Raw genomic sequence first — 114,105 nt, 5'->3', positions numbered from 1 at the left:
GCCGGCTTTTTGGTTTCTGGCGTTTACTCCTTAATTGCCGTCGCGGCGATCACCTTCTACACTGTCCGCCTCATTTTCTGCATTGACGCTAGCCCAATGTCCGACCGAAACTTTGACGGAATTGCCCAACGCTTTCAGCGCAATATCTATGGCAATCCGAAAGGCCAACTTCGCCTGGCAATTTGCCGCCGAGAGCTCGAGGAAAAGCTACCAGCGCTTTTTGGTGGTGAGCCGGTAAGCATTTGGGACGCCGGCGGTGGATTAGGGCAAATGGCCGAGGTCTTTCTCGAGCAGGGGCACCGGCTTGAGCTCAATGATATTTCACAGGAGATGCTCGATCTGGCAGGGGAGCGTCTATCTTCATACTGCCGCTCAGGGCAGTTGTCGTTGTCCCATGCGCCTATTCAAGGTATGGCCGCTCAGGGGCAGTTTCAGTTGGTGATCTGTCATGCCGTGCTGGAGTGGGTGGCAGATATGGAGCAAGTGCTACGCCACCTCGCTGCAGGTATAAAAGAGGGCGGCCACCTGTCGCTGATGTTCTATAACCTCAATGCATTGGTATTGGGCAATATGATTAAGGGCAATTTATACAAACTGCGTGACGAGGATTTTGCCGGACACCCCGGAGGTTTAACGCCGCCATCGCCCCGCCGGCCGCAGGATGTTGAGGCGGCGCTTTCCGCGGTGGGCCTTGAGGTGGTATCGCGCCGAGGGGTTCGCATTAGCCATGACCTAATGTCCAGACAATTACGCCGCGAGCGCAGCGTTGACGATATGCTTGAAATCGACTGGCAGTACGGTGCTCAGGAGCCGTTTTGGGCCTTGGGGCGTTATGTTCACTTGTTGTGCCGCCACAAGAGCGGGGCGGTCTAGTTGGCAATTCGAACTGCGGCACCTGACAATGCGTGGGTGCTACGTTCTGGTAGGGGCGTTAAGGTGTGGCGGGGAATTGACTGCCCGCCGATGTGGCGGGCGGCATTTCGTCGCGATGATGATGGACTGGCGACGGTTTGTACTCAGCTGCCGGCGTTGGAGGTGGTATGCCTGCAGTGGCTTGCGTTTACAGCGCGATTAAACAGGCAATAAGCCCCGCTGCGACAATGCTGATAAAGCTCACGCGAGCAGTGATGTCAGCATAAATTTCTGCATTGTTCATTTCAGTTGCAGTGATCGCTTTCATAGTGTGATCCTCTCGGTTTTGCTGCTGTGGTTTTTACAGTGCAACGATGCTGGCAATAAAGCCGGCGGCAATGATGCTGGCCAGTGCAAGACGGGCTGCGATATCCGTTACCACTTCTGCTTTGTTGATCTCGTTGATAGTCAATGTATGAGCCATGTTGCTTCTCCTGTGAATGTCTTGATGACAGGGTCAGTATAGGGAGAAAGCGGCTTAACAGGGGTTACAGGGAGGAGGGGAGTCGGCGTCGTGTGTGTGGCCTAAGGTGGCGAAAATTAAGCTTATGAATGCTAGATAATTTTAATAAAATCAGTGTGTTAAATGAATTCTAAGCAAAAGTTCATCATTTGTTTAAGCCCCTGCCATCATGTCGCGGGGGTTAAATTGCTGTAATACATGGGAAACGGCGGGGTCGCCGCTTCCCATGTAAGCAATTTACTGCCGGGGAGCGAGGGGCGTGCGCCGGGTGTCTGCTCGCGGTGTCCGGGGGCCTAAGCGTTTGCTCAGCAGCCCGAGCACTCGCTCTGCCGTGTGACGATAGGCGGTGAGCTTGCCGCCGTATACCGACAGAATTTTCGGGCTATTTTCGTCGTCACACATCAGGAATGTGTCGCGCAGGCGTTTGTTGGCACTGTCGTCCGAGCGCGGTAGAACGCGCAGCCCTGCCCATGCGTCGATAAGCGCGGGTTTCTCACCCGGGAAAAAGTGGCTGAGCGTATCTTGAAGGTAGGTGATTTCATCGTTGCTTGGCGCGATATTATCTGGGCCATCGCGGTGAATGATCTCGGTGGTGCCAACCAGTGTATGCTCGCCCCAGGGCATGGCAAAAACGGCGCGCCGGTCGCTGGGAGCCTCCATGTAGTAGACGCCGCGCCCGAGGCGTTTATCGACCACAATATGGCTGCCGCGCACAAGTTCGATCTCCTCGGTCATCGCTGCGTTTTCGATGCGCTGCGACGTTTGATTTACCCAAGGGCCGGTGGCATTAACCAGGCTTTTGCAATGGCAGCGGCGCTCACCGTCAGCCGTGTTGAAGGTCAGCGAATAGCCATCTTCGTTCTTTTTGGCTTCTAACAGCTCCCAGCCCGTGAAAGTTTGCGCGCCCAGTTGCGCGGCGGAGTCGACAACAGCCTCGGTTAGCAGCCGGTCGTCGGTTTGACCGTCCCAGTACTGGAATACCGCCTGCAGACCGTTGGTATCCAGACCATCAAGGTTGTGCCACTCTTCTTTCTTCAATTTGCGGAAATGCCCCAGTGGGCTACCGCCACTCAACAAGTAGTAGAGCGTTAAGCCGGCGCGAATTTGCCAGGGGCGGCGCGAGGTATTTTTATAAATAGGAATATAAAAGGGTACCGGGCGAACAAGCTCTGGCGCGTTGCGCAGCAGCTGGGCGCGTTCGCGCAGGCTGTGGAACACCAGGGAGAATTGCGCCGTTTCCAGATAGCGCAGACCGCCATGAATTAATTTGCTTGAGCGCTGAGAGGTGCCTGCCGCCCAGGTTGCGCGCTCGAAAATACAGCTGTCGTAGCCCGCTGCCGCTGCGGCTTGGGCAATGCCTGCGCCCTGAACGCCGCCGCCAATGATGGCAACTTCGGTGTGGATATCGTTAGACAAGGTGGAGCTCCTGTAATACTTCGCCAATATTAAAACTTTCTATTCCGGCGGCTCCGCGTTCGAACCAGTCGCGGGCCTCCAGGGCGCTGCCTACCTCATAGATCAGCAGCGGTAGCGGCAGGGTGCGCAGATCGGTCTCTACGGGGACGCAGTTGCGGTCCATAAACACGATTTCAGGCGTCAATTCAGCCAGCGACGCCAGCTGCCAGTCCGGCCAGTAGTCGAAAACCGCGCCGCACCGCTGCCAGCCGTTGTTCTTGGCAACCAGCAGGGCGTCGAGCTCAAAGCTGATGAGCACGCAGCGGTGTTGGTAGCCCTGTAGGGCTTGCGTGACCGCGCTGACCATGGCGTTTGCGCCAAACTGGGCGAGACTTTCCCCTTTCAGCTCGACATAAATATCTACCGACGGGTAGTCGTCGAGTAAACCGGTCACCGCCTGGAGGGGGCTGAGCGGCGTGCCTCTGAACTGGTCTCCAAAGCGCTCGGGCTCGTAGGCTGACATCGTTGCAAGTTCGGCCGCCGTATAGTCCCAGATCATGCCGGGTTGTTGGCACAAACGTGTTAACGCTGGGTCGTGGAAGATAAACGGTGTACCGTCAGCACTGAGCTGCACATCTAGCTCGAGCTTAACCGCGCCCACGCGAGCCGCTTCGCGCAGTGCCAGCAAGGTGTTTTCTGGGAAATGCTGTCGCCAGCCACGGTGGGCGACAAAATTTTCGATCTGCATAGGGTCTTTCCTGCCAAGGGGGCAACTTTAGCTGTTACGTCTTACAGGAAAAAGATGGTTGATGCACAATAGCCAACTATTTGCTTTATTGCTTGAGAAATTGCGCGGTTATGACGCGTTCAGGGGAGGGATATGCTGGGAACGTCGGTTAAAAAGCTACTTAGTGGTAGCGTAGAGCTGGGTGCAACGGTCGAGATAAAGGGGTGGTTGCGCAGTCGTCGTGACTCCAAGGGTGGCTTCTCTTTCTTGGCGGTGAACGACGGCTCGACCCAGCACGCCTTGCAGGTGGTGGCGCCGGGCGAGTTGGCTAATTACCAGTCGGATGTGCAGCGCTTAACGGCCGGCTGTTCGCTACGCGTTGTCGGTACGCTAGTCGCCTCTCAGGGTAAGGGGCAGAGCGTGGAAATTCAGGCGGAGGAGATCGAGGTCTACGGCTGGGTCGACGACCCCGATACTTACCCTATCGCCAAAAAGCGTCACAGTTTTGAATACCTGCGTGGGGTGGCGCACCTGCGCCCACGTACCAATACCTTTGGCGCGATCACGCGTGTGCGCACGGTGCTGGCCAATGCGGTGCACCGCTACTTCTTTGAGCGCGACTTTCAGTGGATTAATACGCCGCTGATAACGGCCAGTGACTGTGAGGGCGCCGGAGAAATGTTTCGTGTCAGCACGCTTGATTTGCAAAACCTGCCTCGCGATGACCACGGCGCCGTCGACTTCAGTCAGGACTTCTTTGGCCGGGAGGCATTTCTTACCGTATCGGGGCAGCTGAATGCCGAGGCGTACTGCCTGGCGATGAGCAAGGTATATACCTTTGGGCCGACCTTTCGCGCGGAAAACTCAAATACCAGCCGGCACCTGGCTGAGTTTTGGATGGTTGAGCCGGAGGTGGCCTTTGCTAACCTTGACGACGATGCCGCCTTGGCAGAAGATTTTTTGCGCTACCTGATTAAGCAGGTGCTGGAGCACTGCGAAGACGACTTGGCCTTCTTTAATCAGTATATCGACGACACGGTGCTGTCGCGCTTGCAGGCGGTGTCTGAGCGTGAGTTTGCGCGCATGGATTACACCGAGGCGGTGAAAATACTCACATCAGCGAAGGCCTCTTTTGACTACCCGGTGGAATGGGGGCGAGACCTGCAATCCGAGCACGAGCGCTATCTTTGTGAGCAACATGTGGGTGGGCCGCTAATCGTCAGTAACTACCCAAAAGATATTAAAGCGTTTTACATGCGCCTGAATGACGATGGCAGAACGGTAGCTGCCATGGATGTGCTGGCACCGGGCATTGGTGAAATTATCGGCGGCAGCCAGCGTGAGGAGCGCCTGGATGTTCTTGACCAACGCATGAAGGATCAACAGTTGGAAGGGTTGGAGTGGTATCGTGACCTTCGCCGCTACGGTACCGTGCCTCACGCTGGCTTCGGCCTGGGTTTTGAGCGGCTGTTGAATTACATCACCGGCATGGACAATATCCGCGATGCGATTCCCTTCCCCCGCGTACCGAGGCACGCGGAGTTTTAAGGGGCGTCACGCGCGCTGGTGCTCAGACGAGTGTGAACAGTAACTTGCGCTGGAAGGGGTCGATCTCGGCCACTTTCACCGTAACTGCCTGCTCCAGTTGATAGTTTTGCTGATCGTTATAAAGGCGCAGGGTGTCGGCGTCGAAACTGAGCTTTTCCGGAATCGATCGAGCCTCAACGAATCCGCTGATACCGCTATCGTGGAGCTCGACGGTAAAGCCGCCGCCATTGAGGTGGGCAATGTGGCCCGCGTAGGTCTGCTCCGAGGGCTGTTTGGCCAGATACTGGTACTGTAGCCATTGTTCCATTTGCCGGCTGGCTTGGCGCACATTGCGCAGCTTTTCTTGCAGTTGAGCAATGGCGTCGTCGCTCAAGTCGCCGCCGCTGGTGTTGTCCAGGCAGGCGCGAATGCAGCGCTGCACAACCAAGTCGTTGTATTTACGCAGCGGCGAGGTGAAGGTGCTGTAGCAATCGAAGCCCAGGCCAAAATGTGGGCGTGGTTCGGCGCTGAGCTCCCCCGGCTGAAGCATGCGAGCCATAATGCTGCGCAGCGGCAGTGGGCTATCTGCCTTAGACGCGGCGCTCAATACGCGCCGGTAGCCGTCGAGTTCTTGAACCGGCGCGTCGCTATATTCTGGCAGGGCGTGGTCGACCAGCTTGCCGATACTCTCGAGGCGTTCCTCTCTGAATCCGGCGTGACCATTGTATAAAGCACGGTCGGTGCCGCGCTTTTCGCGCAGCCATAATGCGGCGCTGCGGTTGGCGGCGAGCATGCATTCTTCTACCAAGCGGTGGGCGTCATTGCGATCCTGGCGGACGATGGCAGTGATGCGGCCCTGCTCGTCCAAGTCATAGTGAAAATCTGCTTGCTCGGGCATGATCAGGGCATTTTCTTCACGCCACTTGCGCAACGCCCCGCAGGCTTGATGTAGCGCCTCAATGCTGGCGTGAGGCAGTTGAGGGCCTCCTGCCAAGTGGGCGGCGACGTCGTCATAGCTAAGTTTTGCACGGGAGCGAATCAGGGCTTCTGAGAAAGCAATATCTTTGATTTCGCCGCTTTGGCTAATTTGCATGCTACAAACCAGGGCGGCGCGCTCAACATCTTCTGCCAGTGAGCAGAGGTCTTGGCTGATGCGCTCGGGCAGCATGGGCTGAGTGCACCCTGGTAGATAGACCGTACTCGCGCGCTGCTGGGCGGCGCGATCCAATTCGCTGCCTGCTTCAATGTAAGCGCCGGGGTCGGCTACCGCGACTTGCAGCGTCCAGCCGGCGTCGTTAGCCTCTGCGTAGATCGCATCGTCGATATCTCGCGTGCTGGCAGAATCAATTGTTACAAAGGGTGTGTCGCGCAGGTCCTCACGTTGGTTTGCGCGGCTGTCGATGAGCTCTTCCTCGGCGGGCCACCCAAAAGGCAGCTCAAATTTACACAGGGTATACTTGCCCTCTACGCCAGCGTCTTCGGGGCTGCCGATTTTACTCAGTACTTTTACTTGAGACTTGCCATCTTTCCAGGGGTGGCGATGGACTTTGCAGTGCAGGTAATCCCCGGGTTGCGCTTTTTTGCGCTCAGAAGGCGGGATGAAGAGCAGTTTATTAAAGCGGGGCAGGTCGGGCTCCACAAAGTGCCCTTGCCCACGAACGATGTATCGGCCTGTAAAACTTGTCAGAGGGCTATTGACCAGTTTCTCCAGCTCGCCCTTAAACTTGCCCTTGTCATCGGTCAACACATTGACCTTTACCCGGTCACCGGGAAATACGCGCAGCATCTCGTCGGGGGGGAGAAACACATCCCGGCCATCATCAAGGCGCACAAAGCCGAAGCGGCGCTGGCTGCCGCGTACCTCACCTTCGCCCTGATCCTTACTTTCAATGATGTCGGTTTTCAGCTGCTTTAGCTGTTGCAGGGCGTTTTGGTCGAGCATGGTGTTGAGATACCTTGGCTTTCGGTCTGAGAAAGGGGCGATAGGGTAGCGGAAAACCTCCGCCGCGTCTTGCTCGCCGAGGTTATGGGCGCATTGGGCACCAGATTTAGTTGACATCACCGCGGTAGCTTTTAATATTCAAGACAGCATGTCCTTATTGGAGCAGCCGTTTGCCCCATTCCGACAAGGCCCGATGGGCCATCAGTTGTAGGCTTGGTAGCCGCTATGCGGGGGCAGCCATGCCGCCGTCTTCTCTTCCTCAAAACATCCTCACCACGTTGCTCGTCGCGCAACTGAGCAACGGTCCGATTTGTTTCTTGCAGCCAGTAGAGAGCCCCTGATGGAAAAAATCTTTGTTCTGGATACCAATGTTCTATTGCATGACCCGATGGCCCTGAGTGCTTTCCATGAGCACCGTGTGGTCGTGCCGATGACGGTGCTCGAAGAGCTTGATCACATTAAGGACCGGCGTGACAAGGACGTAAGCCGTGAGGCGCGCATTGCGATCAATGCGATTGATAAAATTCTATTCAAGGCCAGCCCCAAGCAGATTCAGGAGGGGGTGCCGATCCCGGCGGCGCGTGAAGGCGAGGCTGCGGGCTCCCTGGCGATCTTTCCCGATCAACTAATCAGTCACGATACCGAGGCTCCCTACCTGGATGGCAGCCAGCAGCAGGCGAACGATAACCGTATTATTAACGTTGCCTTGCACTTGCAGGTGAAAAACCCAAAGGCCTACGTTTGTTTGGTAACCAAAGACATCAACATGCGTTTGAAGGCCAAGGGGTCAGGGCTGGAAAATGTTGAGGACTACCGGCGGGATCGGGTGCTGGAAGATATCCAGTATATGGCGAAGGGCTATGAACACCTGGCCGGGCGATTCTGGGACCAGGTCGACAGTGTGGAAACCCTGCGGGAGGGGCCGCAAACCCTGCATGTTTTAAGCAGGTCGGTGCTTCCCCATGTGCATATCAATCAGTTCATCTATGATGACAGCGGCTTTGCCGGTTTGGTGAGAGCGGTAGATGATGACCGGGTTGAGTTATTGGATCTGTGCCCTGAGCAGTTAATGCACCAAAGTCTGTGGGGCCTCACGCCGCGCAACATGGAGCAGGCGATGGCATTTTTTCTCATCGCCCAGGCGGATATTGATATGACCGTGCTTACCGGCCCGGCGGGCTCGGGTAAAACCCTAATCGCACTGGCCTATGGCTTGCACGCGATACTTGAAGAAAAGCGTTATGACAAGTTGATTGTGGCGCGGTCGACGCCGCCAATTGCCGAGGATATCGGCTTCTTGCCTGGCACCGAGGAAGAAAAAATGGCGCCGTGGCTGGCCGCCTTTGATGACAACCTCGAGGTGTTGCACGGGGGGGATGAGTCGCCCTACAGCAGCATCGAGTATGTTAAAGACAAGGCCAATATACAGTTTAAGTCACTAAACTTTATGCGCGGTCGCTCGTTCAACAATGCCTATATTGTTATCGATGAGGCGCAGGGTTTAACCCAGTTTCAGCTTAAGTCGATTATCACTCGGGTGGGGGTTAACTCGAAGATCGTGGTGCTGGGAAACCTGGCCCAAATCGACAACAAATATATTTCGCCGCTTACTTCCGGGCTAACTTACTTAGTCGAGAAAAGTAAGCACTTCGCCCACGCCGGGGTGATGCATGTAAATGGCATAGAACGATCTAGGTTAGCGGCGTTTGCTGAAGAAAATTTGTAGGGCCTGCCTCGCCGTCTGTCAATAGGGTGAATCCGCGGTAGTCGCTGCACTGTGCCTTTATTAATGTTGGGGTATGAAACTCGGCGTTAAATTGGAGGGAGTGCGGCCATGATTGACGAAAAGCGTGTTGGTGCGGAACCTGTGCCTCACAACCTTTCTGAGCTGCTTACTGAGCTGCAGCGAACGTCACTGCGTCGTATTGAAAACTTTGGCTGGCAGATCAAGTTTATCCGTCGTCCCCGTTTTCAGCCGCCCGTTGTCGTTGTTGAAAATACAACAGGAATGAACATTGGCATCTTGGAGGAAGATGGCGGCGTTAATCTCCGTCCGGCCATCTCCCTGAGAGACTGATTTCGACTAGGGGCTGTTTACACTACGTAATTAGTGCGAACCGGCCCTAGCCCTTGCTTGGGTCGACGAGTGTGACGATCTGCTCATCTGGGTCGCGGCTGGCATTTGCCGCCCGCAACTCTGCGAGATAGCCTTCCCATAAGGTCTGATGATTTTCGCCGAGTTCTCGCAAGTAGCGCCAAGAGTATATCCCGCTGTCGTGCCCGTCATCGAACACTAGCTGAATCGCATAGTTCCCGACGGCAATAATATCGCGGATCTCCACATTCAATTTGCCAGTTTGCAATACCTCCTGGCCGCGCCCGTGGCCGCGTACCTCCGCCGAGGGTGAGAAGACACGTAAAAATTCGCAGCTGAGCTGGTAGTGACTGCCGTCGGCGTAGCGGAGCTCCAGAAGGCGTGATTTCTTGTGTAGCTTAATTTGCTGGGGCGGCATATCTGTTTGATTCATATGGGGATTTCCAGTTTCTCTGGCGACATCATAGCTGAGCGTTGGTGCGCTGTAGAGTGCAAATTTGAAGAATCTAAGTCGCTACCGCTCTGCGTAACAAAGTTGGCGGCCTAAAACGGTGCCGGCGGCGCGCGTTTATTGTACAATGCGCGGCTTTTCTTAGCCTGTATCTGCCTTGCGGGGGTTCTATGTTTAACAAAGAGATGACGATAGCTGGTTTCGACGACGATATTTGGTCTGCAATCCAGGAAGAAGAGGTTCGTCAGGAAGAGCACATCGAGCTGATTGCTTCCGAGAACTACACCAGCCCCCGCGTAATGCAAGCTCAGGGTACGGCGCTGACCAATAAATACGCCGAGGGCTATCCTGGCAAGCGCTACTACGGCGGTTGTGAGTATGTAGATAAAGCCGAGTCTCTGGCCATTGAGCGCGCCAAGGCACTGTTTGGTGCTGACTACGCAAATGTTCAGCCTCACTCGGGCTCACAGGCAAATGCAGCGGTATATCAAGCGTTGGTGCTGCCAGGTGAGACAGTGCTGGGTATGAGCCTGGATGCGGGTGGTCACTTGACCCACGGCGCCAAGCCAAACTTTTCTGGCAAAACCTATCATGCTGTGCAGTATGGCCTGAACAACGACACGGGCGAAATCGATTACGCACAAGTAGAGGCCTTGGCTCTAGAGCATAAGCCCAAAATGATTGTGGCGGGCTTCTCCGCGTACTCGGGCATTGTCGATTGGGCGAAATTCCGTGAAATCGCCGACAAAGTGGGCGCCTACCTGATGGTTGATATGGCTCACGTGGCGGGTCTGGTCGCGGCGGGCATCTACCCCAACCCAATGCCCTTTGCCGACGTGGTAACCACCACGACTCACAAAACCCTCCGTGGTCCGCGTGGCGGTTTGATCCTGGCAAAAGCCAACGAAGAAATTGAGAAGAAGCTGAACTCTGCCGTTTTCCCAGGTGGTCAGGGTGGTCCGCTGATGCACGTGATTGCCGCTAAAGCGGTGAGCTTTAAAGAGGCAATGAGCCCTGAGTACGTCGACTACCAAAAGCAGGTGGTTGCCAATGCAAAAGCGATGGCCAAGACCTTTATTGATCGCGGTATCAATATTGTTTCAGGCGGTACCGAGAACCACCTGATGTTGGTGGATCTGATCGGCAAGCCTTACACCGGCAAAGACGCTGATGCAGCGCTAGGGGCAGCTAACATCACCGTGAACAAAAACGCGGTTCCTAACGATCCGCGTTCACCGTTCATCACCAGTGGTCTGCGCGTAGGTACGCCGGCAGTGACAACTCGCGGCTTCAAAGAAGCAGAGTGTATCGATCTGGCCAACTGGATGTGCGATGTATTGGAAGCACTCGAGTCTGGTGATGCCAGCGCTAAAATTGAAGAAGTGAAAGCGAAGGTGCTTGAGGTTTGTAAGCGCCACCCCGTTTACGCTTAATGTAAAATGGGTTGAAGAGCCGGGCATTGCCCGGCTTTTTTTTGCCTGTGAAATTAGCTAGCGAAATTGCGTGGTGTTAGCGTCGTGGTATTGGAAAGTTCCGTTGATTTGTTTCTAAAAATTAGTCGAACGGGAGTTTGATGCCGGTATCAGCTTTAGGTGTGGGAGGCTTACGATAGCTCGATTTTTTTACGGGCGTTTTGTCCTTGGCAAGTACCATGCCGGTGTTGAAGTCGGTACCGCTAATAATCGTCGCCGTCGACATTTTGCTCTCTACAGAGATAATTTTGATTTTCCCAACGAAGCTGCGCTTGCTACCCAATGACTCGCCTGTATAAGGGTCAACAATCTGTTTACCTTTATTGTAAACATTGTATTGTTGTCCTACCTTTACGGCGTCACCGCCGCCATTGATTATCACTTGGCGTCCTGACACGTCTACGATCAGTAAGGGGTAAATTCTGTCTACTAAATCGTGGGCGGCTTTCGCGACGGCATATTTGAACAGGCCGATACCGAGTGGCTTGGATGTTGTTGCGGAATATTCGTCGGAGAATTTGATCTCGCCCGTTGCAGGCACCACTACTTTAAGTGCAACACGAACTTCGCCGGTATGGCTAGTCTCCGTTTGCCCAGTGACTTGGATGGTTCTTGTTGAGGTTCGGCCTTCGGCCTTTGTGATTCGTGGGATAAGTACGTAGTCGGCGCCCAGCATTCTGCCGAGTTTGGCCTTCTCCTCTGGAGAGGTCGAATCGCTGGCTATTAAATTTAACTCAGCGTGCATGTCGGCCAAATCTACGCGGCTTAACACCGCGAATTTGCGCGTTTGTACAATCGCTTTCTCAAGTTCGGTGTAAACGTAGTCGGATATTTGGTGCCCCTGAACGCGGCCAAACAAGAAATAGTAGTTCTTCGCCTTGGGAGGAAGAATCACTATTCGTTTTCGATTTGAAGAGGCCGGAACATCATAGCGATACACTTCAACAGAAAGCTCCGCTTTATAGGTGCCATCTTCATTGTGTTTCAAGGCTAGAATGTCGTAGCGTTTTACCTGCCCTTTTGTTTGGGTCGAGGCGGCAACACGGCTTTTGAGTTCAATTTCAGCACTCTCTGTCATCCCCGCCTTGTCTGTTGCGGAGGCGCTAATCGATGAGCTTGCGGTAACCTCCCGTGATGATAGGCTGACGCCATTGACCTGTGAGACGGCGGAAGTTAGTGCCGCCCGTATGGCCTCCTCCTGGTTTGCGCCGTAACCTGTTGCATTGACTTGAACCGATTTGGTATTGGCATGCAGTGATGATGTGGCGATCAATAAGAGTAGTGTGATCACCGCGTTTCCGATGTTTTTCATATCACCAGTCCTGTTCGATAATAGGAACCAAGGTCGGCTGCGTGGGAGAGCTCGGCTCCGTTCGCTTGCTTGAAGCGGTGCCTCCACCTGATCGTCCTTGAGAATATCCCTGCTGGGTGTGTTGGCGGAAGTCTCTAGCTAGCGTCATGAGGCTGGGTGACCATGCGTGCGCAACCAGGAAAAACTCCGCGCTGGATTCAGGGTCTTTTAGTTTCTGAGAATACACTTGCGTACCGCCCGTTAGGCGAAGCTTCGACGCCGTGGTGGTGTAGGCCTTAAACCTGCTATAAGTGCTTCGTTGAACAATGCTCTCGATGGTTTCGTTGTCATTGAGTTCAATTGAGCGAGCTGTTCCCGTTTGATTATCCACCGCGATCTTTTCACTGTGTGCAGAGATCGTGGTGTTGGCAAATCTTGCCAATTCTCTCTGTGCATCAATCGCTGCTGTTTTTCTCTGGGCGCTGAGCTTCTGCTTGCCCATTGCGCCACTAAAGCCGCCAGAGTCGGCGGGTGCAATACCAAAACCGATCACTGCCCATTCGCCGTTGGATAACTTAAACATCCTGCTACCCACTAACCCCATTAAATTGCCGGGCTGCTGGCCGGTCTGGCGCTCAACCCATTCTGCAACTTCATGTATTGCCCTGGGGTTAGGGACTGTGGAGGGCTGCTGGGCGGCTAATACACCTGCAGTACGTGCCGTTTCGGGTGACAAAGCAATTACAACACCTATTTCGCCGTCATGAATGACGGTTTGAACGACTCTGGAGCCTTCGAAGACGTCAGCGATCGTCTTTTCGATGGTATCTTCGATGGCGCGTTTGTCGGTGATAGTTTCACAGGTTATGCGACGTTCAGGCTGCTCGTTGTCCTTGCTGGATTTGTCTGCCAAAAAACGATCGAGCAAAGCCATTGCTTTTTCGGAAAGGCTCGATGACGGTTCACCATTTGCGGCCTTCTTCATTTTGCAATCGGCGATAGCATCCTGAGCGGTTCCGGTAAGGTTGTCGGTTGAGACTGAGGTCAGCGAGCTGATATTCGCTGCACCCAATGTTTCTGCCATGCCAGAGTAGGCATCGGCGAGAGCTTGTTGATAAGCAAGGTTGAGTGAGGTGATGTAAGCCGCCGTTCCTGGGCTGCCAGATATCGGCGCGGTGGCGGATATAAAGCGATAGTTCTTGCCCTGTGCCGAGAGCTCTGCCTGCGAAGAGAGTGCGTAAGTGCTTAAAACACCGCTTAGATCGTCACCTTCATTAACAGCGGGTGGTGTTAGGGCAAAAGCCCATTGCGAAAAGAAAAAAGCCGCCAAGGTTGCCCTTGGCGCAATTGAACGTAACGTCCATGTCATAGCTAAAGCCCTCTGCTACCAAGAAACGGTTTTACCGCTGCCGCGCTTGATAATGGGGGTTTCGCCTTCCCAGATGGCTAGGCCACTATTGATGTCGGTAAGTGTGAGCTGAAAAAAGTACTCCACCTGTTGCTGGCGACCCATTGAATGATTGCGCTGTAGGATCTTTCCAGAAAGAGAGAGATCCGGGGCCTGAAGAGTACCTTTACGGGCGACGCGTGCCTGACTAAATTCATCATTATTGCGCAGTTCACGTGCGGCGTATGACATTTCGTCTTCGGCGCCATTAATGCCTACGGCAGTTGTCACAACAACTTTGCCAGACTGCAATAACTCGATGCGAATTTTCTTGATGATTAGATCTGTATCAATGCGCTGCATTGTATCGTTGGTCACCTTGCCTATCGCCAAGATATAGCGGCCGCCGCTTGGGTGGCTGACGGCACCGGTAGAGATCATTGATGCCACCGCATCCGCTGCGGCTTTCTCAAAATCTCGATACTCCAGACCCATAACGGTTCCTGATGTGTCATTGTTGGTATCCACGTAGCTAGCGCCAGGAGCTGCGCAGCCAGTGAAAACTAGGGATAGCAAAGTCATTACGATAACTTTTTTCATGATTTATAGCGTCCTGTCAGTAATTAATCTTCGATTTCAATTCGGTAGTCCGCGGCTTTAGGGCCGGGGCTGGATTCAGTGATATCAATGCTCTGTCCGGGTTTTAGAAGACGTTCATTCCATTTACCAAGTAGTGTTTTAATCGGGCGGCCGTCTTCGGTGTACCAAAGAACGCGGTAACGGATGGTTCTATCCATGAATGCGTTCGATTTGATTCTCAGCATCAATTCCATTCCCGTATTCGCGCTATGCCAGCTTCGAACATCGAGTACCTCGACCCATTGACCGTCATAGGAAACATGGGCCGCCCAAGGAGGCGCTGAGGGAGACACAGCGCAAGCGGAGAGAACAGCGGATATAGCGATAACGATCAGTAACTTTCGCATGGGAAAATTCCTTATAGTTGAATGACTTCAATATAGGGCTTTGCATTGGGGGCGGGCTGCTTGATATACACCAAGGCATTGGTGTTATTCGGTAGCTCTACGTCTGAGAACAGTCCAAGGCCATAAGGGATGCGCAAGGTGCTCAGTTGTGTCGCCGGCAATTTGGCCACATGCCAGGCTTCAGGCATGGATCGCCAAGTTCGAGTGTCAGCAGTTGTGGTGGCTGCAGAGTAGGCAAGGCCAGCGAGGTTGCCGAGAATCCCAAGCTCTTTCCCCATCTGCTGTTGTAAAACGGCTTTAGTTGTGGCGGTAATCACTGCACGTGTCACAGTTGCGGGCCAGCGAGTTTTGAACTCTGTTTGGAGGACGCGCTCCATAGTGGCGAGCGTAGAAAAATTGACGGCCGAGCCATTGAGCGTCACGCCGTTTGTAGTGAGCCCTGTCCAGCGCGGTGTCAGCTCAGGAAGTGCGATGTTGGCAGTAATTAGATTGCCACTCCAAATAAACGGTATTGCGAAAGACTTTTCTGTCAGTGTTGGACTTAGGCCCGACTCATAAATAATCCACCATGCGGGTGCGCCATTAGTCAGGCGTGAGTAGTTGCTAAGGTTGGTTAGGTCGTTGTCGACAACTGGATTCTCACCTATCATCCCGCGAACGCGAACCATCAAATCCTGTGCTTTGGAGATGTCGCTGTTGCTGCTAGAGGCTAAGAAAAGCGCGTTGGTATAGGCCACGGCGGGGTTCAGGAAGTCCTCAAAAACCGCCCAATTTGCCATGGAGGGAAATTTTTCTTCGATCTTTGAGGTAAGCTTCGAGCGCTCTTTGTCGTCGAGCTTGGTTTCTTCTTCCTGTTGTTCGGCAATTTTATCTGCATTGTCTTCAACGGCGATGCGCGCACGTTCATTGGCGCGATTGAACTCCACTCGCGCAAAGTCGGCATTGCCCTGAGCCCAGAAAGACATCGCTTTATAGTAGTTGGTAAGAATGCGCTCAGACGAGGCGGGGTCATAAGATCGCAAAGTGTCGTTTACTAACGCTGAGCCAGCCCCTTCGGCGACTTTCTTACCCACGCCTTCGGTGTCTTCGGTTTTTAACAACTCTTCTACTGCGTCGTAGTGCGCAATACTGCGCTCGAGATTTCCTGAGAGCCGCCAATTTTCGCCGGCCTCAAGATGCATTAAAACATCGCCGGCATTGGGAGCCACGGGCTTTAACGTTTGCTCCGCTTCCTCATAGAGGCCCAGTTTTTTTTCTATATACAGCGCTGATTGTTCGAATTGACCCGCGCTGTAGTGGGTGTCGATCTGATTAACAAATGATGAGTTGCTGTAACTGGCACAGCCGGTGGCAAAAATGCTTGTTGCAAGCAAAAAGGTACGAAGTGTAATCATCCGTGATTACCCTATAGTTTTGTTAGTGTGGAGGGGGCTGATGAGGCAGCCCCCGATCAAGGGAAGAGTCCGCTAAAAATTAACTACAACGCCAAGATTGAGAGCATCGAGCTCGATATCATCTTCATCTAAGAGACGCATTGCTTCTAGGGTGAGACCGGTTTTTTTATTAATAAAAAATTCCGCTCCAATGCCTAAGCTAGTGCCGGATTCATCGTCAGAGAACGAGCCAAAACCTTCGAGTTTGGCGGTGTAGTCAAATTGCGTATAGCCAACGATGATATACGGGTACACGCGCGGTGTAATAAATACACCTCCTCTGAAGTACGCTCCCAGAGTAGTGTCGGCTTCGACAGAAAATTTCATTCCAGATATACGTTCACCATGGTCACTGACGCCCGTGCCAATCCTGACCTCGGCACTTACGTTCTCGGTGAGAAAACTGCCCAAACGAGCACTTAAGACGCCGAGTTCCGTGTTTTCGTCATCTTCAATGGATTGGTATTGTAAGCCGCCGTATAAGCCGAGTTGTGAGGCAAAGGCGTTGCCTGAAATGGCGAGCATTGCTGCGAACAGCAGAATAGTTTTACGCATATGATTCACTTCCTTGTGTTCATATAGTGTTTATTGATCCGGCTAACGTCTAACAGTGCCAGCCTCAACAGTCTAACGTCTAATTGTTTCAACGCAATACTATTTTCTACCACTCGTAGTGGTCCTTGTGTTCAGACCAAGGGCCTGTGCATGAAATCAGGTTGGTCGTCAAATATTGACCTGTGCATTTGCTGCATTCCCCTCTAAAATGGAGGTGGAGTGTTGCTATGAATTGGTCTGCTTGCCGAGCGCCGGAGATGCAACAGTCGAGCAGGAACTCGAAATACATCGGCACGTCGTTTGGGCGGCGTCGATGTGTATTACTCGTGGATATTGGAGTGCTTAATGAAGAAGAAAATAATAGGTGTGACTTGCGCAGCGCTAATGACGGCGTGTGCAAGCACCGAGCAGGCAGCAGATACGCAGCAGTCACAACAAGGTGCGGGTGGACTCCCCCAGTGGGTGATGAACCCTTACATTGACGATGGTTTTGCCAGCGCTCAGTGTGTGCCGTATTCCAGTAACATGTCTATCGACCGCCAGCTTGCCGTTGCCAATGCGCGGACGGATTTAGCCCAACAGCTAGAAACGAAAGTTGCAGTTTTGGACAAGGTATTTCGCGAGCGCACGGATGTGTCCAGCGGCGTATCCAGCGGCTCAACCTTCTCATCGGTGGCGAAGCAACTTACCCAGCAGACGCTGATTGGCACACGAGCTGAGCGTGTGGAGTTTGTTGAAATCGACGGTAAGAAAAACCTGTGTGTATTGGTGACAATGGGGCGCGATAAAACCCTGGCACTGTTTGATAACATGTTGGCCGCGAGTGAGCGCCAGGTGCAGCCAGATACCCGAGAGGTGCTTTTGCAGCAATTTAAGGGCGCACAAGCTCAGCAAGAGCTGAACGAAGAAATGGCGCGCTAATACGTTGCGTAAATGCTATGGGTCGCTGACGCCGCGACCGTAAGCGCACAAAAAAGCCCGCCATTGGCGGGCTTTTTTGTGGTTGCAATAATACTGCTAACTAGTCTTGGTCTAGATCGACCTCAACAACCTCTTCTTCGGCATTGCCTACAAATCGCTCTTCGGTAAATAAGACTTCACCATTATCGATAATATCGACCACGTAGTTCACACCGCCTGGTACTTCGAAGACTTCATCCTCGCCTTTGTCGAGAATGACGAATTTGTAGTAGTCGTAGTAGCCGTCTGGCTCGTCGAGATTGTCGATACCGATGGTGAAGGCGCCACTGCCGAAATCATTGGCGATGTTGCGAATAATCACTTTGCCGGTATCGCTGATAATGACTTTACGAGAGGCGGTAGCGGTATTGCCCTGGTCGTCGGTAACGGTCAGCTTGAGCTGATATTCGCCGTCCTGCCTGTAGGTGTAGACACCCAGCGGGATACCGTCGTCAACCGTTTCGCCATCGCCAAAATCATAGCTGTATTTGACGATATTGCTGTTTGGCGCCACGGACGACAAGGCATTAAGAATACCTGTGTTGAACTCGCCGTTGGCATCGCGCGCGCCGCGGATGACATCGCTGAACTGGTCGAACAGGCGGGCAGTCAGTTTGCCTTTGCCACCGGCATCTTTGCTGACCGGCAGATAGAACAACTGACTGGCAGACTTGAGCTCGTCGTTGCTGTCGATGCCGCCGATGCGGAAGCCCAGTTCGCCTTCAACATCTGGCACCTGAATTTCAAAGCTGACATTGATGCTGTTGCAGGGGCCGTCTTCGCTGATGCGGTTGCCGTAACAGATGCTTTCATAGCCGAGTTGAGACTCGTCCAGCCCGAACTCATCAATACTCGCCTGGTCCATTTCCAGCAGCTCGCGCAGCGGCTCGTTGAGATTGGCGTAGGAAATATAAATGCGATAGGTGCTGCCCGGTTTGGCGGCGGGCAGGCGACGATCAGGCCCCAGGCCGAATATCGCAAAGTCTGAGGTCAGCCCGTCGGGACCGGCATTCACGTAATTCCCCTCCAGCAATCCAACAAACTTCATGCTGTCGGTGGGATCGGCCTCATTTACCAGCGTACCGCGACCCAAAAACGCCAGACGAGCGGGGCCAAAGGGCTGGTTGTAGAGCTTGTCCACGTCAAAGCTGCCGTTGCTCTCGTCGGCAACATAGGTGTTGCCCTCAAAGCTGATGCGGATAAGCGGCCGGTAGTATTTTCCGGTCAGCGCATCCCATTTGCTGTCGGCAAAGTTGATGGATTCTTCGCCGCGTTCATCGGGAAGACGCAGGTCCAGCAGCGCCGGGTAGGTGTTTGAGGCGGGCGCGGTGCTTTCAATGACTCGGGTGAAGTCAAAGCCTGAATCATTGATGGGCGAGCTCTCGCTGGCGTCAGCATTGGCTTCTTCGTCTTCAACAACCTTCAGGCCAATTGAATAAAGTACGGCACCGACCGGGTTGCTGTCGTCGAAGGACCAGCCGTAATCGGTATAGTCAATGTCTGTGCTGCCATTGCCTTTATCGCTGCGCGCCCAGCCATCGGTGGGCAGCACCTTGCCATTGGGGTCTTCCTCCCAGCTATTGACCCACTCAACGACACCCAGGCCATTTTTCAGGTATAAGTAGTAGGAGAAGCGTTCACCGTAATACTTGATAACAATACAGTTTTCCTCGCCGCTGATAGGCGCGGTGGCATTGTCATCGACCAGCGTCGCGGTCCAGCCGGTGCCGGAGCTGAAGTTGTAGAACAGCGGCACGATGGTCGGCCCAGCTACCCAGCTTTCGCCGACCTCAACTTGGGCAGGGAACAGCAGTGCAGGCTGGGGTTGGCGGAACGGCGCCACACCGAGGTCAGATTTGAGCTGCTCGGCGGTTTCTGTCAGGTAGATATTGCCGCGGCTGTCCTTGGCAAAGTTGTGGAAGACCGGTGCGCTGATGTCGCTGCTACCTGGCGATGCCACGTAATAGCCCATGCGCAGGGTTTTAATGCCTCGCGAATCTTCCACCACCGAGGTTTTCCACACGCGGTCGGTTTCAAAACCACCAAAACCGCGCAGTCGCATTTCAGAGCGGTCGGGGAAGCGGAATTCCTGGCTGCCAAAGGTCACCGCGATATCGGCACTGTCGTCCTCGAAGGTGAGGTAGGTGTTCAGTGGCAGTTGTGAGTCGTAGTTCAGGTTGATTACGGGCTCGGTATTGGCGTTCGGCTCTTTGTATTCAGTGCCCGATTCGTCAAACACGCAGCCTTGCAGGCTCAGGCCTAGGGCCAGCGATGCGGCGGTCAGTAATTTCAGATTTTTCATAACTGGGTCCTCTTAAAGCGTGAAGCTGCCGATCAACGAAACCCCGAAGATTCGGTCGTCGTTCACGGTCGAGCCTTCAACAAGGGCGTCAAACTGGCGCTGGATATAGCTGAAGCGGACTTCCATTGGTAGTTTCATGGTAGTTTTGCGCAGATCGTAAACCGCATTGAGGGTATAGGCGTCGTACTCAATGCTGTCCTCAATGCCAAACTCGTCGCGAGTTAGTGACGTGCCACCGTCGACAGTGGCTTCAGCGTCATAGGAATAATCGTAGCGCAGGCTCAGGTCCAGGTTGCCAAACAGGCGTATTGAGCCGCCCATGTAGATGCCGCGCGATTCGAAGTTGCCTTTGTAGATAGATTCGATGGGTGTGGAAACATCGCTAGATACCGGCTTTTCGTAGTCCACGGAGAAAAAGCCCACCATGAGTCGCAGGTCTTCCTCTTCAACCGCATAGCCGATGACCGCTTCGGTGAAGGTGGTGTTGACGTCAATTTTGTCACCGGCGGTGAGCAGCTTGGCGTCGTTGTCTTCAATGTAAAAATAATCGCGGGTTGCCTGAACGGTAATCAGGAAGGTCTGCACATCATAATTAATGTCGATGCGGTGGTTGGATTTCTCGCCGCCGAAAAGTTGAATCGGGTCAATGCTCAGGTCGGCGACAAAGCGTGTCCAGCCTTCTTTTTCTGAATCAGAGGCCTGGGCGATTTCATCCTGATCGGCGCTGTCACCGGGCGTCAGCTCGTAGCTCAGGCGGGGGCGAATCGCCGCCATCCAGCTAATGTTCTGCATCCAGGTGGCCTGCTCGGGAAACCATTCGAACTGCAGAATGTTCAAGCCGACCGTTTTCACGTAGGCGTCGCGGATCGTGTCCGCCTCTAGCTCCTGATATTTGTAACCGACAGATACGCCGCCAAAGTAGTTATAGCTAGCGTCGTCGCCAAAGCTCGCTCGTTGATCTTGCTCTTGCGCCAGTGCGCCGCTTGATAGTAGTGCGGCTGCCAGTGCAATTGCCGAGGCCTTTCTCGTCATCTCACTTACCCTCTGTGTGGTGTTATCCGTCTTAGTTTTGCTTTGGTGACGGTGATTTTAATGTGTTCCAAAATTTGTTCATGATGTCGGCGGCGACAACTTTGCTGAGCTTCTCCGCGGCCTTCTGGCAGGCAATTTCAGGGTCACCGGAAACCGCTTTTGCCGAGCGACTGGCGGCGCTCAAATGCTGTGTATTCGCGCTGAGTGTCGCATCAGTTTTTATCCGGCAAAAATGCGCGCCATTGCGCTCCATCGTCCTTCTCTGACTGTTCATGGACAGCTGAAGCTTCGCTTGCGTAGCGCTTTCGCTGCCCTGTAGGCCTTTCGCGGCCAGTTCTGAGGCGATGTTCCGTGCCACTTTTTTGCTGTCTTCATCCTTTGGTGTTATGTGAATCAGTAAGCTGTCGAAAAATTTCAGCGCCCGCTCGGCGTCATTGTTGAGTGCGCTATCGTTAAACGGCTGTTTGCCGTCGAGTAGTCGATACTGGGACAGCAATGACTGAAAATTGAGCTGGCGCTCTAACGCGCGGTAGTGGCCGCGCAGAGCAGTGGCTAGCGAAGTGCTGTCGATGGCTGGGGAGGTTTGCGCGAGCAGTGAACGAATTTCACTGGCGACGCGCTCCGCAGCCTTTGCCAAGTCCAGCTCGGCCAAACTGTATAAGCTTTGGTGCTCTGCCACCTCCCCAGTTTTGATGATGCGAATGTCGGAGAGGGCGACGTCGGGAACGCGGATGCGAATGTTGTTGTTAAACTCGCTGCGACTGCCGGATTCGTCGGAGATATTGTTTAGTGTTAGCTCTGATCCAATTTGCAGCTTCAGACTGCTGGCGATTTCATTGCGAGCGGCGAGCTTGGCCGCCTCGCTGGCAGCTGCGTGACCAAGTGAGAGGTCGGCTGCGCCAACACCGAATACAAAACCCTTGCGCTGGGGTGGTTGGCTAACCCAGTATGGCACGGCGGCGAGTGCGGTGTTGCAGGCGAAAAGTACACTGGCGACGGCGAGCTTGCTGGCGGAGAAAAATGGATGCTTCACAGGCCGAATCTCGCGCGTTTGCTGTATTTGTGGATCTGTTTCTGACCATTCCAAACTTCGCGGTTGCTCTTAAGATCAATCAGTTTAAGGTCGACTTGGTAGGTGGTCGTGCGCTGCCCCTCAAGCTGGTCTACTAATGAGGTGATAACACCGCTCAGTGCATAGCCGGCGGCCGTCTCTTCGCCGAGTTCGACGGCGCTTTCCATGCTGGCAAACATTTCCTGGTCGAGCTTCTCGTCGCGCACACGCTCGCGCTCTGCGCCGGTCACCACAAACTCGGCTTTACCGCTGCGCAATAACTCCCGCTTGATCGAATTGATGAAGGTTTCCACTGCAATTTGCTCGTGGGATCGATTGCTGATGTGTTGAATCGCAATCACAGGTAGTGAACCGTCCGCCCTGGATTTTGCCCAGGGAAAACTCAGCATGTCGCTAATCAGCGCTTCGGCAACAAGTTGCGAGTCGGTGGCATTCCAGCGATCGGTTAATGCGGGTTGGCTGCCGTTTTCCATGCGTTTAACGTTGCTACTTCCGCAGGCGCACAGCAGCACTGAAAGAATAAGGATAGTAAGAGAGCGAAAGGTCATCATGATTTGACTCAGTAGTGATCAATGCTGATTAGGCGTTTGTCAGCGGGAACCGTCAGCGAGTTAGCGCGGTCGCCGCGCGTGATAGTAAGTTGGCGGCCCGCTAAATCTGCAGGAAGTGGCGTGATGCGTATCTTGGCTGGCAGAAGCTGCCACTGGCGTAAATCGGCCCCCGCGGTGAACGTGGCCAGCGCGCCGCCGAGCGAAAACGGTAACTTAATGCCGCCGGTCATCGATTTATAGCCTGCGGATTTACTGACTTCGCGCAGCAGTGCTTCCTCGAAGCGGCGCTTCAGTGTGAGGGTCTGGTAGCGTTGGAGATCGCCAGCGATATCGGCCAGTTCAACGCTTTGCAGTAACGCGCCGTTTTCACCAATGACTTTAGCGGCGTGGTGAGGCTGTGGCTCCGAGAAATAGTCGAGAAACAGGCGGATCCCGCCGCCGATTGTGTCGGTAAGGCCGAGACTTTCCAGTGCGCTCCAGTTGTCGCCGAGCTCGACGACAATGGCATCTTTGTAGGGGCTGCTGTACAGCAGTGACAGTCCAGCAAATTGCTGCTTTTGCTGGCGCTTTTCTGCATCTGTGCCGCGAATCATTGGCCGCAGGATCAGCCGCTGTTGAATGCTGTCGGCGGTGAGTAGCATTTCCAGAGGGGCTTTCGCCGGAAGTGTGCCGAGATGTTCAATCAGCCAGCTATTGGTTGTTGGTGCGCCGTCTTGCGCCGGTGCGGCAAAGGCAGACTCTTGTATGGCTTGATCGCTTGCGCCGAGTTGTTGCATACAGCGCAGACCGCCCTCTTCAGCGAGTACTTTTACATTGCTGTGCGGCGGCGAAAGGTCGCCCTCTGGCAGCGCATCCAGGGCGCGTTGGTAGCTGATTCTGGCGCTGTCCAGGTCTTGGTTGATTTCAAAGACGATGCCGGAAACGACATACAGCCAGGGGCTTTGCAAATCGACAATACCCTGGCTTAACTCGGTGTTCGTGCGTTCGGCGAACAGTGATACCACCATTTGTGCCAGGTCGCGGTTCTTGTCGCTGTCTAAGCCCATGTCCTGGAGAAAGCGCGCTTCGCCTTGCAGTACATCGAGGCGACGCATTTCTACCGCTGCGGCTTCCCTTTGCTGCAAGGGCAGTCGGTCTGCGTCGGTGGCGAAATGGTTGAGCGCCTTCAGGTAGCTGATAAAGCCAACTTCAAGTGAATTGGGTCGATAGGGTAGGGCGCCGGGATTGCGCAAGCTCGCGCTGCCAAACTCGCTTAGCCGTTGAGTGTAAAGTTCTTCGCTGCGTTGATAGGCGCGCTCAAGGGCTTGGTTACTTCCCCGGTAATCGCCTTCATGTCGCCGCAGGCTGGCGTGGGTGAATAGCGACACGAGGTCTTGGTCATCGTAGGCGATGTCCTTACTTGACGGCAGTGTCGGTGAAGAAAGCCCGGAGGCGATCGCAGTATTCTGCGGCTGGGTGTTGCCGCTCAAGCAGGCCGCCAGGGTGAGTGGCAGCAGGCCTGCGAGGCTTCGTTTCCAGTTTATTCCGTTAGTCATTAGTCGAAGAACCTCAGCTCGGCACTGGTAAGTAATCCGCGCTGAAGTTGCTCAATGCTCAGCTCGCCATAGCCAAAGGCATTGGGGCGTATATGCTCGCGGGCGGCTGTTAATTTGCCTGCGCTGTTTTCGCCGAGCATTTCTGCATCGTAGAGCGCGCCGAGCTGCGGCGATGGGCTGGGGCCAAACTGCGCTGCATAATTTACCCAGCCTAAATAGCTGTTCGTGAGATAGCCGCCGCCGAAGTTAACTTCTTTGCTTTCCAGAAAGTAGGCGATGTTGCGCGAGTGCTCAAAGGCAACGCGGTCGGTATTCTGGCGAAGTTGGAATAATGAGCTGTCGCCCAGCGACTGTTCGTTCATGCCCTGCATGTCCGGCTGGAAATGGTCTTCGCGGGCAAAAATTAAATACGCGCTCACGCGCTCGCCCTGCGTATACAAAGAGATAAGGTATTTTTCATCAATGTAGTAGCGCACTTGCAGGCCGCCCTCGAGTTCCTTCAGGAGCTGTGGCTCGCCAATATAATCTTGCACATAGGCCAGGTTTAACCCTGCGCGCACGTGCCGGGTGCGGTCGTATTCCACTTGGTTGCTGAACTTGCTGGAAATTGACTCATACACGTTTTTCATCAGCTCTATCGAGTCGGTGAAGTTGCCGAGGCCGACAAACAGCAAGACCAACGACACTAACCACGTGGGTAGCCGGTTAGTGATGGCGCTAATTTTTTGATTGTGAAGTTCGACTTTATCCACGTTACAAGCTCATAAACTGTTTTTCGGCGGCGGTCACTTTTTTGATGTACTTGCGCGTTTCTTCGTAGGGCAGCTTGGTGCGCAAGGTGTTATAGACCTCGTCGGGCGACATCTCATTGATGATTTTCGACGCTCTGGAAATGTTGAGTTTGCCGGTAAATGCCTTGGCGACATTGCCTGCCCCAGTATTGTAGGCAGCAATCGTGCAGTATTTTCGGCTCAGCGGGTCGGTAATTTTACGTAGGTAGCGCTTGTCCAAAATATTGAGATAACCGATGCCGACCTCGATGTTTTTGTCGGCGGTAAACAGGTAGTCGGGGGAGAGCAGGCGCTCTTTGCCGAAGTGCAGTTTCGTCACGTCACGGCCAGCACTGCCCGGTACCACTTGCATTAATCCGTAGGCCGGGATCGGCGACACCGCGACCGGGTTAAAGCTGCTTTCGGTATACATGATGGCAAAGGCCAGTGAGCGGGGAATGTCCATTTCTGCCGCAAAGCGGGTGACGGCATCGCTGTATTTCCGGGCGCGGCGCACCGGCCAGCTCTCGGAAAGGTCGATCACCGCGACGGTGGCTTTGGTTTCCTTGGGTGCGGCTGCGGTACTATTGCGCTTCGGTTTGCTTGGCGCGGTTGCCTTCTTTTTGGCGGGTGCCGGCTTAATCTCAACAACATCGATCTTGGCTTTTTTCGCCAATGCTACGGCGGCTTTGGGGGCGGTTTTTTGTCCGCTGAGCTCTTTGAGCTCCGCTACCACGGGCACAGGTGGCAGTTTCGGTGCTGAAGCCGCTTCCTGCATGCGTGCCACAATGGGGTATTCCTGGTTCGCCTGGTCGCTGCGCGTCTCCAGCGCGGCTTGTAGCTGCTGGTTGACGATGCGCTGCATCTCCTCAGGGGCCGGTGTGCCCAGCACGGAGATGCGTATTTGATTCTTTTCAAAGTCGACGGTGCGTTTAATACGGCGATTCTTTGCGTACTCCACCCATTTGCTGCGGTCGCTGCTCTCGGTTTCATTGCCCCAGTAGCGCTCTAAATCAGCGATAAAAGCGTCGTGCTCAGCGCGGATTTCACTGACGAAGCTATCCCATTCCTGTGTCTGAGCAGCCTCGAACTCGGCAAACTCTGCGCTCAAGGATCCGGCAAAGTCGCTGAATGCACTGTCGTCAAAGGCGTTGTCTTGGGCAAAGCAGGTCGTGGCGGCCAGGCTCAGTAGGCACAGGCCAAGGAGGTTATTGCGGTTTGTTTTTGACACGCGGGATCCCTGCGTTAATTATATTCATGCTCAAAATACCGATTCTAACGTCGCTGCTTGGTATCGCAAGCCCTAATCGCCAGCATAACGCGGTTGGTTTTTGTGCTTGTACTGTCACTGAAGTAGCGGAGCTGCTAGAATTCTGCGTTTTTGGAGGGCCATTTTTGTGCGCTGCCCATTTTGCAGTTTCGACGATACCAAAGTGATTGATTCTCGCCTGGTGGCTGAGGGTGGTCAGGTGCGTCGGCGGCGCGAGTGCCTTTCATGCAGCGAGCGCTTTACGACCTACGAGAGCGCTGAGCTGTTAATGCCAAAAGTGATCAAGACGGACGGCTCCCGCGAACCTTTCGACGAGGAGAAACTGCGCTCTGGTATTCTCAAGGCGCTGGAGAAGCGCCCGGTCAGTGTTGAGAGCATTGAAGCGGAGATCAGTGACCTCAAGCGGCGGCTGCAAGCCACTGGTGAGCGTGAGGTGCATAGTCGCGACGTTGGTGAGCAGGTGATGGAGGCGCTGAAAGCGCTGGATCACGTTGCCTATGTGCGCTTTGCCAGCGTGTACCGCAGCTTTCAGGATCTTGATGAGTTTCGAGCCGAAATCGACCGTTTGTCCGCCGAGCCCGGCGGCGTCGACCTCAATAAGTTGAAGTAAGTCCCGATGACCTCCCTCAGCGACCGACAAGCGATGGCGCGTGCCCTGCAGTTGGCGGATCGCGGTCGTTATTCAACGAGCCCGAACCCGCGAGTGGGGTGCGTGGTGACCCGTTCGGGGCAGCTGGTGGCCGAGGGTTGGCACCAGCGCGCCGGAGAAGGACACGCGGAGGTGAATGCGCTGGCCCAGCTCGACGACGCGACAGGTTGCACGGCGTATGTCACGCTCGAGCCATGCAGCCATTTTGGCCGTACACCGCCCTGCGCTCAGGCGCTGATAAACGCCGGTGTCACGCGGGTGGTGATCGCAACCGGTGACCCCAATCCGTTGGTGGCTGGGCGGGGTGTCGCGATGCTGCGCGAGGCAAATATCGACGTAGAATGTGGACTGCTGGAAGAGGAAGCTCGTGCATTAAACCGGGGTTTCATTCGCCGCATTGCGGGAGGGCGACCCTGGGTGACGGCCAAGTCGGCCATGAGCCTCGATGGTCGAACGGCGATGGCCAATGGGCAAAGCCAGTGGATTACGGGGCCAGAGGCACGAGCTGATGTTCAGCGACTGCGCGCGCAGAGCTGCGCCATTGTCAGTGGCGTGGACACAGTTATCGACGATGACGCCGCGTTCACCGTGCGGCCGGACAGTTTTCGCTCGCCGTTGGCCGATTATCAAGGTGGGATATGGCGGCAGCCGCTGCGAGTCATCTTGGACTCGCAGCTGCGCACCCCGCCGGGTGCCAAGCTGTTTTCAGGTGGGGGCGATGTTCTCATTGCAACGGTAAGCGATCACGGCGCGAAGGCCGCGGCGCTACAAGCTGCTGGTGCAGAGATACAGCGCCTGCCCGCGGACGACCGCGGCCGGGTATGTCTGGAGTCGCTGCTGCAACACCTTGCTGAGCGGGCCTGCAACGAGTTGATGCTGGAAGCCGGCGCAACGCTGACCGGCGCATTTTTGCAGGCAGGCTTGATTGATGATTGGTTTGTGTACGTGGCGCCCTGCATGCTGGGAAGCGAGGCTCGGGGTTTGGCGGCCTTGCCGCTTCAGAATATGGCCGACAAACAGCGCATAGAAATTATTGACGGCCGCGCTATCGGGGGTGACTGGCGTTGGCACTGTCGACCAAAGGTGGTTGATGCAGAGGTTGAGCAAAACTGATGTTTACCGGGATTATTGAAGCGGTTGGCGAAATTGCCGCAATGCAACCTCGCAATGGCGACCAGCGAGTGTATATTCGTACCGGCTCGCTGCCCCTGGCCGAGGTTAAGCTTGGAGACAGCATTGCCACGAACGGTGTTTGTTTAACCGTGGTAGAACTCCCCGGCGATGGTTTTTGGGCAGATGTGTCCCGGGAAACGCTGGCCCATAGCAATTTTGCCCAGGCCAGTGTTGGCGCTGCGGTCAATCTTGAGCGGGCGATGCTCGCGAGCAGCCGCTTTGACGGGCATATCGTTAGTGGTCACGTCGACGGCGTAGGGCAAATAGTGGAAATGAAAAAGGATGCGCGCTCAATCAATGTGCGCATTCAAGCGCCGGACGAACTAGCCCGATATATCGCCCACAAAGGGTCGATTTGTGTCGATGGCGTAAGCTTAACGGTAAACCGTGTCGACGGGGCGACCTTTGATTTGAATATTGTGCCCCATACCGCGGCCGAAACGATTATTGCGCAGTATGCCGTTGGGGGCAGGGTTAATCTGGAAGTAGACGTTATTGCACGGTATTTGGAGCGCCTGCTCAACGCGGCGGCTGATCACGGCAATAGCGGCGGAATTACAATGGCCACGCTGGCCGAAAATGGTTTTATGAAGGCGAAATGATATGGCATTTAGCACAGTAGAAGAGCTGATTCAGGACATCCGTCTCGGCAAGATGGTGATCTTGATGGATGACGAGGATCGCGAGAATGAAGGCGATCTGGTGATGGCTGCTGAGTGTGTGCGGCCGCAGGATATCAACTTTATGGCGACCCATGGACGCGGCTTGATTTGCATGCCAATGACGCGCGAGCGCTGCGAGCAGCTTGCGCTGCCGCTGATGGTAGACCGCAATGCTTCTGGCTTTGGTACTAAATTTACGCTGTCAATAGAAGCGCGCGAGGGCGTGACGACGGGCATTTCCGCCGCCGATCGCGCGCACACGGTGCGTACCGCCGCGGCCCGCAATGCCGTGGCGGAAGACATTGTTCAGCCGGGTCATATTTTCCCGCTAATGGCTGAGCCCGGCGGTGTATTGAGCCGCGCTGGGCACACTGAAGCGGCCTGTGATTTGTCTAAGCTTGCCGGTTTTGAGCCCACCGGTGTGATCTGTGAAATTATGAACGAGGACGGCACGATGGCGCGCCGCGAAGACCTCGAGACCTTCGCTGCCGAGCATGACCTGAAGATGGGCACGATTGCCGACCTTATCCATTATCAGGTGCTTAATGAGCAGACTGTCGAAAAGCTGAGCAGCGGCACCATCAATACCGACTTCGGTGAGTTTATTCTGCACGCCTACCGCGATTCAGTGGCTGGTGAGGTGCATTTTGCCCTGCAAAAAGGCGACATCGACGCCGAGCAGCCTACCTTGGCCCGTGTTCATTTGGGCTCTACGGTTCGCGATTTATTGCAGGCGCAGCCTCCTGGCTCGACGACCGGCTGGAATATGCACCGCAGTTTGTCGGTTTTGGCGGAGCAGGGCGGCGTATTGGTATTGCTGGCGAATCGCGAGCAGGGCCAGGATATTCTTGCCGAACTGGATATTGCGCGCGGTGTGAAGTCGCCCCAGCAGGGAGATAGTGCGCAGTACCAAAATACCTACTTTAATATCGGCTTGGGCTCGCAGATATTGCGCGATGTTGGTGTCGGCAAATTGCGCCTGATGGGCGCGCCAGTGAAGTACAACGCTATTTCAGGCTTCGACCTGGAAGTCGTTGAATTTGTCAGCCCCGAGGATTTTGCCTGAGCGCAGTTGAGGTGTCGGCGCTAGGCTTATTGAATACATTTAAGGAACGGTTATGAAAACAATCGAAGGTACATTTACGGGTGTGGCGGGCTCTTTCGCCATTGTAGTGGGTCGCTGGAACAGCTTTGTTGTGGAAAGCCTACTGGAAGGCGCTTGCGATGCACTGCGTCGTCACGGTGTTAGCGAAGACGATATCACGATCATTCGTGCGCCGGGTGCGTTTGAAATTCCTCTGGTTTGCCAAAAAGTGGCCGCCACTGAAAAGTACGATGCCATCATCGCACTCGGTGCAGTCATTCGCGGCGGCACCCCGCATTTTGAATACGTGGCGGGCGAGTGCACTAAAGGCTTGGCGCAGGTGTCAATGCAGTACAATGTGCCCGTATCCTTTGGTGTTTTGACCGTCGATACCATCGAGCAAGCCATTGAGCGCGCGGGCACTAAAGCCGGCAATAAAGGTGAAGAGGCTGCGATGTCGGCCATCGAAATGGTCAACCTGCTCAAGCAGATTTAAACGCGGTTAACGAGCGGTAATACGGTGCGGCAACTCGTTCGCACCGGTTCTTTATAGTTGGAGTAACATTGTGGCCAATCGCCCCGAGCAACACGCCAAAAATCAGCTGGCGGCCTCCCGTCGCAAAGCGCGACACTACGCTTTGCAGGCACTTTATCAGTGGCAAATGGCCTCTCAGCCTCTAAACGTTATTGAGGCGCAGTTCCAGATAGACTACGACATGAAGAATGTCGACAAGGCCTTCTTCCACGAGCTGCTGCACAACATTCCGGCAAAACTGAGCGAGCTACAGGCGGCCTTTGAGCCTCACCTCGATCGCCAGCTCGATGACCTGGACCCCATCGAACTCTGCCTGTTGTACATGGGGTGCTACGAGTTGCTGTGCCGTATCGACGTGCCCTACAAGGTGGCGATCAACGAAACGGTAAACCTCGCTAAGCGCTTCGGTGCGACGGATGGGTATCGCTACATTAATGGTGTGTTAGATCAAGTCGCGGCGAGCGCACGTGAGCTGGAAGTTGGCGCTGAGAAAAAACGGCGCGACGGCTAAGTTAGATGACAACGCCGAATCGCCCCGGTGAATTCGCGCTGATCGAGCGCTTTTTTAAGCCCCTGTCACGGACGACACCGTTTGTTCGTCATGGCATCGGCGATGACTGTGCGGTGCTCTCGCTGGCAGTAGATGACGAACTGGTGTTGTCGGTGGACACCTTGGTTGAGGGGGTGCATTTTCCTTGTCACTACGCGCCGGCGAAGCTGGCGGTGCGCTCCCTGGCTGTGTGCATCAGTGATTTAGCGGCGGCAGGTGCCCACCCTGAGGCTTTTACGCTTGCACTGACTGCGCCGGAGCTTAACGAGAGTTGGCTTGCGGAGTTTAGCCGCGTTTTGGCCGCCGAGGCCGAGCGCTATGGCGTTTCCTTGGTGGGTGGTGATACCACTCGCGGCCCGCTCTGCCTTAGCCTGCAAGTCATGGGCAGCGTGCCCAGAGGACAGGCACTGTTGCGTAATGGCGCGCAACCCGGAGACCTTGTTTATGTTTCCGGTGAGCTGGGCGGTGCGAGAGCCGCCTTAGATTATCTTGAAAGTCTCTCGCCAACAGAGGCTCAGCAAGGCTACCTGCAGCGCTACCATTCCCCATTGCCGCGTTTGGCCTTAGGCCAGGCACTGCGCGGCGTAGCCAATGCGGCAGTCGATATCTCCGATGGTTTAGTGGCCGATCTTGGCCACATTCTGCGAGCAAGCGGCGTGGGCGCCATCATTTATACCGAGAGGCTGCCCGTGGCGATGGGGTTGCGCGATGTTGCGCAAGGCGTCGACTATGCCCTGTCCGGCGGTGATGATTACGAACTTTGTTTTACTGTTCCTGGGGAATATCAGGCCCACCTCCGCGCACTGGAAAAAACCTTAGCATTGCCACTGCACTGCATCGGGGAAGTTGTTGATGGCGCCGGGCTCAAGTGCCTGGATGCCGAGGGCGTCGTCTATGAGACCGCTGCGGGATACCAACATTTTTGAGGCGTTATGAAAAAGATACCGATTAGCTATTTGCGCCATCCAACACACTTACTGTCGTTGGGCTTCGGCAGCGGCTTGTCGCCCAAGGCCCCAGGCACGTTTGGCTCGCTAGCGGCGTTGCCGCTTTGGTATTTGCTGCAGTACCTGCCGCCCAGTAGCTACATTTTAGTGGTGGTCGCGGCCTTTGTGTTAGGCGTTTACCTTTGCGGTGAAACGGCGCGGGCCCTGGGCGTGCACGACCACGGCGGCATCGTCTGGGACGAGTTTGTCGGCCTATGGATCGCGCTGTTTTTGCTGCCTCAGGGTTGGTATTGGGTTGTGGCCGGCTTCGCATTATTTCGCCTGTTTGATATCTGGAAGCCGTGGCCGATTCGTGTGCTTGATGCAAAAGTACACGGTGGCTTAGGGATTATGGTCGACGATGTATTGGCAGGCTTTTATGCCTTTGTGGTGTTGCAGTTGGCGTTTCTTTTGCTGTGATCAGCGTATATGTAAGTTTTAAGGGTAGCTAGGTATGGTTTCCATCGGTACGCCGTTTAGTAGCAGTGCTTGCAAGGTTCTGTTGTGTGGCTCAGGCGAGTTGGGCAAAGAGGTCGCCATTGAGTTGCAGCGCCTGGGGGTTGAGGTTATCGCCTGTGACCGCTACGAAAATGCGCCGGCCATGCAAGTGGCTGATCGAAGTTACTGTTTTTCAATGCTTGATGGCGACGAGCTGCGCAGGGTTATCGAACTAGAGAAGCCCGACTACGTCGTGCCAGAAATCGAAGCGATAGCGACCGATGTGCTGGTAGAGCTTGAACGCGAGGGCGTTAATGTGGTGCCCAGTGCACGAGCAGCGCAACTCACCATGAATCGCGAAGGGATACGGCGCCTGGCGGCAGAAACCCTGGATATTGCAACGTCCCCGTATCGCTTTGCTGATAACTATGATGACTTTTGTGTCGCGGTTGAGGCGATTGGTTTTCCCTGCGTGATTAAGCCCATTATGAGCTCATCCGGCAAAGGGCAGAGCTTGCTGCGCAGTGCATCAGAGCTTTCTAAGGCCTGGGACTATGCTCAGCAGGGCGGACGCGCGGGGGCGGGGCGGGTAATCGTTGAAGGCTTTGTCGACTTCGATTACGAAATTACCCTGCTCACTGTCAGGCACCGCGATGGCTGCAGCTTCTGTGCGCCTATTGGTCATCGTCAGGAGGCTGGTGATTATCGAGAGTCCTGGCAGCCCCAGGCGATGTCTGAGGCGGCGTTGGCGGCGTCGAAGTCTATTGCAGAATCCGTCACCGCCGCGCTCGGCGGTTGGGGACTGTTTGGTGTAGAGCTGTTTATAAAAGGCGATCAGGTGTGGTTCAGTGAGGTGTCCCCGCGCCCCCATGACACGGGGCTTGTCACACTGATTTCGCAGGATCTGTCAGAGTTTGCTCTGCACGCTCGCGCGATTCTCGGCTTGCCTATCCCCAACATTGCTAACCATGGGCCGTCGGCCTCTGCGGTGATTTTGGTCGATGGCGTTTCCAACGCGACGCGGTTCGACAACCTCCATAAAGCCTTGGCAGAAAGTGATACCCAGCTGAGGCTCTTCGGCAAACCAGAGGTGAATGGCCAGCGAAGAATGGGGGTTGCCCTGGCACGCGGCGTGGATGTAAACGACGCCAAGGCGAAAGCCATTGCTGCGAGTGAGGCGGTGAAAATAAATTTGTAATACTCGCCATCTAGGCTTGCCAGCAGAAATTGGCTGTGTATATATTATGGCAATGCGCTAATTTGCACTTGTGTGCAGTTGTTTGCGCGGTATAGGGCGGTCTGCTAGTATCGCGGATCGTTTTTTTGGGTGGTTATAAAACAATCACTCTTTTTAAAGCGGAAGATTCGTGCCGATCCCCCAGGCTGGGGCGCTGACGAGGATGTCGGTGGGTGCGAAGGTGCACAGGGATAGTGTGCAATATGTGAGAATCCAGTCGTGATTTTCGCTGTCTATACCTCCCTGTGTCACCAACCCATGGAATGGTTAAGTTGGTGGTATGCCCCAGATAACAACAAATCGATTATTTCCCCGGCCTGTCGCCGCTATCCGTAGGGGGATGATACTCCTCAGCAGCGTGGCAGCCGTGGTGATGGCTGGCTGCTCGACGACCCCCGAATCATCGGCGAAGATGCCGGCGAAAAGTCAGAGAGGCGTGCTCTATTCAGAAGTCATGCTGCGCTCAATGGCCCCGCCGTCGCGTGACCAGGAGGCGGTTCTCAATTCCTATGCCTTTGCGCCCATGGCACCCAACGGTGAGATAAGCGTTGGTGTCCAACTGTATTCCGAAGACGCTGATAAGCCCGATGCGCTCAGCCTGGGTCAGGTGTTAGCCAGCGTGTGGAGTGAGCACCCAAATGTTGTGCGGGCGCTGGCCGAGGTTGAGGCGACGGGCTTTGAAATTTCGGGGGCGCGCAGCGGCTTTTACCCCTATATGTCGGTCACGGCTCGCCAGGCGAGTAACGATGCCTCTGCCACAACGGTCAATATTATTCAGCCGTTGTGGATGGGCGGGCGCACCTCCGCAGAGCTAAAAGAGGCCGAAGCGGGACAATATCGCGCTTTGGCCGAACTGAATCAAACGCGCCTGGACTTGGCTTTAGACACCAGCGAGGCCTATCTGAATGTTGTGCTGGCGAAAGAGCAGGGGCAACTGTGGGCGCGTTATATCAATAATCTTCAGGCCTTGCTCGATACGATTAGTCGTCGTGCATCGTTAGGGGTGTCTCCGGAGGCTGATATTCAAACCGCCCAGACCCGGCTCAGTCAGGCGCGGGCTGGCTTACAGGCCAGTAAATCGGTATTGCTGCGCAGTCGCCTTCACTTGGAGTCTTTGTTGCATCGTTCTGTGCGAGAGGTGCGCTGGCCCGCTGAGCGTTATCGTTTGTCCCATGAAGAGATGTTCAAAATACTTGATGCTCGAGCAATCAAGTACCACCCCGCACCACAACTCGCAGGCGCCGAAATTGCGCTGCAAAAAGCACGGGTAAAAGTGGCTAAGTCGGCGGTTTATCCGCAGTTGAGCTTGCAGTACAGCACGCAGCTCGATCAATCTGCTGGGGATTTCACGCCGGACTCGTCAACGCAATTGGTACTGCAGTTTTCCAGCGACAGTGGCCTCAAAGGGTATAACAGTTACCGGGCAATTCTTCAGCGTTTGCACGGCGCAGAGCAAGATTTGGTCTATTCCAAACGTGATGTCACCGACATCGTCAGCAGCGCGTATTCCGAACGCAATGCCTCGCAAGAGCAGTTTTACGCGCAAGTGGAAGCGGCGCGCGCGGCAGTGAACTTAGTCGATAGCTTTTTAAGGCAGTTTAAAGTGGGCAGAAAGGCGTGGTTAGAAGTATTGAACGCTCACCGCGAGGCGCACGAAGCCTTGCTGCAAATTTCCGCAATTAAAAAGAGCTATTGGTCGGCGAATACGCGTTTGGCCCTTCACGGAATGATGTGGTCTCGATTAGATGCCGGAGCACCGGCTATTGAATTAGCGCTCCAGGAGCAGTAGGTCAAAGTATGTCTAGTAATCTCGCCGAATCCACCGCTGAAGTTGAAGTGCAAGCAAGACCTACACCCGCTGAGTTGGCAAGCGATGAGCAGGATATTTCAATGCCCTTAGCCGCTAAAGCGCTAATGGACATGGCAAGGCGCAGAGGTTTGCACGCCTCCAAGCACGAAGCCGAGCAGGCCTGGGGGCAGGTCACGGCAAATACCAGCCGCGACCGCCTGATTGCCGCATGGAAGTCGCTATTCAAGGGGCATGCAGTCTCTACAACAAGGTTGGATCTACTTACAAGTGCACAGTTGCCAGCTTGGGTTATGGGTTATGGCGGTGTTGGGGTGGTGCTCAGACTCCCCGAGGGGACCAGTCCTGCAATTATAAAGTGGCTCGGTGTCGAGCCTTTAGACCTGCCAGCAAACCCTGAGGTACTTGTGCCAACGGCACCTTTTGTGGCTGATGCAGAGTGCTCAGTCGATGTGCCCGCGAGAAAGGTGGCTACCTCGGCAATGATTGCGGCACTCAAGGCACATAAGCCGATGTTTCTGAGGATTGCTGTTGCCTCCATATTTATAAATCTTATTGCAATACTGGCATCGCTTTTCGTAATGCAGGTTTACGATAGAGTGGTGCCTAATTTTGCCTATGCGACGTTGTGGTTTCTTGCTGCAGGTATGTTGCTGGCCTACACCTTCGATGCAATTTTCAAGCTAATTCGTTTAAAAATTATGGACGCTACCAGCAAGCGACTGGATGAGGCGTTATCGCTCTATATATTTGAACGCTTGCTGGGCCTAAAGCTGGACAGGCGACCCACGAGGCAGGGGTCACTGGTTGCGCAGATCCGCGATTATGAATCGGTTAAGTCTTTTTTTACGTCATCGACGCTATTCTCTATTGTCGATATGCCCTTCATCGTGCTCTTTATACTTGCTATATATTTAATAGCCGGGCCGGTTGCGATAGTACCGGCAGTATTGGTCATAGTGAATGTCGTGATTGGCCTAGTGGCATACCGTCCAATCTCTCGTCTTCAAAAAGAAAATACGGATGCCATTGTCAGAAAGCAAGGCATGCTATACGAAGCGGTTTCTGCGGGAGAGATTATAAAGTCACAAGGTGGTGAGGCGCGTTTTTCTGATCTATGGCTAAATGCGACTCGTGAGTCCTGCGATAAAAATGAAGAGCTGAATTACGTCTCGTCCGCAGCGCAAATTGCGAATAGCTTCTTTCAGCAGCTGAGTTATATCTCGATCATAATCGCTGGTGTGTATGTGATCGAAACGGGTGAGCTAACAATGGGGGGGCTCATTGCATGCTCGATCTTGGGTGGGCGGGCGCTATCAACAATCTCGAATATCTCGCCTTTACTACTGCGTTGGCATCATTCTAGCTACGCGCTAAAGGTGCTTGATAGCGTCCTAGATAGCCCCTCAGATGAAAATGAGCAGCGTGAAGCGAACACGCAGTCGCTACCCTTAGATATTACGATTGAGGATATAATTTACAGCTACACCGGTTCGCAAATTCCACAGTTTGAATGTCCGGCGTTAACCATTAATGCCGGCGAGCGTGTCGCAGTGGTTGGAAAAAACGGCAGCGGAAAATCGACGTTGTTAAAGATTATCGCCGGGATTGCAACGCCAAACAAAGGCAATATACGAGTTGCAGGGCTCGACTACGAACATTGCCGCCAGAGTTGGTTAAGGTCCGTTATAGGGTACCTACCGCAAGAGCCAAGGCTTGTGTCCGGTACGCTCCTGGACAACCTTACACTAGGCATGAGCATGCCCGATGAGGAAAAAATAGTAGAAGCGCTTGATAAAACAGGGTTGTTAGAAGCAGTGCAACGTCACCCAATGGGATTGCAGCTACCTATATCCGAGGGGGGGGCAGGTATGTCTGGTGGGCAACGACAGGTTGTTGGTTTGACAAGAGTGCTGCTACAAAATCCAAAAATATGGCTGCTGGATGAACCTGCCGCAAACCTTGATTCTGAGTTAGAAAAAAAGCTTATAGATGTTATTTCATCACTGCCAGCAGATACCACCGTGATCTATACCACGCACAAACAATCCTGGTTATCACTGGCTGATAGAGCATTAATGGTGCAAAACGGCGAAATACTCGCGGATAAGGAAATCATTAAAAATAGTACGCAAGCCAGCGAGCTGGGTTCTAATGGAGTGCGAGGTGAACATGAGCCTAAATGAGCAGTTATTTGCACGCGCTCGGCCAATTCAGCTGGCTAATACCTCACGCGTCTTCATTGCCGTAATAAGCTTGGCTCTTGCCGCAACGGCTTGGGCCAATTGGGCGGTGCTGGATGAGCAGGTCCGTGCAACGGGTAAGGTTATCGTGTCAAGCCGCTCCCAAATAGTGCAGGTTGTTGATGGCGGCGTGCTGGAGCGCCTAACCGTGAGGGAGGGGGATGTTGTCGATGCCGGCGACATACTAGCCGAGCTGGACCGCACGCGTTTTGCCGCCAATGCAGCCGAGACTCGCTCCAAAGTATTGGATCTAACGGCAAATGTGGAACGCTTACGCGCTGAGCTCAACGGTACGCCGCTGAAATTTAGTGATGCCGTAGCAAGGGAAAGCGACCTCGCCGAACGACAAAAGAACCTGCATACGCGGCGCCTGCGTCAGCAGCGCGAAGAGCGAGTCAGTGTCAAAAAATCACTGCGACTTGCACAGGAAGAGCTAAGCGCTTTGCAACAGCTGGCGCGCACGGGTGATGCCTCTCAGTCAGAAGTGTTATCGGCGCGACGCCAAGTGGTTGAGCTCACTGCTGAGCTTACTAACAGGCAAAATGAATATCGCCGCGACGCACAAAAAGAACTGGCGAGCACCCAGGCGGAATTGGAACAAACCTTGCAAATCTACAAGCAGCGCCAAGAGGCGTTGGCGGCCACGACTATTCGAGCACCGATGGCTGGTAGCGTTAAAAATATTCGCATTACCACCTTGGGGGCGGTGCTTAAAGCGGGCGATGAGCTGTTGCAGATAGTGCCCTCAGACGAGCCCTTGCTAATAGAAGTGCGTATTTACTCAAAAGACGTGGCCTTTGTCAGACCGGGGCTCAGAGCGAATGTAAAGCTAGATGCGTACGACTCCAGCATCTATGGCGCGCTGGAAGGTGAGGTGGTGTATGTGAGTCCTGACACCATTGATGAAGATCTGCGTCAAAATGAAGACCCTTACTATCGCGCTCAAGTAAAAATCACTAAGTTTCCCGAGGCGTCGAAGCAAGAAAAAATAGAAGTGATACCGGGTATGACAGCAACGGCGGAGATTATTACCGGCCATAGAACGGTTGCGCAGTATATTCTTAAGCCCTTGCGTCGCGGCAGTGCCGAGGCACTAACCGAGCGCTAAAAAAGTTTTATTATCTTGTAGCGTTTTTATGGCATTGTACTATGCTATAAAAACTCAAAAAATAAAGTGTGGTCTCGCTCTAAATATTAAATTAGATTGTTAATAGTGCATCATTAAAGTGCGCTGTAACAAACTGGAAAGCGAAAAGATTTAATTAAAGATAAAATCTTTCGAGCAACTTTATAGGGTATTGACGTGTTGACAACGCTGACGTACCTTTCAAGCTCGAAAAAGTTTATGTCAAGCCGGTACTCGTACATACCGGCGTTACGCAAGTCTGTTTCAAGGATTGAGTACAGCGCGTAGCACGGCAGGCAGGGAGCCTGCTATTGACCAGAATACTGATTGCAAAATCAGTTGCTGTAGAGATTCCGGCGGATGTCGGATAGTACTCGTACCCAGGGAGATACAAATGAAAAAGCAAGGAACGCGTGAGCAAATTACAGTGGATGTGGATACGACTGCTGTCGACACATTGTCTGCCGAATTGGCGGCTGCTGTAGCCCCCCAAGCCGAACTAGAAACCGCACCTGTAGAAGGCCTCTTCGACGATGAGAAGAAGCTGGAAGAGGAAGTGGCGCTTAGCGAAGGCGCAATTCAAACTGAAGCCGTAGAAGTTGCTGCTGCCGACAATGGCGTTGCGGCAATGGTTCTGGCTGACACCAACGCACAGTCATCTGGCGGCGCATCAACAGGAGGTTCCGCGGCTGGCGGTATGTCTACAGGTATGTGGGTCGCAGCCGGCGTTGGTGCTGCGGCAGTGGGTTATGCCGTAGCTGACGACGATGACAGTGATGGCGGTAGTAAAAGCAGTGACAACGACAATAGCAATAACAACCCAGACCCTACCCCCGAAACTTACACCGTGTCGGCCAGCGGTGTGGATGTAGTCGAAGGCGACCAAGGCGATAGCAACCAGTTGACCTTCACTCTGACCTTAGACAAGGCCCCTGTTGGTGAAAGCGTAAAGGTCACCGTGGTTGCCGGAGCTGGAGATGTGGATGGTGCTTCGGTCGGTCAAGATTTCAAGGCCTTTGCTCAGGATGTTGTGTTTGCTGAAGGTGAAACAACCAAAATCATTACGGTAGATGTAAATGGCGATGGCGACTTCGAAGGTGATGAATCAGTAAAACTGACTATTACTGGTTCACAGCTTACGGCTACTGCTACAGCAGAAGCACTGATCCTCAACGACGAAACCAATTCGTTGAAGACTACTTTAAATGACGACACTATTGTTGGTACAAGCTTAGACGACGAAATTTTATCGGGTACTGTAAATTCTAATGGTGGTTTCGCTGCCCACACTTTAGGGACGGCAGATACCATAGACGGTGGTGATGGTTTTGACACATTGAAACTGTCTCATAATAACTTTGATAATCTGACGTTAAATTCTGGATCGGTAGAACGCTTAGAAGCGAAGATTACAGCTGGCGTTAATGTAACTCTTGATATGTCAGGCTCTAATGACTTCCAAGAAATTGTAAATACCTCCCAAGCGGGTAATGTCTTTACCGTTACAGGATTGAATGATGATGTTAAGTTCATCCAGCAAGATGGCGGATCAACGACCGAAATTAGCTATTCGCAAAATGGCCTACAAGGTTTAGACAATGAATTAGATGTGGCCATGAATAATGCCAATGGCGCCCAGTTTGATTTTGATTCTGCACAAACTGTCGGCATTGATACGCTTAACCTGGAAGTGAACGGCCCTGCCGCCAATCCATCGTCGACCGTCACCTCTTTTAGTAACAGCACTATCCAAGACGTTGACGGCCTGACTACCGTGAATCTATCTGGTAACGGCAATGTAGCAGGTGTTGGTAATTTAGCAGAGGATGCAACGCCAGCTATCTTCAACGATGTGACTACCTTCGATGCCTCTGGCTTGGAAGGAACGCTGGATATTAACTTGCTAGGTGATGCGGGTGCTCCTCCGTTTACTGATCGCAATATCACTTTCACTGGTGCTCAGGATGATACGTCGCTGGTTATTGGTCAGGGCAATAACACAGTCAACTTCCAGGGCGGCGACGATCTGCTAGTTCTATCGTCAACCGGCTTTAACGGAAACGACTCGGTAGATGGCGGTGCAGGCAACGACAGCCTTGAAATCCACTTCAATGACACTATTTCTGCCGCAGCAGGTGGTGTATTACCTAATGGTACCACCCCAAATGGATTGGATGATGCATCTGATGGCGTAGTGCAAGCGATCAATAATGCTACAAATGTTGAAAACTTGATTGTCGATGTATGGACTCAAACTACTGAAGATGTAGACCTTGATGCAGCATTAATTGCGAACTTCACTGGCTTTGTTTTTGACGATACTTTTGCTGATGGTGGGCTTGCCAATGTTCAAGACGCGGACATTAGCGATGTAACGGTTGACAATGTTCGAGACGTGAACACCTTCACTTTTGCAACAGACCGTGTAGATGACACGGAATTCAACGCCGCAGCAGGCAACAACACACTGAATATTTCGCATATGGGTAGTGATGCTTCAAATGCGTTCAATGATAACGATAGAATCGACAATGTTGAGGCGAATGGCTTCAGTCAAGTCAATATCGAGCTAATCAATACGAATGTTGACGATCTCACTACCGGTGTGGATGAAACTGGTCGTAATCAAATTGATGATCTGTATGTTGAGGACGGTTCTACAACCACGCTGACAGGTCAGACCGGGCAGGTCGATATAGAGGTTGATCAAGCGGTGGCTTCTGCTGCATCTGCTGCTCACAATATTACTTTCGATGCGAGCGGCCTCCAGACCTCAGGTGACCGTACGCCGGGTGCTACTAACCCGAATGACTTTGCAAACTACTTCGAGTTTTACGGCGAAAACATTACATTCTTCGGTACTCAGCAAGACGATGACGTATTCGCCTCGGACGGTGCTGACGCTATTAATGGTAACGGCGGTGACGATTTCATCGTTGCTCGCGCTGGAGACGATGTTGTTCAAGGCGGCGCAGGTAATGATCGAATTTACGCTGGCGAGACCTTTGCACGAGGTGTAGCTGAAGGTATCGATAAATTAGATGGCGGCGATGGTAACGACACCTTCTACTTCCAAGTGGCGGACGTGGGCGGTGGTATTGATGCAGGCTTGACCTCTGCTGATGAAGTGAGCGGCGGTGCCGGCACCGACAGCGTTGTGTTGTTGAATGCTGCAGTGGACCTTCGCGACGGTGTCTTTAATAACTGGAGTGGAGTCGAAAATTTAACGCTATCCGATATCACGTTGATTGGCGGCGCGACGCAGAACCTGTTAACCATTAACCAAATTGCTAATGACCGTGGTATCAACAATATCACCGGTAGCAGTCTTATTGATGAGATTATCGTAGGGGAAGGTTTTGTTAACGATCTGTTGATTGATCTGAGCGATGGCGGAGATGACATTCTCAATGGTGGTGCAGGTACTGCGACCGCCGCAAAAGGTGCTATCACGGTTTTCTCTACCGCGAGTGAGATCGACCAGTTCGACGATTTAGTCTTTGGTGACAGTAAGTCAGATACTGTTCAGCTCGAAGCTGACAATGGTAATGCAAACCTTGATGGTGTGCGTTCAGCCGAATTCGTGAAGCTTCAGTCTAGTGTCGCTGGACGTGATGTGGATGTTGATATTACCGACAACGCTGTCGTAAATAGCCTGTCTGCAGGGGTAAATACCCTGACAGTAGATGGCAGTGGCATGCAGAATGCGCTGGACGCTTTCGGCAATATTGTTGATTCTGCTGACATCACCCTGGATGCCTCGGCATTAACCAGCGCGAAGTCAATTACTGTGATTGGCGGTGAAGGTAATGACCTCTTCATGACTGGAAGTGCCAATGACGTGATTGATGGTGGTGCGGGTGATGATGTGCTAGTGGGCGGGCTGGGTGCGGATACCCTGACCGGTGGTGCAGGCAATGATACCTTTACCTACAACGCGGTAGCGGAGTCCGCGGGTGTTACCATTGATACTATTCTTGACTTTGTGTCGACAGGTGCATCTGCAGATCAGATTGAGTTTAACCTCGGTGCAGGTGCAGGAAACTTTGCAGGCAACCAAGCGAGTTTTGGAGCGGCTCAGGGTGCGACCACTCAGGCTGACGGCATTATTGACTATGTCTTCCAAGTGGATACCAGCACTTTGTGGGTAGATGCTAACGACGATGGTTCTTTAAATGCTAATGACCTGCAGATTGTTCTCGATGGTGTTAGTGCTATTCAGGCCAATGATGTAGTTGTTGCCTAAATGATTGGTCTAACTGCCTAGCAGAATAGGTAGGTGACTATTGATCCCTGTCGCGCTTGCGGCAGGGATTTTTTCGTTAAAAAGGGAGCTAGTATGCATAATCAAAAAATCGTTACCATTGATGGTCGAGAATACAGTCTAGAAAAATTAAGTGATCAGGCTAAGAGCCAGCTAATGAATGTGCGAGTAGCTGACCAGCGGATTACGAAGATGCAGCAAGACTTAGCCATACATCAAACTGCCCGCAATGCTTATGCGCGCGCCTTGGCTGAGACCTTGTCGAAAGTTGATCAATAGGTCTCCCAAGCTGCAAAACGTTTGTCTTGGAAAGCCGCTGATGCGGCTTTTTTATGTGCCGGTGCTAGAGATGGCCCGCTTTATTTGGCGCTACGCAGCCTCTTGCCATTGCCTTGCCCCCACCCTACACTGACAAACTCTTGTCGGGGCGCCCGTCACGGCCAAATCGGCCAGGGCTGAGATCGCGTAGCGAGTCCCGTTGCACCTGATCTGGATAATGCCAGCGTAGGGAACAAGGTCGCCTCAGTCATATTCCGTCTCTACTGACGATCTGCTCCCTGTGTTTACAACACTGAGCGCCTACGTGCGCGGGGGGAATAATGAGTTCATCTGAATATCCGTTGCTGCGTGAAACTGCGCAAGTCGATGCCGCTGCCGTTGAGCCCCTGCCGGGTTCGTCAAAGATTTATGTTGAAGGGAGTCGTTCTGACCTCCAGGTCCCAATGCGGGAAATCAAGTTGACGGCGACGCCTGTGCAAGACCCTGACGGTTCCACTCGCTTAGAGCCCAATGCACCGGTGCGGGTTTATGATACTTCTGGTCCGTACACTGATCCCGCGGCGAGCATTGATATTCGCAAGGGCTTAACGCCAATTCGCGAGCAGTGGATATTGGATCGCGATGACACCGAGCTGCTGAGCAGTGACAGCTCTGAATATACCCGTCAACGCGCCGCTGACTTGAGCCTTGAACAGCTGCGGTTTGACCTAAAGCGCCGCCCGCGTCGCGCGAAAGCGGGTCAGAACGTCAGCCAAATGCATTACGCTAAGCGCGGCATCATCACACCAGAGATGGAATACATCGCCATACGTGAAAACATGGCACTGGCGCAGGCGCGTGAGTCGGGGGAGTTGGCGGTGCAGCATCCGGGACAATCCTTTGGGGCGAGCATTCCCAAAGAAATTACCCCCGAGTTTGTTCGCGACGAGGTCGCTCGCGGTCGCGCCATTATTCCGGCCAATATTAACCACCCTGAACTGGAGCCGATGATTATCGGCCGTAACTTCCTGGTAAAGGTGAATGGCAATATCGGGAATTCCGCACTGGGTTCGTCCATTGAGAAAGAGGTTGCCAAACTCACCTGGGGCATTCGCTGGGGTGCCGACACCATGATGGATTTGTCGACGGGCAAAAATATTCATGAGACCCGCGAGTGGATTGTGCGCAATTCGCCTGTGCCGGTGGGTACCGTGCCGATTTACCAGGCGCTGGAAAAGGTCGACGGCATCGCCGAGGACCTCACCTGGGAGATCTTCCGCGATACGCTGATAGAGCAGGCCGAGCAGGGCGTGGATTACTTTACGATCCACGCAGGCGTGCTACTGCGTTACGTGCCGCTAACGGCGAAGCGCGTAACCGGCATTGTGTCGCGCGGTGGCTCGATCATGGCAAAGTGGTGTTTGGCCCATCACAAAGAAAACTTCCTTTACACCCACTTTGACGACATCTGCGAAATCATGAAGGCCTATGATGTGTCGTTTTCGCTGGGTGATGGGCTTCGCCCCGGCTCGGTTGCTGACGCCAATGACGAAGCGCAGTTCGGCGAGCTGCGTACCTTGGGTGAGTTGACCAAGAAGGCGTGGAAGCACGATGTTCAGGTGATGATTGAAGGCCCCGGTCACGTGCCGATGCAGATGATCAAAGAGAATATGGACGAGCAGCTAAAGCACTGTGACGAGGCGCCGTTTTATACACTGGGGCCGCTCACTACTGACATCGCGCCGGGCTACGACCACATTACCTCGGGCATTGGCGCGGCGCAGATCGGCTGGTATGGCTGCGCCATGCTGTGTTACGTCACTCCGAAAGAACACTTGGGCTTACCCAATAAGGATGATGTAAAAACCGGCATCATTACCTACAAAATTGCGGCGCATGCGGCCGACTTAGCCAAGGGGCATCCCGGCGCGCAATTGCGTGATAACGCCTTGAGTAAAGCGCGCTTTGAATTCCGCTGGGAGGACCAATTCAACCTGGGGCTCGATCCGGACACCGCGAGGGAGTTTCACGACGAAACCCTGCCCAAGGAGTCCGCGAAAGTCGCACACTTCTGCTCAATGTGTGGGCCAAAGTTCTGTTCGATGAAAATCACTCAAGATGTGCGTGATTACGCTGCAAAGCTGGAATCAGGCGATATCGAGCAGGAGATGGCGAAAAAGTCTGCCGAATTTAAAGAGCAGGGTAGTGAAATCTACCACAAGGTGTAGGCGCGTATGAGCGCAATGTCTATTGCCGTTGTTGGTGGCGGTTTGCTCGGGCGCTTGCTCGCCTGGAAGTTGCTGCAGCGTGGGCACCGGCTCTGTATCTTTGAACGCGGTAGTCGCGCTGCCGAGCAGAGCGCGGCGCGTATCGCCGCGTCGATGCTGGCGCCGTACACGGAAGTGGCGAGCGCCGAGCGTCAGGTTTTCGACTGGGGCTTGCGCGCTCTCGCGTGGTGGCCACAGAACATTGCTGAGCTGGGCGAAGCAACCGGCGTGGATATCACATGCCGCGTTGATGGCAGTGTTGTCGTTGCGCACGAACTGGACCAGTCCACACTGGCGCATTTTCTCCAGCAGTTGCAGGCGGTCGTGCCCGATCATTTAGCCGATGTTGAGCAACTTTCTGCGGCGCGCCTCGCGGAACTGGAGCCGGAGTTAGCGGGTCGTTATCGCAACGGTTTGTTCCTGCCTCACGAGGGCTACCTCGATAACAGCGCGCTACTTCGTGCTCTCGATCACGCCATCGCCGATCTTTCAGGCCAGTGGCACGAGCATGTCGACGTTACTGACATTGAGCCGGGGCGTCTGTATGCGCAGGGCCGCTGGCAAGATTTTGATTGCGTCGTCGACTGCCGCGGGATTGGTGCCAAGGGGCAATTGGCGGGGCTGCGGGGCGTGCGCGGTGAGGTATTGTGGCTGCGTGCGCCAGAGGTGAACTTACAGCGCCCAGTGCGCTTGATGCACCCGCGCTACAAGCTCTACATCGCGCCACGGCCGGATAATCGCTATGTGATTGGTGCCACGGAGATCGAGAGCGAGTCGATGGCGCCGGTGACAGTGCGCAGTCATCTGGAGCTACTGTCGGCGTTGTACAGCTTGCACAGTGGTTTTGCGGAAGCGGAGGTAGAGCATGCCTGGTCGCATTGCCGGCCGGCGATGCCAAACAACTTACCGGTGGTCATGGCTGAGCCGGGCCGTTTGGTAGTGAACGGCCTCTATCGTCACGGCTACCTGCTCAGTCCTCATGTCGTGGAGCAGGCATTGGAAAAATTTGATCAAGGTATGTGTGAACGGGTCCGAGCGTCATGATCGCCGTCAGTGTGAACAATCAGCAGAAGCTGTGCGACAAGCAGAAGTCCCTGGCGGCGCTGCTTCAAGAATGGGGCTTTGAAAGTGGCAAGGTTGCGGTTGCCGTAAACGGTGATTTTGTGCCGCGTTCACGCTATGGCGAGCACCGCTTGCGCGATGGCGATCAGCTAGACGTGCTGGCCCCCGTGCAAGGTGGCTAGCGCTCGTGTGCTCGAAAATTGAGGAATAAAGCATGTCTGTAGATCGGCGGGACTCGTGGAGCCTCTACGGTAAGTCGTTTACCAGTCGCCTGTTGATAGGGAGTGCGCTGTACCCGTCACCGCAGGTGATGTGCGAGGCTATTTTGGCCTCGGGCGCTGAAATTATTACCGTCGGTCTGCGCCGTCAGTCGCCTGAACAAGGCGGTGGCGAGGCATTTTGGCAGCAAATTAAAAGCCTTGGGAAAACCCTGTTGCCGAACACCGCCGGCTGTCACACCGTGAAAGAGGCGGTGACGCTCGCGCAAATGAGCCGCGAGCTTTTTGAGACGGACTGGTTGAAGTTGGAAGTTGTTGGTGACGACTACAATTTGCAGCCGGATCCAATCGCCACCATCGAGGCGGCCCAGCAGTTGAGCAAGATGGGCTTTAAGGTCTTCCCGTATTGCACTGACGACCTGGTTGTTTGTCAGCGTCTGCGCGATGCCGGCTGTGAGGTGCTGATGCCCTGGGGCTCTCCAATTGGTACGGGTAGGGGGTTAATGAACCCCTACAACTTACAAACCATTCGTGAGCGCTTGCCGTCGCTGCCGTTGATCGTGGATGCAGGCATCGGTAAACCGTCTCATGCCGTACAGGCAATGGAGCTCGGATACGACGGCATACTGCTTAATACCGCGGTTGCCCAGGCCAGTCAGCCGGTCACCATGGCCGAGGCGTTTCGCGATGCACTCTCTGCAGGCCGCAAAGCGTATCGCGCGGGTGCAATGCCAGCTCGGCAAACCGCCTCACCGTCGACACCGACGCTCGGTATGCCGTTTTGGCACCAATAATCATCGCCGTGGCGCGAGGCCGGTACCGATAGCAAAGCACTGCTATTATCAGTGGTAGGCGGGTGTCGCGCCCCAACCCATTTCAGCACAGGAAGTCTTCATGTTAACGATCCATCATCTTGGTCTCTCTCGCTCCGACCGGATTATCTGGTTGGCGGAGGAGCTCGGTCTTGAATACCGCTTGGTTAAGCACGATCGCGACCCGGAGACATTTCGCTCGCCACCGTCGCTTTGGGAGGTCAGCCCGATGGGGAAAGCGCCGGTCATTGAAGATGATGGCTTGGTGATCCCGGAATCCGGCGCCATTGTGGAATATTTGCTCGACAAGTATGGCGAAGGTCGCCTGCGGCCGGCCGCCGGGACACCGGAATATATTGAGTATCTGCACTGGCTTCATGCGGCTGAGTCAACGCTGATGACGCCGGTGCTGATGAATATGATCGCCGGCATGAGTGGCGTGGATAACCCCGCCTACAATAGCTTTGTGCACGGCGAATTTGAGACGGTACTCGGGTATATGGAGGGGGTGCTGGCGAACAGGGAGTACATTGCCGGTGAATTTAGCGCTGCCGATATTATGGTCGCCTTTCCGTTGATGATGCTCGATTCGCCGTTGATTCCAGGGCCGGCGGGCGGCGATGTGCTTGGCTCCTACGCCAATATTCAGGCGTATCTATTGCGCCTGCGCGACCGACCAATGTGGCTCAAGGCCGAAGCCATATTTCGTCCAGAGTAGGGAAACCCCACGGTTAATCAGAGGTAAAAAGGCCTTATGGCGAGTCATTCAAAGCCCATTGCATGGACGATTGCCGGCTCAGATTCCGGTGGCGGAGCCGGTATTCAGGCGGACTTGGCCAGCTTTCACGATTTTGGCGTGCACGGCTGTTCAGTGGTTACGGCATTAACAGCGCAAAATAGTTTTACGGTTGGGCATGTGGCCATTACGCCGCGTCGGGCGCTTGCCGCGCAAATTAATGCGCTCGACAGTGACCTGCAGGCGGCGGCGATAAAGCTGGGGATGCTCGGCGGCGAAGATGTTGTTGAGATGGTGGCAAAGTACCTGGCTGACTATCGCGGCTTTGTGGTTTGCGACCCCGTTATGGTGTCTACCAGTGGCGGTCAGCTGATGGAGGATGGTGTCAGCGAAGCGTTGATCGAAAAAATCTTGCCGCGCGCCGACCTGCTGACGCCAAATATCAGCGAAGCCGAAACCCTGCTCAATCGTGAGATTAACTCCCCGGCTGATGTAGAGCGTGCCGCCCAGGATATCGTGGTGTTAGGCGCCCGTTCGGTGCTGCTAACTGGCGGGCACCTGAGCACCGATGATGGCTGTCGTCACGACTATTGGACCGATGGCGAGAGTGGCTTCTGGCTGAGTGGCGAAAATATCGACACACTCAATACCCACGGCACTGGCTGTACGCTATCGTCGGCGATAGCGGCGCTGATCGCTCGTGGCTATGAACTGGCTGATGCCTTAGTCATTGCTAAGGCCTATGTCAGTCAGGGACTGCGTTTGGCTGTGCAGCTCGGTGGTGGCCCCGGCCCGGTTGTACACCTGGGCTGGCCGCAGCGGCTGGAGGACTTTCCACGTTTGAGTCGGCAGTTGCCCGCCGCGCCGATTCAGGCGTTACCCGATTGTGGCGGCGAACTGGGTTTGTACCCGGTGGTGGACAGTACTGAGTGGCTGGGGCGCTTGCTGCGTGCCGGTGTTAAAACGATCCAGTTGCGCATTAAAAACCCCGAGCAGAGCAATCTCGATGAGGAAATTCGGCGCGCTGTTGCACTGGGCCAACAATACAGCGCGCGGGTGTTTATTAATGATTACTGGCGCCAGGCGATTGACGCCGGGGCCTATGGCGTACACCTGGGCCAGGAAGACCTGGATATTGCCGACATTGGCGCGATCGCCGCTGCTGGCTTGCGCTTGGGCGTGAGCACCCACAGCTACTATGAAATCGCTCGTGCTCATGCGCTGTCACCCAGTTATATCGCGATTGGCCCGGTCTACCCGACGACTAGCAAGGTGATGCGCTTTGGGGCTCAGGGCCTGACTCAGCTTAAGCGTTGGGTCGATATCCTGTCGCCGAGTTATACCCTTACTGCGATAGGCGGGATCGACCGCCGCCGGGCCCCCGACGTGCTGGCGACGGGCGTTGGGAGCTGTGCGATGATCACCGCGATTACCGAGGCGGATGACCCTGAGGCGGTGGTCGCCGAATTACTGGCGCTTCACTAGCGAAGCTTGGCAAGGTCGGTGTAAAAGTAGCGGTATAAGGCGCTGTGCTCCTCTTCGGGGGTTTGGCGCCAGCCATAGACTTTGGGCTTCTCGCGCTCGATCACCAATGTGCCGAACAACAACCAATCGTAGATCGCTAACAGGTTGCATAGGTTGCTCCCTGAATTTTTGCCACGGGCATGGTGATGGTGGTGCTGTGTCGGGAAGGTGAAAATGTGGCAAAGGGCATACATGCTATTTCTCACCCAAGCCCAGCGGTGGTTGAGGAAGTACAAGTCATAGTTCCAGTTCACGTGGTTGTGAGCCGCCCACAGGCCTTTGAACAGCGTGCCGATAATAAACACCTCTGTGAGCCCCAGGTATAGAGCTAAAAACTGGAACCAGTAATTGGGCATGATGAACCACCACAGCCAGTGCTCGACAAAGGTCTGCGTCACCGTTAATTGCCCCTTGCCGTCGTTACCGCCCGACAAATGGTGCGGGCGATGGCCGATCTTATAGAGGCCTTGCAGGCGTTGTAGCCAGCGCGATTTGGGCCGACGGGCGTGGGCAAACCAGTGTCCAAGGCCGTGGAACAGTTCCTCTAAGGCGATGTAGCCGATAAGTGTTAGCCAGAAGTAATCACTTACCAACCAGCTTAGGCCGCCCTGATACTGAGGGATGATGAGGCCAGCGATCCAAGCGATGCCAAACAGCAGTGCTGGCCGTTGAATAAGCACCATGCCGGCGGCACTCAGTCCCGCCATTTGCCAATCTTCCTTGCTTTTGCGCTCGGCGCGGGCGCGGCCACTGAGCCATTCCCATAGGGCAAAAACAATTATAAATAGTGTCACGAAATGCGCAGGTTGCAGTGTCATGGCAGCTCCTTGTTACTGTTATATGCGGCTGATGTAGACAGGTTACGGGATTTGAGGTATTTGTAAATTTGATAATTTATATATCTAATATTTATGAAGCTGAATTTACGCTCGGTCGACCTTAATTTGCTCACGGTGTTTGAGGCCCTGCTGCGCGAACAAAATTTGTCTCGGGTGGCCGAGCAACTCGGCATGAGCCAGCCCGCTGTCAGTGCGGCCTTGCAGCGCTTGCGGCTGACCATGAAAGACGAGCTGTTTGTGCGCACCCGCAGCGGGATGCGGCCAACGCCACGGGCGATTGCCGCTCAGGCGGCCGTCGCCGAGGCCCTCGCACTGATTTCTGAAGCGCTTAGCGTGGAGCAAGTGTTCTCACCTGCCACCGCCGAGCGGGAATTCAGCCTGTTGGCTGACGGCTACATGGAAATGGCGGCGCTGGGGCCGCTGCTGCGCGCATTGCAGGGTTCAGGAGCGGGTCTGCGCTTGCGCAACGAGGTGCTGGATCAACAAGATGTGGCCAAAGCCTTGTCTCGCCTGGAGTACGATGCAGTGATCGACTTTGTGCGGATTGAATCGGATAAAGTCTGCTCGGCGCTATTGGGTGAGCAAGAGCTGGTAGTGATTGCCGCCGGTGCCCACCCGCGTATCGCTGGCAGCCTGTCTGCGCAACAGTATTTTGCAGAGGGCCACATTTTGCTGCGCCAGCGCAGCCGTTACCGCAGCCAGCTTGAATTGGCACTGGGCGGGCAGAAGCTTGAGCGCCGGGTCGACCTTCATGTTCAGCACTTCGCGGCCATGCCGTCGGTGGTTGAGCAAACCGATGCCCTGGCGTCTATGCCCCGCGAACTCGCCAGGCGATACGCTGCGGCCTACGATATTCAGGTTCTGCCCTTTCCATTGCCGGTGCCGCCGATACCCGTCTGGCTGATGTGGCCACTAAGCCTGAACGGCGATGCAGGGCACCGTTGGTTTATTGAGTTACTTCGGCGTCAGCGATTGCCGGGTGCTGGCTAAGCTGTGGAGATAACGTATCGACCTGCGCTGTGTGGGTGCTACTATGCGCGTAGCCAAACACAATAATCAGGCAGAGCCATTTTTGAGATCGCGCGTATGAAACAGCTGGCGATAATTGCAGTTTTAATGGTGGCGGCTACGACAGCCAGCGCCAGCGAGTTGATTGTGCGCGGACTATTTAAAAACGCGGTGCTGCTGGAGATCAATGGCCAGCAACAATTAGTGCGCACCGGCAGCAGCCACCCGGGTGGGGCCAAAGTGCTGTCGGCGAATTCGCGATTTGCTCAGGTGCGCTATCAAGGAAAAACCCACCGCCTCACACTCAATAAACGTATTGGCACACTGTATGCCGAGAGCAAACGCCAGGAAGTGGTGTTGCAGCGCAACAGTAATCGTGAATATCGAACGCGCCTGCAGATCAATGGTCGAAGCGCCGAGGCGGTGGTGGATACCGGCGCCACCAAAGTAGCAATGAGCGCTCGCCATGCCCGCCAATTAGGTATTCGCTACGACGACGCGCCAGTGGTTAGTATTGCCACCGCGTCTGGTGTCAGCCGCGGCTTTGCGGTGAAACTGGACAAACTGGCGGTAGGCGGCATAGAGCGCCACCATATTCCCGCTGTGGTGGTGGATGGTGAATACCCCCATGTAATACTGCTGGGAATGAGCTTTCTAGAGCATGTCGATCTTCAAGAACGCGGCAGTATTATGACCTTAAGTGCCCCCTAGGGCCTGTTAACACTAATTGAGATGCACCTGCTGGAGGTCATTTTTGCCTCCAGCTAGGCGGAGGAAGCGAAGTTTGGTGGGCCCAAACAAGCGACCGACAACAACGCTGGGGGCAAAAATGGCGCCAGCCCTCTGGGTTGCGGCTAAAAATCCACCATTCGTCGTTCATTTGGAATAAGCAAACCTCTCTTCTCATTCCTAGGTTGGCGAATTTTTAGCCGCAACAGGCGTAACTCAATTAGTGTTAACAGGCCCTGGCTGCCCCAATTGCGTATTCTGGCTCGCCTGCTGCGCGCGTCGCTGCTAAAATGCGCGACCGGATTTTTTCTTGGAGATGCCTGTGGCGGTCCGCTTTATTGAGTCCTCCAAGCTTCCCACCCCTTGGGGAGTGTTTGATATTCATGGTTTCGAGGACGCCGAACTCGGCAAAGAACACGTTGTATTAAGCCTCGGTGATATCGGCGACGGCCAGCCTGTGCTCGCCCGTATCCATTCAGAGTGTCTGACGGGTGATGCCCTGTTCAGCATGCGCTGTGACTGTGGCTCCCAGCTTCAGGCGGCGATGGAGAAAATTGCCGAGGAAGGTCGCGGCGCCATTTTCTATCTCCGTCAAGAAGGTCGCGGCATTGGTCTGATGAATAAGATCCGCGCCTACAAACTTCAGGATGAAGGCGCCGATACGGTGGAGGCAAACGAACGCCTGGGCTTTGGTGCAGACATGCGTGACTACAGTTTGTTAAAAGTCATGTGCGAAGAGCTCGGTATCAGCAAAGTGCGCTTGATGACCAACAACCCTCGCAAGGTCAATGCGCTGACGGATCAGGGCGTCGACGTGGTTGAGCGCCTGCCCTTGCAAACGGGGCAAAACCCTCACAATGCCAAGTATCTGGCAACAAAGTCCGGCAAACTGGGGCACTTGTTCTAGGCCTTGTTCACTCTCATTGAGTTGCGGCGCTGTCACTAAACCGTAAGTGTATTGTCGCCGCTCAGTCATTGGCAGCCGATAGCCTCTCTCTCATCGTAAACAGAGAGAGTCAGCGCGGATGTCGCAACACATTTTAGTCCTTCACGATGGTAAGCCCGGACATTTTTCGCAGGCCCAGGGCGTAGCGCGGCTGCTTGCTCGGGGCCACCGGGGTGCCACCCAGATTCGCGCCATGCGGGCGCGCCCCAAGCTTAAGTTGTTAAACCGACTATTGCGACTACTGGCCGCGATGAATCAACCCTGGGCGCAGCGGCTGGTGTCTATCGCATACCGCTGTGATGAATTGCCGGATATCGCGCCGGATATTGTTGTGTCCTTCGGTGGCAATGTGTTGGCGCTGAATGTTGCACTGAGCCAGCATTGGCGCTGTCGCAATGTCGTGATCGGAAATTGCTATAGCCTGCCCGCCAACGCCGTCTCGGCAAATGTCACCGCGTTTCCCACCGCTTCAGCTAGCAGCGCTTGGCAGCAGTGCAATGTTTCCAGCCGGGTAGCACTTTGCAAAACCGATGCCGAGCAAAATACCCGTGCAGGTAGCCTGTTGTCAGAGCAAGCTGAGCGTCCGCTGTGGGCGATGCTGGTGGGGGGCGATGGCAGCGGCCTGCGCTATCAGGAGAGTGATTGGCATCAGCTGGGGCAGGCGATGGCGGCGGTCGCCACGCGCCACGGCATTCAGTGGCTGCTTACCACGTCGCGCCGCAGCGGCCGACAAGCGGGAGAGATCCTCGGCAGCTATCTCAACGAGAAGAACTGCTTGTCATCCATTGTGTATCAGGGGGCAAGTAGCCCGAATGCCGATGCCTACTTGGGGGCAGCAGAGCGCGTCTTTTGCACGGAAGATAGTTTGAGCATGGTGAGCGAGGCGGTGGCAATGCACAAACCGGTAATCGGCTTGCGCCCAGCGAATTCGGTGATTCGCGGAAGCCACTTGCGATCGTTGCTGTATTTACAGAGTCAGGGCTTGGTTGAGCGCTGGGCGATCGCTGATTTCGAATCGTACCAGCCAAGCGCATTTATGCCGTTGCGCTCCTATGAGCAACACCTCGACAGCCTATACCAGCGATTGCAGGCGCGTCTGGCTATTGCTGAGCCAATTGATGGTGAGCCCTTGCCGGCGGCGCCCGCTATGCGGAAAGTTGCCGCGCGTTAGTTCAGCCTTGCAGTTGCTGTTGAATGCTCTGGGTGATGCCCTCGGCGTCCAGGCCGAGCTGGCTGAGCAGGGTCTGGTGGTTGCCGTGATCGACGAAGGTGTCGGGCAGGCCGAGCTGCAATACTGCGACGTTCACGCCGTGCTGATGCAGATATTCAGTTACCGCACTGCCTGCGCCACCAGCGATCACATTCTCCTCAACGGTGACGATCAGCGAGTGCGTCGCAGCGAGCTGGTCAATTAGCTCGGTATCCAGTGGTTTAACGAAGCGCATATCTGCAACGGTGGCATTGAGCTTTTCTCCCGCTTCCTGAGCAGCCGTTAAAAGCGTGCCAAAACTCAGAATCGCGACCTCGCCACCTTCGCGTATTTTTCGACCTTTACCGATCTCCAGGGCCGCCATCTCTGTGGCTGGTATAACTCCTGGGCCAGTGCCGCGGGGGTAGCGCACAGCCGCTGGCCCTGGGTAGTGATAGGCGGTATGAAGCATTTGCCGGGTTTCGTTTTCGTCGGCGGGCGCCATTACGACCATGTTGGGAATGCAGCGTAAGAAGCTGAGGTCAAAGGCACCTGCGTGGGTGGGGCCATCCTCTCCGACCAGGCCCGCTCGGTCGATGCCGAAGGTCACATCGAGGTTTTGCAGGGCAACATCGTGGATCAGTTGGTCGTAGGCGCGCTGGAGAAACGTTGAATAAATTGCGACAACCGGCTTCAAGCCGTCACAGGCCATACCGGCAGCGAGCGTAACGGCGTGTTGCTCAGCGATCGCAACATCGTAAAAGCGCTCTGCATAGCGCTCTGAAAAGGCAACCATTCCAGAGCCTTCGCACATTGCCGGCGTGATGCCCACCAGTTTGTCGCAGGCCTCGGCTTGGTCGCACAGCCATTGACCAAAAATATCCTGGTATTTGGGTTTGCTAACAGGGGTCGCCGGTTTTTTGCTTGCGGCGGGGGTGTCGGCCTCAATTTTCGAAATAGCGTGAAAGCCTACCGGGTCTTTCTCGGCCGGGGCAAAGCCCTTGCCCTTTTTTGTCATGATATGCAGCATTTGCGGGCCGTCGAGCTCGCGAAGGTTGCGCAAAGTGGGAACGAGTACATCCAGGTCGTGACCGTCGATGGGGCCAATGTAGTTGAAGCCCAGCTCTTCAAATAGCGTGGCAGGAGAGACCATCCCCTTCATGTACTCTTCCAGGCGGGCAGCAATATCTTTTGCCGGGCCGGGGAATTTCTCCAACACGGATTTGCCGCCACTGCGGATCTGGTTGTAGGTTTTCGATGCCCAGATCTTAGAAAAATACGTGTTTAGCCCGCCTGTGTTTTTCGAAATCGACATCTGGTTGTCGTTCAGCACCACCAGCATGTTGGCACCGGTGTGGCTGGCGTGGGTGATGGCCTCAAAGGCCATGCCCGCGGTCATGGCGCCGTCGCCAATGACCGCAACGGTGCGCCGGTCGATGCCCTGTTGTCGGGCGGCAATGGCCATACCCAGGGCGGCGCTAATACTGGTGCTGGAATGCCCAACGCCGAAGGTGTCAAAGGGGCTTTCCTCGCGCTTGGGGAAGCCCGCCAAACCACCTGCTTTGCGCATGGTATTCATGCGCTCGCGCCGGCCAGTTAATATTTTATGCGGATAGCACTGGTGACCGACATCCCAGACCAGGCGGTCTTCAGGGGTGTTGTAAATGTAGTGCAGCGCGATGGTGAGTTCGACAACGCCCAGGCCAGCGCCAAAATGTCCGCCGGTTTGACCAACCGAATACAACAGGTACTCGCGGAGTTCGTAAGCGAGCTGACGGAGTTGCTGTTCTTCCAAGCCGCGCAGGTCGTCCGGGTCGGCGATGCCATCGAGTAAGGGCGTTGACGGTGGCTGCGAGGGAATTTTCTGGAACATCAATTTCTGACCCAAAGCGGCGAAAAAGGGGGCAATTGTAAACCAATTGTCGGCCTGCGACACGGTGTTCGCGCGGTACTATACGTTGTTAGCGGCCAATGTTGATGGCCCGCTTAGTGTTGCCGCTCAATAATATAGTTGGAAAGTTGGTGCAGGGCGTCGCTGTGATCGCCAAAGCTGCTCAGTGCTGCCACGGCTTGCTGGTGGAGTTGCCGAGCGAGGTCCTTGGCGCCATCGAGGCCGAGCAGGCTGGGGAAGGTCGGCTTGTTTAGCGAGATATCGGCGCCCTGGGTTTTGCCCAATGTCGCTGTGTCGCTCTCTATGTCGAGGATGTCGTCCTGCACTTGGAAGGCCAGGCCGACGGCTTTGCCATAATCGTCCAGTTGTTGCTGCTGTGACGCGCTGGCTCCGCAGGCCAGGGCGGCCAGGCCGATAGCCGCACGGATGAGCGCGCCGGTCTTGAGCTGGTGCATGGTTTGCAGTGTGTGCAGATCGAGGCTGCGATTAACGTTCGCGAGGTCGATAGCTTGTCCACCGACCATGCCGCGCGGGCCACTGGCGGCCGCCAGAAGCTTGACCATCGCCACGCAGTGTGTGGCAGGGAGAGGAAGCTCGGCGATCAGTTCAAAGGCGCGACTTTGCAAGCCGTCGCCAACAAGAATGGCCGTGGCCTCGTCGTAGGCGATATGGCAAGTGGGCTTGCCGCGGCGCAGGTCGTCGTCGTCCATGGCGGGCAAGTCGTCGTGAACTAGGGAGTAGGCATGGATCATCTCAATGGCGCAGGCAATGCTGTCCAATGTGGCGTCGTCGATGTCGGCCTGTAAGGTTTGCGCGGTGGCATAGACCAGTGTGGCGCGCACGCGTTTGCCACCATTCATAATGCTGTATTGGCTGGCCTCGGTCAGGCGGGCCAGCTGCTCGCTGGCATCGTGGTCGCTGAACTCACTAAATGCCTGGGCCAGGTGCTCCGGCAGCGCGCGCTGTAGCCGCGACTGACATTGCTGAAGATAGGTGTCGAAGGGCATTAGGCGGGGTCCGTAGCGTCGAGGTCGGCGGTGAGTTGTTGCACCTTTAGCTCAGCATCGGCAAGCGCCTGCTGACAGTCTTTACTCAAGCTCATGCCCAGCTCGAAGGCTTTTAGCGACTCTTCCAGGCTCAACTCGCCAGATTCCATCGTTTGCACGAGTGTTTCGAGTTCTTTGAGGGCAGATTCAAAATTAACCGCCTTTGCCTTGGCCATCGGGTGCTCTCCAGCTGAGGGAATTTTCGACGGCATTTTAGCAGCCCTTGTGGCTAACTGTCCGCTGTTGGTGGCTCGTTAACAGTAATTGGATTGCCCCCGCAGTAAGTTAGTGAGTCGCAACAGGCGCAACGCTGTGCCTATGCACTTTATAGTGGCTATCTCCGAGCTGGCAGCAGAGGATGGCGGTATGTTACGTAACGGAGGGCGTTCGGTGACAACGTGGCAAGCGGTAATAGAATTTTGGTTTGATGAATTGACACCTGATCAGTGGTTCGCCAAGTCGGCAGAATTGGATTCTCTAATCGCCAAACGATTTGGTGAATGTCACCGTGCCGCGGCGGCCGCCGAGCTATATAAGTGGCGTGAACAGCCGCTGGGGCGTTTGGCCGAGGTCATTGTACTGGATCAGTTTTCCCGCAATATTTATCGCGACCACCCGCAGTCGTTTCAATGTGACCCGCTAGCGCTGGTATTGTCGCAAGAGGCCATTGCCGGCGGTGCAGATCGCGATCTCGATGAGCAACAGCGGGCGTTCTTATACATGCCGTATATGCACAGTGAATCGAAACTGATTCAGCGGCAGTCTCTTGCCCTCTACGAGGCGCTGGGCGTGGAGAATAATCTTCGTTTTGCTCGCCAGCACGCCTATATTATCGAGCGCTTCGGCCGCTACCCTCATCGCAATGCCGTGCTTGGGCGAGCGTCCAGCGCCGAAGAGCTGGAATTCTTGCAGCAGCCCGGCTCTTCATTTTAACGAGTCAGGCGCAAGCTAAGCGCGCAGGTAATTGCCCACACCGCGTTGAACGCCAGCACAAAAACGGGCGTTAGCGTGCCGAGGGCAAGCCCCGCTTGGCCGTACGGAGAGTGATACGGAAAAATAATGAACAGCTGGACGGTGCTGGGGGCGAGGCTGATCAGCAAGGCGCGACGCAACCACGCTCCGCTGAAGAGCGGCAGGGCGAATAGCAGGCCCCATAGGCCTCCCCAGACCAGGCGCGGATAGAGCCATTCCGGCGTTAGTGGCGGCGAAATATTGACCCCCGCGGCGGCGGTTAGTCCGTACAGACCGCAAAGCCAAAGCGCCAGGCTGTTGGCCAAGCCGCCGAGGCTGCCGGCGGCGTAGCAGGTGAGATAGTTGCGCATATTGCCTCCTGTTGGGGTGTGTTGCCGTCGCGCTGACATGAACACTTGGTAACTCGCGTTCCCGGGATTCGACTTCCCCTCGGCGCGCCTTCAGTGCAGAATTCACGCCCTGAACAATGTTAAGAGATGGACTATGGCCAGCGCGAATAATTCCGATATTGCATTAATTACCGGCGCCTCTGCCGGAATTGGCCGAGCCTTCGCGCAGGCGCTCGCTCCGCAGTGCTCGTCGATGATTCTTGTGGCGCGCGACGCAGAAAAACTGTCGCGTGTTGCCGAGAGCCTGGCCGGTGTCGACTGTGAGGTTCACTGTATCGCCGTCGATCTTTGCAAGCCGCTGGGCGTGGCCGAAGTGATGGAGGCCATCCGGCAAAAAGGCCCGGTGACCATTCTGATTAACAATGCCGGATTCACCACCGACAATGCGCTGGTGGACAGTGACCTCGACGCTGAGCTGGAGATGCTGTCCCTGCATTGTCAGGCGAGTGTGTCGCTGTGCCGTGGCGCGCTGCCCTATATGCAGGAACTCGGTCGCGGGCGGGTGATTAATGTTGCTTCCATGGCGGGCTTGATCCCGATGAAAGGCGCTGCGGTATACGGCGCTTCAAAAGCGTTTTTGGTGGCGTTTAGTCAGTCTCTTGCCAAGGAAAATCACCGTCACGGTATTGCCGTGCAGTGCCTGTGCCCCGGTTACACCCACAGCGACTTTCACGGGCGTGAGGCGCTGACGGGCTTTGATAAGCGTTCGATTCCCGAGGCGTATTGGTCGAACGCGGAGGATGTTGTCGCGGCAAGTTTGGCTGCCTTCTCGCAAACGCCGCCACCGACCTTGCTTGTGCCCGGTGAGCACAACAAACAGTGGGTTCGCGAAGAGCAGGAGCGCCAGCGCGCTGCGCTAGAGGCGATGCCCTAGGGCCTTTTAGGGTCGGTTGAAAGCGGCGTTATGTCGCGGTTTTTTTCCAGCTGATAGCACTCCAGGTCTTCGGCCATGATCAATGTGCCGCTGTAGTGCTGGCGCGCTTCTTTGCGCAGGTCGTCGATGCTGTGTTCAACACTTTCCCCACCTTTGAGGCGATAGCGCTGACTGAAATGCGTTAGCAGTAGGTGCCGCAGTTCGCTGCGCTCGGCAGCTTTGGCCACCATGGCCGCCGTGCTGTGCATGTATTGCGGTCCCACCCGGGCCAGAACGTCCTCGGTAAACGTTGCCTCGTGGATCATGGCGTCGCTGTTGCACATGGCGTCGTGTAGCAGGGCGGGTTGGTCGTTGTCACCGCCGACTATAACGCTGCGCGGTGACCAGGCCGGCTGGCTAACATCGTCGGCGAGCACGGCGCGGCCGTCATCCAAGACGATGTTTTCCCCTTTTTGCAGTCGGTTCCACAGCGGCCCTCTGGGAATTCCCTTGGCGTCTAACGTTTCTTCAATCAGGTGGCGAGGTGCGACTTCCTCGGCGCGGTAGGCAAAGCAGGGGACGCGGTGAGACAGCGCGTGAGCGCTGACCCGCAGATGGCCATCGTCAAAATGGAAGTCCGGCGCATCGCTACGCACAAATTCCAGAGGAAAGCGCAGTTCCCGTATGTCGGTGTGCAGGAAGGTGGCGCGTATAAATTGTTCGATACCGTCGGGCGCGCAAATAGTTAGGGGTGCTTTGCGGCCACTCATGTTAGCGCTGGCGATCAGGCCCGGCAGCCCGTAACAGTGGTCGCCGTGCACGTGGGTGATGAAGATGGCGCGCAATTTGGCGCTGCTGTATCGCGTGTGCTGTATTTGGTGCTGAGTGCCCTCACCGCAGTCGAACAGGTACCAATCGCGGGCGTCGTCGATGGCCAGCGCCAGGCCGGTGACATTGCGGTGCCGAGTGGGGGTGCCGGCGCTGGTGCCGAGAAAGGTTAGGCGCATGACGGGTCGCTGTGTTGGGTGGTTTGTCGCCGCTTGGCCAGAATGTCCAGGCTGTGCTGCGACGGTGGCGCTTCCAATATGGCCGCCATACTGTCAATAAGGTTGCTGGCCATGAAGTCCGTGTCGCGGATCAGTGGGTTAAACCCCGTGTTTTTGCGCACCCGCGCATGGTCGGACACGCCGTGAAAGCCGAGTACGTTCATCAATAGAATGCGCTGCTGGGCAATTTCGGGGGGGAGCTCGGTAAGTTCCTGCGCTGCCAGCTTTGCGATTTTAGTTTCCCGCGCCAACTGCAGGGAGTGCTTATCCGCCAAGTCGTAGCCCAGGGTATTGGTGGCAATCAGTTCGGCACTGATGTGGATATAGGCTTCGCCGCCGTCGCTGTCGTCCAGCTTCTCGATCAGCGGTTGAACAATGGCGGTGGCAACCAGTTGTGGCGTGGCAACACCGTCAGCCAGCATTTGGTCTGCCAATTCGGCGCGGCGTTCGGCAAGGGCGGGGCCGTGCTTGTCGAAAATCGCCTGTAGCAGGCCATTTTTATTGCCGAAATGGTACTGCACCGCATTGCGGTTGGCTTGGCCGGCGGCGCGGGTAATGGTATTGATCGAGACGCCATCGACACCCTGTTCGGCAAAGAGCCTTTCGGCCGCGCGAATAAGGCTGTCACGTGTGCGGTGGCTTCGGGTGTCTTTAACGGCGGTCAGTGTCATATTCCTTGCATGCGGCGGTGGTATAGCGCTTTAGCTTAGCAAAAAACAGCGCCTGTTTCGTGGGCGATGGCTTGGCGCTGGCGGTTTGCGAGCTTATACCGCCAGCCACTATCCTCAGCCTGCCTGCCTCCAGTCGCCATACCAATACGTAAACTCGTCCGTTCGGAGGTTATAGGCGGCGAACTCGCCACACTATAGTGAAGATCGATACCGCATCGGCGGGGAACAATAAGCAAAGAAGGATGCCACCATGAAGTTTGCCTACCACCACAGTATGTGTCCGGTTGAACAGTATGTGCCGCTGAGTATTGAAGCGGAGAAGCTGGGTTTCGACACCATCACCATGCCTGACAGCATTTGCTATCCCAAAGAAGCGAGCTCTAAGTACCCCTATAACAACGACGGTAGCCGAGAGTTCCTCGATGGTGTTCCCTTTATGGAGCCCTTTCTGCTAGCGGCTCACCTGGCAGCGAAAACCGAAAATATTCGCTTCACAACCTCAGTGCACAAATTGGCTGTTCACGAGCCAGCGCTGATCGCTAAGTCGTTGTCGACACTGGCTATTCTCAGCGGTAACCGCTTTGGCTACGGTGTCGGTATTAGCCCCTGGGCCGAAGACTTCGAAGTCACCAATGTCCCCTGGGAGCGCCGCGGTAAGCGCATGGACGAAATGATTGAGATCATCAACGGCCTGATGAGCGGCGAGTATTTTGGTTATCAGGGTGAAATCTTCGATCTGCCGGAAATTAAGCTGTGCCCCGTGCCGAGCGAGCGCCCCCCGATTCTTGTCGGTGGTCACTCTAAGCCTGCACTGCGCCGCGCGGCTCGCCTGGGTGATGGCTGGATTGCGGCCGGGGGTGATTTAGACTCGATCAAGGCAATGATCGATCAAATCAATGAATTCCGCGTTGAGTATGGTCGCGATCATCTGCCCTTCGAGTTTCAAGCCATGACTGCTGAGGCCTACAGTGCCGATGGCATTAAACGCTTGGAGGATATCGGCGTTGATGAGGTGTTGGTTGCCTTTCGCGATGTCTATGCCTCTGAGCCTGACGACAAAACGGTCGACGAGAAAGTGGCAATGCTGCAGTGGTACGCGGCCGAGGTTATCGAGAAAAGCCGCGCTTAAGCGCTGGCTGCGTCCGGGCGGCGTTTCTCCGGGCGCAGCTGTTCAATCATTCTAAACAGATAGGCCGACCGCTCTTCCCGCTCGTTGAAGGGCCTCATCACCAGGTTCTTGGCCATGCCGATCACCAGGTCAAAGGCGATATTGGTGATGTCTTCTGCGCTGACATCGTCGCGCAATTCACCCTGCGCCTGCAGCGAGGTGATCATCCCTTGCATTAATTCTCGGTTCTGTGTGTTCTTTTCCAGCTCGGCCTGCAGGCTATCGTTGTGGGTCAGGGCGAAGGTATGCAAATTTAAGCGCACTCGCCACTCGAGGTCGGACTCCTCGTCGAGGGGGAGGCCTGCCTTGATGATGGGGAAGAACTGATCCAGACTCAGGTTGTCCTGCTGAATACTGGCCTCTTGCATGCGCAGGTCAATGCGCTGGTCTGCCCAGCGAAACGCCGCAATCACAATTTCTTCTTTACTGCTGAAGTAGTGCGAGAGCACGCCGATGGAGCACCCCAGTGACTTTGCCAGTGCGCGGGTGGTGAGTGCCTCGAGCCCCTTGCTGGCAATGAGTCTCGCGGCCGCTTCGGCGACTTCCTCGCGGCGGCTATCGTGGTCTACTTTCCTCACTGTGGGGCGTACCTCTGGGTGTGCTCAATTGTCGCTGAGCGGAACTATACCTGAAGATGACGAATATTTCATATCGAACGCTTGATATGTATCGAGCTGGCTTCTATGATGACTTCCAAAATAATTCACTACACGGACCCCCTTCGGAGGGCAGAAGCATGGCCACAGCAGTCAATACGGATTACAAACTCGCTCCCAATAACGACAAGTTGGATCACATTCCCGGCTCGTTTGGGTGGCCGATTATTGGTCACACCTTTCCATTGGTGAAAGACCTCTACGGCACGATCGATAAACAATACAAGGAGTTCGGACCAGTTTCTCGCTTCGGTCTGGCGGGCTTCAAAGGCGTACTGCTGGTTGGCCCCGACCTCTATAAAGAGGTTTACCTGGATCGCGATAAAAATTTCTCTGCCGAGATGGGTTACATGGGCTCTCTCGGGCGCTTCTATAAGGGTGCGCTGTTGCTGCGCGACCACGAGGAGCACCGTTTTCAGCGTCGTATGATGCAAACGGCCTTCAAAAATGACGCGATGAAAGGCTATATCGGCACGATGGGGCCGATGATTGGCGAGGCGGTTGAAGCGTGGGGCAAGAACAAGGAAATGCTGTTCTTCCCAGCCATTAAGCAAACGCTGCTGGACGTTGCCTCGGAAATTTTCGTTGGCCTGGACAAAGACGACTCGCGTGCCGATGAGCTGAATACCGCATTCTTGGATATTGCCGATGGTTTAATGGGTATCGTCACCAAAGAAATCCCCGGCACCAAATACGCGAAAGGTAAAAAAGCGGAGCGCTTCCTCAAGGAGTTCTTCGGCAAGCTGATTGGCGAGCGTCGTGCGGGTAATGGCATCGATACCTTTACCTTCTTCACCAAGGAAAAGACTGAAGAAGGGGAGTACTTCTCTGATGAGGATATCGTTGCGCACATGAGCTTCCTGCTCTTTGCTGCCCACGATACAACGACCAGTGCACTCAGCCACTTGCTGTTCCACCTGGGTCAAAACCCTGAGTTGCAGCAGCGTCTGCGCGAGGAAGCCCAGGCGATCGACAAGGACTTCATGGAGTATGAAGACCTGGAGAAAATGCCACTTGCGGAAGCGGCGACCAAAGAGGCATTGCGCTTGCATCCCTCCGTGATGATGATGCAGCGTCGCACCATCAATGAGTGTGAGCTGGGCGGATTTAAAATTCCTGCCAACACCATTTTGTTTATGGCGCCGCAGCATACCCACCGCATGGGTGAGTACTGGGACGCTCCGCTTAAGTTCGATATCGACCGCTGGCTGGAGCCGCGCAATGAGCACAAGCGCCACAGCTTTAGCTTTGTTGGCTTTGGTGGCGGCGGCCACAAGTGTATCGGTATGCACTTTGCGCTGATGCAGGTGAAGAACTTCCTCCACCAGTTCTTGCGCCGCTACGAGTTCCGCCTGGCGGATAACTTCAGCGACAAGATGCAAACCGTGCCACTGCCGAAGCCGGTTGATGATTTGCCGATTGTGCTGACCCCAATCAGCAAGTAGCAAGAATGAAAAAGGAGCCGAAAGGCTCCTTTTTTGTATTGGCTTGGGGGCTGTCGAGGGGGGCTTAAGCTTTCTTTGCCATCGCTTGTGAGCCAACCATGATCATGCGAATCATGATGACCGTTTGGTCGATGAGTTCGGCGCGCTGGTCAAGCGACTGGCTGGCGGCACTGGCGCCCATGGCCACAACCAGGCGGGTGATGGCCTTTGCGGTGAGCGCAGGTTCAAAGGTGGCGTGGCCAGTGAGTTTCTCCATGCGCTCAAGCTCGTCGCGCAATTCGTCCTCAAAATAGGTGAGTTCCCGTTCGACGGCTTGGCGGAAGGCGTCCGAGCCCGTGGACATCTCGCGCAGCAGCACCTGCAAGTATTTTTCATCGGCGTCGAGCTGGTCCATAAACGCCTCGACCGACGTGCGAATTGCACTGCGCTCCATGGAAAGCCGCTGTCGCGCTTCGCGGATAATACCGCGCAAGGCGCGCCCTGCCTGATCAATAAGCGCAACCGTCAACTCATCAACATCGCGAAAGTGACGGTAAAAACTGTTGGGGGCGATCCCGGCTTCTCTCGCAATTTCCCTAAGGCTCAGCGTGGAAACGCTGCGGTGAGTACCCAGCAGCCGCACGGCGGCATCCATTAAATCTTGCGCGGTAACCTGTGTCCGGCGACTGCTGGTCTCGGCTTCCTGCTTGTTCTTGCGTCGTGTTCTGATACCCATGTCTCTGCCGTGTTCGCGGTTGGTCCTGCTGGCCTGAAGTGCTCATTCTAGTGCGTTGTTTGACGTTCGTATATACAAGTAAATATACACATGAATATACACCTGTATTGACACTTATAAATACACATGTATATTGGTCGAAAATTCACCACCGGATGAAAGCAATGGCGAGTGTGGTTTCTTCTTTGAATAGTTTCCCTGAGCGCATGCCGCGTGTGGCAGGAATGCTAGGGGCGCTGATAAGCGAGTCGCAATTTGATTTCTGGGCTCGCGAGTTCGGCAGTATTACGGCGTGGCGGCGGGTATTTGCCCGCGTGCAGAGCCTGCGCATGGAAGGCGCAGAGACGCTGAGTATCGCGCTGCGGCCAAACCGTAATTTTCAATCGGCAGAGCCTGGTCAGCACGTGAATGTGTCTGTCGAGATTGACGGCCGCCTCTGCACCCGTAGTTACAGTCTGTCGCGCCCCGCTGAGGGTGGGTGTGTCAGCATCTCGGTGCGTCGCGAGCCGGGCGGGCTTGTCAGCAATCACATACACGATCACTTGCGCGTGGGCGATGTGCTTGAGCTAAGCCAGCCCTATGGCGAACTCGCGGAAGGTTTGGCAGGGGCGTCGGCGCAGCTGTTTCTCGCGGCGGGTAGTGGTATTACCGCGATCTATAACCTGATTGCCGAGCAGGCAAGGCGCGGTGACGCGCTTCGGGGCGAGCTGTGGTATTGGGAGAAACAGGTCGAGCGTTTCTGCTTTACCGAGGAACTGGACGCGCTCTGCCAGACGCACCCCCAGTTTTCCGTGAGGCGGTTTTGCAACGCCGGTGATTCCTCATCGCTTTATTCGACTGGGCGTCTGAGCCCGGAGGTGGCGGCGCCGCTGTGTGAACGGTATCCAAATGCCCGTGTATTTGCCTGTGGTGGCAGCGCGTTTGTGGGAGCGGCTCGCGAGCTATTTTCTGACGTGGCGGGTGGTTTTTATGCCGAGGCATTTAGTCCGCCGCAACGGCTCGACGAGGCGGTGGCAGAGGAGCGTTTCTTTGAGGTCTCATTAACTCGCAGTGGGCAAACGATCACGGTTTCTTCTCAACAGTCATTACTCGACGCGCTAGAGGAGGCGGGGCACCAGCCTCCTCACGGTTGCCGCATGGGTATTTGCAACAGCTGCAGCTGTGGTCAGCGCAGTGGGGAAAGTCAAAATCAGTTAAACGGTGAGCAGCTTCGCGGGGCGGGGTCTGTGCGCCTGTGCGTCAGCCGCGCAAACAGCAACATCGAATTGGACATATAGGTGAGCGTTGTGAGTCAAGGGAAAAGTCGGGCGCTGAGCCCAGAGGAATTAACCGCGTTTGGCGAGGCCGTCGACGCATTGCAAAAGCGCGCGATCGCCGACGTGGGCGAGCGCGATGCCCGCTATATTCGCCGCTTGATTCGCGTGCAGCAATACATGGAGGTCGTGGGGCGAGGGCTGCTGTTTATCGGCGTTTTCCCGCCTGCATGGATACTGGGCACCGTATTGCTGGGTGTGGCAAAAATTCTGGAGAACATGGAAATTGGCCACAATGTGATGCACGGCCAATACGACTTCATGAACGAACCTGCGCTGCGCGGTGCGACGTATGAGTGGGATATCGTCGGCACGTCAGACAACTGGCGCGAGAGCCACAACTACAAGCATCACAGCTACACCAACATCAAGGGGCTTGATGATGACGTGGGCTACGGCCTGCTACGGCTCTTCCCCGAGCAGCGTTGGCATTTTTCCTACCTGTTTCAGTCGGTATTCGCGGTATTGCTGGCGCTGTTGTTTCAGTGGGGTGTGGCAATTCAGGAGCTACAGCTGGGCAAGGTCGCCAAGGGGCGGAAGTCCTGGCCGCAATTAAAGGAGGAGCTGCGACCGCTTTGGAAGAAGACCCGGCGTCAGCTACTTAAAGACTATGTGTTTTTCCCGCTGCTTGCCGGGCCGTTTTTCCTAACGGTATTCAGTGGTAATTTGGTTGCCAACCTGATCCGCAACCTTTGGACATTTATGATCATTTTCTGCGGCCACTTTACCGCCGATGCCGAGGTATTTGAGCGCTCGGTGTTGGATAACGAGAGTCGAGCGGAATGGTACTTGCGTCAGTTGCGAGGCTCGTCGAACCTCAGTGGTGGCAAGCTGTTCCATATCTTGTCAGGCAATCTTAGTCACCAGATCGAGCACCATATGTTTCCCACTGTGCCGGCCCACCGTTACGAGGAAATGTCGGTAGAGCTGCGGGCGATATGTCAGAAATTTGGTCAGCACTACAATACCGGCTCGCTGCCGCGACAGTTTGGTCAAGTGGTGTGGCGAATCCTGCGGCACTCCCTCCCCTCTGCGGCGCCAAGGCCGAGGCCGCTGGTGCAATAATTACCATATGGAAATCTATATCAAAATATTTTGATATAGCCGTTAAGGCTGCTACACTGCCTCGCCATGGATGCACACTCTTGCAATGTGGCGGCGGCAGATTCCTCTGAGTCTCTCCCTGCAACACCGGGCGCGCCGGCTATCGGCGCCATGGTTCTCCAGCTCTGCAAGGCGGGAGCCGATAACTTGCGTCTGCAAGTGCTGCGTGTGTTAAGTCGCGATGCCTACAGCGTTCAGGAGCTGTGCCAGATTTTAGATGTTCGCCAGTCGGGCATGAGCCACCATTTAAAAATACTCGCCGCTGCGGGCTTGGTTGTTCGTCGTCGCGAAGGTAATAGCTTGTTTTACCGCCGCAATTGGCAAGCCGAGCACGCCAGTGTGGCCGAGCTGCACACTGCGGTGCTCAATGCTGCCGAGCAGCTGGTATTGGATGCGGGGCAGCAGCGGCAGCTAGAAAAAGTGGTCGCCGAGCGGGCGGAGCGCTCGCGAGCGTTTTTCGCTGAGCACGCCGGTGAGTTCGGTGAGCAACAAGAGCAAATGGTTGCGTACAGCGTATACGGCCCAAGTTGCGCCGAGCTGTTGCGGGCCAGTCAGCCCGAGGGTGGGCGTTTGGCGGTCGAGATCGGCCCGGGCGAGGGCGATTTTCTGGCTGAACTGGCCGGCCGTTACGCGCGGGTGATCGCGCTTGATAACAGTGAGCCGATGCTGGACAAAGCGCGCACCGCCGCTGCTGGCAAAGGGCTCGACGGCATAGAGTTTGTGCTGGGCGACAGCCGCAGCCGGCGTTTGCCCGAGGGTGAAGCCGATTGTGTGGTGGCCAATATGGTGCTCCACCATGTGCCTTCGCCGTCAGATATTTTTAACGACGTACAGCGCATGTTGAGTCCGGGCGGGGTATTTTGCCTGGCTGAACTCTGCCCTCACGATCAAAACTGGGCCAGAGAGGCCTGCGGTGATTTGTGGCTGGGCATCGCGCAGGAAGAATTAAGTGAGTGGGCGTTGGCCTGCGGCTTGGAAGAGGGGCCGTCAGTTTACCTGGCCCAGTTAAACGGTTTTCGCGTGCAAGTTCGGCAGTTTATAAAGCCGGGCAAGAAATAACGAGCTGGCCACAGGGCCATTACAATGAGGAAGACTATCAATGTCTGAATACAGCCTGTTCACCTCCGAGTCGGTATCGGAAGGACACCCAGACAAACTTGCCGATCAAATCTCCGATGCGGTGCTCGACGCGATCATCGCGCGTGACAAGCATGCCCGGGTTGCCGTAGAGACCTTGGTTAAAACGGGTATGGCAGTGGTTGCCGGAGAAGTCACCACCTCGTGCTACGTGGATCTGGAAGATATTATTCGCGACGTTATTACCGGCATTGGCTACAACAGCTCCGATGTCGGTTTTGATGGCGCCAGTTGTGCTGTATTAAATGCCATTGGCAAGCAGTCAGTCGATATTAATCAGGGGGTGGATCGCGCCAAACCTGAAGATCAGGGCGCGGGCGACCAAGGGTTGATGTTCGGCTACGCTACAAACGAAACCGAGCACTTGATGCCCGCACCGCTGTTTTATTCCCACCGTTTGGTTGAGCGCCAGGCTTACCTGCGCAAAAACGGTGTGCTGCCGTGGTTGCGCCCCGATGCAAAAAGTCAGGTGACCTTGCGTTACGAGAACGGCGTGCCGGTGGCCGTGGATGCCGTTGTGTTGTCGACCCAGCACAACCCTGATATCAGCCAGGCTGATCTTCAGGAAGCCGTGCGCGAAGAGATTATCAAGCATGTGTTGCCTGCCAATTTGTTGCACGCCGGTACGCAATTCCACATCAACCCCACTGGCAATTTCGTGATCGGTGGCCCAGTGGGTGACTGCGGGCTGACGGGGCGTAAAATCATTGTTGATACCTACGGCGGTATGGCGCGTCACGGCGGTGGTGCCTTCTCGGGTAAGGACCCTTCCAAAGTGGACCGCAGTGCGGCCTATGCTGGCCGGTACGTGGCGAAGAATATTGTCGCCGCGGGTCTGGCTGACCGCTGCGAGATTCAAGTGAGCTATGCGATTGGTGTCGCGGAGCCGACCTCGATTTCGGTGAACACCTTCGGCACCGGCAAAGTCAGTGACGAAAAATTGGTGGCGGCAGTGCGCCAGGTATTCGACCTGCGCCCCTACGGCATTACCAATATGCTGGACTTGGCTCACCCCATGTATCAGCCCACAGCGGCCTACGGCCATTTTGGTCGGGAGCCATACGAGCATACGTACCAATGGACAGAAAACGGTGAAGCCCGCAGCGAAACCAGCACGGCCTTCAGCTGGGAAAAAACCGATCGCGCCGAGGCGCTGAAAGCGGCGGTGTAAGAAGCAAAGTCACTCGCGAAATTAATTTGAGGATAGCAATATGACTGCCACAGTAACTGCAGTAGAAAATTTCAGCGACTATAAAGTTGCCGATATCAGCCTGGCCGAATGGGGTCGCAAAGAACTGAGCATCGCAGAAGGTGAAATGCCTGCGCTGATGTCTCTGCGCGAAAAATATGGCGATAGCAAGCCCTTGGCGGGTGCCAAAATTCTCGGTTGTATTCATATGACCATTCAAACCGGGGTGTTGATCGAAACACTGACCGCTCTCGGCGCGGAAGTGCGTTGGTCGTCGTGCAATATTTTCTCCACTCAGGATCACGCAGCAGCGGCGATCGCCGCGGCCGGCATTCCCGTTTTCGCTTGGAAGGGTGAAACCGAAGAAGAGTACGAGTGGTGCATTGAGCAGACAATTTTGAAAGACGGTCAGCCCTGGGATGCCAACATGGTACTCGACGATGGCGGCGACCTGACCGGTATTCTCCACGAGAAGTATCCGGCGATGCTCGACAAGATCCACGGTATCACTGAAGAAACCACCACAGGGGTTCACCGCCTGCAAGATATGTTGAAAAAGGGCGAGCTGAAAGTGCCCGCGATCAACGTCAATGACTCGGTGACCAAGTCGAAGAACGACAACAAATACGGTTGTCGCCACAGCTTAAATGATGCGATCAAGCGCGCTACCGACCATCTGCTGTCGGGCAAAAAAGCGCTGGTTATTGGCTACGGTGATGTTGGTAAAGGTTCTGCGCAATCACTGCGTCAGGAAGGCATGATCGTAAAAGTGACGGAAATCGATCCCATCTGCGCCATGCAGGCCTGCATGGATGGTTTTGAAGTGGTGTCGCCTTACGTCAATGGTGTGAACACGGGTGAGGCAAGCAGCATCAATAGCGAGCTGCTGGGCACTACCGACCTGCTGGTAACAACAACTGGTAACGTCAACGTTTGTGATGCGAATATGCTGGCGGCGCTGAAGAATGGCTGCGTAGTGTGCAACATTGGTCACTTCGACAATGAAATCGACACGGCCTACATGCGTGAAAATTGGCAGTGGGATGAGATCAAGCCACAGGTGCACGTTGTGTATCGCGACCGCGCTAGCAACGATCACTTGATCCTGCTTTCAGAGGGTCGCCTGGTTAACTTGGGTAACGCCACCGGTCACCCCAGTCGCATTATGGACGGTTCGTTTGCCAACCAAGTACTGGCGCAAATTTACCTGTACGAGCGCCGCTTTGCCGATCTGGAAAAAGAGCTGCGCGAAGCTGCTATCACCGTTGAAGTGCTGCCTAAGAAGCTGGACGAAGAGGTTGCCGCGCACATGGTGGCGGGCTTTGGTGGCGTGATCACCAAACTCAAAGCGGATCAGGCCGACTACATCGGTGTGAGCGTGGACGGCCCCTTCAAGCCGGACAGCTACAAGTACTAAGCCCGAGGTAGCGGTTTCGCCGCTGCCGTTTACCCCGCGCCGCCTATTGGGCGCGGGGCGTTGATACGCGTGACAGATAATAAGCGGATGTGTGCATGGCCAATCGCTACAGTTTTGAATTTTTTCCACCCAAGACCGAAGCCGGTCGTGAAAAGCTCGTTGCCACCCGCAATGAGTTGAATAGTCTGGCACCAGACTTCTTTTCCGTCACCTATGGTGCGGGCGGGTCTACCCGAGACAACACCCGGGGCATCGTGCTCGATGCCAAGGCAGCGGGTATTGATGTTGCCCCTCACTTGTCCTTTGGTGGTGATGAGGAAGAGGAGGTTCTGGCGCTGGTTGAGCAGTATCGCCAGGCGGGTGTGCGTCGCATCGTCGCGTTGCGCGGTGATATTCCCTCTGGAATGGGGGCGACGCGCTTAGTGTATGCCCGAGAACTCGTCGAGTTTATCCGCAAGCACACCGGCGACCACTTCGAGTTAGAAGTTGCTGCCTACCCGGAGGTTCACCCCGACGCGCCGAGTTACGAGCAGGATGTGGCGTACTTAAAAGAAAAGCTGGATGCCGGCGCAAACAGTGCCATTACCCAGTACTTCTTTAATGCCGATGCGTATTTTTACTTTTTGGATGCCTGCGAAAAGGCCGGTATCGATAAGCCGATCTACCCGGGCATTATGCCGATCACCAACTATGCGAATTTGGCGCGCTTTTCACGCAATTGCGGCGCTGAAATTCCCCGTTGGCTGGCGCGCAAACTCGATGGCTATGGCCAGGATCTGGAGAGCATTGCTGCCTTCGGTGAAGAGTATGTGACGGAAATGTGCCAGATTCTGATGGAGGGCGGCGCACCGGGTATCCACTTTTATACAATGAACCAAGTGCAGCCCGTTAAGCGCATGTTGGAAAGCGTTAAGGCCTCACACCCCTAGCGCGATACGCTACAAATACTTCAACCAATCGTCTGTGAATTGGTCTAGCAGTTTATAGACGTGCTCAAAGGCTTCCCGGCTCTTGCGATAAGGGTCGGGCACTTCTTGATTTTCCGACCATTTACCCAATAAAAACGTCTTGCCGCCAACTTGTGGGGCAATTTTATTGATGCCGCGAACATGTCGCGATTCCATGGTGAGGATGAGGTCGGCCTGGGTCAGCATGTCGCGGTCGACTTGGCGGGCACGGTGGCCGCTGGGGTCGATGCCGTGTTCGCTGAGCAATGCCGCTGCGGTGTCGTCGATGCCTTTGTCCACCAGCGCGCCAAGGCCGGCCGAGTGAATGGTGATGTTGGGTTTCACCTCGGCGAGCTTCTGACGCAGCATGTATTCCGCGCTTGGGCTGCGGCAAATATTACCGATACAGATAACCAGAATATTGTTAAACATCGTTGCCCCTAGTCCTCGCGCTGTAGCGTCTTAACGCCGTCGGCGGTGCCAAGCAGCAGTACGTCGGCGGGCCGCAGGGCAAACAGGCCGTTGGTGACAACGCCAGTGATACCGTTGATGGTTTCTTCCGTTTTTTGTGGGGTGGCGATCATAAAGTCGTAGAGATCGATGATCACATTGCCGTTGTCGGTGACAACGCCCTCGCGGTAGACCGGGTTGCCACCCATCTTCAGCAGCTCGCGGGCCACATAGCTGCGCGCCATCGGAATAACTTCAATCGGCAGGGGAAAGGCGCCCAGTTGGTCGACCAATTTACTTTCGTCAGCGATGCAGATGAATTGCTTGCTCGCTGCCGCGACGATTTTCTCTCGGGTGAGTGCGGCGCCGCCGCCTTTGATCAATTCAAGGCGCTGGTTGCTCTCATCCGCGCCGTCCACGTAGACCGCAATTTGGCCGCAACTATTTAACTCAATCACTTCAATGCCGTGGCTGCGCAGCCGTTGTGCCGAGGCTTCAGAGCTGGCTACAGTCGCTTTTATGTCATCTTTTAGGGCGGCGAGCTGGTCGATGAAGCAGTTGGCGGTTGAGCCGGTACCAATACCGATGATTTCGCCGTCGAGGATGGCGGGTTTTACGCGCTCAATGGCCGCTGCGGCCACGGCTTCTTTCAATTGCTGCTGATTCATGGTGGATTCGCTGCGCTGAGAACTGAGAGCGGCAAGTATAAAACTGCGCTGTGGCGAATGCGAGCCGCAAGGCGGTTTCCGGGCGCCTAGACATTTGGGTGATGAGCTTTTATCCTCGACGGTCGCCAACCTATTACACATCATAAAAATGGCGACTCTAGCAAGACTATAGAAACAACAAAATCGGTCGTTAGAGTAGTACTGGCTGCTAAGCCGGTATTTCCGGGATTCCCGGGGGAAGGGTTGCTTTAGGAGACGGCATGAGCCGAATAAGAAAAATAAAAGAAGGAGCGGTTCGAGGGTCGACAACATCAGCAGTGAGCCAACTAGGTATTCAGCGCGTGTTTGCGCCGCTGGCTATTTTGCTGGCATTTACCGTGCTGGGCTATTTGTTGTGGGTTACCTTGAGAACACCGCTGGAAACCGGGCTGCATGTGGTACGCATGGAGCAGTTAGAAGCCGTAAACACCGCAGATCGACAGCTCAATCGGGCCATCGTGCGTGCACCGCTGCAATTAGAAAGTGAGCCGCTGGCTATGCTGGCCGCCGCGGAGCGCTTCGATGAGCAGTCGCGCCAGATCGGTTTTGGTCAGGCTGGCCTCAAGGGGCAGGCGCCGCTTGTGGACCGCGCGTTAAACGACTTCCTGCGCAGCACGAAAGCCAAGTTGGATGCATTGGAGCCCTACCAGGAAACGCTGCGTCGCTTGCGCCTGCTGTTTGCGGCGATGCGCAGCGGCGGTGTTTCGGTGCTCAGCGCACCGGCGATAGAATCGGAAGCTGCTCTCGGGCGCGACATCAAGCGACTGATTCGTGAAGCGACGCAGTACAGCATTATCTCAACAGCAGAAAACGCAGAGCTGCTAGACCAGTTGAGTGGAAGTATCGCGGTTCAGGCCAGTGCTCTGGAGGATACCGACGCACTGGCGGCGCTTTCGCAACTGCTCGATACGGTGGACGGTCTGCGCTTCACTCGAGATGAGTTGAATCAGCAACTGGACGAGATCGCAGAAACCGGTGCTGCCGGCGCACTGGCAACGCTCAAGACGCGCTATGAGAACCACTTTTCCCAGTTGCAGGCAGCGGCAGATCGCAACCGCCAAACCCTGGCTGTCTACGCGGCGGCGCTGCTGCTGGCCTTTGGTTTGATCGCCTGGCGTTTGCGCGGCTCATTCCAAGAGCTGGACCAAGTGAACATGGAGCTGCAGGATGCCAATATCAATCTGGAAGGTATCGTCGCCGAGCGCACCCGTGATTTGAGCACCGCCTTGGAAGACTTGCGTCTGCAGCAGGCACAACTGATCCAATCTGAAAAAATGGCTTCCTTGGGGCAAATGGTGGCGGGTGTCGCCCATGAAATTAATACGCCTCTCGGCTACGCCAACAGCAACGTGTCAATTGTGCGGGAGTTGGTGTCCTCCATGGAGGATGTGATCGACGAAGAAAGCCGCGGCGAGTTCGACATGCTATTGGGCGATGCCCAATACGGCTTAGAACAAATTGCTGAATTGGTTATGAGCCTGAAAAACTTCAGCCGGGTAGATCGCTCGCAAACCGAGCTCTTCGACCTGAATGAGGGGATCGAAACCTCCTTGAAGATTTGCCAAAACCAAATCAAAGACCTGGACATTCAGCGCAACTTTGGCGAGCTACCCGATATTAGTTGCGCACCGTCTCAGTTGAACCAAGTATTTCTGAACTTAATCAATAATGCCGCTCAGGCGATGGATGGCAATGGAACCCTGACACTCAGCACCGCTGTTGACGGCGACAATGCCGTGGTGCGCGTACGCGATAGTGGCTGCGGTATGGATGCCGAAACCGCCGCGCATATCTTTGAGCCCTTCTTTACTACCAAGCCTGTCGGTGAAGGTACGGGCCTTGGTTTGTCCATTGTGTTTCGCATTATCGAAGATCACGGCGGCCGCATCTCAGTGGAGTCGGAGCCGGGTGTCGGGACCGAGTTTGTTGTCAGCCTGCCGATAGCGGGCAAGGCCGTTCCAGAACAAGCCGTTGTGACCGAAGACAGCATTATTCTCAGTGACAGCGCGGTTTGAGGAGTACGTGATGACTGAAGGCATTGAAAGTAAGGCAAAGATTTTATTCGTGGATGACGAGCCGAGAATTCTCGTCGCCCTAAAGGCTTTGTTTCGCAGTCGCTATCAAGTGTTTACCGCCAATTGTGGCGCGGACGCGGTGGCGTTGTTAGAGCAAGAAGATGTCGATGTTATCGTCTCTGATCAGCGTATGCCGGAAATGACGGGTGTCGAGGTTCTGCGCACAGCGCGCGAGCTCCGGCCGAGAGCGATCCGTGTATTGCTGACCGGCTACTCGGATTTAAGCGCCATATTGGGCGCGATAAATGATGGCGAAATTTTCCGTTTCATCAACAAGCCTTGGTCGAATAACGAATTGCGCGACACCATCGCTGCGGCGGTAAAGGCCTCTGAGGTCGATGTGGCTGAGGATGTCAGTGCTGAGCTGAATCACAGCGAGGTTGAAGAAACCACTGATGAGGCTCAGCCAAGTGCTGAGGCCGCTGAGCCGGGCGAAACCGCCGAGGCGCCGGAGCTGTCTGCGCCCACGGCGAAAACGGTAGTTGATATCGCCGCAGGTCCGGAGGCGCTTCGCAATGAAACGGGCATCCTGGTGCTGGACGAAGACAGCACCACCCGCGACGTTCTGCAGCGCGTGTTGCACAAAGATCGCCCGGTATTTACCGCGGTTGATCTGGACGGCGCACTTGAGGCGCTGGAGTCAGAAAATATCGGCGTGATCATCACCGAGCTATCTATCGGCGGCGAGAGCGTGACGCACCTGCTGACCGCTCTGCGCCAGCATCACCCATCGCTGGTGGCCATAGTACTAACCTCGCGAGCTGATGCCGGCTTGGGAATTGAATTGATCAATCGCGGGCAAATCTACCGCTTCCTGAGCAAACCTATCAGCGAGGGGATGCTGCGCGGCAGTGTTAATTTGGCGGTGCGGCGCTTCGATATTTTGCAAAAGAATCCAGAGCAGACACTGCGTCTGGCTGCTGAAAAAGCGCCAGAGCCACCCAGTGACCGCCGCGGGGTATTCAAGCGTATTGGTCGCTTGTTTGGTCTGACCGCCTGATGCTGCAGAGATAACGATAATAATGAATACAATGATGAATAGTGACGTGTCGGCCAGCAGTGCTCCCAAGAAAAGTTTGGTGCAGTCGGCGGAAATGTTTATCGCTGTGGTGCTGTTCGCAGTGTGCGCAGCGGCAGGACTGGCGGCGTGGTTAATGAGCTTGGGGGATGGCGCAGCCGATGAGTCGGCAACCGTTGAAACGGTGCAGGTATTTGCCTCGCTGGCAGATGCCGAGCTGGCGGATGATGAGCAGGATGTCCTGCTTGCATGGGAACAGCGTTTAGAGCAAACCTTCAACCAGCGTGAACAGGCCTTGCGACAGCAAGAACAGAGTGCGGTGCTGGAAGAGCAGGCGATGGCGCTCGCTCAGGCGCAAGCGGCGGCAGAGGCAGCCAAGGAAGCGGCAGAGGCGGCTGAGCAGCGCGCCCGGCAGGCTGAATTGGCCCGTAAAAAGGCCTTGGCCGCTCAGGCTAAGCCCGCGGCACCCGTCGCTCCGAAAGTGGCTGCAAAACCTAAACCCAAGGCAAATGCCGAGCGCATCCCGGCAAGCGTGGATTGGAGTAGTTGCCGCAAGCCGCGTTATCCCCGTGCGTCGATCCGCTTGAAGCAGGAAGGCACGGTGACGATGACATTTGCCATCGATGCGCAGGGGCAGGTCGTCAGTGGAGAGGTACAGCAGAGCAGTGGCGTAGAACGACTGGATAACGCAGCGCTAGAGGCCATTATGAAGTGTAGCTTTACCCCGGAGACTCTCGGCGGCGAGCCGCAGGCGTCGTCGGCGCAGGTGCGGTTTGGTTGGCGCCTCGGCGGATAAGAGCAGCCGAGTGAATTAAAGCCCGCTACGGCGGGCTTTTTTGTGCTTCTGAATTGCTCGCAGCATGGTGGAGCGCGCAGCGACGCGTTAGACTTGCCGTTTGGTATACGATCATCCCGCCAGCAGGCCGCAATTGGAGTCTCCGACAACATGCCACAGAGTTACATCAAGAAAATTCTCGATGCCCGGGTCTACGATGTTGCTATCGAGTCACCTGTGGACGAGGCACGTCTGCTGTCGAAAAGACTGAATAACACCGTGCTGCTCAAGCGCGAGGACTTACAGCCGGTATTTTCGTTCAAGTTGCGCGGCGCCTATAACAAAATGGTCAATCTCAGCGAGGCCGAGCGCCGCCAGGGCGTGGTGGCCGCGTCGGCGGGAAACCACGCTCAGGGCTTGGCTCTGTCAGCGCTAAAGCTGGGGGTGAAAGCAACAATTGTGATGCCTAAAACCACACCGCAGATCAAAGTGGATGCGGTGCGTTCGCGCGGTGGCAAGGTGGTGTTACACGGGGACACCTACGATGAGGCTTCGGCCTATGCCCAAAAGCTCGTGCAGGAAAAAGGCATGGTGTATGTCCACCCCTATGACGACCCCGATGTTATTGCGGGGCAGGGCACCGTTGGCATGGAAATCTTGCGGCAAGTTACCGGGCCGCTCGACGCGGTATTCGTGCCGGTAGGTGGCGGCGGTCTCGCTGCTGGAGTGGCGGCCTACATCAAATATGTACGCCCGGATGTCCGCGTTATTGCGGTGGAGCCCGAAGATGCCGCCTGCCTAAAAGTCGCTCTGGAAAAGCAGCGTCGAGTGCGCTTGAAAGAGGTCGGGATTTTCGCCGACGGCGTTGCCGTGGCACAAATCGGCAAGGAAACCTTCCGGGTACTGCGTAAAACCGTCGATGAGGTTGTCACGGCAAATACCGATGAAATTTGCGCAGCAATCAAGGATATCTTTGACGATACCCGCTCGATTGCCGAGCCCGCAGGGGCACTGGCGCTCGCCGGTCTCAAGAAATATGTTGAACAGCACGGCTGTGAAGGCCAGACGCTGTTGGCGATTGACAGTGGCGCGAACACCAATTTCGATCGCCTGCGCTATATCTCGGAGCGCACAGAAATTGGTGAACAGCGCGAGGCGATCTTGAGTGTCACCATTCCCGAGCAGCCCGGGAGCTTCAAAAAATTCTGTGCTGCCCTGGGTAAGCGCAATATCACTGAGTTCAACTACCGCTATGGCGACGATCGCGACGCGCAAATTTTTGTTGGCGTTGCCGTTGCGGCCGGCGGGCAAGGGCGGACGGAGGTCGTCGAATCCTTGCGCAAGTTGGGCTACCGGGTCGAAGACATGACCGACAACGAGATGGCCAAGCTACATATCCGCCATATGGTCGGTGGTCATCGCCCCAGCGCGGTCGCCAATGAATTGCTGTATCGGTTTGAATTCCCTGAGCGCCCTGGCGCCTTGATGAATTTCCTGACGCGTTTGGGTAATCGCTGGAATATTTCGCTCTTTCACTACCGCAATCACGGTGCCGCTTACGGCCGGGTGTTGGTGGGCCTGCAAGCGGATAAGTCTGAGCGGAAAGCGGTGGAGGCTTTTCTCGACAAACTGGCGTACCCCTTCCATGAAGAGACCGACAACCTCGCGTACCAACAGTTTCTCAGTTAACGCGCGGCAAAAATTTCTCGGTCGGTGGCGACCCAGTCGAGGGGGATATCCCAGTGCTGTATCGGTAAGCGCTCCACTTCCTGTAGATGGTGGGCCAGGCCGATCAGTAGGGGCGTGTTTGCCGCATTGCGGCGCTGCTTAAAGGCCAGCGCTCGGTCGTAGTAGCCGCCGCCCATGCCCAAGCGATTGCCCCGGCGATCGAAACCAACCAGTGGTAGCAGCATCATATCGAGGCGGGCAGGGTCTATCTGTCGGCGGCGCAGGGCATTGGGCTCCGGGATGTTAAAGGTGTTGCTGCGCAGGGTTTGCCCCGGGGCGTGGCGATGGAAACGCATTTGCGCCTGTTTGGTGTCTCGGTGAATAACCGGTAAGTAGCACACCTTGCCGCGTTGCTGGCAGTAGCGAAGCACCTCGTTGGTGGAGATTTCACCGTCGCTGGCACTGTACAGAGCAATATGTCGAGCGCGCTGGAATTCGGGTAGTTTCCTCAGCTGTTGAAGCAGGCGCTTGGCAGCGCGCCGTTGAGTGGCGGCCGGTAGGTCGCGCCGTTGTTGCCGAAGACGTTGGCGGAGCTGGTTTTTGCTCGATGCATCCATAGTGAAGGCGGGTTGTGGTTGAAGGCGCTGCCTGAAAAGGTAGGACCCAGGATACCGCCGGCCGCGTGGCCCTTGAACCCAGCGGTTCAAGGTGGAACTTACCGCAGCATTTTTAGGCTTTCCGTCACGCGGACATGCACACAAATACTGGCTGGTTCGCTCCGGGTTTTAAAGCATCGGCTCAGGGGTCTGACGGCCTAGCGCATATCCCAGGAATTCACAGTATACCGATAGGCCCACGTGCTTAACAGGGTGGTTAGCCGATATCGAGTTGGCGGCAGCGGTTGAGGGTGTCGTCAATTTTATCGGTAATGCGCTTGCTTACCGTGGCCTCTTGCTCCGTGCTGACGCCGCTTTTGCTGGCTTCGCGTAGCTCGTAGGCAATGTTTAGTGCAGCCATCACGGCGATGCGCTCCAGGCCAATAATTTTTCCGGAGTTGCGTATTTGGCGCATCTGCTGGTCGAGGTAGCGGGCCGCTTCCAGCAAGCCTGTTTGCTCGTCACTCGGGCAGGCAACCTGATACTCCTTGTCGAGAATTTTAACGATGACCGTTTCTTTACTCACCTTGTCGTCTCCATGTGGCTGGGGCGAGTCATCAGCATTCTTTTTCCAATGCGCGCAGGCGCTGGATCATCGCGTCGACTTTTGCCCGGGCCGTGTCGGTTTTTTCGATCAGCGCTTCGCGCTCAATCTTCCAGTTTTGCGTTTCGGATTTGAGAGTGCGGTTCTCTGCATCCAATTGTTCGCACAGTTGGATGAGCTCATCGACTTTTCGTTCCAAAACCTGCAGCTGTCGATCGTCCATTATTGCCTAGTTCCACGGCCGGGAATGATGTCGTCATAGTAGAGTGGGTGCCAGCGCTCGGTCAACGGTTATACGCGGCGGTGTGAATCGCGGCGGGTATTCGATTTTGCGGCGGATCAGCGCTACCATGCGCCTCCAGTCTTTGATGCCCTTGGAATGCGCAATGTCTAACGAGTTTGACCACGATGATCTCGCTAATCTATTCCTTAATTTAGGTGCTTTGCAGCCCCCGGCGGAGCTCCACGGCTATGCCGTTGGCTTTTTGTCTGTGGGCGGTCGAGTCGAGCGCCAGGCGTGGTTAAAGCACTGTACGGAGCTGCTGGATATCGAGATGCCCAACCCTGACGATGCCGATGCCTTATTCGGCGTTTATAAGAGCGCGCTGGAAGCACTGGGCAGTGAGGACTTGGCACTGCAGTTAATGCTGCCGGGAGACGAGCTGGATTTGGGACAGCGCATTGTCAGCCTCGGTCAGTGGGTGCAGGGTTTTCTCACTGGCTTTGCGATGGCCGGAAAGCAGCGGCAGAGCGAGGGTGATGCCTTGGATGCGCTGTCTAAAGAGAGCCGCGAGGCATTGAGCGACTTGGCGGCCATTGCGCAAATTTCTGCTGATCAGGCCGACGATGAAGACGGCGAGCAAGACTACGTGGAGATCTGCGAGTATGTGCGAGTCGTGGCGATGACCATTTTTCTTGAGTGTAACGCCGCCACCCCGGCGACGAAGAAGCCCAAGGGCGAGCGATTGCACTGACAACCGAGTAGATCAATTTCCCGTAAAAACAGCTGTGATAAGCTCCTCAAGATCATACACATCAGGGACACTATGAGCATCAGTAAGCAGGAATTTGCGCGTCGCCGTAAGAATTTAATGGCCCTGCTCGAGCCGGGTAGCATTGCCATTGTGCCGTCGGCGTCGTTGCGCACGCGAAGCCGAGACTCCGACTACCCCTTTCGGCAGGACAGCGACTTCTTTTATCTGAGCGGATTCGACGAGCCCGAGGCAGTATTGGTGTTGTTGCCGGGGCGCCCGCAGGGTGAATACATTCTGTTTTGCCGCGAGCGCGACCCCGCCATGGAGCTGTGGGACGGGTATCGCGCTGGCCCCGAGGGCGCCTGCTCGGAATATGGCGCCGATGATGCGTTCCCCATTGCGGATATCGACGATATTTTACCCGGGCTAATCGAAGGTCGGCAGCGTGTTTACTACGCGATGGGGCGGCACGCAGAGTTTGATCAGCAGGTTATGAACTGGGTCAATGTTATTCGCTCCAAAGTGCGCAGCGGCGCCCAGCCACCAGGCGAGTTTCTCGACCTCGACCACTTGCTCCACGATATGCGTTTGTATAAGAGCGCGGCGGAATTGCGGATTATGCGTCGCGCTGGCGAGATCTCTGCAAAGGCTCACTGCCGAGCGATGCGTTACTGCCGCCCCGGGGTTTATGAATACCAGCTTGAAGCCGAAATTCAGCATGAATTTGCAATGGCCGGCGCGCGCTTCCCAGCCTACAGCAGTATTGTCGGTGCGGGGAAAAACGGCTGTATCTTGCATTACGTGGAAAACAACAGCGTGATCCGCGATGGCGAGTTGGTGCTGATTGATGCGGGTTGTGAGCTCGAGGGTTACGCCGCGGATATCACGCGTACTTTTCCGGCCAATGGCCGCTTCAATGATGAACAGCGCGCCCTTTACGAGGTGGTACTGGAAGCGCAATTGGCGGCAATAGAAGCCACGCAGCCGGGTAATCATTGGAATCAGCCACATGAAGCGACAGTGAAGGTGATTACCGAAGGCCTGTTGAGGCTCGGGCTGTTAACGGGTGATTTGTCTGAGCTGATAGAAACCGAGGCCTATAAGCCATTTTATATGCACCGGGCCGGGCATTGGCTCGGTATGGATGTGCACGATGTGGGTGATTACAAGGTCGGCGGCGAATGGCGGGTGCTCGAAGAAGGTATGGTGTTAACCATCGAGCCGGGTATTTATGTTGCCCCCGACAACGACGCCGTCGAGCCGCGTTGGCGCGGGATTGGCATTCGTATTGAAGACGATGTGGTGGTGAGTAAGTCCGGCTGTGAGGTGCTGACGGCGTCAGTGCCTAAGTCGGTTGAAGACATCGAAGCCCTGATGGCGGAGGCGGGCGATGGACGTTGACTACGATGTGCTGATTGCCGGTGGCGGCATGGTTGGCGCCAGCCTTGCCCTGAGCTTGCACAAACACAGCCAGGGCCAGTTAAAAATTGCCGTGGTTGAGAGCTTTCCCCTGCCTCCGCTCAGCGACACGGGGCCGAGTTATCGGCCCAGTTTTGATGCCAGGTCCACCGCGCTGTCATACGGCAGCCGACAAATTTTTGAGAACCTGGAGCTTTGGTCGACGCTGGAGAACCACGTTGCCGATATTCTGAATATCCAGGTTTCTGATCGAGGCCATTTTGGCAGTGCGCTAATGCATTGCGGTGAACTGGAGTGGCCCGCGCTGGGCTATGTTATTGAGAACGCGTGGCTGGGCAATGTACTGCTTAACCATCTGCGGCGTCATACCAATGTACAGTTTATCTCCCCGGCCAGTGTCGAGGCGGTAACGCCAATGGCCGCCAACGTGCAGCTGGATTTACAAGCCGAGGGCGGGGAAACATCCTGCAGCGCGTCTTTGCTGGTCATCGCCGACGGGGCCGATTCGGGACTGTGCCAGCGCCTGGGGATTCACCGCCGTGTGGATGAATATGCGCAAACGGCCGTGATCGCCAATATCGCCACCGAGCTGCCGCATGGCGGAACCGCCTACGAGCGCTTCACTGCCGAAGGGCCTATCGCGATGTTGCCGCTCTTGCCGGACGAGCAAGGTCAGTCGCGCTCTGCCCTGGTATGGACCTTTCCCGAGGATGACGCCGACGCGGCGATGAATTGGACTGATGAGGTCTTTCTGGCGCGCTTGCAGCAGCAGTTTGGCCACCGTTTGGGTCGCTTACTAAAAGTGGGGCAGCGCGTGGCCTTCCCGCTTCGCCTCAGTTTTGCTGAGGAACAAGTACGGCGAAATATTGTGGTGATGGGCAACGCTGCGCATTCACTTCACCCCGTGGCAGGGCAGGGCTTTAACCTCGCCCTGCGCGACGCCGATGCGCTGGCCCAGCGTGTTGCCGCAGCGGTTGCACAGGGACTCAGTGCGGGTGAGCTGTCGGTCTTGCAGGGCTATTTGCGCAGTCAGCATACCGACCAGCAGGTGACGACCTTGTTCTCGGACCGCTTAACCAAACTATTTAGTAACCGTCAGCCTGTACTGAGCCTGGCGAGGAATATGGGGCTGGTCATGCTCGATGCCAGCAAGCCGATAAAATCGCGCTTTACCGCGCGCGCTGCGGGTGTGATAAAAGGCCGAGACATGGAGCTGCCGCTGTGACAGACCGACTGGAAAAATTTGACATTATTGTGGTCGGTGCCGGGCTGGCCGGTGCTGCCTTCGCGCTGGCGATGGCGGAACAGCCGCTGGATATTGTCGTGATCGATGCCCAGCCAGAGCGCGAAGGGTGGCCGCCGCTTGATGAAACCGTAATGGACTATGACGCCAGAGTCAGTGCGCTGACTGACGCGTCGCGTCGCTTCCTACAGCGGCTGGGAGCGTGGTCTGCGGTGGTAGAAAGGCGGGTGTGCCCCTATCAGGAAATGGTTGTTTGGGATGCTGAGGGCACCGGTGAAATTCATTTTTCGGCCGATGAGGTCGGTGAGTTGGCCCTGGGGCATATTGCCGAGAATCGCTTGGTAACCGCTGCGCTGCACAACCGTTTGCGAGACAGCCGCGTGCGCCTGCTGTTTAACAGTCCTGTTGCGGCCTGGGTGCGAAGTGGTGATCACGGGCAGTTGCAGTTAAATGACGGGCGGCTATTACAGGCGCCGTTGATTGTTGCCGCAGACGGCGCCAATTCGCGTTTGCGTGACTGGGGTGGTTTTCAAACCCGCGAGTGGGATTATCAGCACCACGCGATTGTGTGTACCGTGGAGACCGAAAAGCCCCATCGCGCTACGGCGTGGCAGCGTTTTCTGCCAGAGGGGCCGCTGGCGTTCTTGCCCTTGCCCGACCGCGATGGCGCGCAAAACTTTAGTTCAATCGTCTGGTCGGCAAAGCCCGAGCTGGCCGATACGCTAATGGCGATGGATGACGACGCCTTTTGCCTGGCGCTGGCCCAGCATTTTGAAGGGCGGCTCGGGCGTATCAATGCGGCCAGCCGGCGCGTCCGTTTCCCGCTGCGCCAGCGCCACGCTCAGCGCTATTTTCAGCAGGGTATCGCCCTTATTGGCGATGCCGCGCACACCATCCACCCGCTGGCTGGGCAGGGAATTAATTTGGGCTTCGCCGATGCCGAGGTTCTCGCCGAGGAATGTCAGCGTGCCTTGGCGCGCGGCCTGCCACTCTCTGATGAGCTGCTGCTGTCGCGTTATCAACGGCGACGCAAGGGCGAAAACCTGGCGATGATGGCGGCGATGGAAGGCTTTCAAAATCTGTTTGCCAGCCAAGCCCTGCCATTGCGCCTGCTGAGAAATGCGGGCATGAGCTGGTTAGATCGAGCAGTGCCTATCAAGCGCCAGATTGTTGCTCGCGCGATGGGGCTGGCGCGTCGCTGACCCATTTCCCCGAGAAGTAAAACTTGAGTCATTAAATGATAATTATTATCATTGATGCTGAAGATTTCTTGCCTTCTTACCGTTAAGGACCTGCCCATTATGATATTTCGCTCGGCGCTAGTGTTTAGCTTGTTACTTTCTTTGGTGGCCTGTGGCCGAAGCGAAGAGCCCTCTGGGCCTGAATTGGTTGTTTACAGCTCGCGCATAGAGCAGCTGATTAAACCGATTTTCGACCAATATACTGCTGAGACGGGCGTGAATATTCGCTACGTGACGGACTCTGCCGGGCCGCTGCTGGCGCGCTTGCGTGCCGAGGGAGAGAATACGCCGGCTGATATTTTGGTAACGGTTGATGTTGGCAATCTCTGGCAAGCCGCGCAGCAGGGCTTGTTGGCTGCTCAGACGTCGTCGGTGCTAAACAATAATGTGCCTGAATCTCTGCGTGACCCAGAGGGTCGCTGGACGGGGCTCTCCATTCGCGCCCGCACCATTGTGTACTCGAGTGAGCGCGTAAAGCCCGAGGCGTTGAGTAGTTATGAGGCACTTGCAGAGCCGCAGTGGGCGGGGCGCCTGTGCTTGCGCACGGCAAAGAAGGTGTACAACCAGTCGCTGGTTGCCACGATGATTAGCGCCGATGGTGCTGAGAACACCGAGCGGGTATTGGCGGCTTGGGTCGATAATTTGGCGGTGCCGCCCTTCTCCAGTGATAACAAAGTAATTGAGGCCATTGCCGCCGGTCAGTGCGATGTGGGTATTGTGAATACCTACTACCTGGCGCGCATGAAGGCAGATGATCCCTCCTTGCCGGTGGACCTGTTTTGGGCGAACCAAACCGGTGAAGCGCCGTTTAACCGCGGTGTGCACGTTAATATCTCCGGCGCTGGCGTGACTGCGGCCAGCAAGCAAAAAGCATTGGCGATGTCATTGTTGGAATGGTTGTCCGAGGCGGACGCTCAGCATGCGTTTGCAGAGTTGAATCAGGAATTTCCGGTGAATCGCAACACGCCTCCTTCATCCCTGCTTCAGCACTGGGGCGATTTTAAGGCTGATCAAGTCCCCGTTGTGGAAGCGGGTCGCTTGCAGGCGGAAGCTATCCGAATGATGGACCGCGTGGGTTACCGCTAGATGCAACTTGCCCAGCGTGCCCGCGTGGCGAATCAGCGGCGCTTGCGGCCGACGCCACTGTGGCTACTCAGGGTGGCGGGGGTGGCGCTGGTCTGCGCGGTGCTGGTGCCCGTTGTGGTACTGGCGAGCAGCTGGTTAAGCCCGGAAGTTGAGATATGGCAGCATCTGGTTGATACGCAATTGCCCCGTCTGGTGGCAAATACCCTGTTCCTGATGCTTGGTGTCGGTGTTTTGGTCTCAGTGATCGGCGTCAGTCTGGCTTGGTTCACGGTCATGTGCCAGTTCCCTGGGCGCGCGGCATTTGAATGGTTGTTGATGTTGCCGCTGGCAGTGCCCGCATATGTTATGGCCTTCGTTGTACTGGGAGTGTTCGACTTTGGCGGCCCATTGCAGACGCAACTGCGGGAGCTGTTAGGCGCCGGTTGGGGCATCGATGTGCGCAATCGGGCCAGTGTAATCGTCGTATTTTCCCTGGTTTTGTACCCCTACGTTTACATGCTGGCGCGCAGTGCCTTTCTGTCTCAAAGTAGCGAGACGTTGGAAGTGGCACGAGTGTTGGGTTGCACCAGTCGCCAAGCCTTTTTCCGAGTGGCACTGCCGATGGCGCGACCGGCAATCGCTGCCGGTGTGGGCTTGGCATTAATGGAAACCCTAGCGGATTTTGGCACGGTTGCGGTGTTTAATTACGACACCTTTACCACCGCCATCTACAAGTCTTGGTTCGGCTTCTTCAGTCTGCAAGCTGCTGCGCAGTTGGCATCGTTACTGCTACTTTTCGTTGGCGTGACGCTGTTTGCTGAGCGGCGCTCGCGTGGACACGGGCTGTTTGTTCAGGGGGCGAAGCTGCAGCACCTAAGGCGCTTTCCGCTGCCGCCGGTGTTGGCTGGCCTGGTGAGCGCTTATTGCGCGTTGATTTTGGCGTTTGCCTTTGTATTGCCCATGCTGCAATTGCTGGACTGGGCCGTGGGCGAGGGGGTAAGTCAGCTGACATCGCGTTTCTTTGCCCTGCTTGGTCACTCCCTTTGGTTGGCTGCCATGGCTGCTGCGCTTACCGTTACCCTGGCGCTACTGCTGGCCTTTTGTCGCCGTTTCAGTCGCGGTCGCTGGGGTAGTATCTTTGCCGCCGCGCAGCTGGGCTACGCGCTGCCCGGGTCGGTGTTGGCAGTGGGAATTATGCTGTCATTCAGTTGGCTTGATCGACAGTGGCTGCTGCCGCTTCAAGCGTGGCTGGGGCTTGACCCCCAGCCCTTGTTAATGGGAACCGTGCTGACCCTGCTGGCCGCTTACTGGATTCGTTTTTTAGCGGTTGCCAGTGGTCCGCTGGACTCGGCTTTAGAACGAGTGAAACCGAGTTTGCCCGAAGTGGCCAGAACCCTGGGCGCGGGGAATTGGCGCCTGCTTTGGGAGGTTTATCTGCCGATGTTGCGCCCGGGCGTGTTGACGGCTCTGGTGTTGGTGTTTGTCGATGTGATGAAAGAAATGCCTGCCACGCTGTTGTTGCGGCCTTTTGGCTGGGACACCTTGGCGGTGCGGATATTTGAAATGACGGCTGAAGGACAGTGGCAGTTGGCGGCGTTGCCTGCCCTGACGCTGGTATTGGCGGGTTTAATACCGGTGATGTTAAGCATTCGTGCCAGTCGCGGGCGCTGAGGCCTTTGTATTTGCCGGCAGCGGCGGTAAAATGCGCTGCAAATATCCCTTGTCAGCCAGGAGCGCTCCATGAGCAACACCCCCAGCGAACTGAAGTATGCCAGCAGCCATGAGTGGGCTCGCTTGGAAGAAGACGGCACTGTTACTGTGGGCATCACCCATCACGCGCAGGACTCGCTCGGCGACGTAGTCTTCGTAGAGCTGCCAGAAGTGGGCGCGGAATATGGTGCCGGTGAAGAGGCGGCGGTGGTCGAGTCAGTGAAAGCGGCTTCTGACATTTACGCGCCGGTGTCGGGCGAAGTCGTTGCCGTGAACGACGCGCTTGAAGAAAGCCCCGAAACGGTAAATGAATACCCCTACAGCGACGGTTGGTTCTTCCGTTTGAAGCCTAGCGACGTTAGCGAACTGGATAACCTACTTAGCAACGACGATTACGACGCACAATGTGAAGGCTAATCTCGCCTTCTACGCGATGACGGCGGCCTCGCAATAGCGTGTGCCGCCGTTTTTTTGCTCAGCGTAAACTCACAATTGGCCAGCCGGCTTCTTCGGCGGCGGCGCGCAAGGTATCGTCGGGGTCGACAGCCACGGGGTTGTCGACGTGCTTCAGCAAGGGTAGATCGTTGTGGGAGTCACTGTAAAAATAACTGCCTGTGAGCGTCTCACCATTTTCGCGTAGCCAGCGCTGCAGGCGCAAAACCTTGCCTGCTTGGAAGCACGGTATATCGGTGCTGTCTCCGGTGTAGCGTCCATCGCGGAGCTCAGGCTCGCTGGCTAACATCACCTTAATGCCCATGGCGCGCGCAATGGGCTCGGTGACAAAGCGGTTAGTGGCGGTAATAATCATTAGGCAATGTCCCTGCTGGCGATGCTTGTCGATCAGAGCCTGTGCTCGCGGCAGGCGCATGGGGGTAATGTAACTCGCCATAAAGTCTTGATGCAGGGCGGATAGCTCTGCCGGTGATTTCCCGGCGATGGGGGCAAGGGCGAAGCGCAGGTAGGCTTCGATGTCGAGGCCACCCTGTTGGTATTGTTGATAGAATTCATCATTGCGCCGACGGTGTTCGTCACCATCCACGAGGCCCCGCTCGACGAGGAATTCCCCCCAGGCGTGATCACTGTCACCGGCAATCAGGGTGTTGTCGAGGTCGAATATCGCCAAGGTCATCGTAAACCCTTACTTAACTAGGCCCGTTGGCTGGGCGTGACTGCAAAAACGGCAAGCATAGCTTCTCGGCGTGGCTTTTGCATCGGCTTTTGCCTTGTCTGCTCTGGCATTGGCAGCACTGCGCGAATTTGCAGCCGCTGGGGCGAATTCCCAGCTCCACGAATTTGTGGAACAATAGATCAAATTAGAAAAAAACGTTAACACAGGTGAGCATGTGATTGATTCGGATGGATTTCGTCCCAACGTTGGCATTGTTATCGCCAATGACTGCGGTCAGGTGTTGTGGGCGCGCCGTGTCGGTCAGAGCGCCTGGCAATTTCCCCAGGGTGGGATTAACGACGGCGAAACCCCAGAGCAGGCCCTGTACCGCGAGCTTTATGAAGAAGTTGGCCTGAGAGAAAGTGATGTTGAAATTCTCGCTTGCACGCGCGGTTGGTTGCGCTACCGATTGCCCAAACGGCTGATTCGTAAAGACAATAAGCCGCTGTGTATCGGTCAGAAGCAAAAGTGGTTTTTGTTGCGAATGGTCGGTAATGAGGCCGATATCCGCTTTAATTGTGGCCGCAAGCCAGAGTTTGATTATTGGCAGTGGGTGAGCTACTGGTATCCACTCGGCCAGGTGGTGGCCTTTAAGCGTGAAGTATACCGCCGCGCGATGAAAGAGCTGGCGGGCAGGCATGTTCGTCTACTGCGAGATACCCAAGGGAGTCATTCAAGCTGATGCTGGCGGCGCTGCGAGGAATAGTTCAGGCGGTTAATGCGGCGGGTAATCTGCAGGCAGCGCTGGATATTATTGTCGAGCGCATTGCTGAGGTGATGGGCACCGAGGTGTGCACGGTCTACCTTCGCAACCCCGAGAGTGGTCGTCTCATCTTTATGGCGAACCAAGGCCTCAACCCAGATTTAATCGGGAAAGCGAGCCTGGCGGCCGACGAGGGGTTGGTCGGCCAGGTGGCGCGCCGTGAGGAGCCGCTGAACCTCGACCACGCCGAGAAACACCCCAACTTTTTATTGCTACCGGGTATTGGCGAAGAGCAATACCACTCTTTCCTGGGGGCACCCATTATCCACCAGCGCGAAGTGCTGGGGGTGTTGGTTGTGCAGCAGAAGGATAGCCGCCGCTTCGACGAGGAAGAAGAGGCGTTTTTGGTCACCATGTCCGCGCAGTTGGCAGGTGTGTTGGCCCACGCGCGAGCAACCGGTTCAATTTCAAAGACGCAAGATTCTGTGACCGCTTCTGCCTTGTTTAAAGGGATCGCGGGCGCGCCGGGCGTGGCCATTGGTCGCGCGGTAGTGATTGTTCCCAGTGCTGAGTTGCATTCGGTGCCTCAGCGCCGCAGCGAGGACGCCGACGCAGAGCTACGGGCCTTTGAGGCGGCGCTCGATGCGGTGCGCGTCGATATTCGCGAACTCAGTGGCAAGCTTGTCGGGCAACTGTCTCCGGAAGAACTGGCATTGTTCGATGTCTATCTGCGAATTCTCGATGACGGCGTCTGGCTGTCTGAGGTGGAGGCAAAAATTCGCGAGGGCGAATGGGCGCAAGGGGCATTGGCTCAGGTTGTCAGTGGCCACATCAACACCTTTGAAATGATGGACGATCCGTATTTCAAAGATCGCGCAACCGACATTAAAGACCTTGGGCGGCGGGTGTTGAGTTACTTGCAGGCGAGTAACGAGCGCGATACCGATTACCCCGCTGACACGATCCTGGTCGGCGAAGAACTGACGGCGTCGATGCTTGGGGAAGTGCCCAGAGAAAAGCTGGTGGGCATGGTGTCGGTGAGAGGCTCCAGCAACTCCCATGTTGCGATTTTGGCGCGAGCGATGGGCATCCCCACGGTGATGGGGGCAAGCGATTTGCCCTATACCCAGATAGAGCATGCCAGCCTGGTCGTTGATGGTTACAGCGGCTATGTGCACTACAATCCAACGCCGGAAGTCTCTGAGCATTTTCGGGCCTTGCTTGAGGAAGATCAGGCCCTGAGCCAGGGACTGGAGGCGCTCCGTGACTTGCCGAGCGAAACGCGTGATGGCCATCGCATGCCGCTGTGGGTGAACACCGGTTTGATGGCGGATGTCGCGCGCTCGCTCGATCGCGGGGCAGAGGGCGTTGGCCTGTATCGAACAGAAATTCCTTTCCTATTGCGAGAACGCTTCCCCAGTGAAGAAGAGCAGCGGATTATTTATCGCGAGCAATTACTAGCGTTTGCACCGCTACCGGTCACCATGCGCACCCTGGATATTGGTGGCGACAAGGCGCTGCCATACTTCCCCATTGATGAGGAAAATCCTTTTCTAGGATGGCGCGGCATTCGCGTTACGTTGGACCACCCCGAAATATTTCTGGTGCAAGTCAGGGCGATGCTCAAGGCGAGCTCGGGGCTAGATAACCTTCGCATCATGTTGCCGATGATCAGCAACGTCCAAGAGGTGGATGAGGCCCTGGTGCTGGTGCGCCGTGCTTATGATGAGCTGGTTGAGGATGGTTGGGATATCAGCCTGCCACCTATTGGCGTGATGGTGGAGGTGCCCGCGGCGGTGTACCAAGCCCGTCAGCTTGCCCGTCGTGTCGATTTTCTGTCGGTCGGCTCGAATGACCTGACGCAATACTTGCTAGCGGTGGATCGCAATAATACCCGCGTGGCTGATCTCTATCACGCCTACCACCCAGCAGTGCTGGGCAGCTTGCTGAATGTAGTGGATGCCGCGCATGCCGAAGGTAAGCCGGTGGGTATTTGTGGTGAGTTGGCTGGCGACCCCGGAGCGGTGCTGCTATTGACCGCGATGGGCTACGACATGCTCTCGATGAACGATAACAGCTTGCTGCGTGTAAAAGCGGTGGTTAGAGCGTCGACGATGAGTGACTTGAAAAACCTGCTAACAACCGCGATGGCTGCCGATACGGCTGATGAAGTCCGCGCCTTATTGCGCAGCGCGCTGGCCGAATCCGGGATGGAAAAGTTATTGCCCCCCGGGCCCTGAATGCTTGCCCGCGAGCCTGAGCATTACACCTGAAAGTGGCGAAGTTCGGCCGGGCGCTGTTCGCTGTCGTAACCTTGCTCCCACAGCTCCGCGCCGCCTTTGCGAACAAAAACGATGCTAGTGGAACGGGTGCCGTAGACTGAGCTTCGCACAAAGCGGCAGGACAACATCTTTTGTAGCTCGTCGTCACTGTCGACAGTGGGGCTGTCGTCTTGCATGAATGTCAGCAAGGGTGTTGGGTCGTCGTGCCCTGCCGCTAAGGGCTTGAAGGCGGCGAGCGCCTGATCCGTTTTTGCGCTGTGCGCCGTGTGTGGGATGTTGCCAATACAGTGTATCCCCGCTTCTAAGTTGTTCCAGCCCGAAGAGATATTGTCGCTGTGAGCCAGAGTGCTGCCGTCAAATGCGATAAAGTTGAAGGGGCGGTACTGGTATTTCTCTGTCTCTAATTCATCGAAAAACGTTGAGCAGCGCTCGCTGCTATCGAGGAAGCGGCGAACCAGCTCGCCGCGGCTTTGATCGCCGACGTCCCGATTGCGTAAGTTGGTAATGGCGGCGAAGCGCCCGTTGGTGCTTAAACCCAGCCAGCTGCCGCCAAATTGCTGATCCCTGCCGGCCAGAATGTGGGGTGACTCTGGCCAAAAGTGCGCTGGGAGAGTGGGGCGCTCAAAAAATTCGTCTCGGTTTGCGGCGACGATCAGGGGGCGCGCTGACTGTTGTTGCCAAGACAGTAAAATTAAACACATGGCGGGTGGCACTTGAAATCAGGGCTGTCCATAATAGCAGGCTTTGTGGCGGAGAGCTGGCGTGACCGTTGTTCTTATCTATCTCGCTGTTGGTGCGCTAGCAGGCCTGTCTGCGGGTCTGTTTGGGGTGGGCGGGGGCCTGGTGATAGTGCCGGCGCTGATCTACTGCTTTGCGCTGCAGGGGGTGTCATCGCTGGTTGCGGTTCAGCTGGCGGTGGGGACATCGCTGGCCAGCATTGTATTCACTTCTGTCAGCTCCGTAAGGGCGCATCAGCGTCACGGCAACGTTGATTGGCCAACCTGGCGGCTACTGGCACCCGGTATTGCGATTGGCGTAGTGGGTGGTGTTGCCCTTGCGGCCTCCCTGCCCGGTGAGCGCCTCAAGTTAGTGTTTGGTATTTTTGCTTTGTTGATTGCTGCGCAAATGGCATTTGGCTTATCACCATCCGCCGACAGGCAGTTGCCGGCTCGCCCACAAACGCTGCTGGCCGGCGGTTTTATCGGTTTCTTATCGGCGCTGTTTGGCATCGGTGGTGGCTCACTCACCGTGCCCTTTCTCACATGGTGCAATGTGAAGATGCAACGCGCGGTGGCAACGTCGGCAGCTTGCGGCTTACCCATTGCCATTGTCGGTGCGCTGACAAATATTGTTGCCGGTTATGGGCACTCAGCGCTGCCTGCGTGGTCTAGTGGTTTTGTGTATTGGCCGGCATTGCTGGCAATCATCCTGTGCAGTACCCCCTGCGCTAAATTGGGCGCTAATCTGGCTCAGAAACTACCTGCTCGTCGGCTAAAGCAAGGTTTTGCGTTATTTCTGCTCGCCGTTGGCAGCCACTTTATATACGGAGCTCTTTAATATGCTCAGGCATCCAGACATCGACCCTGTTGCCGTTCAGCTGGGGCCACTGGCGATACATTGGTACGGCCTGATGTACTTAGCGGGTTTTGCCGCGGCTTGGTACATCGGCAAAATGCGCTGCAGACAGCCCTGGAGTCCGTTGAAGGAGGATCAGTTGGAAGATCTGATCTTCTATGGGGCGCTGGGGGTTATTCTCGGTGGCCGGTTTGGCTATGTGGTGTTTTACAATTTCGAGCAATTTCTCGCTGACCCGCTTTGGCTTTTCCGTATTTGGGAAGGGGGCATGGCGTTTCATGGTGGGTTCTTGGGTGTCGTGCTTGCCATTGCGATCTACGCCAAGCGTATTGATGTGTCGATCTATGCGCTGTGGGACTTTATTGCTCCCTTGGTTCCCATAGGGTTGGGTCTTGGGCGCATTGGCAACTTCATCGGTCAGGAGCTCTGGGGGCGGCCAACCGACAGTGCGATCGGGATGGTCTTTCCGCGCGACCCCAGTCAGTTGCCGCGCCACCCGTCGCAGCTTTACCAGTTTGCGTTAGAGGGCGTGTTGCTGTTTTTGATCGTGTTCCTTTATACCCGCAAGCAGCGTCCCCGGTTGGCGCCCGGCGCACTCTTTGTGCTGTGCTACGGCATTTTCAGATTTGTCGTGGAGTTTTTCCGCGAGCCCGATGGCCATATCGGCTTCGATGCGCTTGGCTGGGTAACGCGCGGGCAGTTATTGTCGCTGCCGATGATTGCGGTGGGGTTGGGGGTGTTGATCTACGCCTACCGTCGAGACAGAGTGCAAGGATAGGGTTATGCAACAGTATTTAGATTTATTGCGCGATGTGCGTGACAACGGTGTGGATAAAGGTGACCGCACCGGAGTGGGAACGCGCTCGGTATTTGGTCGCCAGCTGCGCTTTGATCTGCAGGCGGGCTTTCCGTTGTTAACCACCAAGAAGGTGCACCTTCGCAGCATTATTTATGAGTTGATTTGGTTCTTAAATGGCAGTTGTGACAACAACTGGCTGCGAGAGCGAGGGGTGACGATCTGGGATGAGTGGGCGCTGGAGGATGGCGACCTGGGGCCGATCTATGGCAAACAGTGGCGAAGCTGGGCCTGCCCTGATGGGTCGACCATTGACCAGATTAGTGAAGTGGTGGATATGATCCGTCGCAAACCGGACTCGCGGCGTTTGCTGGTGAATGCCTGGAACCCCGCTGACCTTCCCGATGAGTCGGTGAGCCCTCAGGACAATGTGCGTGCTGGGCGTGCCGCGTTGCCGCCGTGTCACACCTTGTTCCAGTTTTATGTCGCCAATGGCCGCTTGTCTTGCCAGCTCTACCAGCGCAGCGCCGATTTATTCCTCGGGGTGCCTTTTAATATCGCCAGCTATGCCCTGCTGACACATATGATTGCGCAGCAGTGCGATTTGGATGTTGGTGAGTTTGTGCACACCTTCGGTGACTGCCACCTCTATCAAAACCATCTCACCGATGAGATTGTCGAAGAGCAATTGCGTCGCCAGCCTCGCGCGCGGCCAACGCTGCGCATAAATCGTCGTCCGGCGTCGATTTTCGATTATGACTTTGCCGACTTCGAGTTCGAAGGCTATGACCCCCACCCAGCCATCAAGGCTCCCATTGCTATATAAAAGGATGTGTTAATGCCGATAGCTGTTGCACACATTGTCGCCTTGAATCGCCAGCGCGTCATTGGAGTAGAAAACCGCTTGCCGTGGCATCTGCCTGCCGACTTGAAGCACTTTAAAGCGCTGACTATGGGCAAGCCCATTATCATGGGTCGCAAAACCTGGGAGTCTATCGGCCGCCCGTTGCCTGGGCGTGAAAATATTGTTGTGACTCGCCAGCAAGGCTACGGTGCGACGGGTGCCAAGGTTTGTGCATCACTTGAAGACGCGCTGGATGTTGCTCGTGAAAGCGCTGAGCGCGATGGTCTTGATGAGATTTTCGTTATCGGCGGTGAGACGCTATACCGTCAGAGCTTGAATTGTGTCGACCGTGTTTACGTCACGGAAGTGGCCGCAGAGGTCGATGGTGACGCCTTTTACCCCGAGCTCGATGAGCGGGACTGGGGTGAGGTGTCCAGGCAAGACTTCGCTGCGAAAGAGAGTGCCCCGGCCTATGCCTTCGTCAATTATCAGCGCCGCGCCCGGTAAGGGATTTGTTGGTGTTTTCAAAAGGGATGTGCTAGTCACTTTCATTGCGAGAGTGTTACTTGGAGGCTCGAAATTGTTACCATAAACTACGTATCGGTAACAATTATTCCTTACGCATTTTCCCTAACTTTTATATTACGAAACATTTAGCTTTCTCGTTGATTCTTGCGAAAGCCCGTGATTAAAATAAGTCCCGCTGTATGAAAGCACGGTCTTGCGACTGGCCGTACGGCTGACAGAAGATAATAAGCTCTGCTTTCACTAAACGTCCCAAATAGGAAAAGCAATTCCCATGAAAATGCATCGATTGAAATCAATCGCGCTGGCGGTCGCCGCGACTGCAGGTGTGCTGGCTGCATCGTCTGCTTATTCAGCTGAGCAAGATGCCGCTGCTGCGCCCGCAAAGCCCGCTAAACCCCTTATTCCTGTGAGTGCTATCGTCAAAGTTGGCGAACAGCGCACCAAGTCTGCCAAGGCTTCTCAGGTTCGTATTGACCGCCTGGCTGCAGAAACTGGCGATTTGCTTCAAGACTACAAAACAGTGATGAAGCAGGTCGACGGCCTTCGCGTCTACAACGCGCGTTTGGAAAAACAGATCGCTGGCCAATTGCGTCGTATCGCAAGCCTGGAAAAAGCGGTTGACGAAGCAACTATCATTCAGCGCCAAATCGACCCGCTGATTCAGCGTATGATCGACGGCCTGGAGCAATTCGTTGAGTTGGATGTTCCTTTCCACCTCGAGGAACGCAAAGAGCGCATAGAATTCCTGCGCAACAACCTGGATCGCTCTGATATCACCATCGCTGAAAAATTCCGTCAGGTTCTTGAAGCCTACAAAATCGAGAACGAGTACGGCCGCAAAATTGACAGCTACAAAGGCGTAGCGACCGTCAACGGTGCTGAGCGCGATGTTAACTTCCTCCGTATCGGCCGCATCGGTCTACTTTACCAAACTACCGATGGCAAAGTGTCGGGCGCTTGGGACAAAACCCAAGGCACATGGACTGAGCTGGATGCTGGCGACTACCGTGGCGCTATCCAGAAAGGCTTGCGTATCGCTCGTAAGCAGGCGTCCATCGATATCATGAAACTCCCGATTCCGGCTCCGGAGGCTGCTAAATAATGAAACGTAATCTGTTGAAAGCTGCCGTACTGGCTATCGGTGGCACTATCGCTCTGGCATCAAGCCCTGTGATGGCTCAAGAAGCCAAGTCACTGGATGAACTGCTGCAAATGGTTAAGCAAGGTCGCGCCAGCGACGCGCGTGAGCAAAAAGCTCGCGAGCAGCGTTTCAAAAACGCTCGCTACGACCAGCAGAAAATGCTGAAAGAAGCTGAAAAAACTCTGGCCGATGAAGAGAAGCGCTCTTCTGAGCTGGAAAACACCTTCGAAGAAAACGAAACCGTCCTGACCGAGAAACAGCGTCAGCTGAAAGAGCGTTTAGGTACGTTGACCGAGCTGTTTGGTCACCTGACTTCTACCGCCGGCGACCTGCGTTCTAATTTCCAGACGTCGATCATCAGTGTTCAATTCCCCAATCGTGAGCAGTTCGTTGATGACCTGATCGCGAAGATGTCAGGCGCTGAAGAGCTGCCCAGCATCGAAGAGATTGAGCGTATTTGGTTTGAACTTCAGCGCGAAATGACTGAGTCAGGCCGAGTGGTGAAATTCCAAACTGAAGTGACGACGGCTGCTGGTGAGAAAACGCAGCAAGAAGTCGTGCGTGTTGGTACCTTCAACCTCGTAAACAGCGACGGCGAATACCTGCAGTACATTTCGGAAAATGGCACTGTTGCTGTGTTGGCGCGTCAGCCTAAAGGCCCCTACATGGATTGGGCTAACGAGTTGGCATCAACAACTTCAGGCGTAACGCCTTTCGGTGTTGACCCCACTGGTCCTTCAGGCGGTTCATACCTTGCTGCACTCATCGATAGCCCAACGCTGACTGAGCGCTGGCACCAAGGTGGTGTGGTTGGTTACGTAATCACCGCAGTAGGTGTATTGGCTATGCTGATCGCTATCTGGCGCCTGATTGTTCTGACCATCGAAGATATGAAGGTCAACAGCCAGCTTAAGAGCAAAACTGCTAATGACAACAACAGCCTCGGCCGTGTTCTGAAAGTACACGAAGACAATCCAAGTATGGATGCGGAAACACTGGAGCTGAAACTGTCAGAAGCCATTCTGAAAGAAACACCACGTTTGGAGCGCTCTCTGAACTTGCTGAAGATCATCGCTGCGGTAGCACCGCTGCTGGGTCTTCTGGGTACCGTAACCGGTATGATCATCACCTTCCAAGCTATCACCATCTTTGGTGCGGGCGATCCGAAGGCAATGGCCGGTGGTATCTCTGGTGCTCTGGTAACGACCGTACTGGGTCTGGTTGTCGCCATCCCGACCGTACTGCTGCACACGTTTGTTAGCGGCCGCGCTAAGAAAATCCTGCACGTGCTTGATGAGCAATCGACTGGCATTATCGCCGAACACACAGAAGGGCGCGCGGGGTAACTAAGCGATGTACCAACTGAATGAATGGATCGAGATCATACGGCGATTTATGGAAGCCGGTGGGCCTGTACTGAACTACATCGCCCTCCTGACCTTCGTCATGTGGACTCTCGCTATTGAACGGGTTTGGTATTACAAGTTCGGGCTGTCGAAAGACGTGAACAACGCTATCAACACCTGGGAAGCGCGCAGTGAGCGCAAATCCTGGAATGCCAAGCAGATTCGCGAAAAGTTGATCTCAGAGGTTTCTCTGCAGATCAACGCGAGTCTGCCAATGATTCAGACCATGGTGGCGCTTTGTCCGCTGCTGGGTCTGTTGGGCACGGTCACAGGGATGATCGAGGTCTTTAATATCATGGCAGTGACCGGTGGTGGCGATGCTAAATCGATGGCCGGCGGTGTTTCAAAAGCAACAATTCCGACGATGGCTGGAATGGTTGCCGCTCTGTCAGGCGTATTCATCAATACCTATATAAAAGGTATTGCGGAGCGCGAAAGCGAGCTTTTGGAAGACCATCTGACAACCGATCATTAAGAGAACAGTTATGAGAAAGCATAGCAAAGCAGGTGCAGAGGAAAATTCCTCCGAGATCGACCTGACGCCGATGCTCGACGTGGTCTTCATCATGTTGATCTTCTTTATCGTCACAGCGTCGTTCATCAAAGAAGCCGGTGTCGAGGTGAATCGCCCCGAGGCCTCAACGGCCAGCAAGAAAGAAAATGTGAATATTCTGATTGCTGTTACTGGTACTAATGAAATCTGGATCGACAAGCGTCGTGTCGACAAACGAGCAGTGCGCTCGGTTGTTGAGCGTATGCATGCCGAGAACCCCAAAGGTGCTGTTGTTATTCAGGCTGATAAAGCCTCGAATACCGAAACGGTTACTGCGGTTATCGACGCCAGCCGAGCGGCCGGCGTATACGATGTTTCATTGGCCACTGAAGACAGCTGATCAATTATGAATATTCGACTCCTGATCGGTGGAGCATTGGCATTTGTGGTGACAGCAGCGCTGTTCATCATAATGCCATATCTGATCGAGTCAGCTGACAAGACGTTGGACGAAAAGCCGCGTACTAAGTTGGCCGACATTCAGATGCCGGACACCGAAATAGAAACAATGAAAGACGCAAAGCCGGATAAGCCTAAGCAACCGGAAGAGCCGCCGCCGGATATGGAACAACCGGAGATGGAAGATGTGAACCCGGACATTGAGGTCGTTAATATGGCGCCTCAACAGAGCCTGCAAATGACCAACACTGCTGGTGGTTTGTCGGCGTCCGATGGTGAATATCTGCCTATCGTTAAAGTTGCGCCAATCTATCCACGCCGCGCGCAAAGCCGAGGTGTTGAAGGCTACTGTACGGTTGAGTACACCGTAACGAAAGCCGGTACCACGCGCGATATCGCCCCCGTGGATTGTAGCCCTCCGGGTTACTTCGAACGCTCATCAATCAAAGCTGCCCAGAAGTTTAAATATAAGCCTCGGGTGGTAGATGGCGAGCCGATCGAAGTACCGGGGATCCAGAACCGCTTCACCTTTGAGTTGGAGAAATGATGTCTGATTATCACGTGAGCACAAAAGTCGTGCGCCCGGTGCTGGTCAAGCTGGCATGTTCCCTCAGCTTGGGTGTAGCTGCAGTGCTGGCGACCCCGGTCGCTAGTAATCTGGTGGCCCCTGCTCTGCAAATGGACGGCGTAAATGTCGTCCACGCTGCAGAGAAAAAGGAGAAGCCGCGCCGCAGCACGCGTCGCACGCCAGCGATCCGCGCAAAAATCTTTGAAAAGCTGAACGAAGCGCAGGTTGCTGCCGACGAGAAGCGCTACTCTGAAGCCATTAAATTGCTCGATGCCCTTCGCGACAAAGAAGGTCGGGGCTCGCTTAATAGCTACGAGCTGGCAAACCTCTACAACATGTACGCGTTCATTTACTTCACGCAAGAGAAGTATGAACAGGCGTTATCCGCCTACCGAAATGTTGTAAAGCAGCCTGATATTCCTGAGGCGATGGAGCTAAATACCAAATACACCATCGCCCAGCTTTACTTTGTTAAAGAAGACTACAAAAACGGCGTGAAAGTGCTGCTTGAGTGGTTTAAGGCGAAGGAAGCACTTCAGGAAGAACCGGGTGCCGGTGCTTATGCACTGCTGGCCCAGGGCTATTACCAGCTTAAGGATCTGACTCGTGCCCTCAAGTACATTGAGGTAGCGATTAACGATTACAAATCCCGCGGCAAGGTGCCCAAGGAACAGTGGTGGGGACTGCAGCGTTACCTCTACTACGAGAAGAACAACATCAACAAGGTTGTCGATATTCTCGAAGAGACGCTGAAGCACTATCAGAAGAAGGCCTACTGGCTGCAACTTTCTGCCATGTATAACGAGCAGAAGCGCGAAATGGCGGCAACCGCCACCATGGAAGCGGCCTATGAGCAAGGCTTGCTGGAGAAAGACAAAGAGCTGATCAATATGGCTTACTTGTTCCTTTCTCAGGAAGTGCCTTACAAAGCAGCGAAGGTACTGGATAAAGGTATTAAGTCGGGTGCGATTCCTGCTACCTCCAAAAACCTTGAGCTGCTCGGTAACTCATGGCGCCAGTCACAAGAAGTTAAGCGTGCGATTCCAGTAATGGAAAAAGCCGCGGCCAAGTCCGATAAGGGCGAGCTGTGGTCACGCTTAGGTAGCATCTACCTTGATAACGACGAGTTCGAAAAAGCTGCGAAAGCGATAGAAAATGCCTTTAAGAAAGGTAATCTAAAGCGTCCGGATACTGCGAACCTTGTGCTTGGTATGGCCCGCTTTAACTTGCAGAACTATGAAGGTGCACGTAAAGCTTTCAAACAAGCGTTGAAAGACGAGCGGTCAAAAGGCTATGCGTCGCAGTGGATTAAGTTTATGGATCGCGAGTTGGCTCGTCAGGCGGCGTTGAAAGACGACATCTGATAACTAACATGATTCGTTGAAGGCACCGTAAGGTGCCTTTTTTTTTTGACTGGACGATGCCGACAGGCGAAGCGGGCGCTATAGTCAGGGTATGGCCGCGAGGAATACCTTTTTGAAAACCGCGTTGTATAACCTGCTCACCTTCCTGTTCTGCAGCGCTGCAGCAGTGGTGGTGGCAGAGCCGTTGCCAGCCCCTTCGCCCCCGAGTTTTATCGAACGGACAATGGAAAGTGCGGAAGCGACCAGGGATCAATGGTCGGAGAATTGGGTGGTTTTCGCTGAAAGTGTCGATCGCTATTTGAGCAATGAAGATACCGCGGAAGATTACAGCAACGAGAGCTATCTAAAACTGCAGCTGCGGCAGACCATTGGCGAGCGAGGGGAGCTAGAGAGCGATGTACGCCTTCGTGCGAAGGTGGACCTGCCCAATACAAAGCGAAAGACGAAGCTGTTCTTTAATAGTGATGCCGATGCAAACAACCCCTTAGAAGAGCGGGTGCGTGGCGGCTCAAGCGGCGAGCGCCCGAGCCGCGAAGAGTCGGTTACCGGTCTTGAAATATCCCCTCTGTCAGAGTGGCACCATTGGAAGCGGAGTGCCCGTATTGGTATTCGTGTGCGAACCCCACTGGTGCCCTTTGCTCGCCTTCGCTTGAGACGGCCATTCTCCGATTGGGGCGAGTGGCAGCGTGAGTTCCAGCAGGAGTTTTGGTGGTTTCGTGATAAGGGGTGGGGGGAGTCGACGGAATATACGATGAGTCGTCCGCTGGGAGAGCGTTACCGTCTGCGCTACTTCACTGGATTGGAGTTTGAGGATCGGAACGATTTTTTTGAAAACGTCCAGCTGTTGTCGCTGTCGTACCGCATCAATGAACGCGAGTCGATGGAATACCGCCTGGGTGGCTTTGCAAACAATGAGCACCGCAGTCGCCTGACGGCGTATTTTTTCGGCGCGAACTACCGTAACCAAATACACGAGGACTGGGTGTATTTCACGGTCAGCCCCGAGTTGTATTTTGCGCGAGATGAGGGCTGGGATGCCGAGGCTAGCTTAACATTTCGTCTGGATGTGTTTTTCTCTGAGTAGCCTGTGTTTTCGACCGCCGACACCTCTCTGAACAATACCTGACAGAAGGCCAGTCGCGCTGCCACTTCTTCCTCCATGAAAAGGAACGGTTGCAAACAACGCATATCTTCTCTGGAAGTTGCCCCTTGCGGTGAGTCATAGGAACGGACGATTCCCCCCGAAGTGTTTACCGCTACCATTGCCCATCACTACACAGTTTACACCTGAGATAACAAAAATAAGGATTGATAACATGGGTGCTCAGCAACAGCGGCAAGTTTTATTTCACGGCCTGATTATTCTTTTTTTAGGGCTTTTGGCGGGAATTGGATTTTCCGTTGCCGCGACGGGGCCTCAAGACGCGCCTGCCTACGGCGTGTGGCGCTTCGCGCACATGGAGGGGCTGCTGAACGGTTTGTTGGTCATTGCCATTGCCGCTGCTTGGCCGGCAATATACCGCGAGGGTAGTGTGCTTAGCGCGGCGCGCTGGGGGCTAATTGTCGGCTGCTACGCAAATATCATCGGGCCGCTGATCAATGCCTTGTTTGTTACCAAGCGCTTAATCGTCCCCGAAACCGCCTTGGAGGCGTTCATTGTCTACGGTTTCTATATTCCGGGGACGATTCCGCTACTGGCGCTACCCGTATTTATCTATGCCGTCGCTGCTAATAAGCGGGGCTGACATCCTCAGTAACGGGTGCAGTGAATACCCTGGGGACTCTCGATGGTTCCCACGCATTCGTTGCAGTGAACGCAGCGACTCTTAAAGCCGGCATCGCGCGCGCAGCGATTCGGTAATTCGGGGTCGCTCAATAAGCTCCGTCCAAGCTGAATAAAGTCAAAGCCCGCATCCATTAAGTCGGCGAAATTATCATTCCCGGTTGCGCCGCCAATGTACACTAGCTGGCAATTAACGGCCTCGCGAATGCGCTTTGCTTGCTCGAGAAAATAGAGGTCCGTGTAGGGATAATCGCGAAACATCGACTTTCCTGCCAACCGTAGAATAAGCCGCATCAACAGGCTTTTCTCTGTCGCAAGCATTGTGGGCAGCATATTATCGCCACGGAACATCAGCATTGGGTTCATCGTGCTGGTGCCGCCGCTGCAGACAATGGCATCAATACCGGCCCGGTCGAGCATTTGACTAATTACCACCGAGTCATCGTAATGAATCCCGCCGCGCACGCCCTCTGACATACTGATCTTGCCGAGTATAGGAAAGGCGTCGCCAACCGCTTCGCGAACCGCAGCAAGTACCCGCAGTGGCAGTCGCATGCGGTTTTCCAAACTGCCGCCATATTCATCTTTGCGCTTATTGGTTTTTGGACTGATAAATTGGCAAAGGCCATAGCCGTGGCCAAAGTGGATCTCCAGCGCATCGAAACCCACAGACTTCATAAATTGCGCTGCATCGCGGTACTGATCCACCATCTCATCGATATCCTGGATGGACATCGCATCGGCGAAGAACATGCCCTGACTTAGGCCCAAGCCATTAATCGCGAAGCTGGGGCCCAGCGGCCGGCGGCGTTGTAGCTCGCGGTTCTTGGAAAAGCCGCCGCAGTGCCCCATTTGCCCAGACACTGCAGTGCCGCGCTCATGCAATGAATGAATCAGCGACGTGAGGGGCGCGCGGATGCCCTCGTGCATATACATCATATTTTCATTGAGTCGGCCGTCGGCGGTCACCGCACAATAGCCGAGTGTTGTCATGGCAATGCCGCCATCCGCCAGGCGCTGGTGAAACGCACTTAACGTCGAGCCAGGGACGCCCAAAGGGGTCATATTTTCGAAGGTGCCTGCTTTAATAAGCCGGTTTTTTAACTCGAGGCCATTGATCTTGGCGGGCGAGAAACACTTTTCCAGCGAAGTGCGGCTGTCGAGGGAGGGATTGGTCGGATTCATGGCAGACTCGGTGAAATAATTATATGTAATAACGCTACATATCATCTTTGCAAAAAGCAAGCTACACTGTGCCCCGCTATTAAGAGGGTAGAGTATTGGTTCAAAAACAGCGCCGCACGCAGGCCCAGCGACGGGAAGAAACCCAATCAAAAGTCCTGGCCTGTGCTCGTCAACAATTCGGTGAAAAAGGCTATTCCACCACAGCGTTGGAGGATATTGCCCGAGAGGCCGGAACAACTATCCGACCCATCTATCACTACTTTGGCAACAAGGAAGCACTCTTCGAAGCGGTCACCGAGTCTTACGAGGCAGAACTGCTCGCGACGCTTCAGGCGCCGTCGGAAAATGGCGGCGACGCCGGGCTGGCAGAATCATGGCAGCGTTTTATGGCTCTCTGCGACCAGCCGGGCTTTGTACAGGTCGTGCTGTTGGACGCGCCCCACATTCTTGGTCGCGAACGACTGCGCCGCAGTGCTGTGGTGCTGGAGGCCCAGCGACGTCTTGACGAGATGTGGCCGGAGCGTGAGCTGTCCGACAGCGATAGAGAACTCTACGCCAGAATGCTGCTGGCAGCGTTGACCGAAGCAGCGCTAATGCGCGGGGAGCGCAGTGACTACGATAGCAGTGCAGCACTTCAACCCTTGCTGCAAGCGCTGGACAATGTCTGATGCCCGGGCGGCTGTTATAATTTGCTCTCGTGATTGACCGTATACTGGCCTGCAGTTGATGAAGTTACCTCAAGCATTACTCTCTGCCATGCAGCGACGAGCTGAACGCCGTATGGACACACCTCCTTCAAAGCGCATTGGTGAGCGCTACCTAACGCGCTGGCACCTGCTGCCTAAAAACCGCTTTTTCAATGTATACCTTCACCATGTCCAAGAAGATGATCCCGACAGTCATCTCCATGACCACCCCTGGCTATTCAATATCTCAGTTGTGTTGCGAGGGCGCATATCTGAGACCCTTCCCAGCAAGACACGTGTGCTAGAGCCCGGCTCGGTCACCGCCAGAATGTCTCGCGCGCCGCATCGTCTGGACCTGCTTTCAGCCGATAGCGTCACAGTGTTTTTGACCGGACCGAAAATCCGCGACTGGGGCTTTTATACCGAGAAGGGGTGGGTGGATAGTCAGCGCTATCTGCAAGCGAATGGTGATGGGCGGGCAGTTAGTCAAGATTACACGGCCAGATAAGCGCCGCGCCACTAAGTCTGCTAGTTTGATTATTTGAACCAACCGCCGCTAATGCTCCTCTGTTGGTTTTTGTGCATTTGGGGTGCTCGCCGTTAAGTTTTTGAATTTTATCAATTAGTTCCTATTTTTTATAAGCTGTGTATTTGCGCGTTGTCACCGATGCGCTTGTGCCACCTCTGTTGTAGCCAGTAACTTCCTTATTCCTAATAAAAAAAGTGCTCTCCAGCGCCCGCGTTTGAGAGAGCGATATAGCAACACGTGGAACGACCGTCACTACGCCCTCATCGTGGTCCAGTCTCAAATACCTAGGCAGAAGAACCCGTGTTGCATTGCCAAGGAGGTGCCGTAATGCGCGCTGTTTGCCGAGTTGGTCTACTGACCGTCGTTTCTTTCTTTATGTTTGCCTGTGGTGGCGGGGGCGGTGGTCGCTCTTCGGCGCCCGAAAGTGAGCTCTATGGTCAGTTGGTTGACTCTCCAGTGGGCGGAGTACTGTATCGGCGGTCCTCTGATGATCGGGAATCCTTGACTGACAGCAGCGGCGGGTTTCTGTATTTCAAGCAAGAGGTGATCCACTTTCGCATCGGCGGAATTTCTTTGGGTAGTGTCCGCGGGGCGCCGATCATTAGCATGCTTGCACTGAGCGCTGGAGATGATATCTCAGCGGTGAATTTGGCGCGGTTTTTCCTCACGTTGGATGCCGATGGTATTCCCGAGAATGGTATCTACATTTCGCAGCGAGTACGCGATGGTGCGGCTGATTTGACCGCAGCCCCCTCAGACTTTAAACGTAGCGATTTCCACTCCACGCCGGTTGCCAGCTGGGCGCGAACTGCCAATGGCAACGGAGTGCGAGAGTTGGTTTCTGAAGAGCTCGCTCGGCGGCATTTAGCGCTCACCGAGCGGGACATAGCTGATGGCCAATACAATGGTGATGCCGGTGCTGACAGTGATGCCGATGGCATTAGTGATTATCGCGACCGCTGCCCCCGCACTGGGTTTGGTATCTCCGTGGATGAATTTGGTTGTAGCAATGAAGCGGCAAGAGTTGATCGCGACGGGGATGGTGTCCCCGATGCACGGGATAATTGCCCGTCTTTATCTAATGGTTCGCAGCAAGACAATGACGATGATGGTCATGGCGATGTGTGTGACAGCGATGACGATAACGATGGCCTAAGCGATGAAGAAGAGGCCGCTATCGGCACCCGCCCGAATGATGCGGATACTGATGGTGACGGTGTTGCTGACGGCAGTGACCCGTTTCCCTTGGATGGCACTGAGTCTGCCGACCTGGATGGTGACGGGGTAGGCGACAATAGCGATGACGACCGTGACGGCGATGGTGTTCACAATGCCGATGATGCATTTCCCAATAATCCGCAAGAGACCGGTGATGCTGATGGCGACGGTATCGGTGACAACGCTGACTCCGATGACGACAACGACGGCACCGCCGATGAGCTAGATGCATGCCCTGCGACACCAGATGATGACGGCGAACTCCTGCAGGGGTGTTCCGAGAGCCAAAGGCCTAGGTTGAGCATTGATGATGCTGCGGCTGATGAAAACAGCGGTGCACTTTTGCTGCCGTTGCACTTAAGTCAGGTAAGCCCTGTCCCAGTGGTTGTCGAGCTGGTTTTCACTGATATCACAACCTCGGACAGCGATTTTGCGCACGCCCCGCTGAATGTTGAGATCCCAGTGGGAGTAACCGACTACGTCGCTGCGGTGCCGGTCGTTAATGATGAGGTATTGGAAGAGCATGAGCGCTTTAGGGTAACGGTTAGTCGCGCAGAATTTGCAAGGGTCGATGTCGCTGAAGCGATAGCAACCATCTATGACGATGAATTCCTCCGTGGGCGGTTGCGCATTGGCGCCTCGAAGCAGGCTATTGATCCGAGTGTTGAACACGTTGCAGGTATTGATGAACCTCGGTTGGGGGAAACGCGGCATCTACAGAAGTTTAATCTCGGCGGCTTTGGTATTAACCCACTGCAGAATCAACCTGATCCCTTTGGTGGGTTTGGGGAAAGCCTTACAGCACCAGCAGAGCAGCCATGCTTGTTGTCTGAGCAGAGTCGCTACGACCCCGAGACCTTTGACACCTCGCAATGTGTTGAGCGCAGCTGGGTGCGCGCCATGTATGTCGAGCAGCCCGCAGAGGGTGAAAATGCTGCCGAGCAAGTGATGTTTGTGGTTGTTGATGCGGTCGGCGCCGGGAATATCATTCAACAGGAAATGCGCAAGGTGGTCGCACAAGCGTCTGGTATATCTGAGGACAATGTCGTATTCGGCCAGACGCATAGCCATGCGGGTGCAGATCTTCAAGGCCTGTGGGGCGGTGTGCCCAAGGACTGGATTCACAATACCTTGTACCGACAGGCGTCACTGGCGGCACAGGAAGCCAAACAAGCCGCGACAGAAGTTGCTGTGACAGTGAAGACGGCAGAACTTGCAGAGTTTAATAATTACCGCCGTCCCAAGCAGACGGATCCAGACATTGATAGCGACACCCTTGCCACCTTATTGACGGCGATCGATGCGCGCAGTGGTGAAAATATTGGCTATCTTATGCAGTTCAATGCCCATCCGACTGCTATCAATGAAGACCCTCGTATTCCCCATCCCGATTACCCCCTCGGTGTGACGGATTGGCTGGAAAAAGAGGGCGGTACTGCGCTGTATTTCAACGGCCCGATTGCCGATGCGTCGGCGTCGGGCAGTCGCCCTGGATGTGAGCCACAGGGCTATGGCGATGCATCGCCAGACTATGGTCGCGTTCACTGTCGAGGAGAGGGCATGGCCGCCGCGGTACAGGGCGACGAGGCTATTCGAGAAATTCGCAGCGGCTTGCGTGTGCAAAGTCAGCAAGTCGTGCTGCCAGTTACCAATCCGGTTTTTGTCGCAGCAGGCGGGCTGGGCGCGTTTAACCAGTATTATGATTTCACTGGTGTAAATGAGCAGCTGCCGCCAGAGCTTGGGGCGCAAGCCCAATACCTGCCGCAGGCAACGCCCTACGCCACGACCGATGTCACTCGAATTACCTTGGGTGGTGAGGAGAGTGGCCTGGAGATTGTCACGATTCCAGGTGAAACAACCGGAACATTTGGCGAATTTATTCGCTCTCTGGCGTCGCAAAATGCGCACACTATGCTGCTCGGGCTCACGCAAAATAGCTTTGGCTATATTATCCCCGAAGAAGAGTTCAGTTATGTGGATGCCTCGGGTGACGCCGGTATGTTGGTACCATTCACTGGCTATGAGGAGTTCGTGTCCCTGGGGCCACTCACGGCGCCACTACTGCGAATGCAGGGCTACCTGCCGCTGTTTGATAAGGCGGACCAAGCCGATGCATATTTACCGCCATATTTAGCGGCGTGTTCAACTGAAGGGGCCGACTCCGAGCGTTGTTTGCTGAGTATGGCCGGGTTTCGAGTCGACTATATTCAGCGCGAATACGCCGCGCGCTGTCGCGAGCAAGGCGGCGCTGACGCCGAACCGCTTTGCAGCCAGATAGACCCTGAGATACCTATCTATGACAGCTGTATTGATAGCGGATTAGCCCCGGGCGTATGTGCGGCTTTCGGCAGTGGAGGTAGTAATAATAATGATGAGCTGCCTGCTATTGGCGAACTGATTGAGGCCACCGCGCGTGGCTGTGATCTGCTTGATCCCGCCCACTGTCTGTTTCCTTTCCCAAGCGATCATTTTACTGTCCCCGCCAGCAATGGCAGCCCGCAATCCGTTTCCCGTGGTGGTAGTGGGCGCCGAGTGGACTTCAATCCTCTCGCAATGCCGAGGAATATCGCTGGAAAGCCGATTGACCCGAGGGAATGGAACCGAAACGATGGTTTCTCGCCAGGGCAAATGATCATGACATACGTGCCGAACCTGCAAAGCAATGACGATGGCACGGTACCCGGTGCGCCTCGACTAACGCATTTGTCTGAGTCACTGGAGGTCGATCAGTCTTCTGTATTGGTAATCAATGCTGATAGTGGCGAACTACACCCGGTGTGGGCAGAGGTGGATTTGAACGCCGGCTTACTGCTACCCAGTGAGGGTGTGGAAAATAGCAGCCCCTTGGCAGAAAAACGAGCGGCGCTGCTCATCCGGCCCGCACGGAATTTTGATGAAGGGCAGAGATATGTCGTTGTTTTGAAGCGCTTGCCAAGCCAGCAAAACGGCGACCCCTATCTCAGGGCACAAGCCGCTTTCCGGGCCTGTCGAGATAGTAAAGCCGCTGGCGTTCCAGTGTTGTCAGCGCGGTGTCAGCAGTGGGATGAAAACGTCCGTCCCGTTTTGCTGCAAGCAGGGGTAGGTATCGATGATGAGCTGTACCTAGCGTGGGACTTTACCGTTGCCAGTGCGGAAAACAATGTGGGCAGATTACGCCATATGCGTGATGAAGCCTTTAAACAGCTCGGTCAGCTCGAAGACGCCCAGGGGAACATCACCGATTTAGGTCGAGCGCCAGATTACACGATAGACAAGGTGACGGAGAATCCCAGAGACGGGATTGCTAGGCGTATCGAGGGCACGATCACCGTGCCGAGTTTTGTTATTCCAACCGACCCGGCACCACTGGACCAGCTCAGCATCTATGCCGAGCAATTGTGTGTGCAGCTCCCGGAGGAAATGCGCGAAGCTTGCGAGACCTTGTTTGAGGGAGTGGGTATTGCAGATGGCGGCTCAGTGCAGCCCAACCGACTGTACTTTGACCCGCTCGATGCGCCTGCCTTCGACGCCGCCGGGGCGAGCTACGGGGACGGCTTACCCGACAGTCTCGGTGAAATGACAACGCGATTTACCTGCCAAATCCCTGAGCAAGCCAGCTCGGAAAACCCAGCAAGGGGTGGGATATACGGCCATGGCTTATTGGACGGCCACCAAGCGGTGACATACGATCACGTGCCGAATTTCAGTCGTGAATACAATTTCCTGTTTTGTGGTGTCGACCTGTTCGGCTTCTCGACAGGGGATGTTCCTAATGTTTTGGCGGCGCTGGTAGATTTATCCAATTTTGCGGTGATCCCAGATGCTTCCCAACAGGGGCTGTTGAATTTTCTATTCCTTGCCAGGGCTATGCGTCACCCGGCTGGTTTTGCGGCAGAGGCCGTATTTCAGGATGCCAAGGGCCGGCCTGTTTTCGACCATAGAGAGATCTTCTACGACGGCAACTCGCAAGGCGGCATCACCGGAGGGCCGATCGTTGCGATGTCCAAGGATGTGCAACGCGGAGTATTTGGTGTCGTCGGCATGAACTACTCAACCCTGCTGAGGCGAAGCGTTGATTTTGACGCAGAATACGAGCCGGGTGGCTTGCCGTCCTACGCTACGCCTCTCTATCTCTCCTACCAGGATGACTTGGATCGCGACTTAGGGTTTGCACTCATCCAGATGCTATGGGATCGGTCTGAAAATAATGGGTATGCCCACCATATCGCCGACAATAGCGCCTTGAATGGGCCTGACAATCAAGTCCTGCTGCAACCGGCTTTTGCGGACCACCAAGTTACCCACTGGAGCGCCCAGGTGATGGCGCGAACCATTGGCGTTGAGGTCGCTGATATTTACCCGCGTCGCCCAGGCGACAACGCAACATATACCTTTGCCTCTCGAGAGGCGTTCTTTGCGGAGCGCGACCCAGACGCCGATGCATTTTGGGGCTTGGCGCTCGCTGGGCGAGACGGCGAGGGTTACGACAGCGGCAGTTGCCAGGGAGCTTGCCGCAGCAGTAAGTCTGGTTTTATTGAGCTCGATGAAGGGAAAACACAAAGCCCGCCTATCGGTAATGTCGCGCCCAGGGGGGATGATTTCGACCCCCATGGCTACCCTCGTGCGGCGCCCCATGCAAAATGTCAAAAATCGCACTTTCTACATAGCCAAGGACAGCTACTCGATACGTGGATAGCGCGGGAGGTACGGGGGCCGGCAGGCTGCCCACCGTTACCTGCCCCCGTGACTATTGTCGGCGAACCAGTGGTAGTTGGCGGTGAGACTTTGCCTATCGATACCCGCGCTTTCAGTGCGGCCGTTGAGCAAATGCGCGATGGCGAGTTCCAAAAGGCGGGAGATGCGGTATTAGCTGGCCTGCAAGAAAATTCAGCCAATGCGCTGCGCCAAGTGATGATGGCTGTGGGGGCTGAGGTGGGGCTTGAGCAGCCGCAGCCACAGGCCAAAGCGCAACCGCAGGCTCACTCGGTTATGCCGCTGCGTGCAGGTATCGCCAAAGCGCCGATTGATATTCCGGTTGGTACCCCATTGGGGGGGTATCTAAGGCCACCTGTTGCTGGCGACTATATTCCCGGCGCCGAAGGCTTTGCCTCGGGTAATTACCGGATATTTTTCGATGAGCTGGTCGACTTTATCCCTTACATGGCTGACGGTTGCGAGCCCGACCACCCTGAAAGCTGCCCTCCTCTGGCGCCTTTGCCCGATGAGTTACGTGCGGTTCACTCCCCCTACGCAAGTTATTCGCCGCCGAGCCGAGGCTACTACGATTCACTGGTTGCCAAAGCCATTGCCCTGCACGATGGTCGCGACTACATCGTATTGTTGAAAACCGATTTCATCGGCGCACTTAACGAACTTGCCGAAGATGTAAAAGATGAAGTGCAGCGGCAAACGGGGATCGCACTTGGCGATGGTTTGGTACTGTCTGCGACTCACAGCCACGATGGCCCCGGGGCGCTTGCCAACCACTCTGCGCGCTATTTTTGGTTGGCGATGGATCTGTATCAGCACGAAGTCTACCGCAGGGTCGTTGCGCAATTGGCAGCGGTGGTGGTGACGGCATTGGACGATGACAATATGCGCTTGGCGCGCATTGGCCACGGCAGTGCCCAGGAAGCGCTGGCAATGAACGGCTTTCGTCGTGGACGTTTACCCAGCTACGACGACGATAGGTTGCAGGCCCTTCGCCGCCGCCTTGGTGTGATTCGCATCGATGCCTTGGATAAAGCCGAGCCTGAGCCAATGGCGGTGATTATCAATTGGGCGGCTCACGGCATTGCTTTTGACGTGGAGAATCAATATTTCTCAGGGGATGTGCTGGCGTCAGTGGAAAGAGCAACCGAGCAACTGATGGCGTTGCCACTGGCGATGTTGGTGCAGAATGCGGCCGGCGATATCAGTCCGCGCAGTAATATTCATCGCAATAAGCTGCAGCGTATTGAAAGCTATGGGCGCCGGCTTGCTCCGCAAATAAAAGTGATAGCCGACAGCATTGAACAGTTCCAGCTATCCCCTGATCTTCGCAGTGTGTCTAAGCGGATTATCCTTGATCGCGACAGGCTGGGTTATCGCCCTGAAGAGTTTCCCTACGCCTGGGGTGCGGGGCAGTGCGGCAACGACATTGCGGTCCCCTTCGTTGGTGCTGGTCTGAAAGACGTGCCGGGCTATGAGGGGAATGGCCTGCCCGAGCAGATTCCGTATTGTCTGCCTTCACCGCCGCCAGATGCCTATGACCTCGCCGACAATGGCGTTGCCGAAAACGCCTCGTTTTACCCGCAGGACACGATCATTGCCGCTCAAAAAGTTGGCGAGCTGACCCTGTTGATGCAGCCGGGTGAACCGCTTACTGAATACGGCCTGCGATTACTCGATGCGGCTGCTGAAGTGGGAGGTGGGGAACGCTATCGCTACGACGACACCTTTATATGGGGTTATGCCGGTGACCATATTGGCTATATCTTGCCGCCCGAAGAGGAGGACTGGGCAACATTGGGAGGCGCGGAATCTACCACGACCTTTTGGGGCTGGAAGCAGGGCGAGCGCTTTCTTGATGTAACGGTGGAGCTGCTCGAGTCGCTTCGAGACAGCAGCGCGGCGCCGATTGATGAGCTGGTTGTGCGCTATGAGCACTACCGCCAGTACTATGATTCGCAAGTCAATGCGCAAGCCTTGCCCAGCATGCTAGCGGGTAGCAGTATTTCTCAACCGCGATCCATATCTCGGTTTGAGCGAACCGAGTTTGTTTTTGAGGGAGGGGACCCTGTTCTAGGTACGCCCTCAGTGCTGATGCAAGTAGAGCGCAACGGCGCATGGCAGCCGGTTACCCGTGCGAATGGCGATGCCCTCAATACCTTCTTTGAAATGCAGCTAAAGTACCGCTTGAGCAGCGGTCGACATATTTGGCTTGTCGATTTCGAAGTGCCGCTAGACTGGCCGGTTGGAAACTACCGGTTTGTTGTATCGGGTTCAGCATTGTCACCTTCGCTAGCAGAGGAAGATTACCACCTGGTCTCTCAAGCTTTTGAGGTCAGCCCCGCCACCAACCTCGCCCTTATTGAAGAGCAGGATAGCTTAACGCTGAACTACCCTGTGTTGCCCGATACTCGCCGTGTTATCGACCCCTTTGTCCCAGAAGATGAGGCTGCGCCGATTCGTAAGATTTCGTCGATTATTGCCGTCGACAGTTTCGGCAATACCGAAGACCTAACAGATCGCTGGGCGATCGATAGTCGTGCAGTGCCTCGCTCAAGCGTGGATATTGGAGCGGACATCGTGCGGGTGGCAGTGGTGGATGGCTACGGGAATAGCGGGGTCTATTTACGTGACTAAGCTCTTTGATGCTTAGCTTTCGTTCTTGCGCCGGGCAGATAATAAAAAGTTTCTTGGGGTGGTTGTACTCGGGCAAA

At 55.2% G+C, this 114,105-nt stretch carries 105 protein-coding genes, 1 other RNA gene and 1 riboswitch (2 of these 107 only partly in view); of the genes, 68 read left to right on the top strand and 38 right to left on the bottom strand.

Annotated features, from left to right (window positions below; translation table 11 throughout):
* A protein-coding gene (locus HNR64_RS00795) for a methyltransferase (RefSeq protein WP_204994734.1) crosses the window boundary here: on the top strand, positions 1-873 show its 3' portion. 42 nt of this gene lie to the left of the window's left edge; the window shows 873 of its 915 coding nt (coding positions 43-915); its start codon lies off the left edge, out of view; it ends in the stop codon at positions 871-873.
* A 340-nt stretch (positions 874-1,213) separates the two neighbouring features.
* Here the strand turns inward: HNR64_RS00795 and HNR64_RS17290 are convergent, their stop codons facing one another.
* From HNR64_RS17290 to HNR64_RS00785, 3 genes are all read right to left on the bottom strand, one after another.
* Positions 1,214-1,336, bottom strand: coding sequence for a hypothetical protein (locus HNR64_RS17290; protein ID WP_267878898.1), 123 nt, complete (start codon positions 1,334-1,336; stop codon positions 1,214-1,216).
* A 276-nt stretch (positions 1,337-1,612) separates the two neighbouring features.
* A complete protein-coding gene (locus HNR64_RS00790) occupies positions 1,613-2,791 on the bottom strand; it encodes a glycerol-3-phosphate dehydrogenase/oxidase (protein WP_204994733.1) in 1,179 nt (392 codons plus the stop codon).
* Positions 2,784-3,518, bottom strand: a complete 735-nt coding sequence (locus HNR64_RS00785) for a glycerophosphodiester phosphodiesterase family protein (protein ID WP_204994732.1) — start codon at positions 3,516-3,518, stop codon at positions 2,784-2,786. The genes HNR64_RS00790 and HNR64_RS00785 overlap by 8 nt, the downstream gene beginning before the upstream one ends.
* Before the next feature lie 132 nt (positions 3,519-3,650).
* On the opposite strand from HNR64_RS00785, the gene asnS reads away from it, so the two are divergent.
* Positions 3,651-5,045: an asparagine--tRNA ligase gene (asnS, locus tag HNR64_RS00780; protein ID WP_204994731.1), complete on the top strand. Its 1,395-nt coding sequence runs from the start codon at positions 3,651-3,653 to the stop codon at positions 5,043-5,045.
* Positions 5,046-5,067: 22 nt separating this feature from the next.
* Here asnS and HNR64_RS00775 read toward each other — a convergent pair whose 3' ends face one another.
* Entirely contained in the window at positions 5,068-7,083 is a 2,016-nt protein-coding gene (locus HNR64_RS00775; RefSeq protein WP_204994730.1) for a VacB/RNase II family 3'-5' exoribonuclease, read from the bottom strand.
* A 223-nt stretch (positions 7,084-7,306) separates the two neighbouring features.
* Between HNR64_RS00775 and HNR64_RS00770 the strand changes: the two genes are divergently transcribed.
* Both HNR64_RS00770 and HNR64_RS00765 read left to right on the top strand, forming a co-directional pair.
* Entirely contained in the window at positions 7,307-8,692 is a 1,386-nt protein-coding gene (locus tag HNR64_RS00770) for a PhoH family protein (protein ID WP_204994729.1), read from the top strand.
* A gap of 108 nt (positions 8,693-8,800) precedes the next feature.
* A complete protein-coding gene (locus HNR64_RS00765) occupies positions 8,801-9,043 on the top strand; it encodes a hypothetical protein (protein WP_204994728.1) in 243 nt (80 codons plus the stop codon).
* Positions 9,044-9,089: 46 nt separating this feature from the next.
* Here the strand turns inward: HNR64_RS00765 and HNR64_RS00760 are convergent, their stop codons facing one another.
* Positions 9,090-9,494: a gamma-butyrobetaine hydroxylase family protein gene (locus HNR64_RS00760; RefSeq protein WP_239547409.1), complete on the bottom strand. Its 405-nt coding sequence runs from the start codon at positions 9,492-9,494 to the stop codon at positions 9,090-9,092.
* Between the two features lie 188 nt (positions 9,495-9,682).
* Here HNR64_RS00760 and glyA point away from each other — a divergent pair, with 188 nt between their 5' ends.
* On the top strand, positions 9,683-10,945 hold the full coding sequence (gene glyA / locus HNR64_RS00755; RefSeq protein ID WP_204994727.1) for a serine hydroxymethyltransferase: 1,263 nt from the start codon (positions 9,683-9,685) through the stop codon (positions 10,943-10,945).
* A 121-nt stretch (positions 10,946-11,066) separates the two neighbouring features.
* Here glyA and HNR64_RS00750 read toward each other — a convergent pair whose 3' ends face one another.
* The 6 genes from HNR64_RS00750 to HNR64_RS00725 form a co-directional block, all read right to left on the bottom strand.
* Positions 11,067-12,296: a CsgG/HfaB family protein gene (locus tag HNR64_RS00750; RefSeq protein WP_204994726.1), complete on the bottom strand. Its 1,230-nt coding sequence runs from the start codon at positions 12,294-12,296 to the stop codon at positions 11,067-11,069.
* Position 12,297: 1 nt separating this feature from the next.
* Positions 12,298-13,644 carry a hypothetical protein gene (locus HNR64_RS00745; RefSeq protein ID WP_204994725.1) on the bottom strand — a complete coding sequence of 449 codons (1,347 nt, stop codon included), beginning with the start codon at positions 13,642-13,644 and terminating at the stop codon, positions 12,298-12,300.
* Positions 13,645-13,659: 15 nt separating this feature from the next.
* Positions 13,660-14,262 (bottom strand): penicillin-binding protein activator LpoB, encoded by a 603-nt coding sequence (gene lpoB, locus HNR64_RS00740; protein WP_204994724.1) that lies wholly within the window; start codon positions 14,260-14,262, stop codon positions 13,660-13,662.
* 23 nt (positions 14,263-14,285) lie between these two features.
* Entirely contained in the window at positions 14,286-14,648 is a 363-nt protein-coding gene (locus HNR64_RS17285; RefSeq protein ID WP_204994723.1) for a DUF1425 domain-containing protein, read from the bottom strand.
* Between the two features lie 11 nt (positions 14,649-14,659).
* Positions 14,660-16,042: a COG3014 family protein gene (locus HNR64_RS00730; protein ID WP_204994722.1), complete on the bottom strand. Its 1,383-nt coding sequence runs from the start codon at positions 16,040-16,042 to the stop codon at positions 14,660-14,662.
* Positions 16,043-16,114: 72 nt separating this feature from the next.
* Positions 16,115-16,636 (bottom strand): porin family protein, encoded by a 522-nt coding sequence (locus HNR64_RS00725; RefSeq protein ID WP_204994721.1) that lies wholly within the window; start codon positions 16,634-16,636, stop codon positions 16,115-16,117.
* Positions 16,637-16,981: 345 nt separating this feature from the next.
* On the opposite strand from HNR64_RS00725, the gene HNR64_RS00720 reads away from it, so the two are divergent.
* Entirely contained in the window at positions 16,982-17,557 is a 576-nt protein-coding gene (locus HNR64_RS00720) for an LPP20 family lipoprotein (protein WP_204994720.1), read from the top strand.
* 100 nt (positions 17,558-17,657) lie between these two features.
* Here the strand turns inward: HNR64_RS00720 and HNR64_RS00715 are convergent, their stop codons facing one another.
* From HNR64_RS00715 to HNR64_RS17430, 7 genes are read right to left on the bottom strand one after another with little or no spacing between them, the layout of a single operon-like run.
* Positions 17,658-19,898, bottom strand: a complete 2,241-nt coding sequence (locus HNR64_RS00715; RefSeq protein ID WP_204994719.1) for a PKD domain-containing protein — start codon at positions 19,896-19,898, stop codon at positions 17,658-17,660.
* A 12-nt stretch (positions 19,899-19,910) separates the two neighbouring features.
* Positions 19,911-20,930 carry a hypothetical protein gene (locus tag HNR64_RS00710; RefSeq protein WP_204994718.1) on the bottom strand — a complete coding sequence of 340 codons (1,020 nt, stop codon included), beginning with the start codon at positions 20,928-20,930 and terminating at the stop codon, positions 19,911-19,913.
* Positions 20,931-20,961: 31 nt separating this feature from the next.
* Positions 20,962-21,963 (bottom strand): LPP20 family lipoprotein, encoded by a 1,002-nt coding sequence (locus HNR64_RS00705; protein WP_204994717.1) that lies wholly within the window; start codon positions 21,961-21,963, stop codon positions 20,962-20,964.
* Positions 21,960-22,553, bottom strand: a complete 594-nt coding sequence (locus HNR64_RS00700; RefSeq protein ID WP_239547404.1) for a penicillin-binding protein activator LpoB — start codon at positions 22,551-22,553, stop codon at positions 21,960-21,962. Before HNR64_RS00700 ends, HNR64_RS00705 begins: the two co-directional genes overlap by 4 nt.
* Before the next feature lie 8 nt (positions 22,554-22,561).
* Positions 22,562-24,088 carry a COG3014 family protein gene (locus HNR64_RS00695; RefSeq protein WP_204994716.1) on the bottom strand — a complete coding sequence of 509 codons (1,527 nt, stop codon included), beginning with the start codon at positions 24,086-24,088 and terminating at the stop codon, positions 22,562-22,564.
* The gene (locus HNR64_RS00690; protein ID WP_204994715.1) at positions 24,088-24,840 is read right to left on the bottom strand and encodes an ETEC_3214 domain-containing protein; all 753 of its coding nucleotides are present in this window, start codon (positions 24,838-24,840) and stop codon (positions 24,088-24,090) included. The genes HNR64_RS00695 and HNR64_RS00690 overlap by 1 nt, the downstream gene beginning before the upstream one ends.
* A gap of 1 nt (position 24,841) precedes the next feature.
* Positions 24,842-26,089 carry a transglycosylase SLT domain-containing protein gene (locus HNR64_RS17430; RefSeq protein ID WP_204994714.1) on the bottom strand — a complete coding sequence of 416 codons (1,248 nt, stop codon included), beginning with the start codon at positions 26,087-26,089 and terminating at the stop codon, positions 24,842-24,844.
* Between the two features lie 166 nt (positions 26,090-26,255).
* On the opposite strand from HNR64_RS17430, the gene nrdR reads away from it, so the two are divergent.
* The 20 genes from nrdR (at position 26,256) to thiD (ending at position 49,720) form a co-directional block, all read left to right on the top strand.
* Positions 26,256-26,738, top strand: a complete 483-nt coding sequence (gene nrdR / locus HNR64_RS00680; protein ID WP_027873190.1) for a transcriptional regulator NrdR — start codon at positions 26,256-26,258, stop codon at positions 26,736-26,738.
* Positions 26,739-26,744: 6 nt separating this feature from the next.
* Entirely contained in the window at positions 26,745-27,890 is a 1,146-nt protein-coding gene (ribD, locus tag HNR64_RS00675) for a bifunctional diaminohydroxyphosphoribosylaminopyrimidine deaminase/5-amino-6-(5-phosphoribosylamino)uracil reductase RibD (RefSeq protein WP_239547402.1), read from the top strand.
* Entirely contained in the window at positions 27,890-28,552 is a 663-nt protein-coding gene (locus tag HNR64_RS00670) for a riboflavin synthase (protein ID WP_204994713.1), read from the top strand. Before ribD ends, HNR64_RS00670 begins: the two co-directional genes overlap by 1 nt.
* Position 28,553: 1 nt before the next feature.
* On the top strand, positions 28,554-29,678 hold the full coding sequence (ribBA, locus tag HNR64_RS00665) for a bifunctional 3,4-dihydroxy-2-butanone-4-phosphate synthase/GTP cyclohydrolase II (protein WP_204994712.1): 1,125 nt from the start codon (positions 28,554-28,556) through the stop codon (positions 29,676-29,678).
* A 52-nt stretch (positions 29,679-29,730) separates the two neighbouring features.
* The gene (gene ribH, locus HNR64_RS00660; protein ID WP_027873186.1) at positions 29,731-30,192 is read left to right on the top strand and encodes a 6,7-dimethyl-8-ribityllumazine synthase; all 462 of its coding nucleotides are present in this window, start codon (positions 29,731-29,733) and stop codon (positions 30,190-30,192) included.
* Positions 30,193-30,262: 70 nt separating this feature from the next.
* Complete coding sequence (gene nusB, locus HNR64_RS00655; RefSeq protein WP_204994711.1) at positions 30,263-30,742, top strand: transcription antitermination factor NusB; 480 nt, start codon at positions 30,263-30,265, stop codon at positions 30,740-30,742.
* A gap of 5 nt (positions 30,743-30,747) precedes the next feature.
* Positions 30,748-31,707 carry a thiamine-phosphate kinase gene (gene thiL / locus HNR64_RS00650; protein WP_204994710.1) on the top strand — a complete coding sequence of 320 codons (960 nt, stop codon included), beginning with the start codon at positions 30,748-30,750 and terminating at the stop codon, positions 31,705-31,707.
* Positions 31,708-31,713: 6 nt separating this feature from the next.
* A complete protein-coding gene (locus HNR64_RS00645) occupies positions 31,714-32,187 on the top strand; it encodes a phosphatidylglycerophosphatase A family protein (protein WP_204994709.1) in 474 nt (157 codons plus the stop codon).
* 34 nt (positions 32,188-32,221) lie between these two features.
* Positions 32,222-33,403: a formate-dependent phosphoribosylglycinamide formyltransferase gene (gene purT / locus HNR64_RS00640; protein ID WP_204994708.1), complete on the top strand. Its 1,182-nt coding sequence runs from the start codon at positions 32,222-32,224 to the stop codon at positions 33,401-33,403.
* A gap of 379 nt (positions 33,404-33,782) precedes the next feature.
* Entirely contained in the window at positions 33,783-35,231 is a 1,449-nt protein-coding gene (locus tag HNR64_RS00635) for a TolC family protein (protein WP_204994707.1), read from the top strand.
* Positions 35,232-35,239: 8 nt separating this feature from the next.
* The gene (locus tag HNR64_RS00630) at positions 35,240-37,435 is read left to right on the top strand and encodes an ATP-binding cassette domain-containing protein (RefSeq protein WP_204994706.1); all 2,196 of its coding nucleotides are present in this window, start codon (positions 35,240-35,242) and stop codon (positions 37,433-37,435) included.
* Positions 37,422-38,600 (top strand): beta-barrel domain-containing protein, encoded by a 1,179-nt coding sequence (locus HNR64_RS00625; RefSeq protein ID WP_239547460.1) that lies wholly within the window; start codon positions 37,422-37,424, stop codon positions 38,598-38,600. Before HNR64_RS00630 ends, HNR64_RS00625 begins: the two co-directional genes overlap by 14 nt.
* Positions 38,601-39,012: 412 nt before the next feature.
* Positions 39,013-42,864: a Calx-beta domain-containing protein gene (locus HNR64_RS00620; protein WP_204994704.1), complete on the top strand. Its 3,852-nt coding sequence runs from the start codon at positions 39,013-39,015 to the stop codon at positions 42,862-42,864.
* Between the two features lie 93 nt (positions 42,865-42,957).
* Positions 42,958-43,161, top strand: coding sequence for a DUF6447 family protein (locus tag HNR64_RS00615; protein ID WP_204994703.1), 204 nt, complete (start codon positions 42,958-42,960; stop codon positions 43,159-43,161).
* A 134-nt stretch (positions 43,162-43,295) separates the two neighbouring features.
* Positions 43,296-43,410: riboswitch (TPP riboswitch) on the top strand.
* Positions 43,411-43,481: 71 nt separating this feature from the next.
* Positions 43,482-45,368, top strand: coding sequence for a phosphomethylpyrimidine synthase ThiC (gene thiC / locus HNR64_RS00610; RefSeq protein ID WP_204994702.1), 1,887 nt, complete (start codon positions 43,482-43,484; stop codon positions 45,366-45,368).
* A 6-nt stretch (positions 45,369-45,374) separates the two neighbouring features.
* On the top strand, positions 45,375-46,451 hold the full coding sequence (gene thiO, locus HNR64_RS00605; RefSeq protein ID WP_204994701.1) for a glycine oxidase ThiO: 1,077 nt from the start codon (positions 45,375-45,377) through the stop codon (positions 46,449-46,451).
* A complete protein-coding gene (gene thiS, locus HNR64_RS00600; RefSeq protein ID WP_204994700.1) occupies positions 46,448-46,651 on the top strand; it encodes a sulfur carrier protein ThiS in 204 nt (67 codons plus the stop codon). The genes thiO and thiS overlap by 4 nt, the downstream gene beginning before the upstream one ends.
* A gap of 32 nt (positions 46,652-46,683) precedes the next feature.
* The gene (locus HNR64_RS00595) at positions 46,684-47,481 is read left to right on the top strand and encodes a thiazole synthase (protein WP_204994699.1); all 798 of its coding nucleotides are present in this window, start codon (positions 46,684-46,686) and stop codon (positions 47,479-47,481) included.
* A gap of 100 nt (positions 47,482-47,581) precedes the next feature.
* Complete coding sequence (locus tag HNR64_RS00590) at positions 47,582-48,217, top strand: glutathione S-transferase family protein (protein ID WP_204994698.1); 636 nt, start codon at positions 47,582-47,584, stop codon at positions 48,215-48,217.
* A 36-nt stretch (positions 48,218-48,253) separates the two neighbouring features.
* Complete coding sequence (gene thiD / locus HNR64_RS00585; RefSeq protein ID WP_204994697.1) at positions 48,254-49,720, top strand: bifunctional hydroxymethylpyrimidine kinase/phosphomethylpyrimidine kinase; 1,467 nt, start codon at positions 48,254-48,256, stop codon at positions 49,718-49,720.
* On the opposite strand, the gene HNR64_RS00580 is transcribed toward thiD, so the two are convergent.
* Positions 49,717-50,577: a sterol desaturase family protein gene (locus HNR64_RS00580; RefSeq protein WP_027873170.1), complete on the bottom strand. Its 861-nt coding sequence runs from the start codon at positions 50,575-50,577 to the stop codon at positions 49,717-49,719. The genes thiD and HNR64_RS00580 overlap by 4 nt on opposite strands.
* Before the next feature lie 93 nt (positions 50,578-50,670).
* Between HNR64_RS00580 and HNR64_RS00575 the strand changes: the two genes are divergently transcribed.
* The 4 genes from HNR64_RS00575 to HNR64_RS00560 all read left to right on the top strand — a co-directional run bounded on the left by HNR64_RS00575 (position 50,671) and on the right by HNR64_RS00560 (position 54,452).
* A complete protein-coding gene (locus HNR64_RS00575) occupies positions 50,671-51,588 on the top strand; it encodes a LysR substrate-binding domain-containing protein (protein WP_204994696.1) in 918 nt (305 codons plus the stop codon).
* Positions 51,589-51,684: 96 nt separating this feature from the next.
* Complete coding sequence (locus HNR64_RS00570) at positions 51,685-52,317, top strand: retropepsin-like aspartic protease family protein (RefSeq protein WP_204994695.1); 633 nt, start codon at positions 51,685-51,687, stop codon at positions 52,315-52,317.
* Between the two features lie 334 nt (positions 52,318-52,651).
* A complete protein-coding gene (gene ribA / locus HNR64_RS00565; protein ID WP_239547458.1) occupies positions 52,652-53,242 on the top strand; it encodes a GTP cyclohydrolase II in 591 nt (196 codons plus the stop codon).
* Positions 53,243-53,360: 118 nt separating this feature from the next.
* The gene (locus tag HNR64_RS00560; protein WP_204994693.1) at positions 53,361-54,452 is read left to right on the top strand and encodes an ELM1/GtrOC1 family putative glycosyltransferase; all 1,092 of its coding nucleotides are present in this window, start codon (positions 53,361-53,363) and stop codon (positions 54,450-54,452) included.
* Position 54,453: 1 nt separating this feature from the next.
* On the opposite strand, the gene dxs is transcribed toward HNR64_RS00560, so the two are convergent.
* The 3 genes from dxs to HNR64_RS00545 all read right to left on the bottom strand — a co-directional run bounded on the left by dxs (position 54,454) and on the right by HNR64_RS00545 (position 57,583).
* Positions 54,454-56,343 carry a 1-deoxy-D-xylulose-5-phosphate synthase gene (dxs, locus tag HNR64_RS00555; RefSeq protein ID WP_204994692.1) on the bottom strand — a complete coding sequence of 630 codons (1,890 nt, stop codon included), beginning with the start codon at positions 56,341-56,343 and terminating at the stop codon, positions 54,454-54,456.
* 113 nt (positions 56,344-56,456) lie between these two features.
* Positions 56,457-57,368 (bottom strand): polyprenyl synthetase family protein, encoded by a 912-nt coding sequence (locus HNR64_RS00550; RefSeq protein ID WP_204994691.1) that lies wholly within the window; start codon positions 57,366-57,368, stop codon positions 56,457-56,459.
* Positions 57,368-57,583 carry an exodeoxyribonuclease VII small subunit gene (locus HNR64_RS00545; RefSeq protein ID WP_027873163.1) on the bottom strand — a complete coding sequence of 72 codons (216 nt, stop codon included), beginning with the start codon at positions 57,581-57,583 and terminating at the stop codon, positions 57,368-57,370. The genes HNR64_RS00550 and HNR64_RS00545 overlap by 1 nt, the downstream gene beginning before the upstream one ends.
* Before the next feature lie 190 nt (positions 57,584-57,773).
* Between HNR64_RS00545 and HNR64_RS00540 the strand changes: the two genes are divergently transcribed.
* Positions 57,774-58,340: a DUF924 family protein gene (locus HNR64_RS00540; protein WP_204994690.1), complete on the top strand. Its 567-nt coding sequence runs from the start codon at positions 57,774-57,776 to the stop codon at positions 58,338-58,340.
* Here the strand turns inward: HNR64_RS00540 and HNR64_RS00535 are convergent.
* Positions 58,337-58,729 carry a hypothetical protein gene (locus tag HNR64_RS00535; protein WP_204994689.1) on the bottom strand — a complete coding sequence of 131 codons (393 nt, stop codon included), beginning with the start codon at positions 58,727-58,729 and terminating at the stop codon, positions 58,337-58,339. The two genes, HNR64_RS00540 and HNR64_RS00535, sit on opposite strands and share 4 nt — an antisense overlap.
* Positions 58,730-58,862: 133 nt before the next feature.
* Between HNR64_RS00535 and HNR64_RS00530 the strand changes: the two genes are divergently transcribed.
* Positions 58,863-59,642, top strand: coding sequence for an SDR family NAD(P)-dependent oxidoreductase (locus HNR64_RS00530; protein ID WP_204994688.1), 780 nt, complete (start codon positions 58,863-58,865; stop codon positions 59,640-59,642).
* Here the strand turns inward: HNR64_RS00530 and HNR64_RS00525 are convergent.
* Both HNR64_RS00525 and HNR64_RS00520 read right to left on the bottom strand, forming a co-directional pair.
* Positions 59,639-60,628 carry a ribonuclease Z gene (locus HNR64_RS00525; protein WP_204994687.1) on the bottom strand — a complete coding sequence of 330 codons (990 nt, stop codon included), beginning with the start codon at positions 60,626-60,628 and terminating at the stop codon, positions 59,639-59,641. The two genes, HNR64_RS00530 and HNR64_RS00525, sit on opposite strands and share 4 nt — an antisense overlap.
* Positions 60,619-61,338 (bottom strand): TetR/AcrR family transcriptional regulator, encoded by a 720-nt coding sequence (locus tag HNR64_RS00520; RefSeq protein WP_204994686.1) that lies wholly within the window; start codon positions 61,336-61,338, stop codon positions 60,619-60,621. Before HNR64_RS00520 ends, HNR64_RS00525 begins: the two co-directional genes overlap by 10 nt.
* Positions 61,339-61,588: 250 nt before the next feature.
* Here HNR64_RS00520 and HNR64_RS00515 point away from each other — a divergent pair, with 250 nt between their 5' ends.
* Positions 61,589-62,467 (top strand): TIGR03619 family F420-dependent LLM class oxidoreductase, encoded by an 879-nt coding sequence (locus tag HNR64_RS00515; protein WP_204994685.1) that lies wholly within the window; start codon positions 61,589-61,591, stop codon positions 62,465-62,467.
* Here the strand turns inward: HNR64_RS00515 and HNR64_RS00510 are convergent.
* Positions 62,464-63,084, bottom strand: coding sequence for a TetR/AcrR family transcriptional regulator (locus HNR64_RS00510; RefSeq protein WP_204994684.1), 621 nt, complete (start codon positions 63,082-63,084; stop codon positions 62,464-62,466). The two genes, HNR64_RS00515 and HNR64_RS00510, sit on opposite strands and share 4 nt — an antisense overlap.
* A 158-nt stretch (positions 63,085-63,242) precedes the next feature.
* On the opposite strand from HNR64_RS00510, the gene HNR64_RS00505 reads away from it, so the two are divergent.
* Positions 63,243-64,607: a cytochrome P450 gene (locus HNR64_RS00505; protein ID WP_204994683.1), complete on the top strand. Its 1,365-nt coding sequence runs from the start codon at positions 63,243-63,245 to the stop codon at positions 64,605-64,607.
* A gap of 64 nt (positions 64,608-64,671) precedes the next feature.
* On the opposite strand, the gene fabR is transcribed toward HNR64_RS00505, so the two are convergent.
* Entirely contained in the window at positions 64,672-65,322 is a 651-nt protein-coding gene (gene fabR / locus HNR64_RS00500; protein WP_204994682.1) for an HTH-type transcriptional repressor FabR, read from the bottom strand.
* A 164-nt stretch (positions 65,323-65,486) separates the two neighbouring features.
* Between fabR and HNR64_RS00495 the strand changes: the two genes are divergently transcribed.
* The 6 genes from HNR64_RS00495 to metF all read left to right on the top strand — a co-directional run bounded on the left by HNR64_RS00495 (position 65,487) and on the right by metF (position 72,411).
* On the top strand, positions 65,487-66,599 hold the full coding sequence (locus tag HNR64_RS00495; RefSeq protein WP_204994681.1) for a flavin reductase family protein: 1,113 nt from the start codon (positions 65,487-65,489) through the stop codon (positions 66,597-66,599).
* A gap of 9 nt (positions 66,600-66,608) precedes the next feature.
* On the top strand, positions 66,609-67,700 hold the full coding sequence (locus HNR64_RS00490; RefSeq protein ID WP_338061795.1) for a fatty acid desaturase family protein: 1,092 nt from the start codon (positions 66,609-66,611) through the stop codon (positions 67,698-67,700).
* 66 nt (positions 67,701-67,766) lie between these two features.
* Complete coding sequence (locus HNR64_RS00485) at positions 67,767-68,798, top strand: ArsR/SmtB family transcription factor (RefSeq protein WP_239547400.1); 1,032 nt, start codon at positions 67,767-67,769, stop codon at positions 68,796-68,798.
* Between the two features lie 40 nt (positions 68,799-68,838).
* Positions 68,839-70,047: a methionine adenosyltransferase gene (metK, locus tag HNR64_RS00480; RefSeq protein ID WP_204994679.1), complete on the top strand. Its 1,209-nt coding sequence runs from the start codon at positions 68,839-68,841 to the stop codon at positions 70,045-70,047.
* A gap of 40 nt (positions 70,048-70,087) precedes the next feature.
* Positions 70,088-71,482, top strand: a complete 1,395-nt coding sequence (ahcY, locus tag HNR64_RS00475) for an adenosylhomocysteinase (RefSeq protein ID WP_204994678.1) — start codon at positions 70,088-70,090, stop codon at positions 71,480-71,482.
* Positions 71,483-71,577: 95 nt separating this feature from the next.
* Positions 71,578-72,411 carry a methylenetetrahydrofolate reductase [NAD(P)H] gene (gene metF / locus HNR64_RS00470; RefSeq protein WP_204994677.1) on the top strand — a complete coding sequence of 278 codons (834 nt, stop codon included), beginning with the start codon at positions 71,578-71,580 and terminating at the stop codon, positions 72,409-72,411.
* Positions 72,412-72,420: 9 nt separating this feature from the next.
* Here the strand turns inward: metF and HNR64_RS00465 are convergent, their stop codons facing one another.
* Both HNR64_RS00465 and rpiA read right to left on the bottom strand, forming a co-directional pair.
* Positions 72,421-72,861 carry a low molecular weight protein-tyrosine-phosphatase gene (locus HNR64_RS00465; RefSeq protein WP_204994676.1) on the bottom strand — a complete coding sequence of 147 codons (441 nt, stop codon included), beginning with the start codon at positions 72,859-72,861 and terminating at the stop codon, positions 72,421-72,423.
* Between the two features lie 8 nt (positions 72,862-72,869).
* Positions 72,870-73,547 carry a ribose-5-phosphate isomerase RpiA gene (gene rpiA, locus HNR64_RS00460; protein ID WP_204994675.1) on the bottom strand — a complete coding sequence of 226 codons (678 nt, stop codon included), beginning with the start codon at positions 73,545-73,547 and terminating at the stop codon, positions 72,870-72,872.
* Positions 73,548-73,807: 260 nt separating this feature from the next.
* Between rpiA and HNR64_RS00455 the strand changes: the two genes are divergently transcribed.
* The 4 genes from HNR64_RS00455 to ilvA all read left to right on the top strand — a co-directional run bounded on the left by HNR64_RS00455 (position 73,808) and on the right by ilvA (position 79,143).
* The gene (locus HNR64_RS00455) at positions 73,808-75,601 is read left to right on the top strand and encodes a sensor histidine kinase (protein WP_204994674.1); all 1,794 of its coding nucleotides are present in this window, start codon (positions 73,808-73,810) and stop codon (positions 75,599-75,601) included.
* A 10-nt stretch (positions 75,602-75,611) separates the two neighbouring features.
* Positions 75,612-76,661, top strand: coding sequence for a response regulator (locus HNR64_RS00450; protein WP_204994673.1), 1,050 nt, complete (start codon positions 75,612-75,614; stop codon positions 76,659-76,661).
* Positions 76,662-76,683: 22 nt separating this feature from the next.
* Positions 76,684-77,475: an energy transducer TonB gene (locus HNR64_RS00445; RefSeq protein ID WP_204994672.1), complete on the top strand. Its 792-nt coding sequence runs from the start codon at positions 76,684-76,686 to the stop codon at positions 77,473-77,475.
* A 132-nt stretch (positions 77,476-77,607) separates the two neighbouring features.
* Complete coding sequence (gene ilvA, locus HNR64_RS00440) at positions 77,608-79,143, top strand: threonine ammonia-lyase, biosynthetic (protein WP_338061805.1); 1,536 nt, start codon at positions 77,608-77,610, stop codon at positions 79,141-79,143.
* On the opposite strand, the gene HNR64_RS00435 is transcribed toward ilvA, so the two are convergent.
* The 4 genes from HNR64_RS00435 to HNR64_RS00420 form a co-directional block, all read right to left on the bottom strand.
* A complete protein-coding gene (locus HNR64_RS00435; RefSeq protein ID WP_204994670.1) occupies positions 79,140-79,739 on the bottom strand; it encodes a 5-formyltetrahydrofolate cyclo-ligase in 600 nt (199 codons plus the stop codon). The two genes, ilvA and HNR64_RS00435, sit on opposite strands and share 4 nt — an antisense overlap.
* 39 nt (positions 79,740-79,778) lie before the next feature.
* Positions 79,779-79,958, bottom strand: a non-coding RNA gene (ssrS, locus tag HNR64_RS00430) — 6S RNA.
* Between the two features lie 37 nt (positions 79,959-79,995).
* Entirely contained in the window at positions 79,996-80,304 is a 309-nt protein-coding gene (locus HNR64_RS00425) for a cell division protein ZapA (protein ID WP_204994669.1), read from the bottom strand.
* 31 nt (positions 80,305-80,335) lie between these two features.
* Entirely contained in the window at positions 80,336-80,545 is a 210-nt protein-coding gene (locus HNR64_RS00420) for a TIGR02449 family protein (RefSeq protein ID WP_027873145.1), read from the bottom strand.
* 163 nt (positions 80,546-80,708) lie between these two features.
* Between HNR64_RS00420 and HNR64_RS00415 the strand changes: the two genes are divergently transcribed.
* The 7 genes from HNR64_RS00415 (at position 80,709) to gcvH (ending at position 88,391) form a co-directional block, all read left to right on the top strand.
* On the top strand, positions 80,709-81,296 hold the full coding sequence (locus HNR64_RS00415) for a UPF0149 family protein (protein WP_204994668.1): 588 nt from the start codon (positions 80,709-80,711) through the stop codon (positions 81,294-81,296).
* Between the two features lie 72 nt (positions 81,297-81,368).
* The gene (gene pepP / locus HNR64_RS00410) at positions 81,369-82,697 is read left to right on the top strand and encodes a Xaa-Pro aminopeptidase (RefSeq protein WP_204994667.1); all 1,329 of its coding nucleotides are present in this window, start codon (positions 81,369-81,371) and stop codon (positions 82,695-82,697) included.
* Positions 82,687-83,940, top strand: coding sequence for a 2-octaprenyl-6-methoxyphenyl hydroxylase (gene ubiH / locus HNR64_RS00405; RefSeq protein ID WP_204994666.1), 1,254 nt, complete (start codon positions 82,687-82,689; stop codon positions 83,938-83,940). The genes pepP and ubiH overlap by 11 nt, the downstream gene beginning before the upstream one ends.
* Positions 83,937-85,160: an FAD-dependent monooxygenase gene (locus tag HNR64_RS00400; RefSeq protein ID WP_204994665.1), complete on the top strand. Its 1,224-nt coding sequence runs from the start codon at positions 83,937-83,939 to the stop codon at positions 85,158-85,160. Before ubiH ends, HNR64_RS00400 begins: the two co-directional genes overlap by 4 nt.
* Positions 85,161-85,259: 99 nt before the next feature.
* Positions 85,260-86,285 (top strand): extracellular solute-binding protein, encoded by a 1,026-nt coding sequence (locus tag HNR64_RS00395; protein ID WP_204994664.1) that lies wholly within the window; start codon positions 85,260-85,262, stop codon positions 86,283-86,285.
* The gene (locus HNR64_RS00390; RefSeq protein ID WP_204994663.1) at positions 86,286-87,935 is read left to right on the top strand and encodes an ABC transporter permease; all 1,650 of its coding nucleotides are present in this window, start codon (positions 86,286-86,288) and stop codon (positions 87,933-87,935) included.
* A gap of 69 nt (positions 87,936-88,004) precedes the next feature.
* A complete protein-coding gene (gcvH, locus tag HNR64_RS00385) occupies positions 88,005-88,391 on the top strand; it encodes a glycine cleavage system protein GcvH (protein ID WP_204994662.1) in 387 nt (128 codons plus the stop codon).
* A gap of 58 nt (positions 88,392-88,449) precedes the next feature.
* Here gcvH and HNR64_RS00380 read toward each other — a convergent pair whose 3' ends face one another.
* Positions 88,450-89,103 (bottom strand): histidinol-phosphatase, encoded by a 654-nt coding sequence (locus HNR64_RS00380; RefSeq protein ID WP_204994661.1) that lies wholly within the window; start codon positions 89,101-89,103, stop codon positions 88,450-88,452.
* Positions 89,104-89,317: 214 nt separating this feature from the next.
* On the opposite strand from HNR64_RS00380, the gene rppH reads away from it, so the two are divergent.
* A complete protein-coding gene (gene rppH / locus HNR64_RS00375; protein WP_204994660.1) occupies positions 89,318-89,824 on the top strand; it encodes an RNA pyrophosphohydrolase in 507 nt (168 codons plus the stop codon).
* Positions 89,824-92,085, top strand: a complete 2,262-nt coding sequence (gene ptsP, locus HNR64_RS00370) for a phosphoenolpyruvate--protein phosphotransferase (protein ID WP_204994659.1) — start codon at positions 89,824-89,826, stop codon at positions 92,083-92,085. The genes rppH and ptsP overlap by 1 nt, the downstream gene beginning before the upstream one ends.
* 23 nt (positions 92,086-92,108) lie before the next feature.
* On the opposite strand, the gene HNR64_RS00365 is transcribed toward ptsP, so the two are convergent.
* Entirely contained in the window at positions 92,109-92,828 is a 720-nt protein-coding gene (locus tag HNR64_RS00365) for an NRDE family protein (RefSeq protein WP_204994658.1), read from the bottom strand.
* A 61-nt stretch (positions 92,829-92,889) separates the two neighbouring features.
* Between HNR64_RS00365 and HNR64_RS00360 the strand changes: the two genes are divergently transcribed.
* The 11 genes from HNR64_RS00360 to HNR64_RS00310 all read left to right on the top strand — a co-directional run bounded on the left by HNR64_RS00360 (position 92,890) and on the right by HNR64_RS00310 (position 102,385).
* The gene (locus tag HNR64_RS00360) at positions 92,890-93,684 is read left to right on the top strand and encodes a TSUP family transporter (protein ID WP_204994657.1); all 795 of its coding nucleotides are present in this window, start codon (positions 92,890-92,892) and stop codon (positions 93,682-93,684) included.
* Position 93,685: 1 nt separating this feature from the next.
* Complete coding sequence (lgt, locus tag HNR64_RS00355) at positions 93,686-94,480, top strand: prolipoprotein diacylglyceryl transferase (RefSeq protein WP_204994656.1); 795 nt, start codon at positions 93,686-93,688, stop codon at positions 94,478-94,480.
* Positions 94,481-94,484: 4 nt separating this feature from the next.
* Positions 94,485-95,324 carry a thymidylate synthase gene (locus tag HNR64_RS00350; RefSeq protein WP_204994655.1) on the top strand — a complete coding sequence of 280 codons (840 nt, stop codon included), beginning with the start codon at positions 94,485-94,487 and terminating at the stop codon, positions 95,322-95,324.
* A gap of 12 nt (positions 95,325-95,336) precedes the next feature.
* The gene (locus tag HNR64_RS00345; protein WP_204994654.1) at positions 95,337-95,849 is read left to right on the top strand and encodes a dihydrofolate reductase; all 513 of its coding nucleotides are present in this window, start codon (positions 95,337-95,339) and stop codon (positions 95,847-95,849) included.
* 292 nt (positions 95,850-96,141) lie between these two features.
* On the top strand, positions 96,142-96,972 hold the full coding sequence (locus HNR64_RS00340; protein ID WP_027873131.1) for a DUF3450 domain-containing protein: 831 nt from the start codon (positions 96,142-96,144) through the stop codon (positions 96,970-96,972).
* Positions 96,972-98,357: a MotA/TolQ/ExbB proton channel family protein gene (locus tag HNR64_RS00335; protein ID WP_204994653.1), complete on the top strand. Its 1,386-nt coding sequence runs from the start codon at positions 96,972-96,974 to the stop codon at positions 98,355-98,357. The genes HNR64_RS00340 and HNR64_RS00335 overlap by 1 nt, the downstream gene beginning before the upstream one ends.
* A gap of 7 nt (positions 98,358-98,364) precedes the next feature.
* On the top strand, positions 98,365-98,892 hold the full coding sequence (locus HNR64_RS00330; protein WP_027873129.1) for a MotA/TolQ/ExbB proton channel family protein: 528 nt from the start codon (positions 98,365-98,367) through the stop codon (positions 98,890-98,892).
* 10 nt (positions 98,893-98,902) lie between these two features.
* Entirely contained in the window at positions 98,903-99,310 is a 408-nt protein-coding gene (locus HNR64_RS00325; protein WP_027873128.1) for an ExbD/TolR family protein, read from the top strand.
* Between the two features lie 6 nt (positions 99,311-99,316).
* Positions 99,317-99,916, top strand: coding sequence for an energy transducer TonB (locus HNR64_RS00320; protein ID WP_204994652.1), 600 nt, complete (start codon positions 99,317-99,319; stop codon positions 99,914-99,916).
* Entirely contained in the window at positions 99,916-101,301 is a 1,386-nt protein-coding gene (locus HNR64_RS00315) for a tetratricopeptide repeat protein (protein WP_204994651.1), read from the top strand. The genes HNR64_RS00320 and HNR64_RS00315 overlap by 1 nt, the downstream gene beginning before the upstream one ends.
* A 112-nt stretch (positions 101,302-101,413) precedes the next feature.
* Positions 101,414-102,385: a hypothetical protein gene (locus HNR64_RS00310; RefSeq protein WP_204994650.1), complete on the top strand. Its 972-nt coding sequence runs from the start codon at positions 101,414-101,416 to the stop codon at positions 102,383-102,385.
* On the opposite strand, the gene HNR64_RS00305 is transcribed toward HNR64_RS00310, so the two are convergent.
* The gene (locus HNR64_RS00305; RefSeq protein WP_204994649.1) at positions 102,345-102,524 is read right to left on the bottom strand and encodes a DUF2256 domain-containing protein; all 180 of its coding nucleotides are present in this window, start codon (positions 102,522-102,524) and stop codon (positions 102,345-102,347) included. The genes HNR64_RS00310 and HNR64_RS00305 overlap by 41 nt on opposite strands.
* 93 nt (positions 102,525-102,617) lie before the next feature.
* Between HNR64_RS00305 and HNR64_RS00300 the strand changes: the two genes are divergently transcribed.
* A complete protein-coding gene (locus HNR64_RS00300; protein ID WP_204994648.1) occupies positions 102,618-103,046 on the top strand; it encodes a styrene oxide isomerase in 429 nt (142 codons plus the stop codon).
* A 5-nt stretch (positions 103,047-103,051) separates the two neighbouring features.
* Here HNR64_RS00300 and HNR64_RS00295 read toward each other — a convergent pair whose 3' ends face one another.
* A complete protein-coding gene (locus HNR64_RS00295; RefSeq protein WP_204994647.1) occupies positions 103,052-104,269 on the bottom strand; it encodes an NADH:flavin oxidoreductase in 1,218 nt (405 codons plus the stop codon).
* A gap of 95 nt (positions 104,270-104,364) precedes the next feature.
* On the opposite strand from HNR64_RS00295, the gene HNR64_RS00290 reads away from it, so the two are divergent.
* The 3 genes from HNR64_RS00290 (at position 104,365) to HNR64_RS00280 (ending at position 114,028) form a co-directional block, all read left to right on the top strand.
* Positions 104,365-104,937: a TetR/AcrR family transcriptional regulator gene (locus HNR64_RS00290; protein WP_204994646.1), complete on the top strand. Its 573-nt coding sequence runs from the start codon at positions 104,365-104,367 to the stop codon at positions 104,935-104,937.
* 58 nt (positions 104,938-104,995) lie between these two features.
* On the top strand, positions 104,996-105,463 hold the full coding sequence (locus tag HNR64_RS00285) for a hypothetical protein (protein ID WP_204994645.1): 468 nt from the start codon (positions 104,996-104,998) through the stop codon (positions 105,461-105,463).
* A 348-nt stretch (positions 105,464-105,811) separates the two neighbouring features.
* Positions 105,812-114,028 carry a thrombospondin type 3 repeat-containing protein gene (locus tag HNR64_RS00280; protein ID WP_239547396.1) on the top strand — a complete coding sequence of 2,739 codons (8,217 nt, stop codon included), beginning with the start codon at positions 105,812-105,814 and terminating at the stop codon, positions 114,026-114,028.
* 12 nt (positions 114,029-114,040) lie between these two features.
* Here HNR64_RS00280 and HNR64_RS00275 read toward each other — a convergent pair whose 3' ends face one another.
* On the bottom strand, positions 114,041-114,105 hold the 3' portion of the coding sequence (locus HNR64_RS00275) for a methyltransferase (RefSeq protein WP_204994644.1). It continues 1,132 nt past the right edge of the window; 65 of the gene's 1,197 nt are visible here — the last part of the coding sequence; its start codon lies off the right edge, out of view; it ends in the stop codon at positions 114,041-114,043.

This window comes from Spongiibacter marinus, assembly GCF_016906995.1.
Classification (GTDB): Bacteria; Pseudomonadota; Gammaproteobacteria; order Pseudomonadales; family Spongiibacteraceae; genus Spongiibacter; species Spongiibacter marinus.
This window is presented reverse-complemented; position numbering and strand designations above follow the sequence as displayed.

What these genes read in the sequence shown, in the direction of transcription:
- HNR64_RS17290 (WP_267878898.1), bottom strand. Translation starts at nt 1,336, where the DNA reads ATGGCTCATACATTGACTATCAACGAGATCAACAAAGCAGAAGTGGTA.
- HNR64_RS00785 (WP_204994732.1), bottom strand. Translation starts at nt 3,518, where the DNA reads ATGCAGATCGAAAATTTTGTCGCCCACCGTGGCTGGCGACAGCATTTC.
- asnS (WP_204994731.1), top strand. Translation starts at nt 3,651, where the DNA reads ATGCTGGGAACGTCGGTTAAAAAGCTACTTAGTGGTAGCGTAGAGCTG.
- HNR64_RS00775 (WP_204994730.1), bottom strand. Translation starts at nt 7,083, where the DNA reads ATGTCAACTAAATCTGGTGCCCAATGCGCCCATAACCTCGGCGAGCAA.
- HNR64_RS00770 (WP_204994729.1), top strand. Translation starts at nt 7,307, where the DNA reads ATGGAAAAAATCTTTGTTCTGGATACCAATGTTCTATTGCATGACCCG.
- HNR64_RS00765 (WP_204994728.1), top strand. Translation starts at nt 8,801, where the DNA reads ATGATTGACGAAAAGCGTGTTGGTGCGGAACCTGTGCCTCACAACCTT.
- HNR64_RS00760 (WP_239547409.1), bottom strand. Translation starts at nt 9,494, where the DNA reads ATGAATCAAACAGATATGCCGCCCCAGCAAATTAAGCTACACAAGAAA.
- glyA (WP_204994727.1), top strand. Translation starts at nt 9,683, where the DNA reads ATGTTTAACAAAGAGATGACGATAGCTGGTTTCGACGACGATATTTGG.
- HNR64_RS00750 (WP_204994726.1), bottom strand. Translation starts at nt 12,296, where the DNA reads ATGAAAAACATCGGAAACGCGGTGATCACACTACTCTTATTGATCGCC.
- HNR64_RS00745 (WP_204994725.1), bottom strand. Translation starts at nt 13,644, where the DNA reads ATGACATGGACGTTACGTTCAATTGCGCCAAGGGCAACCTTGGCGGCT.
- lpoB (WP_204994724.1), bottom strand. Translation starts at nt 14,262, where the DNA reads ATGAAAAAAGTTATCGTAATGACTTTGCTATCCCTAGTTTTCACTGGC.
- HNR64_RS17285 (WP_204994723.1), bottom strand. Translation starts at nt 14,648, where the DNA reads ATGCGAAAGTTACTGATCGTTATCGCTATATCCGCTGTTCTCTCCGCT.
- HNR64_RS00730 (WP_204994722.1), bottom strand. Translation starts at nt 16,042, where the DNA reads ATGATTACACTTCGTACCTTTTTGCTTGCAACAAGCATTTTTGCCACC.
- HNR64_RS00725 (WP_204994721.1), bottom strand. Translation starts at nt 16,636, where the DNA reads ATGCGTAAAACTATTCTGCTGTTCGCAGCAATGCTCGCCATTTCAGGC.
- HNR64_RS00720 (WP_204994720.1), top strand. Translation starts at nt 16,982, where the DNA reads ATGAAGAAGAAAATAATAGGTGTGACTTGCGCAGCGCTAATGACGGCG.
- HNR64_RS00715 (WP_204994719.1), bottom strand. Translation starts at nt 19,898, where the DNA reads ATGAAAAATCTGAAATTACTGACCGCCGCATCGCTGGCCCTAGGCCTG.
- HNR64_RS00710 (WP_204994718.1), bottom strand. Translation starts at nt 20,930, where the DNA reads ATGACGAGAAAGGCCTCGGCAATTGCACTGGCAGCCGCACTACTATCA.
- HNR64_RS00700 (WP_239547404.1), bottom strand. Translation starts at nt 22,553, where the DNA reads ATGATGACCTTTCGCTCTCTTACTATCCTTATTCTTTCAGTGCTGCTG.
- HNR64_RS00695 (WP_204994716.1), bottom strand. Translation starts at nt 24,088, where the DNA reads ATGACTAACGGAATAAACTGGAAACGAAGCCTCGCAGGCCTGCTGCCA.
- ribD (WP_239547402.1), top strand. Translation starts at nt 26,745, where the DNA reads ATGACCTCCCTCAGCGACCGACAAGCGATGGCGCGTGCCCTGCAGTTG.
- HNR64_RS00670 (WP_204994713.1), top strand. Translation starts at nt 27,890, where the DNA reads ATGTTTACCGGGATTATTGAAGCGGTTGGCGAAATTGCCGCAATGCAA.
- ribBA (WP_204994712.1), top strand. Translation starts at nt 28,554, where the DNA reads ATGGCATTTAGCACAGTAGAAGAGCTGATTCAGGACATCCGTCTCGGC.
- ribH (WP_027873186.1), top strand. Translation starts at nt 29,731, where the DNA reads ATGAAAACAATCGAAGGTACATTTACGGGTGTGGCGGGCTCTTTCGCC.
- thiL (WP_204994710.1), top strand. Translation starts at nt 30,748, where the DNA reads ATGACAACGCCGAATCGCCCCGGTGAATTCGCGCTGATCGAGCGCTTT.
- HNR64_RS00645 (WP_204994709.1), top strand. Translation starts at nt 31,714, where the DNA reads ATGAAAAAGATACCGATTAGCTATTTGCGCCATCCAACACACTTACTG.
- purT (WP_204994708.1), top strand. Translation starts at nt 32,222, where the DNA reads ATGGTTTCCATCGGTACGCCGTTTAGTAGCAGTGCTTGCAAGGTTCTG.
- HNR64_RS00635 (WP_204994707.1), top strand. Translation starts at nt 33,783, where the DNA reads ATGATACTCCTCAGCAGCGTGGCAGCCGTGGTGATGGCTGGCTGCTCG.
- HNR64_RS00630 (WP_204994706.1), top strand. Translation starts at nt 35,240, where the DNA reads ATGTCTAGTAATCTCGCCGAATCCACCGCTGAAGTTGAAGTGCAAGCA.
- HNR64_RS00625 (WP_239547460.1), top strand. Translation starts at nt 37,422, where the DNA reads ATGAGCCTAAATGAGCAGTTATTTGCACGCGCTCGGCCAATTCAGCTG.
- HNR64_RS00620 (WP_204994704.1), top strand. Translation starts at nt 39,013, where the DNA reads ATGAAAAAGCAAGGAACGCGTGAGCAAATTACAGTGGATGTGGATACG.
- HNR64_RS00615 (WP_204994703.1), top strand. Translation starts at nt 42,958, where the DNA reads ATGCATAATCAAAAAATCGTTACCATTGATGGTCGAGAATACAGTCTA.
- thiC (WP_204994702.1), top strand. Translation starts at nt 43,482, where the DNA reads ATGAGTTCATCTGAATATCCGTTGCTGCGTGAAACTGCGCAAGTCGAT.
- thiO (WP_204994701.1), top strand. Translation starts at nt 45,375, where the DNA reads ATGAGCGCAATGTCTATTGCCGTTGTTGGTGGCGGTTTGCTCGGGCGC.
- thiS (WP_204994700.1), top strand. Translation starts at nt 46,448, where the DNA reads ATGATCGCCGTCAGTGTGAACAATCAGCAGAAGCTGTGCGACAAGCAG.
- HNR64_RS00595 (WP_204994699.1), top strand. Translation starts at nt 46,684, where the DNA reads ATGTCTGTAGATCGGCGGGACTCGTGGAGCCTCTACGGTAAGTCGTTT.
- HNR64_RS00590 (WP_204994698.1), top strand. Translation starts at nt 47,582, where the DNA reads ATGTTAACGATCCATCATCTTGGTCTCTCTCGCTCCGACCGGATTATC.
- thiD (WP_204994697.1), top strand. Translation starts at nt 48,254, where the DNA reads ATGGCGAGTCATTCAAAGCCCATTGCATGGACGATTGCCGGCTCAGAT.
- HNR64_RS00580 (WP_027873170.1), bottom strand. Translation starts at nt 50,577, where the DNA reads ATGACACTGCAACCTGCGCATTTCGTGACACTATTTATAATTGTTTTT.
- HNR64_RS00575 (WP_204994696.1), top strand. Translation starts at nt 50,671, where the DNA reads ATGAAGCTGAATTTACGCTCGGTCGACCTTAATTTGCTCACGGTGTTT.
- HNR64_RS00570 (WP_204994695.1), top strand. Translation starts at nt 51,685, where the DNA reads ATGAAACAGCTGGCGATAATTGCAGTTTTAATGGTGGCGGCTACGACA.
- ribA (WP_239547458.1), top strand. Translation starts at nt 52,652, where the DNA reads ATGCCTGTGGCGGTCCGCTTTATTGAGTCCTCCAAGCTTCCCACCCCT.
- HNR64_RS00560 (WP_204994693.1), top strand. Translation starts at nt 53,361, where the DNA reads ATGTCGCAACACATTTTAGTCCTTCACGATGGTAAGCCCGGACATTTT.
- dxs (WP_204994692.1), bottom strand. Translation starts at nt 56,343, where the DNA reads ATGTTCCAGAAAATTCCCTCGCAGCCACCGTCAACGCCCTTACTCGAT.
- HNR64_RS00550 (WP_204994691.1), bottom strand. Translation starts at nt 57,368, where the DNA reads ATGCCCTTCGACACCTATCTTCAGCAATGTCAGTCGCGGCTACAGCGC.
- HNR64_RS00545 (WP_027873163.1), bottom strand. Translation starts at nt 57,583, where the DNA reads ATGGCCAAGGCAAAGGCGGTTAATTTTGAATCTGCCCTCAAAGAACTC.
- HNR64_RS00540 (WP_204994690.1), top strand. Translation starts at nt 57,774, where the DNA reads ATGTTACGTAACGGAGGGCGTTCGGTGACAACGTGGCAAGCGGTAATA.
- HNR64_RS00535 (WP_204994689.1), bottom strand. Translation starts at nt 58,729, where the DNA reads ATGCGCAACTATCTCACCTGCTACGCCGCCGGCAGCCTCGGCGGCTTG.
- HNR64_RS00530 (WP_204994688.1), top strand. Translation starts at nt 58,863, where the DNA reads ATGGCCAGCGCGAATAATTCCGATATTGCATTAATTACCGGCGCCTCT.
- HNR64_RS00525 (WP_204994687.1), bottom strand. Translation starts at nt 60,628, where the DNA reads ATGCGCCTAACCTTTCTCGGCACCAGCGCCGGCACCCCCACTCGGCAC.
- HNR64_RS00520 (WP_204994686.1), bottom strand. Translation starts at nt 61,338, where the DNA reads ATGACACTGACCGCCGTTAAAGACACCCGAAGCCACCGCACACGTGAC.
- HNR64_RS00515 (WP_204994685.1), top strand. Translation starts at nt 61,589, where the DNA reads ATGAAGTTTGCCTACCACCACAGTATGTGTCCGGTTGAACAGTATGTG.
- HNR64_RS00505 (WP_204994683.1), top strand. Translation starts at nt 63,243, where the DNA reads ATGGCCACAGCAGTCAATACGGATTACAAACTCGCTCCCAATAACGAC.
- fabR (WP_204994682.1), bottom strand. Translation starts at nt 65,322, where the DNA reads ATGGGTATCAGAACACGACGCAAGAACAAGCAGGAAGCCGAGACCAGC.
- HNR64_RS00495 (WP_204994681.1), top strand. Translation starts at nt 65,487, where the DNA reads ATGGCGAGTGTGGTTTCTTCTTTGAATAGTTTCCCTGAGCGCATGCCG.
- HNR64_RS00485 (WP_239547400.1), top strand. Translation starts at nt 67,767, where the DNA reads ATGGATGCACACTCTTGCAATGTGGCGGCGGCAGATTCCTCTGAGTCT.
- metK (WP_204994679.1), top strand. Translation starts at nt 68,839, where the DNA reads ATGTCTGAATACAGCCTGTTCACCTCCGAGTCGGTATCGGAAGGACAC.
- ahcY (WP_204994678.1), top strand. Translation starts at nt 70,088, where the DNA reads ATGACTGCCACAGTAACTGCAGTAGAAAATTTCAGCGACTATAAAGTT.
- metF (WP_204994677.1), top strand. Translation starts at nt 71,578, where the DNA reads ATGGCCAATCGCTACAGTTTTGAATTTTTTCCACCCAAGACCGAAGCC.
- HNR64_RS00465 (WP_204994676.1), bottom strand. Translation starts at nt 72,861, where the DNA reads ATGTTTAACAATATTCTGGTTATCTGTATCGGTAATATTTGCCGCAGC.
- rpiA (WP_204994675.1), bottom strand. Translation starts at nt 73,547, where the DNA reads ATGAATCAGCAGCAATTGAAAGAAGCCGTGGCCGCAGCGGCCATTGAG.
- HNR64_RS00455 (WP_204994674.1), top strand. Translation starts at nt 73,808, where the DNA reads ATGAGCCGAATAAGAAAAATAAAAGAAGGAGCGGTTCGAGGGTCGACA.
- HNR64_RS00450 (WP_204994673.1), top strand. Translation starts at nt 75,612, where the DNA reads ATGACTGAAGGCATTGAAAGTAAGGCAAAGATTTTATTCGTGGATGAC.
- HNR64_RS00445 (WP_204994672.1), top strand. Translation starts at nt 76,684, where the DNA reads ATGAATACAATGATGAATAGTGACGTGTCGGCCAGCAGTGCTCCCAAG.
- HNR64_RS00435 (WP_204994670.1), bottom strand. Translation starts at nt 79,739, where the DNA reads ATGGATGCATCGAGCAAAAACCAGCTCCGCCAACGTCTTCGGCAACAA.
- HNR64_RS00420 (WP_027873145.1), bottom strand. Translation starts at nt 80,545, where the DNA reads ATGGACGATCGACAGCTGCAGGTTTTGGAACGAAAAGTCGATGAGCTC.
- HNR64_RS00415 (WP_204994668.1), top strand. Translation starts at nt 80,709, where the DNA reads ATGTCTAACGAGTTTGACCACGATGATCTCGCTAATCTATTCCTTAAT.
- pepP (WP_204994667.1), top strand. Translation starts at nt 81,369, where the DNA reads ATGAGCATCAGTAAGCAGGAATTTGCGCGTCGCCGTAAGAATTTAATG.
- ubiH (WP_204994666.1), top strand. Translation starts at nt 82,687, where the DNA reads ATGGACGTTGACTACGATGTGCTGATTGCCGGTGGCGGCATGGTTGGC.
- HNR64_RS00395 (WP_204994664.1), top strand. Translation starts at nt 85,260, where the DNA reads ATGATATTTCGCTCGGCGCTAGTGTTTAGCTTGTTACTTTCTTTGGTG.
- HNR64_RS00390 (WP_204994663.1), top strand. Translation starts at nt 86,286, where the DNA reads ATGCAACTTGCCCAGCGTGCCCGCGTGGCGAATCAGCGGCGCTTGCGG.
- gcvH (WP_204994662.1), top strand. Translation starts at nt 88,005, where the DNA reads ATGAGCAACACCCCCAGCGAACTGAAGTATGCCAGCAGCCATGAGTGG.
- HNR64_RS00380 (WP_204994661.1), bottom strand. Translation starts at nt 89,103, where the DNA reads ATGACCTTGGCGATATTCGACCTCGACAACACCCTGATTGCCGGTGAC.
- ptsP (WP_204994659.1), top strand. Translation starts at nt 89,824, where the DNA reads ATGCTGGCGGCGCTGCGAGGAATAGTTCAGGCGGTTAATGCGGCGGGT.
- HNR64_RS00365 (WP_204994658.1), bottom strand. Translation starts at nt 92,828, where the DNA reads ATGTGTTTAATTTTACTGTCTTGGCAACAACAGTCAGCGCGCCCCCTG.
- lgt (WP_204994656.1), top strand. Translation starts at nt 93,686, where the DNA reads ATGCTCAGGCATCCAGACATCGACCCTGTTGCCGTTCAGCTGGGGCCA.
- HNR64_RS00350 (WP_204994655.1), top strand. Translation starts at nt 94,485, where the DNA reads ATGCAACAGTATTTAGATTTATTGCGCGATGTGCGTGACAACGGTGTG.
- HNR64_RS00345 (WP_204994654.1), top strand. Translation starts at nt 95,337, where the DNA reads ATGCCGATAGCTGTTGCACACATTGTCGCCTTGAATCGCCAGCGCGTC.
- HNR64_RS00340 (WP_027873131.1), top strand. Translation starts at nt 96,142, where the DNA reads ATGAAAATGCATCGATTGAAATCAATCGCGCTGGCGGTCGCCGCGACT.
- HNR64_RS00335 (WP_204994653.1), top strand. Translation starts at nt 96,972, where the DNA reads ATGAAACGTAATCTGTTGAAAGCTGCCGTACTGGCTATCGGTGGCACT.
- HNR64_RS00330 (WP_027873129.1), top strand. Translation starts at nt 98,365, where the DNA reads ATGTACCAACTGAATGAATGGATCGAGATCATACGGCGATTTATGGAA.
- HNR64_RS00325 (WP_027873128.1), top strand. Translation starts at nt 98,903, where the DNA reads ATGAGAAAGCATAGCAAAGCAGGTGCAGAGGAAAATTCCTCCGAGATC.
- HNR64_RS00320 (WP_204994652.1), top strand. Translation starts at nt 99,317, where the DNA reads ATGAATATTCGACTCCTGATCGGTGGAGCATTGGCATTTGTGGTGACA.
- HNR64_RS00315 (WP_204994651.1), top strand. Translation starts at nt 99,916, where the DNA reads ATGTCTGATTATCACGTGAGCACAAAAGTCGTGCGCCCGGTGCTGGTC.
- HNR64_RS00305 (WP_204994649.1), bottom strand. Translation starts at nt 102,524, where the DNA reads ATGACTCACCGCAAGGGGCAACTTCCAGAGAAGATATGCGTTGTTTGC.
- HNR64_RS00300 (WP_204994648.1), top strand. Translation starts at nt 102,618, where the DNA reads ATGGGTGCTCAGCAACAGCGGCAAGTTTTATTTCACGGCCTGATTATT.
- HNR64_RS00295 (WP_204994647.1), bottom strand. Translation starts at nt 104,269, where the DNA reads ATGAATCCGACCAATCCCTCCCTCGACAGCCGCACTTCGCTGGAAAAG.
- HNR64_RS00285 (WP_204994645.1), top strand. Translation starts at nt 104,996, where the DNA reads ATGAAGTTACCTCAAGCATTACTCTCTGCCATGCAGCGACGAGCTGAA.
- HNR64_RS00280 (WP_239547396.1), top strand. Translation starts at nt 105,812, where the DNA reads ATGCGCGCTGTTTGCCGAGTTGGTCTACTGACCGTCGTTTCTTTCTTT.